Genomic DNA, 115,343 nt, shown 5'->3' with positions numbered 1-115,343 from the left:
TTTATAGGAATAAACTCATCACCGAATCAGGTCGCCATAAAAAGGAACGGTACTTTTTAATTAAAGATCGGAATATTTTAATTTGGTCCTGAACAGTAAAAAAATTGCGCACTGCGTCGCAATTATTGATTCTCACAGTTGTAAGGATAATGATAAACGCTGCGGCTAATATCCAGCAAGCGGCAGCTCCGGCGCGTGCCGATATCAAAAGTATCCTGAAGAAAATTAACCGCCTGACGCTTATCATTGGTAGTAAAGAAGTTTTTCAATACGCTCTGCAGCATTTCTTTATCTGAAGAGAGCATCTGGAGTTCGCGTTCCATACTGTGTACGCGCTCTTCTAACTCCTTGATTTTTCTTCCTTCTTCCGAGAATAGCCCGGCGTATTTCTTTTTCCAGCTGTAGAATGTGGCCTCAGAAATCCCCAGTTCTTCACAAATCTCCTTAACCTTTACGCCGCATTCAGATGCTTTAATGGCACTGGTGATTTGCTCTTCTGTATATCGTGACTTTCTCATGGATGCTATTACCTTTCTTAACTATAAAGTGATGAGAATGGCTGCACTAAAGAATGGATCTAATTTATCCATTAATCAGGACAGCGACGTTAAGTGCGCGATTTGAATTGCAGGCTTTAAGTTAAGGGATTATGAATAAATATCATCATGGGATTTCTCCTATTTTATTTGCAAAGCACCTGGTTAGCTTTCGATAAAGCGCTTTTTGTTATAAATTCGATTCATGCCAGCAGCAAGGCCAGTTAGTAATTCAGAATGATCCAGCAGGCGGAAGAAAAAAACTGTGCCATGATATTCTCCAGCGTTGTTCGTGCTGAGGTGGGTTGCTAACCAGTATCAAGTCCAGGAAGAATCAGACGGTTCGTTAAAAAAACGATCTGATAAAATAAAATCTTTTAAATAAGAGCGGTGCGCTATCGCCCGTAAAATAATATTCCGGACGCTTATTTTGCCAGGCCCAGGCCAGGTTTATTTTCTCTGTGATAGACAAGGATGTACTGACTTTCGTTATAAGTTATTAGTTCTACGAAGGAAGCTTCAATGAAACACAGTGTCGTTACGAACGCTGCCTGGATGATGTCAGAGAAGGTGGTTTCGGTTTTTGGTGTAATTTTTGTTACATCCTATGTTGCAAAATCTTTTGGGCCATCTGTTTTTGGGCAAATCGCATTTTCTGCATCCATTTTTTCCATTGTTCAAACCGTAGCGATTTTTGGTACGGAAACCATCCTGTTTAAAAGCATCAGCAAAAGCGCGGCGAAAGGCCTGCGGCTGATGGCCGTGGCAAAACAGCTGCGTATGGCATTGTTATTATTACTTTCTTTGCCGGTGCTGGCGTGGGTCTGGCTGGAGATGCGTGAAAATTTTTTGATTTTTGCCGTGGCGTCGTTTCTGTCGGCTATTTTCGTGACCCAGGATATTTTTAGCGTTTATAACAATGCGCGACTGGAATCGCGGATGAACACGGTTGCGAACGCAACGGGAATGATTATCAGTTTCGCCATTAGCTTTGCTATTGCGTGGTTCAAGCTTAATCCGCTACTGCTGTCCTTCTCGATTGTTGCGGTGACGCTGGTGCCGTACCTGATTAAGCGGACGATGTTTTATCAAAAAAACACCATCAGCCCGCCAACCAGGCGCAAGCACCGCAGCTATATGCGCTATCTGTTCCATGCGGGACTGCCGCTGGCGATCTCCAGCGTGTTTATTTCTGTTCAGGTGAAGCTGGCGCAGTTTTTCCTGGTCGGCGTGGGATCGGCACACGAGCTTGGGCTGTTTACCGCTGCGAATACGATTTCTGCCTCATGGATATTTATCCCGGTGGCGATTATCACCTCCAGCTTCTCGGAAATTTTCCGCGAGCGGGCGGATGTAGCTTTGAGACTGGCCGCCAGGCTTAACGGCTACGTTATGGCCGTTTCACTGTTTATGCTGCTGATTGTTGCGCTGTTCGGCGAAAAAATTGTCAGCCTGCTTTACGGTCATGACTATCAGCAATCAGGCGATCTGGTCACGTTGCTTTCTCTGGCGACCTGCTTTTCAGCAATGGGTACCGTAGCCTATCGCTACATGGTGAAAGAGGGCGGTTTTAATTATCTGCTGGTGAAAATTATTTTACTGGTGGCGGTCAGCGTAGTAACCAACTGGTTTTTCATTCGTTTTTGGGGCTTGACGGGTGCCGCGTGGAGCGTGCTGGTCACGGAACTGTTATCCCTGACGCTGATGAATTATTTCTTTAAGAATGGGGTCATTCTTAAGATGCAGCTTTCCTCACTCAACTACAAAACCTATAGGTGAGTAAGAAAATGGTAGACGCAAAAAAACAACTTAAAAAGGCCGCCCTGAATTGCATCCGAATTATGCCGTGGTCTTGCCAGGACAGATTATATTATTTTCATCGGTTTAAACGGATGCCGCATATTCGTCATCCTGATTCTTTTAATGAAAAGGTACTGTTTCGCAAGTTTATTAAAGGCGATTACGATTGTTACGCCGCGTTATCAGATAAGATCCTGGTGCGGGATTATATTTCCCACAAGATTGGTGAGGAATACCTGATCCCTTTGTTACACACCACGGATAATCCTGAGACGCTGTTTGAGCTGGAAACGCTAAAAGATACGGTCATTAAGCCAAATCACGGTTCAGGGATGGTTAAAGTCTTTGTAGAAGAACCTGATTTTGTCGAAAAACATCAGCTTATTGAACGCTGTGGTGAGTGGCTGACAAAAGATTATTCGCACGAAGCGCGTGAAATCCATTACCGCTATATCAAACCGCAGATCATGGTTGAGCAGCGGGTAGGAGACGATAAGTCTACGGCGATTGATTACAAGTTTCATATGTTTAACAAGCAGGACGGCCACTTTGAGTATGTGCTGCAGGTGGTGTTTAACCGTAGCGATAATCAACCGCTGTCGATGCTGTTCTATGTCAATAATCTTGATAGCTGCTTCTACCGCCGCTTTGATACTGCCGGACTGGATATCAGCCACAACCGGGCCGCGCTGGAGAAGGCGCTGGCGCTGAGCAAAAAGCTGGCCAGCGATTTCGATTACGTACGGGTTGACTGGTATATCAGCCAGGGCGACGTCTACTTTGGCGAGCTGACCTTTACGCCAGGCGCAGGCCTGATGCCGGTGCTGAAGCACGGGCTGGACGAAATGATGGGCAAGATGTGGCTGCAGGATGGTCAATCAGCCACCCAGGCGGAGCGGCAGGAAAGCGCGCCGTCGACGGCGCAGAAGAAACAGTAATAAAACCCAGGACGGCCGCAGGCCGCTCTGTTCGGTAAAAATGGAGTTGTCGTCCCGCGAAGGGCACTACCGCAAGCAGGAATCTGCTCAGCGCGTCCTTAACGGGCTTTTCGTCAGTCAGTTTTCTCTCTTCTGACGCCAGAGGCATGAATCTGGTGTTGCCTTGCAGGAAGCAGAGACCGTGCGCAGGAAAACTGCATAAACGGGTAAAGCAGCTGACGGATTTTTTATGTCTGCCGGGAAAAATGAGACGCGGGTGTCGCGATTTCGGATGGCGAGAAAACGCTATTTTGAAGAGATTTTTCCTCAAACAATTATAAAGCCTGCAAATGAGGTCGAAAATGCTAAAACTCAAAGCAGAAATAAGAAAAGGTTTCCTGTTCCTTTTCAAAAAAATGCCCTGGTCCTACCAGGACAGAATTTATTATCTGCATAAATTTAAAAAATTACCCAACATACACCAGCCGAAACTGTTTAATGAGAAAGTTCTGTACCGCAAATTCGTCACCGGCGACTACCTGCGTTATGGCATGCTGTCCGATAAGCTGTTGGTTCGTGACTATATTTCTCAGACTATTGGGGATGAATATTTAATCCCGTTGCTGCATGAAACAGCCGATCCTGTCACGCTGCTGGGGCTTAGCTCGCTGAAGAACACCGTGGTGAAGCCCAATCACGGGTCAGGCATGGTGGAGATTTTGCTGGAAGAGCCGGACTGTTTGCAGAAACAGCTGCTGATCAAGCGCTGCGAAGAGTGGCTGAGCCGGGATTTCTCGCACGAAGCGCGTGAGATCCACTATCGCTATATCAAGCCGCGCATTCTGGTTGAGCAGTACGTCGGCGACGGTAAATTTGCCGCCGTTGACTACAAGTTTCACATGTTTAACAAGAAAGACGGTACTTTCGAGTACGTTTTGCAGATTATCTATAATCGCTGCGGTAATGCGCCGCTGTCGATGAACTTCTACGTTAACACGTTGAAATCTTGCTTCTATAAGATCCGTGATACGGGGCTGGATATCAGCGGCGACCTGGAAACGCTGGAAAAAGCGCTGGCGCTGAGCAAAAAGCTGGCCAGCGACTTCGATTACGTGCGCGTTGACTGGTATATCAGCGAAGGGCAAATCTACTTCGGCGAGCTGACCTTCACGCCGGGCGCAGGCATGGTAACCGGTCTGGATCAGGGGCTGGATAAGATGATGGGCGACATGTGGCTACAGGAACGTAAGCCAAAAACGCTGAAGGCGATTGGCGGCGAAGCGGCGGCGATGGCCGGGACGCTGAAGAAAGTATAAAGACGAAAGCCGCATGATCTTCATGCGGCTTTACGCTTTTATGGCAGAGGATAATCGGCTGGCGTATGGCTCATGACATCGACAAACACGTCTTTGGTGATATGCCAGAAGTTAAGCAGGTTATCCATGCTCAGCGTGATACCTAACAGGCCGGTGACGAACCAACACGACATGCCTATGCCAACGCCGGTAAAAATGAAGGCCATGCCGTTGCGGCTGGACTGACGACATTTTACGTTAAAGGTGCTGGCGAGAAACATCATGACTGCACTAACCAGTTCCCATCTCATCAGCACCAGGCTAGCGGTTAAGGTACCCATATCTCTGAAACTCCGCGTCAATCAGGCCTGGCAATAGAAAAAGCGTCATCTGTCCGGACGAAAAGGCCAGGATTGCTTTTCATCGGGGCGGATACAGGGAGTAAGTGTGATGACGGTCACATTATAGCATTGCGTCAGGCGAGTTTTGAACACTTTTAAGACCGCTTATGGGCGTTTTTTGATCGCGCACAATAATCACATTTATTTCCCGTAAGTTAGCGGTGATATTGCGCGGCGGGCGTTAAATAGCGCCTGAAAAAGTTAATATCTTTTTAAATTACGTTCAAACTCAGGTTATTTTTGAGACAAGGAATGAGAGTAATTTACATCATTTCGCCCACCGTTCCGAAATTGCCTTAGCGCTTTTAACTTATTTCTCCGCGCCGTTATTTTTATCTATTCGCTGAATTATGCCAAATTATCTGGCAATAGTTGGCTCCTTTGGGATGAATCTGACCTGTTAAAAGTTGTATGGGATGAAGAGGAGTTGTAGGATTTTTGAAAACTAATTTTTGCCATTTTATTTCCTGCATAAGCTATCAGCGGTAAACGCGCACAGGATGGCAATAGCAGAAATTTTACGTCAGATAACCGGAGCCTGCCTGTTTGCCTGTGGCTGTTCAGGGTCGAAAAGCCATTTTTTGCCCGCAAACAACATTCCCCTCGCGTGCAGCTTGCTCTTTACCTCAGATCGGGGCAGCAGCCTGGTCCCGGCAGCGTTACTGCTACGGGCGGTCGCCAACGCAAGCCCCCAATGCAGAAGCGCTGCATGAGCGGAGATCCGTTCGGTTGGCGTGGGAGGAATCATGGATCATGACCGTCCCGCGGGAAACATTACCGCGCAACCGGCAGCTAAGCCGCTGCCTACGCTACGCAAGTCGCTACGGCGTATTCATTTAACTATTATTCTTGTCTCGCTAACGTTCAGCGGCATTTCGCTCTCGCTGCTTTCGGTGCTGGCTTTGCGTAACTACGCCGAAAACAATTCCGAGCTGCTGGCGACGACCATCAGCTACAGCGCCGGGCAGGCGGTAGCGACAGGTGACGGCGCAGCGGCGCGCGCTATCCTCCAGGCTATCGGCGCGAAAACACAGTTTGGTCAGGCTCGGATCCTCGATGCGGATCGCCGTTTGCTGGCAAGCTGGGCTGCAAACGATAATCGCGACAAGAGCGCCTTCAGCGAGCTGGTATCGCGCTGGTTATTTCCCAAACCGGTGCAGATCCCCGTCCTGCGCGGCGGTAAAGAAATTGGCACCATCTGGCTGACCGGCGATGGATGTCGGGTAATGCATTATCTTTATCAGGCGCTGACATGGTTGGGATGCAGCATGTTGCTCTCCGCGCTGCTGGCCTTTTATCTGTCGCGCCGAATGCATTCAGGCATCGTCAGCGCGCTGTCAAACATCGCCTGCGTGGCGCATGAAGTACGCAGGCGACGAGCCTTTTCATTGCGCGTGCCTTCTTCTTCTATTGCCGAATTAAACAAGCTGAGCGGCGACTTTAACAGCCTGCTGGACGAGCTGGCCGACTGGCAGCGCCATCTGCAAAGCGAGAATGCCACGCTGGCCCATCAGGTGCGGCACGATGCGTTAACCGGCCTGCCAAACCGCACGGCTTTTGAGCAGGAGCTGCACAAACAGCTGGACAATCCTTTGACCGCCGCGCGGGTGGCGGTGCTGTTTATCGACGGCGACCGTTTTAAAGAGGTAAACGATCGCTACGGCCATGCTGCTGGCGACAGGGTTCTGACCATTACCGCACAGCGCCTGCGCGCACGCTTGCGCAAAGGCGATTTGGTGGCGCGGCTAGGCGGGGATGAGTTTGCGGTACTGCTGTTAGCGATTGACAGCGGCGAGCAGGCAGGCTGCGTTGCGCAAAGCGTCATTGAGGCGATGCGTGAACCCATAAGGCTGGACGACGGCACGATCCTTACCCAGTCTCTGAGTATCGGCATCGCGCTGGCGAAAAATCATCATACCGGCGAGGCGACCATCGCCCAGGCCGATGCGGCGATGTACCACATCAAAGCGCTGGGCGGCGGCTGGTATTTTTCGCCCGCGCTCTGGAGCAGGCGACAGGCGTCGGCGGCGCTGGAGTGCGAAAGCGTTTAGCCGTTGGTGCTGACCGCTGACGGGAATTCAGAGCAGTCAAAATAGAGCGGACGCTTTTGCTGACGGCGCATGGTGTTGCGCCAGGCCGTCGGCGTCTGGGAAAACTGGCGGCGAAAAACGCGCGAGAAAGTCTGCTGCGAGTCATAGCCATACTGCATGGCGATATCAAACACCGGACGCTGCGTCTGGCGCAGCTCTTTCGCGGCCAGCGTCAGGCGACGCTCACGAATATAGTTGCCCAGCGTCTGTTTGGTCACGGCGCGGAACATGCGCTGCAGGTGCCATTTCGAATAGCCGGATCGCGCCGCAACGTCATCGATAGAAAGCGTTTTGTCCAGATTGCTGTCAATCCAGTCGGTAAGCGCGTGAATAATCTCATCATGCATACTGGTCTTCTCCCTGGGGCTGGCGGCCGATCGCTATGGCGAAAAAGAGGGGTTCGCCTTCTTAAGGGCTGGAGTATAATTCCTCAAGTTAACTTGAGGTAAAGCGCAAAGTGAAAAAAAATCTCGTATTAAACAAGCGCGAACTGACGCCCGGCGACGTGGCCGCACGCTGCGGCGTCGCCGTCTCGACGCTGCATTTTTATGAAAGCAAAGGCCTGATCGTCAGCTTTCGCAACGGCGGCAACCAGCGCCGCTATCATCGCGATGTCCTGCGCCGGGTGGCAGTCATTAAAATCGCCCAGCGGATCGGCATCCCGCTGGCGACCATCGGCGAGCACCTGGTGCAGTTTCCGCCGGGCAAGCGGCTGTCGCCTAAAGAGTGGGCGCTGCTGACCCGTAAATGGCGCGAGGAGCTGGACAGCCGCATTGATACGCTGACCCGACTGCGCGACGATCTGGATGGCTGTATCGGCTGCGGCTGTTTATCGATGGAGGACTGTCCGCTGCGCAACCCGGATGACCGCCTGAGCGAGCGCGGCACGGGCGCAATCCTGCTGGAGCCTGAACGTAAATAAGGCCGTCTATACTGATAGCACTTCGTTTACGCACAAGGAAAGGTCATGATCACCGTTCACCACCTGAACAACTCCCGTTCGCAGCGTATTCTCTGGCTGTTGGAAGAGCTGGAAACGCCTTATCAAATCAAACTGTACCAGCGCGAAAAAACGATGCTGGCGCCCGATTCGCTGAAAAAAGTGCATCCTCTCGGCAAATCGCCGGTGATCACCGATGGAAATCGGGTGATTGCAGAGTCCGGCGCGATCCTGGAATACCTGGCGGAGCACTATGACGCAGAAAATCGTCTGAAACTCACCACGGAAGATGAGCGTATCGAGTCTCGTTACTGGCTGCACTATGCGGAAGGTTCACTGATGCCGCTGTTGGTGATGAAGCTGATTTTCAGCCGAATGGGCGAGGCGCCGGTGCCGTGGCTGCTGCGGCCGGTGGGCCGCGCCTTTGGCAAGGGCGTGCAGAAGGCGTTCCTGGATAAGCAGCTCGCCACCCATCGCGAATTTATCGAGCAACACCTTGCGGGCAACGAATGGTTTGCGGGGTCGCGCTTCAGCATTGCCGACGTGCAGATGAGCTTTCCGCTTCAGGCGCTCAGCGCGCGCGGCGGCGCAGGCGATTCCCCTGCCATTCAGGGCTGGCTGAAGAAAGTCCAAAGCCGTGCGGCCTGGCAGCGGGCGCTGGAAAAAGGCGGTGCGCTCACTCTTGAATGAATCATCGCGCGGCGGCCCCTGACGTTTCATCGCGCCCGCGCCCATAAGAAAGTGCTATGACCGCGCTTGTCGGCGAGCCAGCTAAAGTCTGCTCAGGCAGGCGCGGACGTAAAAGAGACGAAAATCTGCCGCCTTCCCGGCATCAGCAGTTGAAAAGGCGGCCTTAAAGGCAGGATAATCGTTTGCCTTTATAAAAAGGGCATTATGCCTGTCGGGTTAAACGTTTGCTTTTTTCCGATCGCGGCTTCTTTACGAAGTTTTGGCGATCTGCAATAGCGCTATCAGGGATGTAAACGTGGTACCAACCCGCCATCAGGCATCGATAATTCATAAGAAAGTTCAGGGGATTTCCATTATGTCGACTCATCATCAGACCGGCGGAACGTTAGACGCCTGGTTTAAAATCTCTGCACGCGGCAGCACCGTCCGCCAGGAGATTTTAGCCGGACTTACCACCTTCCTCGCCATGGTCTATTCGGTGATTGTTGTGCCGTCCATGCTCGGCAAGGCGGGCTTTCCTCCCGCCGCCGTTTTTGTCTCTACCTGCCTGGTGGCGGGCTTCGGCTCTGTCATTATGGGGCTGTGGGCGAACCTGCCGATGGCGATCGGCTGCGCGATCTCACTGACCGCCTTTACGGCTTTCAGCCTGGTGCTGGGCCAGCATATCAGCGTGCCCGTAGCGCTGGGAGCCGTATTCCTGATGGGAGTGCTGTTTACGCTGATCTCTGCAACCGGCATCCGTGCCTGGATTTTACGCAACCTGCCAATGGGCGTGGCGCACGGCACCGGCGTCGGCATCGGCCTGTTTCTACTGCTGATCGCCGCTAACGGCGTGGGCCTGGTCGTAAAAAACCCTGTACCTGGCGCACTGCCGGTCGCGCTGGGCGATTTCGCTTCCTTCCCCGTGTTGATGACGCTGGCAGGCCTTGCGGCAATCTTCGGTCTGGAAAAGCTGCGCGTGCCGGGCGGGATCCTGCTGACTATTATCGCCATTTCCGTGCTCGGACTGATTTTCGATCCGGCCGTAAAATATCAGGGGCTGTTTGCCATGCCTTCACTGTCGGATGCGCAGGGCCACTCGCTGGTGTTCAGCCTGGATATTCTGGGCGCGCTGAAGCCTGCGGTATTGCCAAGCGTGCTGGCTCTGGTGATGACCGCCGTGTTTGACGCCACCGGCACCATCCGCGCGGTAGCAGGCCAGGCGAACCTGCTGGATAAAGATCATCAGATCCTGAACGGCGGCAAAGCGCTGACCACCGACTCGGTCAGCAGCATCTTTTCCGGCCTTATCGGCGCTTCGCCTGCGGCGGTGTATATCGAATCCGCAGCGGGCACGGCGGCGGGCGGTAAAACGGGCCTGACCGCTATCGTGGTAGGCGTGCTGTTTCTGCTGATCCTGTTCCTGTCGCCGCTGGCTTATTTAGTGCCGGGCTATGCTACCGCGCCCGCGCTGATGTATGTTGGCCTGCTGATGCTGAGCAACGTTTCTAAAATCGACTTCAGCGATTTTGTTGACGCCATGTCCGGTCTGCTGGCCGCCGTGTTCATCGTGCTGACCTGCAATATCGTTACCGGTATTATGCTGGGCTTCGGCTCGCTGGTCATTGGCCGCATCTTTGCGGGCGAGTGGCGCAAGCTCAACGTCGGCACCGTGGTTATCGCTATCGCGCTGGTCGCTTTTTACGCTGGCGGCTGGGCTATCTGATCCCCTTTTACGAGGCCGGTTTTTCCGGCCTCCGTTCCGAATTTTTGCTTTTTTCCACGCAATAGCACACATCAGCTTTTTCAAGCCATCCCATTTTTGCTTTACTATTACACAGGGCATTATTTGTTCCGAGCCTGATATTTTTGTCGCTATCTGGAAGCTATGAAAGGACAACATGGAAATCTTTTTTACTATTCTCATCCTCACGCTGGTGGTCTCGCTCTCTGGCGTAGCCGCACGCATTATTCCTTTTCAAATCCCCCTGCCGCTGGTGCAAATTGTGATGGGCGCGCTGCTGGCGTGGCCGACTTTCGGCCTGCACGTTGACTTCGATCCCGAGCTGTTCCTGGTCCTGTTTATTCCGCCGCTGCTGTTTGCTGACGGCTGGAAGACGCCAACCAGCGAGTTTTTGCATCACGGACGCGAGATTATCGGCCTGGCGCTGGTGCTGGTTTTGATCACCGTGGTCGGCATCGGCTATCTGATCTACTGGCTGGTGCCGGGTATTCCGCTGCTGCCCGCCTTCGCACTGGCGGCCGTGCTGTCGCCAACCGATGCCGTGGCGCTCTCCGGGATTGTCGGAGAAGGGCGCATCCCGAAAAAAATTATGTCGATACTGCAGGGCGAGGCGCTGATGAACGACGCTTCGGGCCTGGTGTCGCTGAAGTTTGCCGTTGCGGTCGCGATGGGCACCATGGTGTTCACGGTTTCCGGCGCGTCGCTGGAGTTCGTAAAGGTTGCCGTCGGCGGTCTGGTGGCCGGTATTGTTATCTGCTGGCTGTACGGCAAGTCGCTGCGTCTGTTCAGCCGCTGGAGCGGTGACGATCCGGCTACGCAGACGGTGCTGCTGCTGCTACTGCCTTTTGCTTCTTACCTGATTGCCGAACATATCGGCGTATCGGGGATCCTGGCCGCCGTCGCGGCGGGCATGACCATTACCCGTTCGGGCATTATCCGTCAGGCGCCGCTGGCGATGCGTCTGCGTGCCAACAGCGTCTGGCAGATGCTGGAGTTTGTCTTTAACGGCATGGTGTTCCTGATGCTGGGCTTACAGCTGCCGGACATTTTACAGCTGTCCGTGACTCAGGCAGAGGCCGATCCTAACGTCGATCTGTGGATGCTGGTGCTGTCGGTGGTGCTGATTTATGCCGCGCTGATGATCGTCCGCTTCGCCTGGCTATGGACGATGCGCCTGATTAGCCAGCGCCTGCTGAAAAAGCGTCCAATGGAGTTCAGCAGCTACAGCCTGCGTGAGCTGCTGATTGCCTCTTTTGCCGGCGTACGCGGGGCTATCACCCTGGCCGGCGTGCTGTCCATTCCGCTGTTTCTGACCAACGGTGACGCTTTCCCGGCGCGCTACGAGCTGGTTTTCCTGGCAATGGGCGTGATCCTGTTCTCGCTGCTGGTCGGCGTAGTGTTGCTGCCGCTGCTGCTGCGCGGCGTGGCAGGCAGGGATAAGACGGCGCACCGCCATGAGATCCAGATGGCGCGCGCGGCGATGGCGGAAACGGCTATCGACAGCCTGCACAAGATGGAAGAGCGGCTGGCGGCCGATACCGAAGAGAATATCGACGCTGACCTGGTCAAAGAAATCGCATCGCGAGTGATTGGCAATATGCGCCGTCGCGTGGACGGTAAGGACGATCTGGAGCGGGCGCTGTATGCGGAAAATCTGGAGCGCCGCTTCCGTCTGACCGCGCTGCGCGCCGAGCGCGGCGAGCTGTATCACCTGCGCGCCACGCAGAAAATCAGCAACGAAACCATGCAGAAGATGCTGCACGATCTCGACCTGCTGGAAACGCTGCTGATCGAGAAAGAAGAGTAGCGGGAAGACCGCGAGCCGCCCGGCTCGCGGTTTTTTTTACTGCTGTTAGCAGCAGTAGTATCAGCGTTCTTCCAGGATCAGCGGGCCGCCTGGCTTTTGGTAATAAGAGGCGTCTTCCATGGTGTAGCTCATGGTTCCCGTTGTCGCTCTGGTAACCTGCATCAACCAGTTTTCTTTTTTAATACATCTTTCCTCCGCTTTTATATTCTCAAAACAGAGCAGATGGTCGGTACTATGACTCGGGAAAAAAGTAGTGTCATCGGGTTTTTCTTGCTGATAACCGTCTTTAAAGTCCCAGATAGTTACCCAAAAAGTCTCGCCTTTTCTATTTAAAAGAAAAGGGTGTTGTTTATCCAGTTTCCGGGCGTTTTCTTTCCACCATTCAATCTTTCCTTTGTTGGTCAGAGGAAAGTTTTTCACCAAAATATCTGTGACGGAATGATTCTGGTGAACAGCTATAACCTCTACAGGCCGTAGCATCATAACGATGACGTACAGCCAGCTGACTACGACCAGAGCCGGGAAAAATCTATTCATCTTTTTCACTTTTTGCTTCCCGTCAGCGTGATGGTCGCTGCCATATTGGTAAAGAAGGGTTTGTACGCGTACCTTCTCCAGCGCTGTAGCACAAACCAGATTCGGAAAATATTCAAATGATGAAAACGAGGATCCATGATATCGCGGTCATCAAGGCCAAAGTGATCCTGGCCTTTGTAATGCAGGGTGGCTTTGTATTTATCTCCGTTAACTTCCAGAGACTTTAGCGTGATTTTTGTCGCGTATATACCGTGCACTGACATACCCAGACCATTCATCTTGTCTTGTAATCTATTAAATTTCGGAAGAAAACTCTCTCCGATAACTTTTCTTAAAGCCTGTTTTTTATTTTCGGCAAGAAAATAATTATCCCAGTCTATATTTTCCCGTATAAATTTATCGATAACCTTTGACGAGTTTGCGTTATCTGAATGCGCGCTTTCTATCAACCTCTTATAAGCCCCATTTAATTCACTGCTGGAAAAGGGTTTTCCATCGCCATATTGAAAATGGTCGATTAGTGCCATAAACAGCCCGCGATGGCCGAAAAAAGAGAAGGGCCGCGACTCGCGGCGGAATTCGTTGAATAGTTTGGCTGCCACTTCATGATGGCGCATCTTATGACGTATCACGGCGTAATTGCTGATGGGAAAATCCGTTCTCTCTGCCCGCCAGGGATCATACTGACCGGATACTTTCTCCAGCCGATAAAAGTTCTTCAGCTGCAGCTCGCTCAAATCGCCGCACTTCATATCGTCGGCACCGTAATCATCCATGCGTTTCTGCGTCTGAAAAACATCGAAGGGCAGGCGTAAAGCCTGTAGAGAAGGTGACATGCAATATTCCTTTTGCTGGTCAACGAGCGCTATTGCCCGGTTTTCTGTTAGTTTATCAGCTTAATTTATGTTCGTCATGCTGCGTTAAGAAAATCGCCTCTGTCATCTGATGTTATTCAACCGTACAGCGAAAGATAAATTCTTCATATAACGGTAATTATATTTTGGAGGAAAAGGAAATATTATGATAAGGGGGGTAACCGGTGGTTTATTCTGCTTGCTGCTGTTCTGATGAAATGAGAGGTTCCGCCAGGCTAATACTATTTTCTTTTGCTTTTGTTTTGTAAACGGCAGGAAAACGCGCTTTAAGGCTCAGGGTTGGGTCTGGTAAATATCAGGCCAGTCTCTGACGTAACAGTTCTGCTAATTATTGCTGATGAAGTCATACGCTTTCATCCGTGCCGATCTATATCTTCTTCGGCATTCTTTTCCAGAACGCAGAGGCAGCAGACAAGCTGAATAGCAATATCCGTAAGAGGCAGAACGAATAAGGTTAAAAGACAGGTAAAAATGCGCCTGTTTAGCGTCTCCGGGGCCGCTGCCAGCGCCCCCGTTTTTTATACCGACAGCGTTGGCGTCTGACCCGGCCAGAACTGGCGACAGCAGGCGATCCAGGCCTGCGCGCTCTTTGAGAGGTAGCTGCCTTCCCGCCAGATCAGGCCCAGCTGCCAGACCAGCTCCGACTCCAGCGGCAGCCACAGCAGATGGCTTTTATCCAGCCGCTGGCAGATCGGCTCCGGCAGGATTGCCACGCCCATACCGGCCTGTACCATCGCCGCGAGAAAATCCCACTGGCCGCTGCGTACCGCGATCTGCGGCGTAAAGCCGCTGGCCTGGAAGGCACGCATCAGCTGGCGGTTCAGCGAAAACTCTTCGTTATAAATCAGGATAGGATGCCCGGCCAGCTCGGCCAGCGGAATATGGGTACGGCGCAGCCATTCGCGGGTTTTCGGCACCAGCACGCAGAGCGGGTGGCTCATCAGCGGCAGCGCGTTCAGCGGCAGATCTTCCGCTACCGGCAGCGCGGTCATCGCAATATCCAGCGTGCCGGAAAGCACTGCCTGCTGCACGGTCAGGCCGCCGAATTCGGAAATTTTCAGCTCGACGCCGGGATAACGCTGGCGGAAAGTGGAGATCGAACCGGCAATCTGCATCCCCACCATTGGCGGAATGCCTAACCGCAGCTCGCCCGTTTTCAGGTCGTTGATATCGCTGATTTCCGCTTCCAGCTGCTTAAATTCCTGAAGGATAGTCAGCCCGCGCTGATAAACAGCCTGTCCGGTATCGGTCAGATGCAGCTTGCGTCCTTCACGGATCAGCAGCGTACAGCCCAGTTCATCCTCCAGCTGGCGCAGCATTTTACTGATGGTCGGCTGCGTGACGTACAGCTGCTCCGCCGCGCGAGTAAAGCTTTGCTGGCGCACCACTTCCACAAAATAACGCAGGGCTCTGACGTCCATAAACATTCCTGTAAGGCATAGTTCAGATAATATTAAGTCATTTTTTTCACCCTTTGGTACGGCTTTATACTCTCTTTACGCATTATTCAGAGAGAGACCCATCATGAAGCTGGCGATACGCCCGCAAAGCACGTGGCAGCAACGTATTCAGGTTCCGTTACAGGTGGTGCTGTATATCGCTTTTTTTCTGACCGCGCAGCGGCTGGTTGACTGGTTGCGGCTGCCGTTGCCCGCCAATATCGTGGGCATGTTGCTGCTGCTGGCGTTGATTATGCTGCGGGTGCTGCCGCTGAACTGGGTGAAAGCCGGATCGCGCTGGCTGCTGGCGGAAATGCTGCTGTTTTTTATTCCTGCCGTGGTGGCGGTGGTTAACTATTCGCAGCTGCTGCGCGTGGACGGCTGGCGGATTATGTTGGTGATTATGATCAGTACGCTGCTGGTGCTTTCCGCTACCGCGCTGGTGGTGGATCGCGTCTATCGTTTTGAAATGCGGCTGGCGGCACGAAAAAAGGAGCGTCAGGGTGAATAACTTTTTTATCAGCCTGCTCTGTCTGCTGGCGACGCTGCTGGTCTATTTTCTCAATAAACGTCTCTACCGCCGCTGGCACAGGCTGCTGCTGATGCCGCTGGTGATGACGCCAATGGTGCTGGTGGCGCTGCTGCTGCTGACCCATATCTCCTGGCAGAACTATATCGACGAAAACCGCTGGCTGCTGTGGCTGCTTGGCCCGGCTACGCTGGCCTTCGCCGTGCCCGTTTATGAAAATATGGCGATTATCCGCCGCCACTGGCTGTCGCTTAGCGCGGGCGTACTGACCGCCACGCTGGTCGCCGTTTGCAGCTCGGTATGGCTGGCAAGGCTGCTGACGCTGCCGGAGGCAATCCAGCGTAGTCTGGCGGTGCGCTCTGTCACTACGCCCTTTGCGCTGGCGGCGGCGAAGCAGCTGGGCGGGCAGCCCGATCTGGTGGCGCTGTTTGTGGTGATCACCGGCGTATTCGGTATGGCCGTCGGCGATCTGCTTTTTATTCGGCTTGCCGTCAAGCAGGGATTGGCGAAAGGCGCCGGGTTTGGCGCGGCCTCACACGGCGCAGGCACCGCTCGCGCCTATGAAATTGGTCAGGAGGAGGGCGTGGTCGCCAGCCTGGTGATGATGCTGTCAGGTGTGGTGACAGTGGTTATCGCGCCGCTGATTGGCCGCCTGATGTGGACGCTGGTTTGAAGCCTGCATGTTCGCCCCCTAACAGCAACATTTACTAAACAAGCCCTAAGATTCGTCGCATTCTCATTTTATTTCCTCTGTTGATGATCTATCCTCCGCTGCCGTCGGGAAACGGCGTAAGTAAATTCATCAGGAGAATAAAATGAAAGCAGTGGCAACTACCGCAGGCGCTCTGGCGCTGCTGGCGCTGGCCGGATCAGCGCAGGCGATTGAAGGCGGTGTCGACGTAGGTCGTGATTATACTAATGTACACGCGGGCATGGGCGCTGACTCGCCTGGTCTGGCGCTGACCGGTAACTGGTTGCGTAGCGATCACGACGGCAGCATGGGCAGCCTGGGTCTGGGTTACAATGTGGGTCTGGGCGATATCTTTATCACGCCTGGCGTGAAAGCGATTTCCACCAACCCAACCGATAGCAAAGACGGCTATGCCGTTGCGGTCGGCATTGGCGCAAGCGTTCCAGTCACCAATATGTTTAACGTATTTGGCCAGTATTACTACTCGCCGGATTCTTTCTCCAGCCACATTGATGACTACCAGGAAGCTTCCGCTGGCGTGAGCTTTAAGCCAATCTCCCTGGTTGACGTGCGCGTGGGCTATCAGTACCTGGCGATGAACGGCAAAGACGGTCGTAAAGACAACGTCATTGCTGACGGCGCATACGTAGGTGCATCCCTGCATTTCTGATGCCAAAGGCGGCAACCTGTAAAGGGTGGCCCGCCGCTGAATGTGTCCGGCTTCTGGCCGGACCTGCCTGCTCCCGGTACGGCTGATGCCCTGATACAGGCCGGGAACAGGCTTATTATGCTGAACTTTTAACAAGGTTTATAAAGTTGTTGCCGCTAATGTTCAAACAGGTGATATATATTAAAATATAGCAGCTTATATTAAGGAGCTTGCCTGATATTTTTAATACTCCGGCAAAGATAAATGCTATATATTTAAACCGCCCCATTTGTTTCTTCTTTTTTTACATTTGTCATTTATAGAGTGACGGCGTGCAAAATGGGATTTATTTGGTTTTTTATTCTGAAGAGCATCTCTGTTCGACGATTTTTTAGCATTTATCGCCAGTAACACCTTCCTGTCTAAACTTTCATTTTTTTTCTGTCATTTTTTAAGAAAAAAGACCTTTCATCTGGAAATGTCTTCTGTAAGAATAATCCTGCCGCCCTGAACAGGTATTTATTACGGATTGTATTTACCTGACAATGTAAATGGCCATTAATAAACTCAAGCGCCGTTAATGCATTATTAACTTATCTGTTTTTACAGGTTGGCTTTTTTTCAGCAAAGAAAATGATGTTATAAATAAACATTTATCATCCGATAAACGGAAAGGTTTATAATCAAAGGAATGTACTTTATGCAACTGAATAAAATCGTACTGTCAGCTATCGCCATTTTCGGCATGACTTCTGTAGCTTATGCCGACCAGGGACATGGTTCAGTGACTTTTTCGGGCTCCGTCATTGAGTCTCCTTGCTCAATTAATCCTGACTCTGTTTATCAGGACGTGCCTCTTGGGCAAATCTCGACTGTTACCCTGAAGGATGGTGGAACCTCCGATCCCCGTCCTTTCCAGATTAAACTGGAAAACTGTACGGTTGCGACCGCCGCAGCGGTAACGGCCACGTTTAGCGGACCGGAAAGCGCTACCGGTCTGTTGGGCATGACCGGGACAGTTAAGGGCGCGAGTATCGCCATCACTGATGGTACTGGCGCAGTGCTCAAGCTCGGCAGTCCGAGCGCTAAGCAGGTTTTGCAGACTGGCTATAATACGCTGAGTTTTTCTGCCTATGTGCAAGGTGATGGTAAAGACGTAACGCCTGGCGAATTCCAGAGTATTGCTGATTTCACACTTGCATATCAATAAGTCGATTTGACGGACCTTGTCCTCTCCCGGCGTTTCTGCCGGGAGTGTTTTCTGCCTGGGGAACAACGGCAAAACAGGTTCATGTTTGTCGGCAGAATGGCGGAATTATTTCCATGCTTAATTCCTCCGGCAAAAAATTATTAAATCGGTTATGAAAGGCTTACCCAGGGATTAACTTCTCGTAAGGATGCCGATGTCAGTGAATATTATATTAAAAAAAGATATTTTATGGCTGTGGCATGCCATCTTCCTGCTGATTCTTTGCTGTTTCGCGCGGTCTGTCGAGGCACGTGGAATAGAATTTAATACCGATCTTTTAGATGTGAAAGACAGAACGAACATCGATCTCAGCCGTTTTTCTCAGGCGGGATATATCATGCCCGGTAACTACACTCTGAAACTTCAGATTAATGATAATGAGCTCCCCGAGCAGTCAGTGGACTGGTTTACGACAGAAGATAATGAAAAAGAAAGTAAGCCCTGTCTGACTGCCGCTCTGGTCAATTTTATTGGCCTGAAGCCTGAGCTACGCCCGCAGTTAACGTGGTGGCATGAGGGCCAGTGTCTGAATACCGACAGTTTGCCGGGTATGAGCCAGCGCGCTGATTTAGGCACCAATACGCTCTATTTAACTATCCCACAAATTTATCTGGAATACCGCGCGCCCAACTGGGATCCGCCGGCGCAGTGGGATGAGGGGATACCCGGCTTGTTGTTCGATTATTACGCCAGTGCCCAGACCCGGCATGAGCACGAGAAGAAGACGGACAACACGTTTACGGGCAACGGGACGGCCGGGGCCAACGTTGGTCCCTGGCGCCTGCGTGCCGACTGGCAGGGGCGCTATGACAATCAGGCCAGTAACAACCTTAACTGGGACTGGACGCGTTTCTATGCCTGGCGCGCTTTACCGCACAGGCACGCCAGGCTGGGCGTGGGCGAACATGCGCTCTTTTCAGATATCTTCGACAGTTTTACCTATTCCGGGCTGAGCCTGCGGTCTGATGACAATATGCTGCCGCCTAATCTGCGTGGTTATTCCCCGGAAATCAGCGGGATAGCGAAAACCAGCGCCAGAGTGGTGATCAGCCAGAAAGGGCGGGTCATCAAGGAAACCCGGGTCGCCGCCGGGCCGTTTCGTATTCAGGATCTCAACGAAACGATCAGCGGCGAGCTGGATGTGCGGGTAGAAGAGCAGGATGGCTCAGTACAAACTTTCAGCATCAATACGGCCAGCGTGCCCTATCTGACGCGGCCGGGCATGGTGCGCTACAAGCTGGCGGCAGGCAGGCCTTCCAACACTCAGCACCATATGGAAGGCGAGGGGTTTGTAAACGGCGAGTTCTCATGGGGCGTCAGTAACGGCTGGTCCCTGTACGGCGGGACGATAGCCAGTGAGGAATACCAGGCGCTGGCGCTGGGCACAGGGCGCGATCTGATGGCTTTCGGCGCGCTCTCTCTGGATTTTACTCAGGCGTTTTCCCGGCGTTTGCCCGATCCGCTGCCGGATACGCAGAAAGGGGCCTCGTGGCGCGTCAGCTACTCAAAAAGGTTCGACGAAACCGACAGTGAAATGACCTTTGCAGGCTACCGCTATTCAGAGCAGGGCTATATGAGTATGCAGGATTACCTTAACGCGCATAAATACGGCAGGGCCTACGGCAACGGTAAAGAGATGTATACCGCCATCTTCAGCCAGCAGCTGCGCGACTGGCGGGCAAGCTTTTATCTGAATTACTCTCATCAGACCTGGTGGGATAAACCGGACAATGACCGTTTTACCCTGACGGCGACGAAATATTTTGACGCCGGGCGCTTGCGTAACGTCAGTCTGTCAGCCACCGCCTGGCGTAATAAATATGACGGCAGCAATGATGACGGTATTTACCTGTCGCTGTCTCTACCGTGGGGCAACAGCGGCACGCTGAATTACAACGGATCTTTTAATCAGGGTAATAACAGTCATCAGGCCAGCTACTTCAATACGATGGATGAGCGTAACAACTACCAAATCAGCGGCGGGGTTGCCGGTCAGGAGACGCTGGCAAGCGGCTATTACACCTATCAGGGAGACAGAGCGCGGATAAACGTTAATGCCAGCTATCAGGGCAACAGCTATTCAGCTTTAAGCCTTTCGGCGCAGGGCGGCGTAACGGCTACCGCACAGGGTGCGGCGCTGCATCGTACCAGCAGGCCGGGCGGCACCAGAATGCTGATCGACACCGCGGTAAAGGATATTCCGGTAAAAAGCTACGGCGCGGATACCTTGAGTAACCACTTTGGCAAAGCCGTTATCGCGGATATTAGCAGCTATTACCGTAACCGCATCAGTATCGATATCAATGCGTTGCCGGACAATGCTGAAGCGAGCGCTTCGGTTATCCAGCGCACCTTAACCGAAGGCGCGATTGGCTACGGTGGCTTTAAAGTGGTGACCGGGAGCAAAACCATGGCGGTACTGCGCCTGGAAAACGGCGAAGCCCCGCCGTTTGGCGCTACGGTAAAAAACAGCCAGCGTCAGGAAGTGGGCATTGTGAATGACGACGGCAGCATCTATCTGAGCGGTATCCAGCCAGGCATAACGATGCGGGTAAGCTGGAGCGGCAAAGAGCAGTGCGAATTTAAACTGCCGGAGAGCTTGTCCGGTGATATTTCTCAGCGTCTTTTATTGCCGTGCCGCCTGTTATAAACCGCGCAGGGCTGCCGCTGATAGTTGACATGGTGTAAGGGGAAAAAATGAGATCATCTAAAGCAGGTTTATCACGCATCGCCGTTTTACTCTCCGTCCTGGTGGCTGCACAAAGCTATGGCGCTGTTTCGCTCGATCGTACACGCGTGATTTTTGAGGGCGGCCAAAAGTCTGTCAGCCTGGTCGTCAGTAACGATAATAAACAATTACCCTATCTGGCGCAGGGCTGGATAGAAGATAGCCAGGGTAAAAAAATCCAGCAGCCGCTGACTGCTCTGCCGCCGGTACAGCGCATTGAGCCGGGCAGCAAAAGCCAGGTAAAAATAGAGACGTTGCCTTCCGTGGGCGCGCTGCCGCAGGATCGTGAAACCTTGTTCTACTTTAATCTGCGTGAGATCCCGCCGCGATCCGAACGCCCCAATACGCTCCAGCTTGCCTTGCAGACAAAGGTAAAATTATTTTATCGCCCGCAGGCGCTGGTGCCCAAAAGAAACGCGGTGCCCTTTCAGGAGCAGCTGACGCTGACTCGCGCCGGCGATCGCTATCAGGTAAACAATCCCACGCCCTATTTCGTGACGCTGATCGATGGCCGCAACGCCGCCAGGAATAGCGCCATCAATGATTTCAAGCCGCTGATGATCGCGCCGAAAAGTAAAGGCGTGCTTGAGGTCAGCGCTGAAGCGCTGGGGAGCCGCCCGCTGCTCACCTATATCAACGATTACGGCGCCCGTCCGCAGTTGCAGTTTACCTGTAGCGGGGATCATTGTAAGGCCACGGCGGTCAGGCCCGCTGGCTAAGCGCATAAAGTTTTGCCGCTTCGCCAGAGCAGCCGCGCAACGCTTCTTTGCTTAACCGCGTTTTGCTCGGGCTGCGGCAGGTTTATGTTGGATAAGTCGTGATAAACGGCGGCAGGAATAAACAGATGGACAGGACAACCACCTTTGCAAAAGCGGTGCTCTGCACGCTAACAGGATTAACGCTATTTTCAGGCCGGGTGACGGCAGCGCCGGAGGTATTTACCTTCACCATGACGGCCAACGTGGTGCAGTCCGCCTCCTGTCAGCTTAATGAAGGCAAAAACGTTGAGGTTTCCTTTAGCGATCAGGTAGATATTGCAAAAATCAACGGCACTAATTACCAGAGCGAGATTGCTTATAACTTTAGCTGCAAGCAGCAGGGTAAAAATGCGGTAACGCTGCAAATCGACGGCACGGGCGCAGATTTTGGCCAGGGGATGCTGTATGTCCAGCCCGGCCTGGCCATTAAAATAATGAACGACGGTAAACTCCAGCCGGTAAACACCTCGTTTGCTATTGATGGCACGGATCCCCCCGTTCTGATGGCCGTACTGGTGAAAAATGCGGCGGCCTCGTTAACGCCCGGATACTTTGAGGCGACGGCGACAATTAAGGCGGTCTACGAATGAAAAGGGGATTATTACGCTGCCTGTGGTCAGGCCTGGGGATGATGCTGTGCGTTGCGCTCGGCTATGCCGCGCCTGTAGAGGTAGCGGTGAAGGCCAAATTCAGCGGTACGCTGGTTGAAAATCTCAGCCCCTGTACGATACGGCCCGGCGATGAATACATTACGCTCCCGCTGGCGGCCGTCACGCTGAACATGTTGCAGAACTCGCAGGAAAGCCCGCGTTACCCGTTTGCCGTTCATCTGGAAAACTGCGAGTTTGATGCAACAACGCCAGGCCGAATTGAAGTTTTCCTGCGCGGGAATGGGGACAGTAACGGGATGCTGCAACCGGATGCAGGCAGTACCGCTACCGGCATCGTTATCGGCATCGAAAATGTGCGGGGCGCGCCGCTGGCGGTCAATGCCGCCTCGCCGGGCCTGACGCTGTCTTTGAATGCTGCTGATATCGTTATCCCGATGCAGGCCTATCTACGGGCGGACGGCGCGACGCCGCCGACGGCGGGAGAATTCACCGCCAGCCTGAATTACATCATCGAATACCCCTGAACCGACGCAGCCCGCCGCCGCCGTACGGGGTGCTGGCTGGCTCATAACAAGGAGATAAAATGAAAAGGATTATGTTCGCGCTGAGCCTGATCTGTTTTTCAACGTCGGCGCTGGCGTGGTACTACAATTCCGTGCCGGGCGTCACGACCGGCCTGACGGTCAGAAACAATATGATTACGGTGGAGGCCGGCACCGATGTCTGGCTCTGCTCCAGCAGAGGCAACGATCGTGACCTTGTGTTCCATATCTATGGCCTTACCGTCCGCGATCCTGAAGTGGCCGCCACGTTTATCGGAATGAGCGATGCGCCCGGCGGCGCGCCAACCGTACAACAATGCCAGAACGCCACCGACGAACCAGCAAGTCGGATAAAAGTCGCGCAATACCGCTTAACGCAAACGGTAAGCTTACCGGTACAGGAAGGCGATTACAGCGCCTGCTGGTCAGGATGGGATGGCCTGGGCAAAGACGCACGCTGCAGCGGCGGCATACCGATCACGCCGATCGATGACTGCCATGCAGAGCTGGTGAGTTACCCCAACGATCTGGGGACGGTTATCGTCGGCGAGCCCATTAACCGTAACCACAAGGTAGGGGACCTCACGTTAATATGCAAAACGGTGCCGTCGACTACAGTGGAGATTACGCAGCAGGCATCGGCGGGGAACGTGCTCGAGCAGCAGATCCTGGATGAAAGCGGTAAAAAACTTGAGGGACTAAAGGTTTTTACCAGCGGCGTAACCGAGGCGCTGTATATGCAAACAACCGGAACGCCGAAAGTGGCACAGCGTATAGAGGATAGCGTGGTGGTGGTGCTGAACTACTACTGAGGGCGCGCGTTGCTGCGCTGCAAGGCGGCCAGCCGCCTTGCAGATCGCTACTTAGTGACTTTTCCCGCTTTCAATGCCCACGCCGGTTTGCGAACGCACAAACTGCGCCTGGAAACGCTGCCGCTCCTGCTGGCCTTCCTGCGAGTGGTCGGTCACGGAAAACAGCCAGGTGCCGATAAAGGCGACCAGCATAGAAAACAGCGCCGGATACTCGTAGGGGAAGACCGGCTTCGCGTGGCCCAGCACCTGCACCCATACCGTTGGCCCCAGGATCATCAACACGACCGCCGTCAGTAGCCCCAGCCAGCCGCCTGCCATCGCACCTCTTGTGGTCAGTTTCGACCAGTACATCGACAGCAGAATAATCGGGAAGTTACAGCTTGCCGCAATCGAGAAGGCCAGCCCGACCATAAAGGCGATGTTCTGTTTCTCAAACAAAATACCCAGCGCGATAGCGACCACCCCCAGCACCAGCACGGTGATTTTCGAGACGCGCAGCTCCTGCTTCTCGGTGGCCTGGCCCTTTTTCACCACGCTGGCGTAAAGGTCGTGCGATACCGCCGACGCGCCCGCCAGCGTCAGCCCGGCGACCACCGCCAGAATCGTGGCGAAGGCCACTGCGGAAATAAAGCCCAGGAACAGGCTGCCGCCAACGGCATCGGCCAGATGCACCGCCGCCATATTGTTTCCGCCAATCAACAAGCCGGTGGCATCCTTAAATGCCGGATTAGCGCCGACCAGCAGAATAGCGCCGAAGCCGATAATAAAGGTCAGGAAGTAGAAGTAGCCCATAAAACCGGTGGCGTAAAACACGCTTTTACGCGCCTCGCGGGCGTCGCTGACGGTAAAGAAGCGCATCAGGATATGCGGCAGGCCGGCCGTACCAAACATCAGCCCCAGCCCGAGCGACAGCGCGGAAATCGGGTCGTGCACCAGCCCGCCGGGACGCATGATCGCCACGCCTTTTGGATGCACCGCCATCGCCTGGGTAAAGAGATTATTAAAGCTGAAGCCCACGGTTTTCATCACCATGATTGCCATAAAGCTGGCGCCGAACAGCAGCAGCACCGCCTTGATAATCTGCACCCAGGTGGTCGCCAGCATGCCGCCGAACAGGACGTACAGCACCATCAGGATCCCCACCAGCACCACGGCGACGTGATAGTCCAGGCCAAACAGCAGCTGGATAAGCTTACCCGCGCCGACCATCTGCGCAATCAGATAGAGCGCCACCACCACCAGTGAGCCGCAGGCGGAAAGCGTGCGAATAGGCAGCTGTTTCAGACGATAGGAGGCAACGTCGGCAAAGGTATAGCGTCCCAGGTTGCGCAGCCGTTCGGCGATCAGAAACAGGATAATCGGCCAGCCGACCAGAAAACCCAGCGAATAGATCAGGCCGTCGTAGCCGGAGGTATAAACCAGCGCGGAGATCCCCAGGAATGAGGCGGCGGACATAAAGTCGCCCGCCATCGCCAGGCCGTTCTGAAAACCGGTGATATTGCCGCCTGCGGTATAATAATCGCTGCGCGAACGGGTGCGTTTGGAGGCCCACCAGGTGATACCCAGCGTGGCGGCCACGAAGATCAGGAACATCACGATCGCTTCAACGTTGGTGGGCTGTTTTTCAACCGCGCCGCTAATCGCATCGGCGGCGCGGGAGGAAACAGGCAGCAGCAGGGCGAAATAAAGGAAAAGTTTCATCCTTTCACCTCATCCAGCAGCGCTTTGGTTAAGCGGTCGAATTCGCCATTGGCTCGCCAGACATAAATACCGGTTAAAAGAAAAGAAATAACGATCAGCCCAATGCCAATCGGAATACCACGGGTAACATTGGTATTAGCGTCAAGCGGCGTACCCAGCCAGCCTGGCGCAAAGGCGATTAATAAAATAAAGCCGACGTAGAGAATAAGCATTATTACCGAGAGCAGCGTGGCGAAGGCCTGGCGTTTTCTGACCAGCTCTTTAAAGCGCGCGCTTTTTTCAATCCGCTGATATCTATCGTTCATCACAGAGTCTCCAGAGATAATTGCAAGAGCTGTTATGAGATCCGGCTTGACTGAGCGACCGCGCCGGTAATGCCTCATCATCGGGAAGCTGATAAATAAAGGGCAGCGTGATAATCATTACGCTGCCCGATAAAGCTATACTGCCTTTTGCTTATTTTCAGGGCATGGCAATACCCTGTTTCTCCTCCAGCAGTTTTTCCACCACGCCCGGATCGGCCAGCGTCGAGGTATCGCCTAAATTGGTGGTATCGCCAGCGGCAATTTTGCGCAAAATACGGCGCATAATTTTCCCGGAGCGGGTTTTCGGCAGGGAGTCCGTCCAGTGCAGCACGTCCGGCGTGGCGATAGGGCCGATCTCTTTACGCACCCAGCTGCGCACCTCGCTGTAAAGCTCGGGCGTCGGCTCTTCGCCGCTGTTCAGCGTGATATAGGCGTAGATGGCCTGGCCTTTAATGGCGTGAGGAATGCCGACCACGGCCGCCTCGGCGATTTTAGGATGGGACACCAGCGCGGATTCTATCTCCGCCGTGCCCAGCCGATGGCCGGAAACGTTCAGGACGTCATCCACGCGGCCGGTGATCCAGTAATAGCCGTCCTCGTCGCGCCGCGCGCCGTCGCCGCTGAAGTACATGTTTTTAAAGGTAGAGAAGTAGGTCTGTTCAAAGCGCTCGTGATCGCCGAACAGCGTGCGTGCCAGGCCTGGCCAGGCGTCAACGATCACCAGGTTGCCCTCGCAGGCACCTTCCAGCGCGTTGCCTTCGTTATCGACCAGCGCGGGCTGCACGCCGAAAAAGGGTTTGGTGGCCGAACCGGCCTTCAGCTCCGTCGCGCCAGGCAGCGGCGCGATCATAAAGCCGCCCGTTTCCGTCTGCCACCAGGTATCGACAATCGGGCAGCGGCTATTGCCAATTTTCTGGTAATACCACTCCCAGGCTTCCGGGTTAATCGGTTCGCCGACGGAACCCAGAATACGCAGCGTGGAGCGATCGGTGCCGCTAATGGCCTTGTCGCCCTCCGCCATCAGCGCGCGAATTGCCGTAGGCGCGGTATACAGCAGCGTGACTTTATGTTTATCCACCACTTCCGCCATCCGGCTCGGCTTCGGCCAGTTAGGCACGCCTTCAAACATCAGCGTGGTCGCGCCCAGCGCCAGCGGGCCGTAAAGCAGATAGCTGTGGCCGGTGATCCAGCCGACGTCGGCGGTGCACCAGTAGATATCGTCGGCATGATAATCAAAAACGTATTTGAAGGTGGTCGCCGCGTAAACCAGATAGCCGCCGGTAGTATGCAGCACGCCCTTCGGCTTGCCGGTGGAGCCGGAGGTGTAAAGAATAAACAGCGGATCTTCCGCGCCCATCTCTTCCGGCTGGTGGTGCGCGCTGGCCTTGTTCACCAGCTCGTGCCACCACAGATCGCGGCTGTGCCAGTCGATATCCGCGCCGGTGCGGCGGAAAACCACCACGTTGCTTACCGTGGTGACGCTGGGATTAGCCAGCGCCTCGTCGACGTTTTTCTTCAGCGGGATAGCGCGCCCGGCGCGAATGCCCTCATCGGCGGTCACCACCAGCTTCGCGGCGGAGTCGACGATGCGTCCGGCAACGGCTTCCGGCGAGAAACCGCCAAAAATCACCGAGTGCACCGCGCCGATACGCGCGCAGGCCAGCATGGCGACGGCGGCTTCCGGCACCATTGGCATATAGATCGCCACCACGTCGCCTTTACCTATGCCCAGCTCTTTCAGCGAGTTGGCGAAGCGGCAGACTTCGCGATGCAGCTCGCGAAAGGTCAGCGTCTTGCTTTCGCTGGCGTCGTCGCCTTCCCAGATAATCGCCGGATGGTCGCCCCGGCTGTGCAGGTGGCGATCCAGACAGTTGGCCGCCAGATTGAGCGTGCCGTCTTCAAACCAGCGGATATTAATATTGCCCGGCGCAAATGAGGTGTTCTTCACGCGGGTGTACGGTTTTATCCAGTCGAGGATTTTACCCTGTTCGCCCCAGAACGCCTCGGGATCCTGTACGGACTGCTGGTACATCGACTGATACTGCTGGGCAGTGATCAGCGTATTTTCCGCGATATTCGCGGGAACGGGATGTCGGTGTTGTTGGCTCATGGCTACTCTCCTTGAAGATGTTAATAATATGTCAATCAAAGGTTGGATGGAGCGAGCCGCCGGGCTTTGTTTGCTTTTTGCGCCATGGATCACGCCATAACGTCAGGTGATGAAAATGGTCAAAAAGTTGCCGTAATACGGTGGAACTTTCTGCAACCGTCGCCCACTCATTCGCCGCATAACGCAAACGGGCTGTACAAAAGGCGCACAACTAAACCTGGCTGTTCGCCTGGCGTCTGGCGAGCAACTGCATAGCTATGCGCAAGTATGGAGATATATTGCTAATTATAACAAAGAGTTAGTCGTACACGTCGATTCCAGAGCTTTATCCTGTTCGGCGATGATAGTTTAGCCGTATATCACTTAGGGTTGCATTTATACCCGTGAAAATGGTACTGATTACGCGCCTGCAAATCAGGTATCAACCATCCATTATCCGCGCATTCGCCGACATCGGCCTGCTTCCCTTGAGAGTGATCGCTCCGCATTAAAGACGCGGAGAGCGGGTTTTGTTAAGGAAAAAACTATTATGAAAGCTGCAAAATTCAGCCTTGCCTGGCAAATATTGACGGCGTTGGTACTGGGGATCGTCGTTGGCGCGATACTGCATAATCAACCGGGGGATCGTGAATGGTTAATCGCTAACATTCTTAGTCCTGCCGGGGATATCTTTATCCATCTGATCAAGATGATTGTGGTTCCCATCGTGATTTCCACGCTGATCGTCGGTATCGCCGGCGTGGGCGATGCGAAAAAACTGGGGCGGATCGGCGTCAAAACCATCCTCTATTTTGAAGTGATAACCACCATTGCCATTGTGGTAGGGATTACCCTGGCGAATGTGTTTCAACCTGGCTACGGCATTGATATGTCGACGCTGGCAACGGTGGACATCTCTAAGTATGAAGCCACGACGGCGCAGGTTCAGGGCGGCCCGCACAGCCTGGTGACCACTATCCTGTCGCTGATCCCGCAGAATATTTTCGCGGCGATCGCGAAAGGCGAGATGCTGCCGATCATCTTCTTCTCGGTGCTGTTTGGTCTGGGGCTGTCATCGCTGCCTGCGGAACATCGCGAGCCGTTGGTGAAGGTGTTTCGTTCCACCTCGGAAACCATGTTTAAAGTCACCAATATGATTATGCGTTACGCGCCGATTGGCGTGTTTGCCCTGATCTCGGTGACTATCGCCAACTTTGGTTTCGCCTCGCTGTGGCCGCTGGCTAAGCTGGTGATCCTGGTGTACGTTGCCATTCTGTTCTTTGCCTTTGTGGTGCTGGGAACGGTCGCGCGCATCTGTAAGCTGCGCATTACCACGCTGATGCGCATCCTGAAGGATGAGCTGATCCTCTCTTACTCCACCTCCAGCTCCGAAACGGTGCTGCCGAAGATCATGGAGAAAATGGAGGCTTACGGCGCGCCCAAGTCCATCACCAGCTTTGTGGTGCCGACCGGCTATTCGTTTAACCTGGACGGCTCCACGCTCTATCAGAGCATCGCGGCGATCTTTATCGCGCAGCTGTACGGCATTGACCTCTCTATTGGTCAGGAGATCGTGCTGGTGCTGACGCTGATGGTGACCTCAAAGGGGATCGCGGGCGTGCCTGGCGTTTCCTTTGTGGTGCTGCTGGCTACGCTGGGCAGCGTAGGCATTCCGCTGGAAGGCCTGGCGTTTATCGCCGGCGTTGACCGTATCATGGACATGGCACGTACCGCGCTGAACGTGGTCGGCAACGCGCTGGCGGTGCTGGTGATCGCCAAGTGGGAAAACCAGTTCGATGCCGAACAGGCAGTGGCCTACGAGGCGCGTCTGGCATCCGCTTCCTGATCGCTCCGGCGCGGAAGAACAGCAAAAATGAAAATGGCCTTCGGGCCATTTTTTTTGTTTTTTGCAAGGCGCAAACGCAGCGGTTATGCGGTTGCGTAATCATAAATGAGATTATTTAAGTCGCCGCTGAATAACGTTTCATACTGATTTTTAATAGTAAATATTTATGGCGTTGACCGTTAAATTTTATCTTCTCATTTTTTCTCTTATCGCGAGCTGCATCTATTTGGCAAGACTATAATTATATTTTACGTTAAGCCTGAAAAGGCGGCGATTCCTTTTAGTAATCAGGCGTGTAGAGTTTAATAAAGGGCCGGTAATTAATATGATTATTTACGGCACTATTCTTATTTTTTTGGGGATGTCGTTTGCCGCCATAACTTTATATGGATCTTTCTTTTCAGTAGTGATGTGATTGTTATTAACAATTTTTAATTATTCGTCACGCCGCCTGCCGTCTGCAATCGCATTTTTACGGCGAGATGTTTTTTACTTTTTTCTTCAGCTCTGGAGGAAATATCCTTGTTTAAATTACATCCCCTTTTGTTAAGCCTTATTGCGGCACAGGGCGCGATAGCGCCTGCTTTTTACAGCCAGGCGGCGACGCTGAAACCCTTTTCACCCTATGTTAATGATAATAAAGTCGGCGCTTTTTGCGTCTGCAACGGCTCCACGCAAACGCTTAGCGGCAACCAGCAGTTTTCGCCGGGGCTGAGCGGCGAGCAAAGCTTTACGCTGAGAGAGCTACAGGGCCGTGTGAATAACCCTGACCTGTCGCTGGCAGAAAGGCCGGGCCTGGATCCCGGTACAGGCGGTTACACCATTTATGTCCCGGACTGGGAGAACGGCGGCTATCGTCCCTTTGACGTTTTTAATTCCGCCAGCATGGTCGAAATACCGCCGCTCGGGCTGGATACGCCGCTGCCAAACTATGTTGACGTCAAAGGCGGGCAATATATTAACGCCCGCGTGGCGCAGGTCAGTAAAGGCACCATTAACGTGGCAATCGGCCAGTCCGGTGCGGCAACGACGTCAGAAACCAACGGCTGGCGCATGGCGGCCAAACAGAGTCGGCTTTTTGCCGCCACCGGCAGCGGCAACATGAACTGGAATGGCGATAACCGTCTGACCTTTACCGCTGCGCTTCCACCTTCTGGCGGGCCTTACCTCACCCTTCCCGTAGACAGCGTGGCTGATTACAAAGGCGAGTTCAGCGTCGCCACCAGAAATAACGTCATCACGCGATTCAACGTGACCAACTTTGATGATTTTAAAAACTATAACAACTGGCTTATCGGGCAGCTGGAAACGGGCCAGCTCAATCCCGACAGCTACCGTGACGAGCTGGATAAAGCCGTAACTCTCACCAGCGGGCAAATCGTTTACGGCATAGTGGCGCAGGATGCGGATGACGAAGCGGCGCAGCCGATTGGCGAACTGGTGGTGCTCAGCGCAGACGGCGCGCAGGCCAGGGTTACGGTTAATAAAACGCTGGAGGTGGCGAACGCCAGCAGCGCGGTGCTGGCTGCAAACGGCGGCACGGCGATTATCAACGGTAAGGTCGCCAGTACCGGTAACGGCATCACCGATGGCAACGCGCTGGAGCTGCTTAGCGGCAGTACCGGCGTTAATAACGGCGTTATTAATGCCGGCTTCTTCAATAATGCCGATGGCAGCGGCGTGGACAGCAGCACGGTCGGCCAAAGCCGCAATGCGGTACGGCTACAGGACGGCAGCCGTTTCACCAATAACGGCGTCATCAACATCGCAGGCAGCGGCACTGGCCTGGGGATTTTTAGCGGCAGCGCGATCAATAACGGCAACATTAATACAGGCGCGGCGGACGGCGCCAGCGGCGTGTTCGTTAACGGCCCGCAGGCGAGCTTCACCAATGCTGTGGACGGCACGCTCTGGCTGGGGCGATCGCCGCAAAATGCTCTGACAGATGAAGCCTTCGATACCCGGCTGTCCGGCGCCGTCGGCATTAATATGATTGGTGATGGCAGCGCCGTAAATGACGGGCATATCGTACTGGGTGCACAAACTCAGAACAGCACCGCCATGAAGGTGGTGAATGGCCCGAACGCCCGCCTGCAAAATAACGGCGTGATTGACGTTAACGGTCAGGCGGATTTTCGCCCGGAGGAGAATATCGCGCTGCTGGCGATCGACTCCGGCAGCGGCGGGCTGGTCGGCAACGCCGGGACGATCAATCTGAATGGCGATAACGGCACCGGGATCAAAGCGATCGCCAGCAGCGGCAGCTTTGCCAGCGTTTACTCGGACGGGATCGTCAACGTTAACGGCAGCACCGGGCCGTCAGGCGACACCCACAATACGGCGGTGTGGTTAAGAAGCGAGGCGGGCGGCAACGCTTATGCCTACCTCACTGGCCCAATCACTCTGGGGGGAGAAGGCGCCGTCGGCATCCGCGCTGACGGCGCAGGTACATCGGTTTACGATAGCGGCAGCGTTTCTGGCGGTGGCGCTAACGCAACCGCTTTTCAGATAACCAACGGCGCGAGGATAACGCTGGGAGACGCTTCGTTGGTTAAACTAACCGGCGACAACAGCACCGGCGTACGGATACAAAACGGCGGCTCTTTTTTGATGCAGGGCGGTCTGGTCGCTGCTACCGGTATCGCGTTTGATGTGAGCGAAGGCACCGCGCAATTTTTTCCCGAAAGCGCCCAGCTGGAGTCAGGTGGTACGGCAGCGGTACGCGTGAGTCATAACGGTAATTTTGCGCTGTATGGCGACGGCATCTTCCGTAACAGCATTACGGGCAACGGCAGCGCCGACGCCGTTCTGCTGGAAGAAGGCGCCGCCGGGCTGTCGATTGACGGCGCTACGCTGACGGTAAACGGCAGCGGCAGCGCCATCAATAACCTGGCGGAAACCCCCAACATTTCCCTGGCCAACACCTATATCTATGCCAGGGGCAGCGGCAGCGGCATTCGTTCCGCCACCACTTTCGATTCACTGCTTTCCGTTGGTATCGAACCTTCCGACGGCGCAACGGGCTACACCTTTGCTAATGCCGATGGCTCGACCACGCAGGCCGACATGCTGGTGCCACGCGGCATGGTGATCCTTGTCGGCAGCGGCGGAACAGGGATCCGCGCCAATACCACGGGGAAAGTCATCTCAGAGGGAAACATCTATATCACCACTGAAAGCGGCGGTTCGGCAATTGTCAGCCAGACCGCCAGCGAAGTGGTAAACCGGGGCGACATCTTCTCGTGGGGTACGGTGGCGCCCGTTATCGATCTGCGCGGCGGCAGCACGGTATTTGTTAACGAAGGCACGATTGGCGCGCAATATGCCGATACGGTTATCGTGGCGGGCGGCGCGACGGACGATCGGATCGCCCTGATCGGTGGAGCGGTGCAGGGCGATGTGAACACGGGGAACGGCACCGATACGCTGACGCTGACCGGCGGCACCCTCAACGGCAGCCTGACGATGGGCAGCGGCATCGATAACCAGGCCTTTGTGCAGAACGTCAGCCTGGCTAACGTTAGTCATATCACCACGGCGGGCGGCGAAGGCAGCACGCTCAGCCTGAGCGAGATCGCGGCCCGTGGCGGCTCCTTCGCCAGCGACGACGCAGGCCGGGGCGTCAACCTGGGCGCGGGCTGGAGCACCATCAATTTCTACCATACCGACTGGACGTTGACCGACAATCTGCAGCTGGCGCACAGCACCCTGAATATCGATCGCGAGTCCACGCTCTATGCCGGAAACCTCGTGGATCCCGTGTTGAGAGGCGGCACCAGCGATTCGCTGGTGGTGAATAACGCCGGTACGCTGGATCTGACCAACGGCTCCGGATCGCCGGGCAACACGCTGACCATCAACGGCACGCTGAACTCGCTGAACGGCACGCTGAAGCTCGCCAGCGCGCTTAACGGCGGCGGCGCGCCCGCCAACCAGCGCAGCGACATCCTGCGCGTAAACGGCGATGTTAACGGCACCACGTTGATTAACGTCACGCCAGCGGCAGGCAGCACCGGCGCGCTGAACGATGCTAATCAAAATGGCGTTATTGAGGCGAACGAAGGCATCTCGCTGGCACAGGTGGCAGGCAGTGCCAGCGCCAACAGCTTTGCGCTCCAGGGCGGCTATCTGGCAGCCGGGCCGTGGCGCTACGATCTCTACAGCTTTGCGCCGGGCAGCAGCGATGCCGCCCAGCGGCAGGTCGACGGCAGCGGCAGCCAGTTTCGCGACTATCGTCTGGCTAACGGCCTCGTCAGGAATAACGGCGTTTCCCGTGCGGCGGTAGTGCCGCAGGTGCCTGCTTATCTCTCCGCTCCGACCGGGCTGGCGTACTATTCCGCAGCCACGCTTAACGATCTGCATAACCGGCTGGGCGAGCTGCGTCAGGGCCAGGGCGAGGCCGGCGGGGAAATGTTCCTGCGCTATACCGGCGCCAACATGCGCTACAGCACCAGCCAGAGCTTCCAGAATTTCGGCTACGACCTGGATATGGATTACAGCGCGCTGCAGGTAGGCGGCAACGTCGTGCAGCTGGATGGGGACAACGGCAGCCTGCGCGGCGGCGTCGCCTGGACACGCGGCAACAGCCGCATCCGTCCGGACGCGGCCGACGGCTACAGCAGCACCACGTTCGACAGCGATACGCTGGCGCTTTATGCCACCTGGCTACAGGAAAGCGGCTTCTACCTGGACGGCACGCTCTCCTACAGCTGGCATCGTGGCGAAACGGATATTGCACGCAGGCAGAACGTGGCAAAGATCAAAGGCAAAGGCTGGAGCGCCTCGCTGGAGAGCGGCTATCCGTTTGCGCTGGGCGGCGGGCTGCGGCTGGAGCCTTCAGCCCAGCTGACTTACCTGCATCTGGGGCTGGATAACTTCAGCGACAGGGATAACCTGACGGTCAGCTACGACGATTCGCACCAGACCATTGGGCGCGTCGGCGCGAAGCTGGATCGACGCTGGAGCGATAACAGCGGCCGCCAGTACACGCCTTATCTGCGCACCAACTATTACAAAGGCTGGGACAGTCAGGCTAAAACCACAATAGGCGCTAAAGGCGTGGACGGCCTTGAGCAGAGCTTCCGCAGCGGTAAGTTCGGTCAGATGTGGGAAGCCGGCGTCGGCGCCACCACCGTCTTTAAAAATAACGTGTCGCTCTATGCGGAAGCGGACTATCGGAAAGAAATCGACGGCAACGGCGGCAAAGGCTGGGGCTATAACGCGGGCGTAAGGTGGCGTTTTTGATCTTTCAGCGGGCGTGATCCGTTCACCATACTAAAACATCTCTGCATAATAATGACTTGTCGTCGACAGGGTTTTGCGGGCGTCTGGAACCGGTTCTTTTCTCGCCAGATGGCTGTCCGTAAGGCTTTGCGGTTTTTTAACCTTTGCATGGAATTTAGCTTTAGCAACTAAAGTTCAGGCGGAACGGGCCGAAAATATAACGAATGATAATTTATCCACTCAAAGCCCAATCCTGGTCACCGCTTCAAGGATTTACGCCATGCGCAGCAATCAACCCGTAACACAGCAGGAATTTGCGTTTGATGAGAACGCCACGCTGATGTCAACCACCGACGCCAGCAGCCATATCACCTACGCGAACGACGTATTCATCAAAGTCAGCGGCTTTACGCCGGAAGAGATCAACGGGCAGCCTCACAATATAGTGCGCCATCCTGATATGCCGCCGGAAGCGTTTGCCGATATGTGGGCGACGCTGCAACAGGGCGAACCCTGGTCCGCGCTGGTGAAAAACCGTCGTAAAAACGGCGATCACTACTGGGTACGCGCCAATGCCGTGCCGATCGTGCGCAACGGTCAGATACAGGGCCATATGTCCGTTCGCACCCGTCCCGCCGCGCAGGAGATCGCGCAGGCTGAAAAATTGTATAAAGAATTTCGCGAAGGCAAGCGTAAGGGCTGGCGCTTCCATAAAGGGCTGCTGATGCGTACCGGGGCGCTGCGCTGGGCCTCGCTGCTGAAAACCATGCCGCTGCGCTGGCGTATTCGCTCTGCGCTGCTGGCGCTGTGGCCGCTCTCCGTGGCGGGCGTTTGGGCGCTGGGGCTGCCGGGCCAGCCGCTGGCGATATTCAGCGCCATCATGGCCGTGCTGCTGCTGCTGGCCACGAGCTGGCTTGAGCAGCAGGTTTCCCGTCCCGTCGAGCGGCTGTGCAAACAGGCGCTGAGCGTGGCGACCGGCGCCTGCCAGCAGGTCGACCAGATGGATCGCGTGGATGAAATCGGCACCACGCTGCGGGCGGTCGGGCAGCTGGGGTTGATGTTCCGCTGGCTGTTGGAAGACGTCAGCGGCCAGGCGGTCAACGTGATGAGCGCCAGCGATGCTATCGCGCACGGCAACAACGAGCTGAGCCGTCGTACGGAGCAGGCGGCGGCCAACGTCCAGCAAACGGCTGCCACCATGAATGAACTGACCGCCACGGTAAAAAGCAATACCGACACGGCGCAGCAGGTCAATACGCTTTCCGCCAGCACTCGCGATGCCGCGACCAAAGGCGGCGTGGTGATGAAGGATATGGTCGGCATGATGGCGGAAATTGCCGACAGTTCGAAGAAGATAGCCAACATCACCAGCGTCATTGATGGGATCGCGTTCCAGACCAATATCCTGGCGCTAAACGCTGCGGTGGAAGCCGCACGCGCGGGCGAGCAGGGCAAAGGCTTTGCCGTGGTGGCCGGAGAAGTGCGCAGCCTGGCACAGCGCAGCGCCAAGGCCGCCAGCGAAATAAAAAGCCTGGTGGAGAACAGCGCGCTGAAGGTGGAGTCCGGCAGCGTCCACGTTAACGACGCGGGCAAAACGATGGAGGATATCGTTTCTCAGGTGCAGAACGTGACCTCGCTGATTGCGCAGATCAGTTCCGCCACCGCCGAGCAGGCTACGGCACTGAGCGAAGTCAGCCTGGCGGTAGAAGACCTGGACAATATCACCCATCAGAACGCCGAGCGGGTGGAAGAAGGCGCGCAGGCGGCTGGCCGAATGACGCATCAGGCCACCCGTCTGGTGGAAGCGATCAGCGTGTTCCGCTAACGGTGATGCAGGCTTCGGTCGCGCCGTGTTTTGGCGAGCAGCGGACGGAGCCTGCCTTTTGAGCGGTATACTTTTAAACGGTACAACACAATTCCCGCCCGCTTTCCTTATTCTCCTGCCCAGGTGCCTGGCCGAAAACGCGGTGGCAACGCCTGTTTTACGCTCTCTCCACGGATATAACGCTTTAAGGCGGGCTGCCCCTCCGGGCTTTTTACAGCCAAAACAGCGATAAAAAAGAGCAGGCCTTGCGACCTGCTCCGCATAACGCCCTGGTGGTGGCGTGGTGAAGCTTATCCTGCTACAGAGGGGGGATCGTCTGCGTTAAGGGGGGAAAGCGTTAGTCGGATAAAAGAAGCTTTCCCGAACGCCGCAGAACGATAACCAAAACTGTATAATAATTGACTGATATACTGCAATCTCAAAACCAGCGCAGAGAAACAATTAGGAATAATGCCGGGGTTTGCAATAATAAATTCTTTAGTAATCATGGTACTGTTTTCGGTTATTCGGAGTTTTCCTGTGGCGGGTACGCAGAGGCCCGACCAGAAGGGCAACGACTCTCCCACGGCAAAAAGTGATAAAAAATATAAAATATTCTGTTGTTTTTCCGTTAGCTTTTACCAACGTTTGTTGCTGAAAAAAGGGAAATCACGTCCATTTTAAGTTACTGCTTTTCTCCTTGCCCTGCCTGTTTCCTGCGCGGCCGCCGCAGGAATTCAACTACAGTTAGTGACTCAGTCCGCTCTTTTCAGCCAGGAGAAAACAGATTTATGAGTCAGTTTTTCATGCATCAAAAAAGCGATTTGGTCAGTGAAGCCATTGAAGGCGCGCTGATCGGCAACCCGTGGCACAGCCTTAGCCTGCTTGACGCCGGCCCCGATATTCGGGTGGTGGTGCGTAACGACTGGGATAAAAAGGACGTAGCGCTGATTTCCGGCGGCGGCTCCGGGCATGAACCGGCCCACGTGGGCTTTGTCGGAAAAGGAATGCTGACCGCGGCCGTCTGTGGCGATATCTTCGCCTCGCCGAGCGTGGAGGCGGTACTCAGCGCTATCATCAACGTCACGGGTGAAAAAGGCTGCCTGCTGATCGTTAAAAACTACACGGGCGATCGGCTGAACTTCGGCCTGGCGGCGGAAAAAGCCAAAAAGCTGGGCTTTAAGGTCGAGCTGGTGATGGTGACCGATGATATCGCGCTGCCGGATAATCCGCAGCCGCGCGGGATTGCCGGTACGGCGCTGATCCATAAAGTCGCCGGTTACGCCGCCGCCAGCGGAAAATCGCTGGAGGAGGTGATGGCAGCGGCCAACGAAGCCATTGCCGCCACCGCCAGCCTTGGTCTGGCCTTCAGCAGCTGCCATGTGCCCGGCGAAAAGCGGGACGAGCGGGTTAAAGAAGGCCAAAGCGAGTTAGGCATGGGCATTCATGGCGAACCGGGCGCCTCTACGCTGAAAACGCAGGACAGCCGCGAGATCGTTGCACTGATGGCGGCGAAGCTGGCGGAGCACAATCCGGACAATAAAAAAACGGCGCTGTTAATCAATAACCTGGGCGGATTCTCTTCGCTGGAAATGGCGGTGCTGACGCGTGAGGTGCTGCGTTCGCCGCTGGGAAAACAGGTCGATCTGCTGATTGGCCCGGCGACGCTGGTTAGCGCGCTGGATATGAAAGGCTTTTCGCTGTCGACGCTGCTGCTGACCGACGCGCTGGCGGAAGCGTTGCAGGCGCCGGTTGAGGCCAGCGGCTGGCAGCCCGCGAGCAAGCCTGCGCCGCTTAATACGCGCCAGGGCGAAAAAGTTGCGCGGCAGCAGCATTTTGCGCCTTCGGAAAATGCATCAACGGCCGCCATAGTTGCTACCGTTTGCCGCACGCTGGCAGAGCTGGAGACCGAGCTTAACCAGCTGGATGCCAAAGTGGGCGATGGCGACACCGGCTCGACCTTTGCCGCCGGGGCGAAAAAAATCCTCGCCGAGCTGGAAGCGAACAGGCTGCCGCTGAACGAGCCAGAAAACCTGCTAACGCTGATTGGCGAAGAGCTGGCGGTGGTGATGGGCGGATCCAGCGGCGTGCTGATGTCGATTATGTTTACCGCCGCCGGACAGAAGCTGGAAGAAGGCGAGGCGCTGCCGCAGGCGCTGAGCTACGGGCTGGAACGGATGCAGCACTACGGCGGCGCGCGGCCGGGCGATCGCACCATGATTGACGCGCTGGATCCGGCCTTTGCCGCGCTGACGGCGGGTAAAAGTAGAGAAGAGGCGGCGCAGGCGGCAAAAGCGGGCGCGGAAAAAACGGCGCAGATGAGCAAAGCGCAGGCGGGTCGCTCCTCTTACCTTAACCAGGAAAGCCTGCACGGCGTGAAGGATCCGGGCGCTTACGCGGTAGAGCAGGTCTTCGCCAGGCTGGCCGCGCAACAATAAGCGGCCCTTCCGGGGCGCGGTTCCTTCCGCGCCCTGTTAAAGCTCTCCCTCCGCTTCCCTGTCCAGTACCTGTTCAAACAGCCGCAGACGTTTATAAATAGACAACAGTTCAACCAGCGTGCTCCACGAATAAACCAGATACTGAAAGGCGCCGCGCACCTGTTCAAATACGTTATTGATCTGCTGGAGCAGCCCGAAGGTAATGGCGGCGGTGACAATAGAAGGAAACAGCACCACCAGGCCGAAAACGGCGTCCAGCTGCAAATAGAGCGAGCGGGCGATATTAAAATAGAGATAGTGAAAGTAGAGCCGGAAATAGTTTTTACGGATCAGCCCGAACAAATTTTGCACCGTGGGCGGACTGGCGCGTGCGGGATCGTCTTCGCCATAGACCAGTTCTTTACGGTAGCCCGCCTCCACCCGCTGATTACGAAACGACAGGCCCGGTAGCCTGATGCCGACGGCGGCCAGCAGCCCGGTGCCCAGCAGCGACCAGAGCACCACGGCAATCACCAGCGCGTAGGGCAGGTCACCCAGCAGCGGCACGTTTTTCACATGCACCGATAGCCCAATCAACACCGGCAAAAAAGCGATAAGCGTCATAACAGCGTTAATCAGGCTGACGCCCATATCCTCCAGCGTCGAGGCGAAGCGCATGGTGTCTTCCTGCACGCGCTGCGCCGCGCCTTCAATGCCGCGCAGCCGCGACCAGTGCGCCATATAATAGTTGTTCATCGCCGTGCGCCAGCGGAAAACATAGTGGCTGATAAAGAACATATTCAGCACATCCACCAGCACGGCGATCAGCGCAATGCTGAGAAAGCCGATCAGCTGCTGATAAAGCGTGGCGATCGGTACCGAATTGGGATGGGTCAGCGCGCGCTGGATCAGATCGTAAAACGGCTCATACCAGGCGTTGATAGCAACGTTCATCTGCACCGAAAACCAGGTCACAAAAATAATCAGCGCCGAACCGTTTACCGACCAATTTTGCCAGGGATGCGGACTGAACACGCGCCAGAACCCGGCGAACAGGGCGAAAGCCGCAAAATAATAAAGATAAAAAGCGAGGGCGGAAGGCGCGATAAAGCGCAAGGCGTTATTTGGCAGCGGGCCGGCATGGGCGAATGAGGTAAGAAACTGCCTGCCGCCGGCAAACCAGACGAGAATGGCGATCGCGCACCAGACGGCGGCGCTGCTGAAGAACAGCGCGGGGCGGGGGAAAAAGGATTTAAACATAGCGACTCCAGAACGGTAAGGCCACCATCTAACGCGATTACTCGTTAATGGTCTTAACGGTTTTGTATCCGCTGATGTCTGACCGCCACCTTTGCAACAGGCGGGTGTTTCCGTTACGCCAGTCATTAACGTGAATAGCGGTCGCGAAGCGTTAATAAATTACAGGCCATTATTTTAATATTCTGCAAACATCTTATCCCGGGATTGTAGCGATCGCGGGTTGCAGCCACGCGTTCAACCCTGCATAGTCCCCCCCGCCCTGGCCCGGCAAAATAAATGCTGAATGTTATTTAAACGAGGCCGATAACGATAAGGCACTTTCAGGCAGCGGAGCCTGATACAGCAAGGTTTTACAGGGAATAGCGGCGCGGGATTGCTTCAGAAAAGGCGGGCCTGCAGCGGAGGGCCGCTTATCTGCAGGCCAGGCCTTCTTCGGGGCAGCGTCCCTCAGGCGGAAAGAAAATGAACGAAAATAATGATGTGATGTACCGACTGCTGGTGCAAAGCGTGGTCGGCTACGCCATTTATATGCTGAAACCTGACGGCACCGTAGCCAACTGGAACGCGGGCGCGGAGCGGGCGAAAGGCTATCTGCCGGATGAAATTATCGGCAGAAATTTTGACTGTTTTTACAGTGCGGAAGACAGAGAAAAAGGTCTGCCGCAGCGCGGCCTGGCCATCGCCCGCGAAAAAGGACGTTTTGAAACCGAAGGCTGGCGCTACCGCAAAGACGGCAGCGCTTTCTGGGCGCATGTGGTGATTGACGCCGTGCACGACGACGACGGCGGGCTAATCGGCTTCGCCAAAATTACCCGCGACTGCACCGAACAGCAGGCTCAGCTTGCCGAACAGCGCGCCCAGGAGCAGAAATTCCGTCTGCTGGTCGAAGGCGTGGTCGATTACGCCATCTACATGCTCGATCCCGACGGCTATGTGGTGAACTGGAACGAAGGCGCAAGGCGTTCCAAAGGCTATACGGCGGAAGAAATCGTCGGCAAACACTTCTCCTGCTTTTACAGCACGCAAGACCGGCTGGCTAAGCTCCCGGAAACCAACCTGAAAACCGCCTACCGTACCGGCCGATTCGAAGAGCAGGGCTGGCGCTATCGTAAAGACGGCACCTCTTTCTGGGCGCACGTGGTCATTGACGCCGTGCACGACGACGACGGCAGGCTAATCGGCTACGCCAAAATCACCCGCGACTGCACTGAACAACAGCGCGTGCTGCAAGAACAGCGCGAAAGAGAACAAGTGTTCCGTCTGCTGGTGGAGGGCGTCACCGACTACGCCATCTATATGCTCGATCCCCAGGGCCATGTGGTGAACTGGAATGCCGGCGCGCATCGCGCCAAAGGCTATACGGCGGAGGAAATCGTCGGCGAACACTTCTCCTGCTTTTACAGCGCGCAGGATCGCTTTGCCTGCCTGCCCGACAAAAACCTGGCGATTGCGCAAAGCGTTGGGCGTTTTGAAGATCAGGGCTGGCGCTATCGCAAAGACGGCAGCGCCTTCTGGGCGCACGTGGTGATCGAAGCGATTCATACTAAAGAAGGCCGCCTGCTTGGCTTTGCCAAAATTACCCGCGACTGCACTGAACTGCGCGAGTACGAACAGCAGATCCTGCGGGCAAAAGATCTGGCAGAGCAGAACAGCAATAAGATGGCCGCGCTGTCGAAGTTTCTCGACACCATTATCGGCAATATTCCCTGCTGTGTGATAGTGGAAGACGTGGTATCGCGCGAGGTGCTGCTGCTGAACAGCAAAGCGGAGCAGCTGCTGGGTGTAAAAATGAAGGAGCTTGCCGGCAAAAGGCTGGACGATTACATGCCCTCAGAGCTGAGCGGCTATTTTTCCCAGCTGGCGACCGCCGCACAGCGCAATGAAGGCGTGCATAAAAACGAGCAGCTGTTACGTACCCGTGGCGGCGAACGGATCATCAACGCTTCGGCCTCGATTATTAACGGCAACGACGCCCATACTAACTACGTGCTGCTGATTGCTGACGACGTTACCGATCAGCGCGCGGCTGATGCGCGCATTCATCATATGGCGCATCACGATAACCTGACCAGCCTGCCGAACCGCGTGCTGTTCAGCCAGCGGCTGAACGAGGCGCTGCGCTGCGATTTCGATAATGGTAAACAGACGGCGGCGCTCTGTCTGGATCTGGATAACTTCAAGAACGTCAACGACGCGCTGGGCCATCAGGTCGGCGACGATCTGCTGCGCGCCGTCGCCAGCCGTTTGCGCGGCGTGCTGCGTGAACAGGATACGCTGGCGCGCAACGGCGGCGATGAATTCTCTATCGTACTGCCGGGCCTGACGCATTTACAGGAAGCCGAAGCGGTGGCGCAAAGACTGATTGAGGCCATCCGTCCGACCTTCAACGTCGACGGACATAGCCTGACGGTAGGGCTGAGCATCGGCATTTCTATTGTTGCAGGCGGTCTGACTACCCCCGCCGAGCTGCTGCGCTGTGCCGATATGGCGCTGTACGAAGCCAAACGCAACGGCCGCAACCGCTTTGAGCATTTCTCCAGCGAAATGGGCGAAGCCGCCAGCAAGCGCCGCATGATTGAAACCGATCTGCGCGAGGCAATGACCCATCGCCACCTCAAGCTGTATTACCAGCCGATTACCGATAGTCTGGGCCAGGAGATCATCAGCTACGAAGCGCTGATGCGCTGGCACCATCCGAAACAGGGGCTGATTATGCCGCTGGACTTTATTCCCGTGGCGGAAGAAACCGGGCTGATCCACTCGCTGGGCGCCTTCGCGCTGTACGAAGCCTGCCGCGAGGCAGCGAAGTGGCCGGCGCATCAGAGCGTGGCGGTCAACCTTTCGCCGCTCCAGTTTAAAAACAGTTCGCTGGTGTCGGTAGTGGAAGCGGCGCTGAAGGATTCCGGGCTGGCCCCGCACCGGCTGGAAGTGGAGATCACGGAGTCGGTGCTGCTGGACAACACCCTGGTCAATATCCGCATTCTGCAAAAGCTGAAAAAGCTGGGCGTGCGCATCGCGCTGGATGACTTCGGCACTGGCTACTCGTCGCTCAGCTATCTGCGTTCTTTCCCGTTCGATAAGATCAAAATCGACAAGTCGTTTATCAACGATATGAAAGAGAGCCGCGAGGCGCTGGCCATTATCCGGGCCATTACGGGCATGAGCCGCAGCCTGGATATTCAAATCACGGCGGAAGGGGTGGAGAGCAGCGAGCAGTTCGAGCAGCTGAAAATCGAAGGCTGTACGCTGTTCCAAGGGTATTATTTTGGCCGCCCGCAGCCGTCGGAGACGCGGCTGAAGCTGTTTGGCCTGGACGAAAAGCGCGACGGCCAGGTTCACCCTTAGCGGCCCGATCCTGAACAGCGTTATGGCTACGATCGCCGCGTAGCTTATCCACCAGGGCGTCGTGCTGCGCGCTGGCCTTGCGCGCGCCTTTGGCTAAATCATTCGCGCGCAATGTGACAAGCTGGCCTTCTGCGGCTCATCCATCATAAGGCGCTGGCCTTCTGCGGCCGCGCGTTCTTCAGTAGCTCATCCCTTACAACGTCAGGCTGCGTGCTGGTTCTGCTGCGGCGCGCTTTTCTGCGGCTTAACCACCACAACGCCAGGCTGCGTGCTGGTTCTGCTGCGGCCGCGCGTTCTTCAATAGCTCATCCCTTATAACGCTCTGCTGCGCGCTGGCCCTCTCTGGTGACGTGCCTCTCTCTTTCCGCCTGCCTGGTTGTTAATGAAATTGTGCCATTTTGTTTATTTACGCTAATTTTTTGCGCCGATTCCTGTTAAAATCCACAAATTGTTACCGGTAACATTGATTCAGATCACGCTAGCGCCCGATTTTTATAAAAAAACAGGCTAGCGGGTCTCCCATCACGAATGCTTACAGCCGAACAACCAGGCCATTTTAAAAGGCAATGTCATGTCAAAAGAAACGATCGGAAGCTCCCGCAGGGACTTTCTGCTGAGAACCATTACGCTTGCGCCCGCCGTGGCGATTGGCAGTACGGGCCTGGGCGCGTTAACCGCGCCAGCCGCAGCCGTAGCCGCGCCCGAGCCCGCAGGGCCGCAGCAGGCCCGCGATTACCAGCCCACCTGGTTTACCCCGGAAGAGTACGCTTTTATTAAGGCGGCCGTGGCGCGCCTGATCCCTGCCGACGAACGCGGCCCCGGCGCGCTGGAAGCGGGCGTGCCGGAATATATCGATCGTCAGATGAACACGCCTTACGCGACCGGTTCCAACTGGTATATGCAGGGGCCTTTCCATCCCGATGCCGACAAAGAGCTGGGCTATCAGTACCCGCTGATCCCGCGCGATATTTACCGCCTGGGCCTGGCGGACGCGGATGCTTTCGCCAAAGCGCAGCACGGCAAAGCGTTCGCCGACCTGACCCACGACCAGCAGGACGCATTGCTACAGGCCTTTGAAGCCGGCAAAGCCGAATTCAAACAGGTTCCGGCTAAGGTTTTCTTCTCTTTCCTGTTACAGAACACGCGCGAAGGCTTCTTCAGCGATCCTGTTCATGGCGGCAATCAGAATATGGTCGGCTGGAAGCTGATCGGCTTTCCGGGCGCGCGCGCTGATTTTATGGACTGGGTTGAACGGGGCGAGCGCTATCCGTTCCCGCCGGTGTCGATTCGTGGGGAAAGAGCATAAGCATGGCAAACGTAATGAAAAAAGTAGATGCGGTGATCGTAGGCTTCGGCTGGGCGGGATCGATCATGGCGAAAGAGCTGACCGAAGCGGGCCTGAACGTGGTTGCGCTGGAGCGTGGCCCGCATCGCGACACCTATCCTGACGGCGCGTATCCGCAGGTTATTGATGAGCTGACCTATAACATCCGTAAAAAGCTGTTCCAGGATCTCTCCAAAAGCACCGTGACCATCCGCCATAACTCGGCGCAGACCGCGCAGCCCTATCGCCAGCTTGCCGCGTTTTTACCCGGCACCGGCACCGGCGGCGCGGGCCTGCACTGGTCAGGCGTGCATTTCCGCGTCGATCCGATCGAGCTGCGGATGCGCAGCCACTATGAAGAGCGCTACGGCAAAAAGTTTATTCCTGAGGGCATGACCATTCAGGATTTCGGCGTCACCTATGACGAGCTGGAGCCGTTTTTTGATAAGGCCGAAAAAGTGTTTGGCACCTCCGGCTCGGAATGGCGCGTTAAGGGCAAAGTCGTCGGCCAGCAGGGACGCGGCAACCCGTTCGCGCCGGATCGCTCCGACAAGTTCCCGCTGCCCGCGCAGAAGCGAACCTTCTCCGCGCAGCTGTTCGCGCAGGCCGCTGAATCCGTTGGCTATCATCCTTACGATCTGCCTTCCGCCAATACTTCCGGCCCGTACACCAACACCTACGGCGCGCAGATGGGGCCGTGCAACTTCTGCGGCTATTGCAGCGGCTACGCCTGCTATATGTATTCCAAAGCGTCGCCGAACGTTAACGTGCTGCCTGCGCTACGTCAGGAAGCGAAGTTTGAGCTGCGCGAAAACGCCAACGTGCTGCGCGTCAACCTGACCGACGACAAAAAGCGCGCCACCGGCGTGACCTATGTCGATGCGCTTGGCCGCCAGATCGAGCAGCCCGCCGACCTGGTGATCCTGTCCGCCTTCCAGTTCCATAACGTGCACCTGATGCTGCTGTCCGGCATCGGCAAGCCTTACGATCCGGTCACTAACGAAGGCACCGTAGGCCGTAACTTTGCCTATCAGAATATTTCCACCATCAAGGCCTTCTTTGATAAAGACGTCTTTACCAACAACTTTATCGGCGCGGGCGGCGCGGGCGTGGGCGTGGACGACTTCAATGCGGATAACTTCGACCACGGCAAATATGGCTTTGTCGGCGGCTCGCCGTTCTGGGTTAACCAGGCGGGCGTGAAGCCGATCTCCGGCCTGCCGACGCCGCCGGGCACGCCAGGCTGGGGCAGCAAGTGGAAAGCGGCGGTCGCCGATCACTATACGCATCATGTCTCGATGGACGCGCACGGCGCGCACCAGTCCTATCGCAACAACTATCTGGATCTGGATCCGAACTACAAGGATGCTTTCGGCCAGCCGCTGCTGCGTATGACCTTCGACTGGCAGGAAAACGACATCAAAATGTCGCAGTTTATGCATGGCCGGATGCACAAAATCGCCGAAGCGATGAACCCGAAACTGATCAGCGGCGCGCCGAAAATGCCGGGCACGCATTTCGACACCACCGTGTATCAGACCACGCATATGAACGGCGGCGCGATCATGGGCGAAGATCCGAAAACCAGCGCGGTTAACCGCTATCTGCAAAGCTGGGATGTGCCGAACGTGTTTGTTCCGGGCGCGTCCGCCTTCCCGCAGGGGCTGGGCTACAACCCGACCGGCATGGTGGCGGCGTTGACCTACTGGTCAGCGAAAGCGATTCGTGAACAGTACCTTCCAAGTCCAGGTCCGTTGGTGCAGGCGTAAGGATGACCATGATGAAAATGCTGATCCCGGCTCTGATGCTGGGTATGACCACCTTTGTTGCGGCGGCTGAGGATAACGGCGCCGATCTGATCAAGCGCGGCGAGTATCTGGCGCGCGCGGGCGACTGCGTGGCCTGCCATACCAAAATGGGTGGCGAATCTTTTGCTGGCGGGCTGGCGATGGCGACGCCCATCGGCAAGATTTACTCCACCAACATCACGCCCGATAAGAAAACCGGCATTGGCGATTACAGCTATGACGACTTTCAGAAAGCGGTACGCCACGGCGTAGCGAAGAACGGCGACACGCTCTACCCGGCGATGCCTTATCCTTCCTATGCCGTGGTTAACGATGAGGATATGCACGCGCTTTACGCCTACTTTATGCATGGCGTGAAGCCGGTTGAGGCCGAAAACAGGAAAAGCGACATTCCTTGGCCGCTGTCGATGCGCTGGCCGCTGTCGATCTGGCGCGGGCTGTTTGCACCGGACGTAAAAGCTTTCCAGGCGATTAAAGGGCAGGATGCGGTGCTGGCTCGCGGTCAGTATCTGGTGGAAGGCCTGGGCCACTGCGGCGCCTGTCATACCCCGCGTAGCCTGACCATGCAGGAAAAAGCGTTGAACGACGGCGAAGGCAGCGACTACCTTTCCGGCAGCAGCTCGCCGATTGACGGCTTTACCGCCAACAACCTGCGCGGCGACAGCCGTGACGGACTGGGCCGCTGGAGTGAAGACGATCTGACGCAGTTCCTGCGCTATGGCCGCAACGATCGTACCGCGGCCTTTGGCGGCATGACCGAAGTGGTGCAGCACAGTTTGCAGCATTTAAGCGACGAAGATATCACCGCCATTGCGCGCTATCTGAAATCCCTGGGCGCGAAAGACTTAAATCAGGTCGGCTTTACGCCGGATGACAAGGTAGCGAAGGCGCTGTGGAAGGGCGACGACAGCAAACCGGGCGCGTCGGTGTACGTCGACAGCTGCGCGGCCTGCCATAAAACGGACGGCAGCGGCTATAAGCGCTTCTTCCCGCAGCTGAGCGGCAATCCTGTGGTGCTGGCGGAAGATCCAACCTCGCTTATCCATATCGTTATCAGCGGCGCGACGCTGCCAGGCGTGAAGGGTGCCCCTTCCGCCATCACCATGCCGGCTTTCGGCTGGCGGCTGAATGACCAGCAGGTCGCCGACGTGGTGAACTTTATCCGCACCAGCTGGGGCAATACGGCCAAAGAGCAGGTTAGCGCCAGCGACGTGGCGAAAGTGCGTAAAAACGACGCTGAACAGCAGGGCAGCGTGGATATTGAGAAGCTGACTGAAGTGAAATAAGCGACTTTGACCGGTAAAAAAGCGGCCAGTAAATGGCCGCTTCAGATTGTAGACGGCGTGCCCGATCCGGGGACAGATTGCTTCCACAAAGATGCAGAAAACGGCATTGATGTCCGCTCATTACCAAGAGTTACGCCGGAACCGCCAAAATTTTGTTACCCGGCACCCTTTTCCAGCCCGGTCAGATTGCGCTGTAAAAGTTGAAACACCCAGTAAATAAGGTACGCCAGTCAGGCGTGTACCTTAATGGTTGGGAGCAGATTTTGATTGTTAATCAAGCTCGTCATCAGACGTGTATGTTCCTTCGAAAGGATCTGTCCATTTATAATCATTATAAAATAAAGTTACTACATCACCAGTGTCCCATCGTAGTGTTCCTCCTCCACTGGAGAATATTTTCCATTTACCACGGGTGTTGTTGCTAAATTCAATAGTCCCTTTAGCATAACAGGGTGAATAACGATCATGTACATTAAAACTTAAAGGCACCGGATACGCCTCAGAAAAAAAATCCGTCACGTCTCGCTCTGTTATTTTAAATGCCAGGCAGCCATTTTTGACATTTCCTGATTCATCTTCGGTTTTTCCCGTTTCATCAATTTTAATGCCTGTGATTTTTCGGGTCGCCATATGTCCTGCAAAAGCTATATTTATAGTAAAAAACACACACAGCATGACGAAAAATTTTTTTACCATTGTGCTGTACCCGCTTCTGTCTTAACTTTATATGATACTTCAGGATGTCTGAAAATTTCAGTCATCGATACTTTTAATGTGTCAGAAAGTTCAGCTACAAGCCATTTCAATGAACTGTTTTGGGCATCATTGATCTTTTCATAAATAGCATCCTGGTCTTCACCTGAAAAAGGTTTTCCAACTATTTCTATGCCCAGAGAATCAAAGTTAGCAGGGTATCTTTCTGGATATGGCTTTTTCTGTTCTAAACGAGAGAGCTGTTTATATTTATTCAGTAATGGCTTTATTGTGGAAATTTCCGAAGGTTTGCATTTCTTTTTCATGTAGCATCTGGATCTTATATTGCCGACATGATAAGTAATTTTAAAAACTAAAGCTGTCTGGTAAATAGTACCGTCTTTATCTATCAGAAAATGTGCACCATTTGCACCTGTGTTTTTATAACTGTTAAAAGAGCTTTCTGCTGTCGATCCTCCGGTCTGATGTACGATAATTCCATTTACTTTGTCCAGTTTGCCACGCTCTATCGTGCTGAAACGTCTGACGATAATACGTTCCGCATCCACTAACCCATTTTTATTGACGAATAGCATAGTTATATTCCCTTATATTACTTATAGTTAAATATCCGTATTAGCTTTAATATCATATCCCATAGAAACCGTACCCGCTATATTTCTCCCCGCATTTCGCAAAACGTAATCCATCTTTATCCTGGAGAACGCGAGGCTGACCGCTTCACGCGGGACGCGCATGGTATTGAGATACACAGGATTTACGCCGGTGATGATAATATCCTGAAGCGTAATGTGCATATACTCCAGCGGAGAGCCGCCAGCTTTTCTGACAGTCAAAACGGCTTCAGGTATACGTTTTCCAGTAAGACAATAATGAAGTAAGTTGGTGCTGGTCTTATCGATATAATGTTCAAAATACAAGTCGTCAACGGTACACTTCCCGGCACCGCCACCCCATCCCAGGTGCATATTTGATGCCTGTCTGACAGACCATTCCCAACTCAGGATTTCTGTTTCACCTTTATGTGTAGAATCCTGAGACTCGCCTTCAATTCCATTAAATTTTATGAAAATATCCTGAATCATAATCCTTCCTTGTATAAATAAAATGATTACTGCTTTTCTTTGCCTCGTATAAACTTCCAATAAAGGTTGACCACGTAACTGAAAACATCTCTGTCAGACCGCTGGTTGGATATTTCACGCCATCGTGCCTGAAGAACATCTGCAATCGCTCTGGCTTCCGGGACTCAACTTGCCAGCTGGTTCAACTTTGGAACGCTCGGCTTGTCTCCCTGGCGCACTGCTGCCGGGGCATGGTCAAATCCGGGCCACTGGCGGTTTACACAAGGCCGGTTCCCCGTTATAAAACCGCTGCAACTAAACTAAATCAACACTTATTTTATTACCCCTGCAAAGGTCAATCTTGCTCGCAACGTCACTACACCAGGGTCAAAAAAATGACGCTGATAATGCCGCTCCGCAAGCTGAATACGTATATAACAACCAATACGACAACACAGGCGTTATTTTGATATACCGGTTGGGCCGCACATTTACACACAGAAGTTTCTGCGAGACCCGCAATTGAAACGCAATATCCGTCGCTTTTGAGACCAGATGGAATCTTATCGTCAGCTACATGCCATAGTCGCCAGGAAGAGGTTACCAGAAAAATGATGTTGAAACGGACGCAGATAATTAGCGCGGGCGAGCGCTTGTTTATTACCGCTCCTGTCGCAACTACTGGAACGACCTGAGGCAAAGAGTAACGGCAAAGGCATGAAAGCGTTGGCCCGGATAGCGTCGGTAGCAGGGCAACATATTTTTATACCTTTCAGATGAAGCGGCCAGCAAACTGGCCGTTTTTTTGCCGTGTCGAAAGCGTCTGGTTTAAACCGACGAGCCTTCCTGCCAGAGCCGGACAGAAGAACGTTCTGCTTTTCCTGGCATGCGTTTTTATTCAGTAACATGTAATTAAGCGCCAGATCTCAGTCGCCTGCTACACTTTCTTCGAGCTTGTTCTTCAGCACATACCTCAAACGAAGGAGATGTTATGCAACTTTCGCCTTATTTATACTTTTCGGGAAACTGTGAAGAGGCTATCGCTTTTTATCAGCAGGCCACGGGAGCCGAACTGACGGTTAAAATGACCTGGGGTGACGTGCCTGCGGAGAAAAAACAGCAGCCGCAGAAACAGAACAGCCCAAGCGCGGAACAGCCAGCGGATGATAAAATCATGCACGCGCTGCTGCATATCGGCGACGGCGAGCTGCAAATGAGCGACAGCGCGGAAGCGGTAAGCTATAACGGTTTTGCCGTCAGCCTGTCGAGCAACGATCCTGCCGAAGGCAAACGCTGGTTCGATAATCTTTCCGCTGGCGGTAAGGTCACGCTGGAATGGGAAGAAACCTTCTGGGCGGCCGGTTTCGGTACGCTGATCGATAAGTTCGGCGTGCCGTGGCGCATCAACGTAAATAAACCCGCTACTGACTGATTTTCAGCCGATCCAGCGTGGCAAGCAGCGCGTCGACCTTCGGCAGCAGCTGCTTTCTGCGCGGCCAGACGATAAACAGCGGCAGACCTTCTACCGCCAGCTCTGGCAGGATCGGTACCAGCGCGCCGCTGGCCAACTCTTTTTCCAGCAGCCAGGTCGCCATTTGCGCCACGCCGAGTCCGGCTACTACGGCGGCGACCTGGGCTTCGCCATCCCCTAACGCCATCCGATAAGGCAGGGTTCGGGTTATCGTTCGTCCATCCGGCGAACGGATATGCCACGGACTGGTGCTGCCATCTACCCGATCGTAAACAATGGCTCGCCTTTCGGTCAGCGCCTGCAAAGAGTCGGGCACGCCGTGCTGCGCCAGATAGTCCGGCGAAGCGCAGAAGATCAGCCTTTCATTACCCAAAAAGCGGCAGCCCAGCGAGGGCGGAAAATCTGTCGAGCCGCCAATACGTATCGCGATATCCACGCCTTCCTCAAACAGATCGACAAAGCGATCGGAGAAAGAGAGGGCAATCTGCATCTCCGGGTTCTGCTGGCAAAATTCGTTGATAAGCGGCATCACCCGCATCCGGCCAAAGGTGTTGGGCACGGCAATCCGCAGCCGTCCGACCGGAATGGCGCGCTGGGCGGCCAGTACGGATTCCGCTTCCGCCAGCTCGCTCAGCACACGCGTACAGGTTTCATAAAAGGCCTGACCGGCATCCGTCAGCGCCAGTCGTCGCGTGGTGCGTTCAAACAGCCGCGAGCCGAGCCGGGCTTCCAGCCTTGCCACGCTTTTGCTGATGGCTGAACTGGTCAGATGCAACGAATCGGCGGCGGCGGTAAAACTGCCGTGCTCCACGCTGGCGACAAAGGGGGTGATATCTTTAAGGCGATCCCGACCGATCATTATTCATGACTCATATTCTCAAATAATATGAATTTATACCTCTAATAGGATTTTAATTCTCTATTAAGCTTAATGAATTAGCAATCAGGAGGAAAATTTATGCAACAACGCGCACTTATTGTCGGCGTCAGCGGCGTTATCGGTACCGCACTGGCAGAGCAGCTGACCGGCGACGGTTGGGAAGTTTATGGCCTTTCACGCGGCCGCACGGCGGTGCCGGCGGGCTGCACGGCATTGACCGCCGACCTTACCGATGCTGAATCCGTTAAGAAAGCGCTGGCTGACCTGAAGGTTGATAAGGTCTTCTTCAGCGTCTGGTCGCGTCAGGCCAATGAAAAAGAGAATATCCGCGTAAACGGCGCGATGGTGCGTAACGTGATCGACGCGCTGGGCGACGGCCTGAAAGGCGGCCACGTGGCGCTGGTCACCGGCCTTAAACACTATCTGGGGCCGTTTGACGCCTATGGCAAAGGCGCGGTCCCAATGACGCCGTTTCGCGAAGAGCAGGGCCGCCAGCCGGTCGATAACTTCTATTACGCGCAGGAAGATGAAGTCTTTGCGGGCGCGAAGAAGTATGGCTTCACCTGGAGCGTGCACCGTCCGCATACCATTATCGGCTTTGCGCTGGGCAACGCGATGAACATGGGCCAGACGCTGGCCGTTTATGCCAGCCTCTGCAAGCAGACCGGCCAGCCGTTTATCTTCCCCGGCTCGAAAGCGCAGTGGGAAGGCGTGACCGATATGACCAGCGCAAACGTGCTGGCGCAGCAGCTGGAATGGGCCGCGACCACGCCGTCGGCGCAGAATGAAGATTACAACGTGGTCAACGGCGACGTGTTCCGCTGGAAATGGATGTGGGGCCAGATCGCCGACTATTTTGGCGTGGAAGCCGCGCCTTACCCGGACGAGATGCAGCCGCTGGAAGGGCGGATGGATGCGGCGGCAGAGCAGTGGAAAGCCATCGCGCAGCAGTTCGACCTCAAGGAAGCGGATATCAACCGGCTGGTTTCCTGGTGGCATACCGACGCCGATCTGGGCCGCCCGATGGAGGTCTTTACCGACGTCAGCAAAAGCCGCAAGGCGGGCTTTACCGGTTATCAGCCCACGCGCGATGCGTTTTTCGCGCTGTTTGACAGGCTGAAGGCGGAAAAACTTATCCCGGCCTGATGCTACAGGCGCCGCGCGTGACGGCCATTACGCGCGGCGCGCTGCTTCAGGCTGCACATATTCCTGACGCAGCATGCCATAGAGCGCGCAGTCCCAGCGCGCTTCTCCTACCGCCACGCCCTGCCGCTGTACGCCTTCCCGCACAAAACCCAGCTTCTCATAGGTACGTATCGCCGCCTGATTAAAGGTGTAGACGCGCAGCTCAATACGCTCGATGCCTTCCTGCTGAAAAGCCGTCGCAATCAGTTGGCGCAGCATGTGCTCCGCCAGATTTTGTCCCCGCATCGCTGGATTGACCACCACGCGACAGAGGCAGGCCAGATGGTTGTTCCAGTCAAAGCCTGTCTGCGCCACGGCAGCCAGTTCGCCCGCCTGTTTTCCGGCAAAAGTAAGCAGGCTGGCAGGCTGCTGGCTGGCGGAATCCAGCAGCGTGGCGAGAAACGACTCTTCCAGCGGCCAGGCGACGCCCGGCCCGGCCCACTGCGTAACGTCGGCCTGCGACGTAAACCAACTGCTTAAGGCAAGCCGATCTTGCTCGGCGAAAAAGGCAATCTGCATAGGGTGCTCGCTCAGGCTAAAAAAGGTGAGTGGCGAAAATCCGCGAAGGGTTCAACTTTCTTTGTTCCGCAGGTCTGGCGGCGCTATCCGGCCTCATTCTGCAACAATTGTTTCCTGGTGGAAACAATAGCCGAAAGAGGCGCCTGACTGTTGCGAAAAAAGCCGCCTGCGTTAGGATGAAGTTATCCGGGCAGGCCAAAAAGGCGCTGACCCCCACATGACTCTTATACTGGCAGGGGCAATCATGAGCAATAAAACCATTCACTGGAACGGCGGCTTGCAGCCGGAAGCGGTAAATATCCTGTCTGCCGACGGCGGCATGATCGTCTGCCCGACCAAAGTGGGCTACATCATCATGACTTCCGATGCGAAAGGCCTGGAGCGCAAGTTCGACGCCAAGCAGCGCAACCGCAACAAGCCGGGCGTGGTGCTGTGTGGCTCGCTGGAGCAGCTGAAAGAGCTGGCGCAGCTGAACCCGGAAATTGAATCGCTGTATCAGCAGCACTGGGACAAAGACGTGCTGCTGGGCTGCATCCTGCCGTGGAAAGAAGAGGCGGTGGCGCGTATCCCGGAAGACGGTTCAAAAGATCTGATGATGGATCGCCGTCAGACCAGCTGCTTCGTGATTAAATTCGGCGTGCCCGGCGAGAAACTGGCGAAAGAGCTGTGGGAAAACCACGGTAAATTCTCCTTCGCCAGCTCGGCTAACCCATCAGGCAAAGGCAACCGTGGCCTGGTCGAAGGCATCGGCGAGCGTATCGAATCCCAGGCGGATCTGATTATCGAAGCCAACGACTATGTGAAGTCTATCCAGCCTAACGAATCGGAGAAAACCCGCTACGAGCAGGGCGTGATGGTGGCGATGGTGGATGAAAACGGCAAGCTGGTGCCGGAGCAGAAGGGTGAGCGCAACATTACGCCTTGTCCGGTGCTGATCCGTAAAGGGCTGGACGTGGATAAAATCATGTCGATGCTGTCAGACACCTTTACCACCTGGGATTACCGCCACGGCAACTACTACTGATTATGCAGGGCGGAGCTTCGGTTCCGCTTTACCTCAGTGCTTTCTGCAGCGCGGCGATAAACAGCCTGACGCGCGGCGAGATCAGGCCGTTCTCTTTGGTCAGGATCCAGGATTTATAAAGATCCATTTCCCATTCCGGCAGTACCCGACAGAGTTTTCCTTCCTCCACTGCCTGTAGGGCGACGTAATCCGGCAGATAGGCTATCCCCGTTTGCGCCACCGCTGAATTAACCAGCGCGGTACTGTTATTGGCGCGAAACCGGCTGCGCACCTCGATATCCCGCTTCTGCTTCTCTTTGCGAAAGGGCAGCGAGATAGTATGGGCCGGGCCACGAAACAGGATAAAGTCGTGGCGCGTCAGATCTTCCGGCCGTTGGATAGCGCTAAAACGCTCAAGGTAGGCTGGCGCGGCGTAAAGCCCCCAGCTGATATCCATCAGCGGCAGGCAGTGCGGATGTTCCGGCCTGTCGCGGCGGATGACGATAGCCAGATCGAGATTATCGTCCACCAGATTCACCGGCCTGTCGGTAAGGTCGAGATCTACGCTGACGTGCAAATTGCCCGCCACGAACTGGTTCAGCACCGGCACGATGCACTGGCAGCCGAAGGTAACCGGCGCGACGACGCGCAGGCTGCCGGTCGGCTCCTCGTGGAAGCGGCGAATAAAAAGCTCGGCGCTTTTTACCTCGCTGAGAATGCGCGCGCAGTAGTGATACCAGGTCATACCGACCTCGGTCACGGCGATCTTGCGCGTGGTGCGCAGCAGCAGCTTTGCGCCCAGGCGTATTTCCAGCGCGGCGATCTCTTTGCTGACCGCCGACTTGGATATCCCCAGCTGTTTTGCCGCTTCGGTATAGCTCAGCGTTTCTGCCACGCGGGCAAAAATCACCATCGCGTGCAGGTTTTCGACGTCGCTCATTAGCGGGCGGAGATTGCCAGCGCGCTGCCCGCAAAGACAAACAGGCTGCCGACGGCACGATTAAGCAGGCGCAGGCGCGACGGGTTGGCAAATACGCCAGAAAGGCGGCGACCGGCGCAGGCGTAAGCGAACATCAGGCCGCAGTCCGTGACGGCCCAGGTGACGGCCAGCGTGGCGAACTGGACAGCGTGCGGCTGGCTGGCTTCCACAAAGTTAGGAAACAGCGCGGCGAAAAACAGCAGGTCTTTGGGATTGCTGATGCCGACCATATAGCCTTTACGAAACAGTTTAAGCAGGCCAGGCATCGCCTGCGGCTGGCCGCTGATAACGATGCTTTCTGCCGGCGCGCTGTTGCGCCAGGCGCTGATGCCCAGCCAGATCAGATAGGCGGCGCCGACCACTTTCAGCACGGTAAAGGCGGTAGTGGAGGCCGCCAGGATCGCGCCCAGCCCCAGCGCCGATGCGGTCATCAGCGTCATGGCCGCCATCACGCCGCCGATCACCGTCGCCAGCGCGCGGCGTCGGCCGTAGCGCAGCCCGTGCGTCATGCTGACCAACGCAGAAGGGCCGGGAACGGCGATAAGAACGGCAATAATACCGGCATAGGCAAGCCAGAGGTGGAGCGACATAACACTATTCCTTGAACAATGAGCGACAGGAACCTTTCGGGTGGCCGTAGCTTAATGGCTGCGCAGGGGGAAGTAAATTAAGCAGAAGCGGTTCGGGGCGGAGAATGCGAGCCGCCCCGTAAAACTAACGGACTTTTTTCACCAGCACGGGAATTTGGCGCAGTTTGTTAGCCAGCCATAGCCCGCCCAGCAGCATCACGGCGATAAATGCGGAGACGCCAGCCCAGCCGTAGCCGTGCCAGAACACGCCGCCCAGCGTCCCCGCCACGCTCGATCCCAGGTAATAAAAGAAAAGGTAGAGCGAAGAAGCCTGGCCTCTGGCGCGACGGGCGCGGTGACCGACCCAGCTGCTGGCGACCGAATGCGCGGCGAAAAAACCGGCGGCGAACAGCATCAGGCCTGGCAGCACCAGCAACAGCGTGGTGAACTGGGTAGCGATCAGGCCGGCCAGCATCAACAGCAGCGAAGCCATCAGCACCACGCCGCGCCCGTAGCGAGCGGTCATCACGCCCGCCTTCGGCGAGCTGTAAGTGCCGGTCAGATAGACGACGGAGAGCAGACCGACCACCGTCTGGCTGAGGGAAAAAGGCGCGGCCAGAAAGCGAAAGCTGACATAGTTAAACAGCGTCACGAAGCTGCCCATCAGAATAAAGCCGACCAGGAACAGCATCGGTAATCCCATATCCCGCCACTGGAACATAAAGTTGACCAGCAGCTGGTGCGGCCGCAGCGAGGTGGCGCGGAAGTGCTGTGAAGGGGGCAACAGGCGGAAAAACAGCCCGGCGGCCGTCAGCGCGAACAGGCCGACCACGAACAGCGAAACGTTCCAGGAAAAGTGATCGGCCAGCATGCCGGTAGAGAGCCGCCCAACCAGGCCGCCAATCGAATTACCGCTGATATAAAGGCCCATAGAGAAAGAGAGGAAAACCGGGTGCAGCTCCTCACTCAGCCAGGTCATTGCCACCGCCGCGACGCCGCTTAGCGCCAGCCCGGTCAACGCGCGCATCGCCAGCACGCCTTCCCAGCTGCTCATGGTGGCGCAGATCAGCGTAAAGCAGGCGGCCAGCAGCAGCGAAACGGACATCACTGATTTACGGCCGATGGCGTCCGACAGCGGCCCGGTCACCAGCAGCCCCAGCGCCATCATGATGGTGGTGACCGACAGCGACAGGCTGCTTTGCGCAGGCGTCAGATGAAAGCTTTGCGAAAAAACAGGTAGCACAGGCTGCACGCAGTACAGTACGGCGAAGGTGGACAGGCCGGCGCAGAACAGCGCCAGCGTGGCGTGCATAAATCTGCGCGTGCCGCGAATAATATAGGTTTTATTTATATCAGGAGAATTAACGGGAGAAACTAAACTGTCGTCTTCATCTGTAAGACTTTCCGAGTGCAACGCTGCGGATTTATTTACTACCGGTGCCACGAGATTTCCTTAATCGTATTTGAAAGGGCTGGTTTGCTATCAGATAAACTTATCGCTGCCATCGCCATAACAGCATTTGACCCGCATTAGTATTCGGCCGTTTAAATTTAATGTAAATGAGAAATTTAAATAATTTTTCAAAGAATGAAAAAGCATCGCTTTAATTTTCGATTGAAGCTGCTTTGTACCGACTGCGGGCAAGCAGAAAGAAGCAACAGGCGGAAGCCCGAAAGATGGGGCAAGGTGGGCCTGAACCTGCTAAAGAGAGGGCGGCTGCTTTATTTCATTTTTTTCAGAAAATGTAAGAGGGGTTTCACCTCTTGCTATTCCTTTAATCAAGGAGGGAAATAGCGATTATTCTTTGTTTGTTTATTTTTTGAAATATTATCTTAACTTCTGTCATATTCGCGCTTATTTGCACTATGAGACACGAGTACTATACTTAACCTTATACATAATTAACCGTACACCACATTGTCAATCATCGACATCAGGAGGTTTTTATCGCTTTTAATCATAACGACCTGACCATTGACAATAACCTGGCAGATTACGAAGCTTATTATCACGATTATGAAGCGCTGGATATGCTGGCCGAACCGCAGCCTGAACCTATTCAGGGACTGCCTGCGCCGGATATTCTGACGCCTTCCGATCGCTACCAGGAACTCTTTGAAGCCGTGCAGAGCGCAAGGATCTTTGCCGACAGCAAAACCTTTGCAGACTGCGCGCCGAAAATCGAACCGGAGATGATCCTCTACCGCTACTTTATTCAGCGCGAGCGAGAGGATTTTAACCTGCTGGCCTTTGTGCTGGAGAATTTCGACCTGCCGAAAATTAACGACAGCCGCTACGTGGCCGATCCGGCAAAAAGCATGGGCGAGCATATTGACTCGTTGTGGCCGGTACTGACGCGCAAGCCGGAAAAGCATTCTGAATTTTCTTCGCTGCTGCCGTTGCCGGAACCTTATGTCGTGCCGGGCGGCCGCTTTGGCGAAACCTACTATTGGGATTCGTACTTCAGCATGCTGGGCTTCGCGGCTGGCGGACAGACCGATCTGCTGCGCCAGATGGCGGATAACTTTGCGTGGATGATCGACACATATGGCCATATTCCAAACGGCAACCGCACCTATTATTTGAGCCGCTCGCAGCCGCCAGTGTTTGCGCTGATGGTCGAACTGTTTGAAAAAGATGGCGTTAGCCAGGCGCAGCGTTATCTTCGTCAGCTGAAGCGTGAATATGACTTCTGGATGGACGGCACGGAGTCGCTGACGCCCGGCGAAGCATGGCGTCATGTGGTGATGATGCCGGACGGATCGGTACTGAATCGCTACTGGGACGATCGCGATACGCCGCGCGACGAATCCTGGATTGAAGACGTGGAAACCGCCAGAAACTCGGCGCGTCCTTCCAGCGAGGTTTATCGCGATCTGCGAGCGGGCGCGGCTTCCGGCTGGGACTTTTCCTCCCGCTGGCTGAGCGAAGCAGGACGGCTGGAAAGCATCCAGACCACCAGCATTGTGCCGATCGATTTAAACGCGTTTCTCTACAAGCTGGAAACCACGATCGCTCGCCTGTCTGCCCGTAAAAACGATCGTGCGACCGCAGAACTGTTTCAGCAAAAAGCGGTGCGCCGCCGTGAAGCGGTCGATGCCTGGTTATGGGACGCACAGGCCGAGCTGTACCGCGACTACAACTGGCGGGAGCGCGAAAAAGGCGTTTTCTCGGCGGCTGGCGTGACGCCGCTTTACGTAGGAATGGCCAGCCTGGAGCAGGCGGCTGCCACCGCTGCGGCGGTACGCTCGCATCTGCTGGCGCCGGGTGGCGTGCTGACTACGGTAGAAGAAACCGGCGAGCAGTGGGACAAACCCAACGGCTGGGCGCCGATGCAGTGGATGGCGATCAAGGGTTTTAATAACTACGGTGAAGAGCTGTTGGCGAAAGAAATAGCCGCACGCTGGCTTCAGGTAACGGGCGCTACCTATCATCGTCACCATAAGATGGTGGAGAAATATAACGTTGCCGGCCGCGCGCCGGTATTAGCGGGCGGCGGCGAATATCCGTTGCAGGATGGATTCGGCTGGACAAACGGCGTTACGCGTCGCCTGCTGGCGATGTATCCGGATGCGGCGCCGAAGCGATAAATGGCGCGCTTAATTATTAAAGGCCTTCATTATGAAAGCCTTTTTTATTTATGGTCGGCGAAAATAATATGCCATCACTGGGTAAGGTGAACTTTATCAACCGTTTTGCCGGGAAGGCAAAAGGAACAAACCAGCGGCATGGCGTTGGCCGCCGCCGAATACAGATTTATTCCTCTGCTGAAAACTGGCGGCGGTTATCAATAATCTGATGCAGATTAACCTCGATCCAGTCGGCCAGGCCCGTAATGCGGTCGCGCGCTTCATGACCCAACACGGTAAGTTTGTATTCAACGTGCGGCGGGATCACTTCATAAGCGATACGCTCCACAAAGCCGTCTTCCTCCATAAAACGCAGCGTTTGCGCCAGCATTCTTTCACTGACGCCGCCTATTTTGCGCCGCAGTTCGCCAAAGCGCAGCGTGTCGTTCTCCAGCGCAATCAGCACCAGCAAACTCCAGCGGCCGGTCAGGCGTTTTAATACTTCGCGCGACGGACAGTCGCGGTTCAATAATTCGCCGCGTTGCAGCCTGTCGCGAAGCGAAACGATTGAGGAACTATTTTTTTCCATACTAACAAACCTGTAAGTACTTACTTTTGGTTAGTGTATGACATAGGCTGATTGAACACAACGCTTCCGGGGCTAAGCCGGATGCGCTTTTATCACCGCTAAGGAGAACATTATGATTGCAGTAACCGGAGCAACCGGCCAGCTTGGCCGCCTGGTGATTGATGCTTTACTGAAAAGAACGTCTGCCGAAGAGCTGGTCGCCGTGGTGCGTTCGCCGGCGAAAGCGGCCGACCTCGCCGCGCTGGGCGTTCAGGTACGCCAGGGCGATTATAACCAACCGCAGACGCTGGCCGACGCTTTTCGCGGCGTGGATAAAGTGCTGCTAATTTCCTCCAGCGAGGTCGGCCAGCGTGAGGCGCAGCATAAAGCGGCCATCGAGGCGGCCAAAGCGGCAGGCGTTAAGCTGCTGGCCTATACCAGCCTGCTTCATGCCGACAGCTCGCCGATGGGGCTGGCCGATGAACACCGGGCAACCGAGCAGGCGCTGATTGCATCCGGCGTGCCTTACGTTATTCTTCGCAACGGCTGGTACAGCGAAAACTATGCCGCCAGCATTGCGCCAGCGCTAACGCACGGCGTGTTTATTGGTGCGGCCGACGAGGGTAAAATCGCTTCTGCTACCCGTCAGGATTATGCTGAAGCGGCGGCTGCTGTACTGACCAGCGACGTGCCTGTTGATAAAGTTTACGAGCTGGCGGGCGACGAGGCCTATACGCTGACGCAGTTCGCAGCGGAAATCGCCCAGGCCAGCGGTAAAGCCGTACGTTATCAAAATTTGCCTCAGGACGACTTTGCCGCCGCGTTAAAAGCGGCCGGTTTGCCTGACGGGCTGGCAGAGATGCTGGCGGATTCGGATGCCAATGCGGCCAAAGGCGCGCTGTATGATGACAGCCATACTTTAAGCCGCCTGATCGGCCGGGCGACCACGCCGTGGCAGGATGTGGTAAAAGCGTTTGTGGCCAAAGCTTAAAGCCGCGCTTTTCGCACGGGACGCGGTGATAGCTGTTAAAGCATTGCTGCGTCCGGCTAATCTTGCAAAAGGGATCCCCGGTCGTCCCGCTCGATCGCCAGGATCCTTTGCTGTTGGCTAATCTTTTTGACAAAGCCAGTCAAATATCTTCACTATCGGGCAAACCGTTAATGCTGCACTATCCTTAAACATTCCTGGTGAAAATAAGGACAACCGGCATGACGTTAATCAAGAAAGTCGCTTTACCGTTATTAATCAGCTCCGCGCTCTGGTCACAATTTTCTGCCGCCGCGCCCGTTAATTACGCAATGGACAGCGGGCATACCTCCGTTGTTGTTTCGTGGACTCACTTCGGTTTTTCCCATCCAACGGCCGATTTGTCTGATGTTACCGGCAATATTGATTTTGATGCCGCTAAAGTCAGCGATTCTAAAGTGGACGTGACTATTCCGGTCAACAGCATTGATACGCACGTAGACAAGCTGACCGAAGAGTTTAAAGGCCCGGAATATTTCGACGTGACCAAATACCCGAATGCGACCTTTAAAAGCACAAAAGTGGTCAGCACAGGTAAAAATACCCTGGATGTACACGGCGACCTGACCATCAAGGGCATCACCAAACCTGTCGTGCTGCATGCGGTGCTGAACAAGCAGGGCATGCACCCGATGGTGAAGAAGGAAGCGGTTGGCTTTGATGCCACCACCACTTTTAAACGCTCCGACTTTAAGCTGGATAAATATGTGCCGGCCGTCAGCGACGACGTGAAGCTGACCATCACCACCGAAGCCTACGCGAAGTAATTCCGTATCGGCTGCTCTGAAGCCCGCTTTTCAGCGGGCTTTAAATCGGGCCGCTATAGCTCAATCACGCGATCGGCAGAGGCGATGGTGGAAGGGCGGTGGGCCACGATAATGCGGGTGATTTTAAGCGAGGAGATGGCGTTGTTAATGGCCTTTTCATTCTCGATATCAAGATGGCTGGTTGCTTCATCCATAAACAGGATGCTGGGACGCCGGTAAAGTGCCCGGGCAATAAACAGCCGCTGTTTTTGACCGCCGGAAATGCCTGCGCCTAACTCGCCAATCAGGGTTTCATAGCCCATCGGCATACTCATTATTTCGTGGTGAATATTGCTGTAAACCGCACACGCCATAATCAGCTCCCGGTTAGCATCCGGGGAAAAACCGCAGATATTGTCCGCGATAGATCCTGAAAAAAGCCGGTCATCCTGCAGCACGCAGGCAATGCTTTGCCGGAAATTATTCAACCCGATTTTATGAATATCCAGGCCTCCGGCCAGAATTTCGCCGCTGGTGGGCATAAGGAGGCCGCTCATGACTTTAAGCAAGGTCGTTTTCCCGACGCCGGAAGGGCCGACGATAGCAACGCTTTCCCCGGGCTGAACAGCAATATTCAGATCGGTAAAAATCGGTTTTGATAACGCATCATATTGATAGCTGACTTGTTTGACGTTAAGCGCAATACCTTCTCCGGGCCTGAAAATAGCCCGTGGCGCGACGGTTTCTTCTGCCTCGGTGAAAATAAGGTCGGAAATCCTTTCATTATGAAGCGAGAGCATTCGCAGACTCAGCGCCAGATCGATCAGGCTGCCAGCGCGCTGGGAAAATTGTCCCCGGTAGGAGTTAAAAGCCATAAACATCCCCAGGGTCATATTATTATCAATCACCATGGAAGCCCCCAGCCAGAGTATGGCCACCTGATCCAGCGTGCTGACCAGGGTATTGATGCCGCCAAACATCATATTAAACCGGGTAATTTTAATGCCGGTATTGGTGGCGTCGATATTCAGATTAAGCCAGTGGCTGGAGCGAATATTATCGATACCAAGGGATTTTACGGTGGAAATACCGTAAAGCGTTTCCATAAAGTGGGAGCTGGATTTGGCGCCTTTGACAATCTGTTCTTCTGACAGCTGGCGATACAGGCGATAGGTAACCAGACGCATCAGTGCATAACAAAGGGTAAAGCCCATCACGACCCAGACCAGCCAGCCGCCGTAAACCATCATCATCGCAAAAAGCCCGATAGTCATAATGGTATCGATAATCCCGGTAACGATGCTGTTGGTAAATGTTGTTCTGATGGCGTCCAGCGAGGAGAAACGGGACTGAATATCGCCAAGATGTCTCTTTTCGAAAAAGGATAAAGGCAGCTTCATCAGATGATCGAACAGCGTGGTCTTCCACTGCACATCCGTCAACGTGCCCAGCGCGATCGAGGTCCATGCCCGTATTACGCTGACAAAGGCTTTAAACAGGGTAAAGATAATCAGGCCGAGACAGATCACGGTTAGCAGATCGTAATCATGCGCCTGGATAACATGGTCAGTCACCAGCTGAGTTCCTACCGGCAGGAGCAGATTAATCGACTCAATGACGACTGACAGCGCGAATATTTTTAACAGCGCGCCGGGCAGACCATTGATGTTTTTCATCAGATCCAGCAGGCGCAGCCGGGTTTTTACCGTCTCTTTGTGGAATTCCTTATCCGGCCACAGCTCCAGCGCCACGCCGGTAAAGTGGTTGGACATATCCTTCATACCCACCACCCGCCGCCCGAAGGCCGGATCGTGGATCACAAATGAGTTGTGGCGCACTTTTACCAGGACAACAAAATGGTTCATATCCCAGTGCAAAATGCAGGGCGTTCTCAGCTTACCGACCTCATTGATATCCAGCGAAAGCGCGCGGGTTTTCAGCTGAAGCTGCGAGGCTATGCCGGCCACAAGATTTAAGGTCGCGCCTTTGGTTGATACGCCGAACTTCTGACGAAGGTTAAATAAATCGACGTTCAGACCGTAGTAAGAAGAGACCATCGCCAGGCAAGCCAGCCCGCACTCTGAGGACTCCGACTGCAAAATTTTCGGAACTTTACGGCGCAGTGAAAAATTTATTTTGCTGTTAATTTTTTCAAAAAGCGACTTACCTGTCATTGACAACTCCACTCACGCTATTTTTTATTTTATTTATAGGCGCAATCGCCCACTGATATAACGGCTTTTTCTCAAGGAAGACGATGACCCTGGCCTGAAGGCCGCCAGATATTTGCAGTTTTTTTCCCTTATCACTGAATTCTGTATCGTTAATGGCAACCAGAACTTTGTAATAAGAGCCTTTCTCCTGGCGGGCACCGCTGCTATAGGTGCTCATCTCCTGCGGCGAGGCAGGGACAGAGGAAATCGAGATGATTTTTCCTGGGAATTGCCCAAACTTATCAGCAGGGAAAGCGTTGTAGCGGATATTAATGCCGTCCTGCACTTTGACATAGGGCAGGCTGTTATCCGGAAGCCAGAGCAATAAAAAATAGTGCACGTTATCCACCGGCTTAATCTGCGCCAGGCTGGCGCCGGTTTCTACCATTTGGCCCGGCGTTACGCTAAGCGATTCGATAATACCGTCCAGTTTTGCACTGATAATGATACTGTTATTTGCTTTATATTCGGCCAGCTGTCGCTCCAGATCGCTCAGCTGTGATTTATTTTGAATAATCTGGTTATCAAAATCTGCGGCACGCGTAAATTTATCGCTGCGTAATTGCGAAAGCTGTATTTTTTCCTGAATACTCTGACTGTTCAGCGCCTGATAAGCGCTCTGCTGGGAAAGCGACTGCGCGCGCTGATAATTAAGCTGGTCCTGGGTAATTAACCCTTTTTTTAAATATTTTTCATAATTATTCAGGCTTTCGTTCATTTTCTTTACGCCTTCGCGGGCGCTGTTAACCATCTTCTCGGTTTCTTTATGGGCCTTTGCATAGCTGTCTATCTGCGACTGCAGGTTTTCCAGCGTAGACGCTTTATTACTTTCTAATTTAGCAATCATTGCGTGAAGATTAGCGGTCTGAATTTTAATGGATTCGACGGCGGCGCTGCTGACGTTTCCTGAAGAGGTAATACGGGCAACGTCCAGTTCATACAGCGGATCGCCTTTTTTAACACGATCGCCAACCTTAACAAAGGTGGTGGTAATATAACCCTGCTGTGGTGAATTAATATTGATAGCATGAGGAAGGGTAATCACTTCACCATCAACATCAATACGTCTGCTGTAATCAAAGAAGACCATAGCCAGTATAACTACGATAAGAAAAAGCAGGCAAAACCCTGTAATAACAGATGCTGGTATCTTAGAAATAAGCAGCGCCTTTCCTGTCCACTTCTGGCGCTGATAATCCAACGCGTCGCTGCGGAACAGGCTTTTCTTTTTATTGTTATCCATAAGAATTTCCAGAGAGAAAAAAAGAGCCACCGGAGTGGCTCTTGATAACCATGCGGATTTAGTAAATCGTTCCGTTTATCAGGCCATTGATTGCGTTTTCTGCATATTTAGTGGTGTTATCCCAACCAAATAATGCGCCCGTGATACCGAAGCAAATTGAACCAATAATGCCAGCACCAATCATACCAACTCCCTGGCCGATGATACCCACACCCAGGATACCACCGCCATCTCCGCCGTGCTTACCACCAATTACTGCGCCAGCTGCGCCACCAACGGCAGCGCCAAGTGCTGCAGAACCAACCAGTTCGGCAGCATTACCGATAAGGCTTGCGCCAGCAGTCCAGAAGTTAGTGAAGTCCCAGCTATAGGCGCCAGAAACATCGTTCATTTCCATTACTGAAAGTTCTTTCATTTTACTACTCCTTTTTTATTTTATGGACTTATATAAATAAGCCCTTCCTGTTTTTACTTCTCGTGTAAAACCGAGGCGTAAATATTAATGCGTTTTTCCTTCGTCATTCAAGTGGCTTTAATACCGTTTTATGTGAATTTTTCCTGAAAAGTTCTATGGTCATTGTTCAGAATGCAGGTTAAACGCACTCTTGAGGAATTAATTTGTTAGTTTTGACTGCATGTATATCTTATGAATTCTGAATTGAATATAAATTTTTTAACTTCAAATGTCAGCCAGCATCAATTTTGAGTAATAGTAAAAGTCATGGCGGCATTGGCTTTCCCTGGTGAAATCTCTCCGGTTTGTTTGTAGCGGGCAATCAATGGGATTTCGATGCTTTTTTCCGCTGCGGCGTGGTAAGTCTTTGCCGCAGCAAAAGTAAGCGGGGTTCTGCTACTATCCAGAACCTCAATGCCGACGCCCGCCGCTGCTTCCGCATCCGCATCAATTTCCAGCAGGCCGTCAGCGGATGAATTTCCTACCGGATTGAACGTTACCTGAACCGGAATATTATCTGCTTCACACTGTAGTATTACGCTAAAGTTGCGTTCTGAAGAGGCAGCCGTGCTGCCCACGCCGCTGAACTCACTGCGGTTTGGGCTGCCGAGGTTCACAGTTTGATTTTGTGAATTCACATCCGCCAGACAGCTTTTTTGAATAATGGCCAGGCTGTTTACCGTCAGCGTTGCAAAGGCTCCGCCGTTCAGATAGAAATTGGCATAAACCTTACTACCGATTGCTGAAGGCGTTATTGGGCCAGTTTTTACAAAGGTCAGTTTGACTTCATTCTGGTTTACCCAGGGCGTCAGCGAATTGGGTGAAACGGATGTATTAAGAGGAACGTTTACGCCTGCCTTGTAAAGATCGCTAATGATGACGCCCACACCTGCAATTCCTGTTTCATAGGCACCTGCTACAGTTGTACTGGCCGTTAACAGAGAGGCGGAGCGATAAGGCGTGCTTCCTGTGCAGATAACGGTAAATGTCTGACCGGCAAATCCCTTACCGTAGCGGATACCTATTTGTTCCCCTATATTCACTCTTGGATCCACCGCTAATGTTAATGCGCCGGTCGAGGCTTTAACTGTCGAACCCATTACGCAGCTTCCAACGCAAGAAAACGAGGGCAGGGATAATAATAAAAAAATTATTCTTACTTTCAGGCTAAATTTAAAAACTCTCATTGCTGCAATACTCCTTCTGCCCAGCAGAATGAATCCTTTCCGATTACCGACAGACGCCAGTCAAAGATTGAACACCGTTCCCGGTTTTCTTTTCAGATAGCTTATAGTTCACGCGACACTGCTGTTCTTTGGCTTTACCCCATTGCACCAGCAAAGTCCCTGAAGGTTTAAGCCCATTGAGATAAACCTGACCGGCTTCTCCGACAATATATCCTTGCTTATCCTGTTCATTAGCCTCCACCACCATTGCGCCAAAAGGAACCGGCTGGCCGTTATGCGTCAGCGTCATGATCCCTCTGCCGCCTACCCGGGCGGAAAAACGGGCATGAACAATCGCACCTCGTGTGGGCACTACACTTTGAGTGCTTAACGCCAGATCGACATCTTCAGACAGCGTGGTGGTATCAAGCGCAATATCTGAGCGACGATAAGGAGCAACGTTCGGTACAACGGTATAACCACGGAAATCCGTTTTAACGCCGGTCTGGTTAATTAACTGTACGCCGCTGGCGCCTTCCGCCTCCACTAACGCTGCCGTATTGCCAAAGGGCTGGCTCAAAGTGACGCCTTTACTATGGATAATCACGCCGCCCTCGGCACCATAGCTCACTCTTTTCATCGTCTGATCATAGCCATAACCGGCGGTGACCTCACCGTAAGTACCGCGATAATCGGCGTCAAGATTGCCACTGTTGCCCGTCCCCTGGCTGGCATACCCCTGGCGCAGGTTCCAGGCAAGGTTGTTGTTTTCCAGCGCCGTACCGCTCAGGCCAGCGCTGTGGCTGACGCTTCCCGGTTTGCTGCTGGTCACCGTATAGTTCGCCCAGCTGTTGGGCAGCCAGCGACTCAGCGGCATAGAAACGTTGAAGGAAAAGATCCGATCTTTGGCGTCAGTGCGATTGCCGGAGAAGTCAGACGAATTACGGTTAAAGCTGTAGCTTACGCCGTAGCTGATGCCGTTATAACTGTTGTTGTAGCTGGTAGAAACCGACTCCATCCGGCGGTTGGTACGCCAGTAGTCTTCCCGTAACAGGCTGAGGCTCAGGGCGCCTGCGGACTGGCCCAGATGCTGGTTCAGCGTCAGCTCCGTGCGGTTACGCGCCTGTTCCCGGTACAATGAGCTGTAGCCTGAACGCCAGGTATCCATCAGCTCGGGCAGAGAATAGTAATCACGGGTCGAATAGCGGTAACCGGCAATGGCAAAGTTAGTCCCCGTTTCATAAAAGTTTTTACTGTAGCGGAGTCGTACGGACTGGCCGTCGGTTTTGCCCTGGTCTTTTACCGTTGACCAGGCATTAATCACGTCGGCAGAGAACGCGCCCAGGCCGCCAAAATTTTTACCGATGCCGAAGGCGAGCGACTGGTAGTTTGCGGCAGCCTGTAAGCCGCCAAACAGCGTAATATTCCAGGGCAGGCCGTAGATAACCGTCGCCTGGCTGAAATATCTTTCATCAACGGCGCTGTCGTAAGGACGATAGTTACCCGTGGTGAAGCTGTATTTAAGATAGCCTTCACGCGCCAGTACCGGCAGGGAAGCATAAGGCACAACCAGATTCTGCTCACTGCCATCGGCTTCTTTGATGGTGACGTATAAATCACCGCTGCCGCCGGTAGCGTACAGGTCGGCGATCTCAAAAGCGCCCGGCGCAACATAGCTTTGATAAATGATATAGCCGTTCTGGCGAATAATAACCTGAGCATTTGTCCGGGCCGTTCCTCGTACTACCGGAGCGTAACCGCGCAGGCTCTCCGGTAGCATTTCATCATCTGTAACCAGCTGCGCGCCAAGAAAAGGCACGCTTTCGAAGATGTCGGCAGGCGAGGTGCTTTCGCCTACGGTAAGCTGCGCTTTCAGCGGAATAATATTACGTTGCAGATAGGTATAGACGGCATCCCATTTGCCTTTATCTTTTGAGGTGCTGCTGCGGTTCCAGGCGGTGTAATTGCGTAGCCGCCATGCTCCCATGTTCAATCCGGGGCGCAGATTAAGGTACTGGCTGTCGCTGTCGTGAGCATGAATGTCACGGGCATAATTATTAGCCGCAGAAAATCGGTAGTTCAGGAAAAGCGCCGTCAGCCCTTCATCATACTGCTCTGGCGAAATAAATCCCCTGACGCTGGTGCGCAGTGCTGCTTGCGGAATACTTAACATCAGTCGCTGAGTATTAAAATTGAAGGTGACAGAGGCCTGCGGTATCGCGGTAACCGCAACGCATCCCGCCGCGTTCTCTTTTAAATCCGGAAAGGCCGTGGTGCGCACGCCGTAGGAAGCCAGCAGTTGCAGGCTTAAACAGGGCTGTAGAACCTTCTCGCTTGCTGACCGCTCGTGGCTAAAAAAGGTGATTTTTTTAGTTTCGACAAAGCTATCGTTAATAAAAATATCGACTACATAATCGCCCGGCGCCTGAGACTGCGGATTCTCGAATACCGACAGATCGGTTATCTCCGTACTTCCGCTGTTGGTTTGGAGAAAATTGGGGTTGAACATCTCCCTCGCATTAGCCTGCTTTTCAATCAGACCAGCCAGCAGGGCTGGCAGCATCAGTGGCCAAAGGCAACGGCTAATTTTTTTCTTACATCTGGCAGATGAGGTTCCATACATAATCACATTCCATTGCGTAAGTACAGGTGGGTCGAAAGTTGCAAAAGTTAAAAAAACTTTCGTGATTCATCCTTTAAAATTAAAGTGAAGCATGGTGTAGCTCGCCGATACCGCCATAATCATTTATTAACTTCCAGCTGATGCTGCCAGCAACATTGCTGGCCGGAAGTTTAAAGGTTGCGGATGAGCGTGGCGCGACCAGTCCACCTTCGGTAATACTGTTATTATTAATTTTTATAAACATAAAATTCATATAGTAATCAGAAGGGTTAGTAACGGTTAACGTTGTTCCTTCTGTTTTCCAGACCAGCTCATCAGTATGCTTTTCCGCTGTTTCTCCCGCCAGGGCATCTGGCCTGTAAATCAGTTTGAGTCGGGAGCGCACGGCTATTTGCAGCGTGTTTCTGTTCTCTTCTGATGATGAGGGAATAGACTTGATATTGAGCCAATAGAGAGACTCTTTATCCTGAGGCAATGCACGTGCTCCCCGAATAATGCGCAGCAGGTTCTTTTGACCGCCATCCATTCTGAATAAAGGCGGCGTGACAATAAAAGGGGGCGTATCTTTAATGGTATTCCCCTGTTCATCTTCGACCCATGACTGGATTAAATAAGGAGAGGTATCCGGATTTTCTATACCGATCGCTTTTTCTTTTTTGTTTCCTTCGTAAATCAGCCGGCTACCCCCAATAATGACGCCAGCGTTGGCGCCTGAGATACTTAACATCCCAATAAAAAACAGGAAAATATGGAAATGTCGCATGTTTTATCCTCCTGGGAGCGATGGAAAACACCATCCGTAACGGATGGTGTTAATGTTCAGCAAATTAATAATTAACGGTAAAAGTTGCTACGGAGTTAGCCGGACCAGCAGTGACGGTAGCCGCTTTCTGGATATAGCGAGCATAGAAGTCCAGAGTATTGGACGTTGTACCAGAAGTCAGCGCATAGGAAGCTGACTCGGTATATAAAGGCAGAACGCCATTGCTGTCGGAGAGCTGAATACCTACGCCTGTTGCAACACCTGCTTCATCAGTCAAAGCCAGTACAGTGTTATCACCAGCATAGGCGATACCATCAAACTTTATTTTTGCGGTTGCTGCGGTTGCCGGACAGTCCTTCAGGGTAAGACTAAATTTAGTGGTGCTGGCACTGCCGCCCGCCGTTGATCCTACGCCGCTAAACGCGGTTTTATGAACATTTCCCATGATAACATCCATGGTTGTCGCGCCAGCACCGTCGAGGTCAACAGTACAGGCAGTATCGATAATGCTGCCTTTAAAGTTAATTGTCCCGTCTGCGGCAGCTGCGGAAGTGGTAGAGAAAATGGTTAATAGAGCCAGCGCTGACAGCGCGTTATACATTTTCATAGTGCTATTCCTTGTTAATAATAATCCTGATAATGCAATTTAAATAAGCCATTCCCGGTAATCTATAGCCGATATGCTAAAAGCAACGGGAATTATCTGTTGCCTGCAAGCTGATGCAGCGCCGATAATATAATCGTAAGATTTGGAAGTAGTCTATATGAAGCATTGTGAATTTATGTTGTTGATGAGATTCATCTGAACAGACTAAGCTTGGGGGACTTGTGAATCACAGCGTGATTTTGTGAAAGAGAGAACCTTCTGTTCATTAAAACAATTTCAGAACAGTCGGTGTTTTGTTTTGCAAAACAAAAAGGTAATTCGCTTTTTTGCTCTTTCGTGGTGGGGGTGATCCCTTTGGCATTTACAGCATAACTGTTAATCAATGTTATGATGACAGAGATTATCAAAGCGATAAGGATCATCGAGAAGATGTGCCTGCATTCATCTCCGTCCGTGAAAAAAAATCGGATTTCCCCTCGATTAAAAAAAGGAAGGGCCTTCCGGGAGCTCTCCTTTTTCTCCGCTTGTGGTGCTATTTTCATATTATGGATTTTATTGTATGACATTTTAATAACATCATTCTCCAGATCCGTTTCTCTGATTTTTTGGTGTGTTATCGTAATGTTCTGGCATAAGGTTAGCCCCTTATGAGGAACGGTAACAATAAATTCACCACTTAATCCGGCCTGCTTTAAAGTTTTGCGCAATATTGATATGTTCTGGTAATAAGTGTTTTGTGAGACGACAACGCCGTTTTTTTGCCAAACCTCTTCAAGGAAATGCTCCCTGGATATCACGGAATTCGGATTCATTAACAGCAGAGTAAGACAACGGCTGGCAGGCATATTCAGCCTGATTTCCTGGTTATGCATGATATTCCTTATAATGCATTTATCAGGATCAAACGTGATCTCTTCATTGATAATGAAGATCACGCCATTTTTTTTACCGATAAGATTTTTTCCCATAGTTATCACTGATGCCTCCTGCATCTGTCAAAGTCATTGCTGCTCAGTCCACTGTTTAAGATCCATCGCGCCATTTAATGATAAAAATAAGTGAAGCAGGCGCCTGAAGTGGTCTGGCCTATCGCTATTCTTATAGTAACAAGATAGTGAAGTCTACAGCAGGGCTGTTGAATTATATCTTATTCACAGGAGATTTTTTTCAGAACGGCGTTCGCCGATCTTCCTTCTTATCTGCTATATGCAACAGCAGAAAAGATGGCCGCCCATCCACGCATTAAAGAGTGTGAAGCTTTCCTTCTTCTTATGGTTTTTTGTCCTTTTTGATCCGAATGGATAAAATCCATCCGGAACTGTTAATTAATATTTATGGTAGGTGTTTAAGGGAAAACTTTGATGGTTATAATAAAATCAAAAAAGAATAAAAGCGTGAATAAGAAAGATGTTTTATATCGTTTCCAGCCTGCATGGGGGAACTTCAGCATTGCTTTTTTTCTCTGCGTTCCTTGTATCAATGCACATGGCTTAACTCCTGGCGAATCGGAGAAAGCTTGTTCTGCCGCGGGCTTAATGCCCGGCGAAGCGACTTCAGTCGGGGCGTTTCCGACGGTAGGTTCAGGCTGGCTGCAGGCCGCCAGCCTGCCTTCCATATGATTAAGCGGGTCTGCTGAAGCTACGGGCAGGATTTTGATTTCAACGGATCGTGGTAGCATCAGTCCTTTACGGGGCACCGTGACAATAGTGTTCTCGTCCAGCCCGGTTTTTTTTAAACATTTACGCAGCAGGCAAATATTTTGATAGTAAGTATTGGCTGTTACATATTTTCCATTTTTATGCCATATCTCATTCATAAAATCCTGCTGAGTGATTATCTCACCCTGTTTTCTTATTAATTCAAGAAAACACAGGCTGGCCGGGTGGTTAAGAGTAATGGCATCAGCTGTACCGTTTAAAAAAAATAGCTTATTATCAGCCGGGCTAAACTTTATAGTATTATTGATAACATAAGAATTTTTCATGTTCCCTCTGAATATCCTCTTCATATCCCTTTGTATGAATAAAAATACCACATTTCTTTTATTCAGCAACAGAGATTTACGAATTTTCCTAATCGTTGCCAATTAAGCTTATGTCAGAGCGATTAAATGGGTAGGTGGGCACCACCTCGCGGATTACTACCCCCAGTATGATCGCTTCCTGTAGCTGATTACCCTCAATCGTTTGCCCGCAATCGGTGACGATTCGTTGTGGATTATTTCCGATACGCGCCCATTCGCAGCGGCCTGCCACATCAATCAGCACGCGGCTGCCCGCTACGGCAGGCCGGTAACGATCGATAATGCAAAAGCTGCCGTTGCAGGCGCAGAGATAGCAATCATTGTATCTGAATGAAACTAACAATTAGTTATTAATAAGCCAATGATTTTAAGAAGTATTTACCTACTAACTTTTATTATGTGTTTTGTATCGGTTGCTTACTTAAGTTAGCGGCTAACGTGTTAAGTGCTATGGCTGTCGCTGGGAGATATATTTCCCCTGGCGTTAGCAGTAAGCTGCAGACGCCAGGACTTAACGTCGCAAGCGCCGTAAAGCCCGTTCACCGTAGTTAAAAGGGTTTACCGTAGCTCATTTTTTGCTGGGAGTTAGTTTAAGCCGTTCAGAGGAAGGTATAGTTCGGCAGCGCTGTATATGCCTGTAACCGGCTACGCCGGGCGCGCTGAGATGTTTGACATCAGTGTCACTCTCAGCGGCATTCAGGCCTGGCTGCGCACTGCTCGCCAGACTCAATCGCCTCAGGTAGGGAGGCTCAACCGGACTGAATGTCCGCTTTTGCCGAAGCGGACATTCCGACCAGATGCAGCTCCGCTGTTTTGAACTGGATACTCACTTAACACTATCTTGGTTATAATCAGAGCAAAGAATGACAGCCATCAGATTATGGCTTCGTTTATATTATGTACCTTAATGGCACCAATAACCTCTCAGGTATTAGACGTTAGAGGAGTCGATGATATTCTGCCTTCCTTTAATAGCGCCTGCGCTTCAGCGATAAGCTGTCTAAAAGACGGAGAACGGGAGATACCATTGCATCCCCGAATGGCGAGCTAATAATGCCTTTACTGAACAGCCAGCAGCGTCAATCACCGCCTGTAAACACCGGCCAGCCTGCTATCGCCGAGCGGCATGGCTACCCCCTGAAGTCCTGTGTGTATCAGCTCAAGTAGTTCATCATTAATACTTATCCTCAAGCATGAGGTTTATCTTAAAAAGAGAAGTCGCCTATTACAGGGAAGTGTGTTTTTTAATCAACTCCGTGAGTTTTCTAATAAAATTGTTCACAAAACAGCCTTTTTAAATAAGCTTTAGTTATATATAAGTCCTGCCAAGCCTAACACATCGTCTTATAACAAAAACGCAACATTAAGTTACAAACAAGCAATGAATCATTAGATTAACTTAGTTATCATTGTCGACCTCTTAAACATAACTTTACATTTAGCGTTAAAGTAGGCCGCAAGAAAAAGAATAACTCATTGAAATACAGTAAATTTATTGAATCAAGGATTTCTGATCTTAAGGCTAGCGGACAGTATCGCACGTTTCAAACCATCAACCGGATTAAGGGTTCGTATCCGGAAGCCTATACCGGCGATGATGACCAGAAAAAAGTGGTAGTCTGGTGCAGTAATGACTATTTAAATATGTCACAAAATCCCCAAGTTATTGAGTCCATGCATCAAGCAATTGAACAGTATGGCGCGGGATCGGGTGGTTCCAGAAACATTGGCGGTACGCACTCCTATTTTGAAAAACTAGAAAACGCTATTGCTGACTGGCATGGTAAAGAAGCGGCCCTGGTATTTCCTACTGGCTACAGCTCAAATGATGCCACCATTCAGTGCTTGCTCAGACTCTTCGATGACTGCGTTGTCTTTTCCGATGCTTCGAATCATGCATCAATAATCAATGGTATCCGCAGTACTGTTATTGAGCGAAAAATATTCCGTCACAATGATGTTAAAGATCTGGAAAGACTACTTTCAGAGCAGCCTGTTGACCGTCCTAAAATCGTTATATTCGAATCCGTTTACTCAATGGACGGTGACATCGCGCCAGTTAAAGAAATTGTCGCGCTTTCAAAAAAATATAACGCGCTGACCTATATTGATGAAGTTCATGCCATAGGCATGTATGGCCCCAACGGGGCGGGTATTGCTGCCGGTCTTGGTATAGCCGACCAGATAGATATTATCCAGGGAACAATGGCGAAAGCTATCGGCGTTATCGGTGGTTATATTACTGCAAGCGCGCTGATTATCGACGCTATCCGCTCTTTTGCCTCTGGGTTTATATTTACAACTTCATTACCGCCGGCAATCACTGCCGCCTGCTATACGAGCATTCAGCACCTGAAGAGCTCGAACGCAGAGCGAGATGAGCTGCATAAGAAAACAGCGCTGCTCAGGAAACTCCTTCTGAAAAAAAACATCCCGGTAATGCCGATCAGTACCACTCACATCCTGCCAGTACTAATAGGAAGTGCGGATAAATGTAAAAAATCGGCACGTTACCTTCTTGAGAAAAAAGGCATTTATCTTCAGCCTATCAACTTTCCTAGCGTACCGGTTGGCACAGAAAGATTTCGAGTAAACGTGACGCCAGGCCATTCTGAAGCACAAATCTACGCTCTGGCAGATGCTCTGGAAGAAGTGTTCCGCATAATGGACGTGCCTTTTATTCAAAAATCACCTCAGGAGTTAAATACTGTCGCATGAAAGTTTTGGAAACCAGCCCCCCCCTCAGCGCGAAATGCGTGACAGCCGGAACAGCGGATATTGAAGGGTTAATTCGTCTTCGGAAGCTGCTCCTCAGCGACGGCGACGCCCACTATTCTGCGACCTCATCCGAGGAAGACTTAGCGTGGCAGCTGCACTACCAAAAGTGGCTTCTTCAGAAGCTTAATGAACCCACAGGTAATGTGAGGGTTGTGGTTATACATGACGAAGCGGACAACATAATTGCCTGCGCAACGGGCATTCTGGATGAACGAGCGCCCATGCCTGGCATTTTGAACGGCGTGCAGGGATGGATTCAGTCTGTGGTAGTGGCGCCAGAATGGCGAGGTAATGGCCTCGCCAGCCTTCTTCTTTCTGCTTTATTTTCATGGTTTAGCGCCAGGGATGCAGGAAAGGTAGTGCTGCAAACAACGCCAGCAGGTGATGCGCTGTACAGAAAACTTGGATTCAAAAATTCAGGTGAAGATCTTCTGATCAAAATACTGTGAGGAAAAATGGCCGCGTTAAATGTTCTTATTATTGGTCCCGGCTATGCCGGGAAAAGGTATATCAACGCTTTTCAGTCCTTAGAAGGGGAATTCAGGGCGACTGAATTTAACTATGCTTATGTCGCAGTAAGTAAGAAAGATCTGCCGTTCACTTACTATTCTAATATTGAACAAGCGCTTAAGCAGCACCTCCCGGATGTTATTGTTGTGGCGGTCTCAGATGGAAATCATGCTGAAGTCCTTTTCCAGCTGGAGGGCTATAGCGGTTTTATTATCTGTGAGAAACCGCTGGTTAATTCGGCAGACGATCTTCATCGCATCCGGCAGGCGCTCGTCAATACGCTTGGATTCTGTATGGATATGGTTGAAAGGTATTCTGAAGCCACCGACTATTTAAAAAATTATATTCGCGATAACAGCCTCACTCTGCTACGGGCAAACTTCATTTGGGGAAAAGACAGGATACACGACCACAGAACTACCTGTGGCGTACCCAGTGAAATTATTCACTCTCTTGATCTGGTGGAATGGGTGGCGGGCATAAATGAGCATCTGGAGCTTGATGCCGCTATTGGGACAGAATCTAACTTTTCCATATCTGGCGATAACATCCTTGATAGCGTGTCAGTTACTGCCCGGCTTGGAGAAGCCCTTATCACCGGCTATAGCAGCTTTACCAATATAATTCGTCAGCGTACGCTCGATTTTATCTTTTCATCGCCAGAAAAAGAGCTGGTGTATGCCCGGCTGACGTTTGATACGCCTGAGTGGGACAATGACCATCTCAGGCTATGGAAGCACACAAAGCAGGGTGACGAATTGATTCAGGCATTTACCACCTCTTTCGATGAGTCTGAACAGGCGTTAAAAACAATTCAGAAGCTCAGGAAGCAGGTGCGGGAAGTCATTCATTATCTTCTGAATAACTTACCGCCTGAACACGCTTTTGCCGATCTCGATACTTCGCTCAGATTACAGAGGCTGCTTAACACGATTGAGCATAAAGTGCGCCGAATTGGCCCGGCAAACTATGTCCTTAAAGATGAAAGGGAATTGTTCACTGAAGATGGCAGCCTTGAGCAATTAGGCTAGGCGGTTTCACCATTGTTTGAAGGTTATATGAAAAAGATTATTTTCTTATCCATAGGAATGTTCGCTTTAGGTCTGGATGCGTATGTCATCGCCGGTATACTGCCGGCAATCGGACTCACCTATGGCACTAGTGAAGCTCAAAATGCCCAGACCGTCACTGCGTTTACGCTTTGTTATGCTGTTGCCGCCCCTCTGTTTTCCGCCCTTCTGGCCGGAAAATCTGTTCGTAAAATTCTTAGTGTCGCGTTAGTGATTTTTTCCGTTGCGAATATCGGCAGCGCATTAAGTCCCGACCTGCATACTTTATTATTCTTTCGGGCGATTGCAGGAACAGGGGCGGGGCTTTTCTCACCGGTTGCAGCGGCGGCGGCGGCGGCCCTGGTTAGTCCGGAACGTAAGGGCCGCGCGCTGAGCATGATCCTGGGCGGCATGAGCACCGGAACGGTAATTGGCGTGCCTTTGGGGCTAATCCTCTCGTCCCACTTTGGATGGCAAAGCACCTTGTGGCTGGTAACCGTTATTGGTGTCGTTGGGCTGATTGGCGTGGTAGCGGGCTTTCCTGATATCACCGTTTCAACACCGCCTTCGTTATCGGCTCGCTTTAAGATGTTAGGCAATCGTCAGGTAGCTGCAACCGTTGGTGTCACCTTTCTGACGGCACTCGCCAGTCTTGGCCTTTATACTTTCATTGCGCCCGTGCTTAAGAAAGTCTCTGATGTGAATGCTATTACGCCTTACTTATGGGCGTGGGGCATTGGCGGGATGATAGCAAGCTTCAGTGTGGGCCATGTGATCGACTGGTGTAAAAAACCCGCCATTTTACTGGTCTTCATTTTGCTGATTATGGCCCTGTCGCTGTTGAGCATACCGATTACTTCTCAGTATGGGCCGGCGTTCGCCTTTCTCTCTTTCATCCTCTGGGGAGCTACAGGTTGGTCATCGCTTGCTCCTCAACAGCACAGTTTGCTCAGAATGCAGCCGGAGCACGGCGCAGCTGTGGTAGCGCTGAACAGTTCCAGCAATTATTTAGGCGGTGCGGTAGGGACTATCTGCGGTGGGTTACTGATTTCTTACGGCATCCACGCCAGCAACCTGCCTTATTTCGCTGGCACAGTAGCAGCACTGGCCCTGGTGAGCCATCTGGGGATCCTGGCATCACGACGGACTGCGGCTCGCGAAAACTCTTTCAATAATTAAAACAGTTTAACAGGGGCCAACTCAGGCCCCTTTATTTTACAGCGTTTACGGCCATAGTGACTGATCTGTTCAAACCATACCGGCTCTGAATCATCTACACAGCACGCTTAAATCCTGCCGCTATTTTAATCTATTGAAGAGTAATAACAATTTTGCCCGTGTGTTTTTTCCCCTGCATAAAGCGCCAGGCTTCTACCGCATCGTCAAACGTAAAAGTCCTACTAATTAAAGGATGAAGTTGTGCCTGAGAGATAGCTCTGTTCATGTCTTCAAAGTCTTCACGCGAGCCCACACTCATTGGCATAAGCACTGCACCACTTGCATAGATATCCATAAAGTTCAGCATGCTGTTACCCCCGGAAGCAAAGCCAAGCAGAATAATTTCGCCACCCTTCGTACAGGATTTTATGGAGTGAGCTATGGTTCCTGGCCCCCCAACTTCTACAATACGATCCACACCTCTGCCTTCCGTCAATTCTCTGACCTGCTGATACCAGTCGCAATGCTGTGTGTAATTAATTATATGGTCAGCGCCCTGCTCACGGAGTAGCTGCTCTTTCTCCTGAGTTGAGGTCAGGGCAATCACTTTTACGCCCAGTAGCTTTGCAAATTGCACTGCGAACAACGATACTCCGCCGGTGCCCTGTATAAGAACCGTCTGGCCTGCTTTAAGCTGGCGCGGTTTCATCAGGCTGTTCCACGCAGTCACTGCCGCACAAGGCAAGGTGGAAGCCTCTTCAAAAGAGAGATGCTGCGGAATGGAGACCAGCGCCTCCTCACTGATAACTTTATACTGAGTCAGCCATCCATCCTCTTCCAGTCCCCATGCCCCTCTTCCAGTATCCTGAGTTAAGGCGCCAGCCTGCCAGTTAGGGAAAAATATGCCTGCGACTCTGTCTCCTTTACGGAATCGGCTCACATCATCACCTGTCTCGACGATTTCACCGGCCCCGTCAGATAGCGGAATGAGGCCTTTGCGTGGAGAAAGCGTTCCTTTGCCAAAGAGCATTGAGAGATCGCGGTAGTTAAGGCTACAGGCTCTGACTTTGACCAGCACTTCTCTTCGGGATGGTTTCGGCTCGTCTTCAATACGCATATTAAGGGCGTCCAGACTACCAAAGCTGTTGATGCGAAAACATTTCATAATAAAATCCTGTTCTTAATATTTGCAGCATTAACTTTAGACGATTCAGTAAAGAAGATGATATGTAATGTATATGCTGAAAATATAATCAGCTCAGATAGAGCTATTACTCTGTCAGAAGAAATTTGGAATCAACGCACTGAGCATTTATCGATCATACGAAACGCGAAGCTCAATATTCGTAACCAGCAAGCGTATACCCTGAATCACCTAATAGCGTAAGTTCCAGGGTATGAAAGTCTATATTTCGCTCATAGCAGACCAAACAACACTCCAGAGCTGCTGACCTGAAAAGCATCAAATTAACTAACGTTTCTCACCACTCAGATCATTATTAGTCGGCACCAGCTCGTGCAGCCGACTGAACAAAAACTTAACCTGATGCGGCGGCGAAGTCTGAACGTCAGAGGCGCAGGCGCGGTAAACCCGATTTTTCAACATGGCTTACTCCATCGCCTTAATGGTGAAGGTCACCACGCCAAAAATATCCAGCTGCTCTTCTTCCGCCAGCACTATCGGCGGCCAGGCCTTGTTCATCGCCAGTAGCCGCACGTCCGGGCGCAGCTGCAGCTTTTTTACCGTGAACTCGCCGTTTACCGCCGCGACCACGATATCGCCGTGATCGGCGGCAATACCGTTATCGACCACCAGCAGGTCACCGTCATCGATCCCGGCATCCTTCATTGAGTCGCCGCTGACGCGAATGTAATAGGTGCTCTCCGGCCGCTGCACCAGCAGATCGTTTAAGTCCAGACGTTGTTCAACATGGTCGTGCGCGCTGGCAGGTGAGCCGCAGGGCACGCGGCTCATAAAGAGCGGCAGCCGCAGAAGCGCGCGGACTTCGACCGGACGAAGTAAATTCATGGGGTTATCCCGAAATAAGCTGTATATAAACACAGTATTATCATTTACGGGAAACGATCAAGCCTGACGATGGTTTTTTTGCTTCTGGCGACAGAGGAAAAGACATCGGAACAGGCGTACAGCTTGTGAAATAAGGGGAGCGACCGCAGGGCTGGCGATTGTCTGAAAAGCGACAGGGCCACTGTTAAAGCGGCGTCAGGCGGGACGTTGTCTCTGGTGCCAGAGCGCTAAAATCGTCTCGGCGAAGGCGTCATCAATCGTATAAAAATAGCATTCCGGCACGTTGAGCACTTTTGCAAAGGCGCACATCGTTTCAAACGTTGGACGATGGATCCCGCCTTCGTATTGCGAAACGCGCGAGCGCGCCGTTTCCTCTTCAATGCCTGCCAGAACGCCCAGCTTTTCCTGAGTCAGACGAGCATGGAGACGGGCGGCTTTCAAACGAGCTGGGATCATCAGTAACACCATCAACAATCATACATTGACTTACTGTTTAGCATTACTTAACATCGTAGTTGTTTAGTGATACTCAACAAGCAACGTCTGATGGAAGCTGACAAGGATGACAGAGATAACCGATAAGGACTGGCACCCGGCAGATATCATTGCCGAGCTGAAGAAGAGAGGCACGACGCTGTCTGCCGTTTCCCGCGAGGCTGGGCTGGCCTCGTCCACGCTGGCCAATGCGCTGAACCGCCACTGGCCAAGAGGGGAAAGGCTGATTGCCATAGCCCTGGATACCGAGCCGGAGCGCATCTGGCCTTCGCGATATAATAAATTCAGGTAAGAATGGCGGCGTTAAAATGATTATCCGAATGTGTAACCTGGCCATGTGATTATGCTTCACATAGCTTATTTTTTATTTTTTTCCAAAACTGGCCAGTTACTTACATGCTAAATATCACCTGTCCTAAAAGCAGCGCGTTTATTTTCGTAACCCCCTCTACTTACCAGCTCATGCGTCGAAGTAATGGCTTACCCTTTAGCTGATGCTTAACTACTGCTAAAATATGCCCAATAATAAGCAGTCCTAAGCTAATGCAGGAAATAATATGTACTGTATGGAAAATACTGGTAATTCTGTTGTCATTAACGGGATGAGGTAACTCAAAAAAACCAAAAACGTTAATAGGTTTTTCCATCATCATTACGCCAGTAATTAATACTAAAGCAATATTACTGTAAAGCAGCATATGCCCTACTGCCGCAAGCTTATCTTCTTTATGACTCAGTAAACTATCGGCAGGTTTACCGTGGCGCCACGCAAACCAGATCCTTAGCATAAAGAGAGGAATATAAATTGTTGTAAGGGATACATTAAGGAAACCAATCCAGATTTCACACTGTAGATCGTGATTAAATAATGCTACATAGAATCCACTGAGAGTGGACCAGATGATAATAGCTGCGGAAATCCAGTGCAACCAAATTTGCGGCCGTGAATAACGTGATGACATAAAGCTAATCCCTATAACTACATTAAAAGACGTCACTGTATTTTTAATTAATGCTACCACAAGGCTATTATTGTGCATCGCAAAAAATTCTGAGGTAAGGTAAAATGGGATGATTCTTGCAAGTATGATTAAATATAATCTTAGCAAGTACACACACACTTAAGAAGTCGGTTTTAGTACCACCATATATTGCAGATTGACGTTACTTAGGAGATATAAAAGTATTGCGGTAATCTTTATTCGAGGTTTTTTCTGGCCCATAATTTATTCTCTAATAAACCTGAAATGTGTATTTTTTATTTTTCATTACTGCCTGACTAAATGAATTTCATATTCTTTATATATATTGTTTTCTTACTTGTCGCCAGCGGATATTATCGGCTGCTTGTTGGTGGCGCAATTTAGTAAGTGAAAAAGTAATATGCGAGCCTCTGGTAAACGGCGAGGTTTTTTCCGTCTCAACTCACATCCTGGTAGGAGCTTATGCCAGCGGCAGTAAACCCTTCCTCTCTATTCACACACAAAATACAGGGTTGTATGTTGATGTGGGTTTATATATGCTATGTAAAAATCTAATGACTCTTTATTTATGAAACACAGATTACTTTTGCAGAATTTTATAATATTCCAGCTGAGTGGCTGTTCGGCGCATTCTCCTTCAGTCAATATCCTCGGTGCCTACTTTCCGGACTGGCTTTTTTGCATTTCCGGCGGCTGTCTGACCTCTGCTGTAATAAACATATCACTGAAGAATTTCAGGCGTAGCAGGTGGCTATCCCCTTATATTTTAACTTACCCGTTGTTGATAGCGTTTTTATCAATGGGGTTCTGGATCCTGTTTTTTTATTAATCTTTATTTGTTAATCATGGAACGCAGATGCCAATTAAGGTAAAAACTTGTATGAATAAGCGGCTGTTTATTCTGGTGCTGTCAGTGTCTACGCTGGCCATATTAATTTGGTTAATCAGACTGTTTGATGAGACACCGGGGACAGATGATGCCTATGTTTATGCTGATACCATAAATATTGCCCCTCAGGTTAACGGAGTTATCATAAAAATACCGGTGAAAGAGAACGAACTTGTCCATAAGGGTGATGTTTTATTCGAAATAGACCCTCGTCCGTATCATGATGCCTTAATTCGCGAAAAGGCAAACCTGGCCCAGCTTGAGCAGCAAGTTATTCTTACCCGACGTGATATCAGTGCTCAGGAGTTTAATGCACAGGCTACGGAGAAACATATTGATGCGGCCCGTGCTACGGCTGAACAGGATGCTGCTACCCTGCGACGGCTGCAAGCCTTACGCGCACGAAACTATGTTTCCGATGAATCCCTGGATCAGGCTCAAGCCCGGCAGCGTGCCTCGGCGGCGCAATTACAGTCAGCCAGACTGCAGGCTGAACAGGCAAATGCTGCGGTCAGCAGTGTGTCAGCTCTCATTGCGAAACGCGAAGTGATTAAAGCAGATATTTCCATCGCCGAATTTAATCTGGAACACACCGTTGTAAGGGCGCCGTTTGATGGCCGTATCACATCATTAAAAACCACCGGCGGCCAGTACGTCAGCACAGGACAGGCTGTTTTTACGCTGGTTGACAGTAGAAACTGGTATGTGGTGGCAAATTACCGTGAATCGGAACTTAAGAATATTCACGACGGTGACAGCGCCGATGTTTACCTGATGAGTGACACCGGAAAGCATTTTACCGGGTCCGTAGAGTCCACAGGATATGGGGTTTATCCGGATGATGGCGGAGCCATACAGAGTGGTTTGCCGAGCATTGCCCGTAATATTAACTGGGTACGTGTTGCCCAGCGCTTTCCGGTACGAATTCGCATTACTACTCCTGACTCTCGTCTCTTCAGGATGGGCACATCTGCGGTAGTAAAGGTTCATTCTGGTAGTCAGAGCGATGAAAAGAATGGTCATGCAGTATGATGATGCCAGATATGATTGGCGGAAAAACCGGTAACCTGCTTCGTTTTCTGCACCAGGAATCAAGGGGGTTCCCCGGACGCTATAATGCCATGCTGAGGTATCTGCTTTCTTCAGTGATTGTCATAGTCATTTCACTGACGTTGGGTGTCCCGCAACTCGCTTATTCTCTGCTGGTGGTTTTTTTTGCCACCCAGAAAAATATTGTATTGACTCGGATGATATTTCCGTTATTCCTGCTTGTGAATACAGCGGCAGTTGGGGCTGCGATCCTCACCCTGAAACTCACTATTGATGCCCCGATGTTCCGTCTGCTCAGCGTCTCTGTTGCGTTGCTCATTCTGCTGTATCTGATGCGTTCATCCAGAAAATGGAGCTTTCTGTATTTTGCCGTTGCTATCACCATAACCTACGTACAAAGCTTTGTGGACCTGAGTTCAGATGGCGAAATGTTGTTGCGTAACTGTCTGTGGTCTTGGGTGGCCGGCTGCTATGCCACCGTTGTGGCACATGTCGTAAATACGCTGCTCCTGCCGGTTGAGCCGGTCAGACAGTTACAAGAGGAAATAGAAAGGATTGTTACGGTGACCAGCCGGGCGCTGGAGTCAGCAGCTGCCGGAAAGCCTGCTGCTGCAATCACGCTGGAAGAAATTCAGACCAGTGTGCTGACGTTACACAGCTGTCTCAAGTTCTCCATTATGCGTTCGGAGCAGTTTTGTGCCGATAAAGAAAAGCATCTCGCAGAAATCGCCACCGCTGAACGCTTGTATTCCGCCTCACGGCAGCTAACCAGCCTGAACGGCGAGCTGACAGACATGGCAGCCAGTTATTGCCATAAACTGGCTGCCGAATGCCGTTCCTTTCTACAGTGCCTGCGGGACAACCGAAGCTATGCCCCTGAACAACAGGATCATGCTCAAATTGAGATGCTGCCAGCTTGTCTTCAGGAAATGTACAGTGCTCTGTACGGCGTTTCCCTGCTGGAGGCGCGAAATAGCGAACCTTATGCGTCAGATAAAGCGCACTCTGGCGTTTCCCGGCCGCAAGAACAACTTTCATATGACTATATTAAATACGGCATCAAAACATTATTGGCTGTTGCCCTCTGTTATATATTTTATACCAGCGTTCAGTGGCCAGGCATTCATACGTCCATGCTCACCTGTATCATTGTCGCAGTCCCGGGACTGGGCGCCTCGGTACAGAAAAGCCTGCTGCGTATTGGTGGCTGCGTAGTCGGCACTTTACTGGCCTTGTTCTGCACGATATTTATCCTTCCTCATATCGACTCTGTGACCGGACTGTTGCTGATGGTGATACCCGTTATCGCACTCAGCGGCTGGGTGGCCGCAGGCTCAGAGCGAAGCAGCTATGCCGGGATCCAAATTTTGTTCGCATTTTCGCTGGCTATGTTTGCGACGTTTTCTCCCCATCCGAACCTGACAGAGATCCGGGACAGACTCACAGGTATCCTGCTGGGCATTACGTTTTCTACCCTGATACACAGTCTGATCTGGCCGGAAACTGAAGGAAAGACATTGCGTCATTCGCTGGCTGGCTTGTTTGAGTATATGGCTGAAAGAATGAGTCCCATGGTAGGGAAAAAAAACGTACAGGCGGAAGGCTGGTTGAAACTGGATGCCACACAGAAACTCCTGGCCCAAGTGGCGCTCGAACCAAACTGGCGCAGCAACGATAATGAAGAGTTAACGCTGGCCTGTCAGCTATTGCTGGGTAAACTACGTGAAATACACGTTGCGCTTTATAGGCTGGAAACAGAGTATGTACGGTCTGCCGGAGATCATAGACAGCGTGACGCTGTTATATTTGCCAACCGTGTCCTACATACCCTTTCGGTTGCAGTACAGCGCTATGCAAAGGGGCTGCAAAGTGAGTCGGGCCATACACCGGCTATCGACAATCAGTTAAATCAGTTGATGATTCATATACAGGAGGAGAGCATGAACACTGAAGTATTCAGGAACAGCCTCCTTTTGCTCAGGATCCGAGAGCTGGTAGCGTGTTTCCGCTCTGTTCCTGCCTGGCCAGATGACAACAAAAGAAATGTATCCGGAGTGTGATGCTAATGAAGATGGACATGATCCGATGTAATGCGGATGACACCAAAAAGAAATTGATAGGCGCGGCAAGAGATATCCTTGCAAAGGAAGGTTATATTGCCATCAGCGAGAATAAAATTTGCGAACAGGCCGGCGTTACGCGGGGTGCCCTCCGGTATCATTTTCCTGCGGGCCGATATGATTTATTAAATGAACTAATACCACAACTTTTTCAGCAGATACCTGCCAGTAATACTCAAGACTGCAAGTCTCGTATTCTGGAGTTAATCCTGTTTATGCAGCAACAGCCTCTGGAAAATCCGCTGGTTCTGATCATGGAAATATGGCAAGCCACGTTTGCGGATAAAGATCTAAGGGAGTCAGTAGAAAAGGTTTTTGAGCAGCGGTTCCAGGTTTTCTTCAATGTAAATTCCCTTGAGGAACTTCCTGAAGAAATTATGCCGTACCGGTTTATGTTTTGGGGGGCGATTCTGTCACTACAATATCATAAAAACAACGGTGATAATTTACAGACCATCATAGATTTCATGAGAACGCATTAGTATTTTAGTATAAATCATATTGATGAGTGAATTTAGCATATCATATTAACGCACAATACCGGAGGTTGCTTTCGCTTCCGGTTTTTCCGTGAGCTGATTTATATAAAAATAGTATATATATTAAGTTATCATATGCATTGATATTTATAATTTAAACGTACCTGCATGGTCCCATTGATTCAGCCGATTAGTCTGTCAATTTAATATTGACGGTCATGATACTGCTGCGTGTGTATTTATTTAACAGAAATAATTTGCCTTGTTGTAAAAATAGAGAACAGGAGATTTACTTTAATGGATAACAAACTTCTTGTCGTGCTGACGGAGAATAGCTGGTTGTTCACGGGGCTGGCCACCCTGCTGCCGGAGATGGCCTGCCTGAGAATGAATTATAATACCAAAATTATGCCACGGGAGGTGAAAAATGCCTGTAGTATCACCGTTGTCGTAGACAGTCTGATATTTTTCCGGGGCGAATGGCTTGCATTCAATACCCTCCGTAGCTGTCGGGAGGATATAACCGTGGTCTGGCTTACTCGGGAGCATACGGGGCGGGTTTTCCCGGCAACAAGCCAGGGCGACAGGATCCTTACGCAGAAGCAGGATATTTCGTTGCTTGAACTCATCATAAGTGGGAAAACACAACGACCGGTGACACGTAAAAAAGCAGAATGCGTTAGGCCGGTCAGACTGACCCTAACGGAGCGTCGTCTGCTCCCTTTTTTTACGGCCGGAATGGATCTGACAGAACTTTCCGAACGGTTGGGGTGTGCGCTCAAGACGCTGTACCACCACCGTCTGAGTATTGTGGCTAAAGCGGGTTTCAGGCATCCGGTATTTATGGAGTATGTCTATAAATGTAATCCGGGATTATCAGGCGTATTCAGCCCTGAATCAAAATCATGGAAAGAACAATGGAAAGAACAATTGCATGAGGAGTAGAAACACCATTTTTTACCTCAAGTTATAAAATAGGGCGTCCCTGGCCCGAATACCCCAAGGAAGTTCTTTTCTGCCTGCAAAGGGTCGGGCTATTACTTTAATCATGCCGCCTTTTTATACTTGATATTTTTATTCACTGTTTTAGTGCGTTTTTTTTCAGGGCGGCATGGAAAGTAATAATTGTAAACGGTTGCGAGGTTATAATCGCTATGAGACCTTTATTCACTGATTGCCGATACTTCTCATAGTCTGGGGTTTTATCTTTCTAACGTTGTCTGAAAATCGATGTTTATGAAACTTGCCCCTGTCACGGATTGAGTGTTATTGCTGCAGTACTGGCTTTCTTAAGTTGCCTTTTACTATTAAGCAATGGGCTCACGCGTTCCGCAGCACTCGAAGTCGCAGCTAAAGGCGTCAGGGTTAATGCAATTGCACCTGGTCCCGCAGAGACGGATATGTTTGACCGCTTTGTTGGTCGGAATGAGGAAGCGAAAACAGAATTTCTCAGCAGGATGCCTACCGGGCGTATAGCCGCTACGGGAGAGATCGCCGCCACGGCTTTTTTCCTCGCTTCTGATGCAGCTCGCTCCATCACAGGACAAATTATTACCGTTGATGGCGGATACTCGGTTGGTTAGAACGATGTTTGATACCGCAAGCGCGCTGTAGGCAGCTGGCTTCACAGCAACAAGTGCTATGGAATCTGCGTTTACTTATTGTTGATATCTCCCATAGTCTGGACTGAGGCAGGGTAAACTGATGTTGGGTTGATCTGCCTTTCAGTTGACTGCAAGGTTTTCCACAGAAGCGGTAGAGCAGGAGGCTGATATCCACCCAGGTGGGGGCAACAAATCCCATTGGAGGGGCTTTTTATGGAAAAAAGGAAACGTTCTTTCACACGAAAGGAGCAAGTTCCTGCGCCAACGATTGAATCCTGTCTGGATAACCCATTAATTAATGCTGGTGGCGGGATTATCCTTGTGAAGGATGCGAACCACCGCTTTGTGGCATCTAATACCGTTTTTAGTCGCTTCTCAGGAGTTGACCCACATAAGCTAACGACATGCTCAGATTCATCAAAAGCTCCGGTCGTTCTTCCTGCGTCTTTCGAAAGAATGTGGTTTTGCCGTCTCGCCATATTATTTTCACCATAACCTCACGACGGAGCTGATAACGTCGCCGGAACGGAATTTTACGCTGGTGAAAGATTTACGTGCGCAGCAAGGCGTCAGTACAACAATGGAATACGTGAAGCAGAATGCCCATTTGATGCAACCGGGAAGCGGGGGGAGAGGAGAGCAAAGGATAATATCTACTGGTAAACCAGTGATTTTTTGACGCATAAAGCAAAAACCCCCGCATAAGCGAGGGTTTGGAATAGTGGTGCCCGGACTCGGAATCGAACCAAGGACACGGGGATTTTCAATCCCCTGCTCTACCGACTGAGCTATCCGGGCAACGGGGCGCATTAAACCGTAAAGGCTGCCCGCCGTCAACGGCTTTGTCATAAAAAAGCGTTAAAGCGTGATTGACTGCCTGCTTTTCAGACAGTCAGCCTGAAAGTTATGCAAATCCATTCGGGACAGCCTGTCTTTCAGGCTTCCGTCGTGTGCGCTTTCTTTGCTAAAGAGCACGTGAGCCTGTGCGGTACGGGAGCGGCGCACTTACAGTACAGGACGCTGATTAAACGCACCACCGCGCTTACGGCTCAGCGCGCCGCTCTGATGGCGCAGGTTACGGCTCAGCGCACTAGCTCAGTGCGCCATTCTTACGGCATAGCGCGATACTCAGCACGTCTTCCGCCAGCGAACGGGCCGTCACCACTTCCTGCACGTTGCGTTTCACCAGCAGCCGGCTCAGGCAGCCCTCCAGAATCAGCTCCATCTGATGAGCGAGCAGTTCCGGGTTATCGGTTTCCAGCTGGGTCAACAGCTCGTGGGTATATTGCCAGGAAGCGCGCTTCTGCTGTTCGGCAACCTGATGGATAGGGTGGTCCGGCTGCGGATAAAAGCTGCACGCGGCCACAAACAGGCAGCCGGGATAGCGGTTATTGTTAACGGCCTCCTCCAGCACCTGATAACGCGCCAGCAGCTTGCGTGCTGGCCCCATAGTGTCATCCAGCAGCAGCTTGCGCCGCCAGATATCAACCTGCTGGCTGTGATAGCGCAGGGCGTCATAGAGCAACGCCTCGCGGTCGGGCCAGTAGCGTTGCAAATCTTCCTGTTGGCAGGCTGCCGCCTCCGCCATCATGGCGAAAGAGGTGGAGGGGGCCAGCCCGTTCTGCTCGAGTACGTTCAGTGCATGCTCGAGTACCTGTTCACGTTGCAAGCGACTCTCCTCTTGAATGCATTACTTTACGGTCGCGACCGTAAAATTCTTCTCTAGTGTCGTTTACTGCGACAATTTCTGCAAATGCTCCCGGAAGGCTGCGGCATCCATAAAACCGGTCACGCGCGAGCCGGGGATCTCTTTGCCGCTGGCGTCAAAAAACAGGATGGTAGGCAGCCCCAGCACGTTCAGCCGTGCCAGCAGCGCTTTGTCTTCTGCATTATTAGCCGTGACGTTCGCCTGTAACCGCTGCGTTTTATTCAGCGCATTCTGTACCTGCGGCTCGCTGAACGTATATTTTTCAAACTCCTTACAGGCTACGCACCAGTCGGCATAGAGATCCAGCATGGTGATGCCGTTATGCTGCTGCAACGCCCGATCGAGCTGGCTGACGGTGGCGATGCGCGTAAAGCTTAACGTCGTGTGGCTTGCCGTTGCAGGCGCGCCGAACGCCCAATCCTGCAAAGGACGGGCCGCGACCAGCGCCGCCGCCAGCATCAGGATCTGCCCCAGGCGCAGCCAGCCGTTAGCGGATTTCAGGCTGATAAAGGCCCAGCCGAAAAAGGCGACGGCCAGCAGGCTCCACAGACGCAGTCCCCAGGCGTCGCCCACCACGCGCTCAAGCAGGAAGACCGGCAGCGCCAAAATCACGAAGCCAAAGCCTTCTTTTACCGTTTGCATCCACGCGCCGCTTTTCGGCAGCAGGCGGTTGCCGAACAGCGTCACCAGGATCAGCGGCAGCCCCATGCCCACGGCGTAGAGCCAGAGCGTGCCCGCCCCGGCCAGCATGTTGCCGCTTTGCGCGATATAAAGCAGGATGGCGCTGAGCGGCGCGGTAGTACAGGGCGAGCAGATCAGACCGGCCAGCGCGCCCATCAAAAAGACGCCCGGCAGCGAGCCGCCCTGCTGACGATTGCTTAACAGCGTTAGCCGGGTTTGCAGCGCAGAGGGGAGCTGGAGCGTAAACAGCCCGAACATTGACAGCGCCAGCAGAATAAACAGCACGGAGAGGCCAATCAGCACCGCTGGCGACTGCAACGCGGCCTGAAAACGCAGCCCGGCAGCGGCGACGATCACGCCCAACGCGGTATAGGTCAGCGCCATACCTTGTACATAGACCATAGCCAGCGCAAACAGGCGCTTCAGCGAATAGCGACGGTTGCCACCAAGGATAATCCCGGAGATCAGCGGATACATCGGCAGCACGCACGGCGTAAAGGCAACGCCGATGCCGATCAGCAGCGCCCACAGCGGCGAGAAGGGCAGTTTATGATCCGGTTGCGCGGGTTGCCCGACGAGGGCGTCGGTCTGCGTGCCGGAGGCCGCATTGCCTGCATCGGTCTGCATAGCGGAGGCAACATTGCCTGCATTAGTTTGCGCATCCGAGGCCGCATTGCCTGCATCGGTCTGCATAGCGGAGGCCGCATTGTCTGCATTAGTTTGTGCATCCGAGGCCACCTTGCCCGCATCGGCTTGCGTACCGGAAGCAGCATTTTCTGCATTAGTTTGCGTATTGGAAATCGCGTTACCTGCCTCAGTTTGCGTGCCGGAGGCCGCGCTTTCCGCATCCGCTGGCGGCTGGCTGGCGGCCGTCACTTCGTTCAGCGGCACGCTGCGGGTTTCCGGCGGATAGCAAAAACCGGCGGCGGCGCAGCCTTGCCAGGTTACGCTGAGCGTCGCGCCCTTTTTCGCTTCCAGCAGCGTTAAAGGCACCGTCAGGCTGTCGGGATAGATTTCCGTTTTGCCGTAAAACTCGTCTTCATGCGGTTTGCCCGCGGGCAGCGCCCAGTCGGCCAGCTTCGCGCCCTGTGTGGTCAGGGAGATTTGCTGGCGATAAAGGTAGTAACCGGGCTTCACCGTCCAGCTGAGCGTCAGCCGATCGGCCCGCTGGCTGAAATCAAAGCTGAAGGCCTGGTCGACGGTGCCGAAGTGGCTGTTGGCGTTGTTACCAAACAGCGAGGCGCTGGCACCCGTACTAAAGAAGGCGATCAGCGCCAGCAGCAGGCAGGTTGTGATGCGTTTCATCATGACAGGGATCATTTTTCCACTACCGATATAAACCAGAAAACAGGCAGACTCCGACGCGGCGGAGATCTTATGCAAGGCGCAGACTATATCACGGCCTGGCGGCTGCGGCTGTTGCAGGATGTCGCACTGGAAGAAACGGAAAGGGTGTGGTTAAGGCGGGGTTTAACCAGGCGGGCCGTCAGCGCAGCCCGCCCTTATCGCTACAGGAACAGATTGGCGAAGAGAAAGCCAAAGGCGACCGACAGCGCAATCGCCAGCGTGCCGGGCACGATAAAAGAATGATTAAAAACGAATTTTCCGATGCGTGTCGAGCCAGTATCGTCCATTTCCACGGCGGCCAGCAGCGTAGGATAGGTCGGCAGCACGAACAGCGCCGAGACGGCGGCGAAAGAGGCTATCGCGGTATGCGGCGACACGCCCAGCAGCAGCGCCGCAGGCATCAATGCTTTGGTGGTGGCGGCCTGCGAATAAAGCAGGGTGGAGGCAAAAAAGAGGATCACCGCCAGCATCCATGGATAGTCGCGCAGCAGGCTGCCGGCAAAATCCTGAATTTCGTTGATATGCGCTTTAACAAAGGTATCGCCCAGCCAGGCGACGCCCATCACGCAGATGCAGGCGCTCATGCCGGAACGGAACGTGCTGGCGGAGAGGATCTTTGCGGTATCTACTTTACAGCTCAGGCAGATCAGCGCCGCAATGGTCAGCATAAAAATCACAATAGCTTCGTTGCGCGGCAGCACGGGGTTCTGGATCAGCCCAACGGTTTCGCTAATCGCGGTGGCGTAAAGCACGACGGCTATAATGCCGATCAAAAACAGCAGTACGGATAGTTTCGCGCCCGGTTTCTCTTTAAATACCGTTTCGCCGCGCAGCGTGACTTCGCCCTTTGCCAGACGCTGCTGATAAATCTGATCCTCATGCAGCTCTTTGCCCAGAAAATTGGTGATCATCGCGGCGATGAAGATCGCGACCATCGTGGAAGGGATCGCCACGGCCAGCAGGCCCAGATAGCTGACGCCCTTCGGCTCCAGAATGCCGGAAAGGAACACCACGGCGGCGGAAATAGGCGAGGCGGTAATGGCGATTTGCGAGGCGACTACCGCAATAGAAAGCGGGCGGGAAGGGCGAACGCCCTGTTCCTTCGCCACCTCGGCAATCACCGGCAGCGTGGAGAATGCCGTATGGCCGGTGCCGGCCAGCAGCGTCATTGCGTAGGTCACCAGCGGCGCCAGAAAAGTGATATAGCGCGGATGCTTGCGCAGCAGGCTTTCGGCCAGGCTGACCAGATAATCCATTCCGCCCGCGACCTGCATTGCCGCAATAGCCGCGATCACGCCCATGATGATTTCAATCACATCGAACGGGATTGCACCTGGCTTAATCTGAAACCCCAGCGTCAGGATCAGCATGCCCACGCCGCCAGCGAAGCCGATGCCGATGCCGCCCAGTCGCGCGCCCAGATAGATCGCCGCCAGCACGACAATAAGCTCAGGTAAAATCATAGTTTGCTCCCCTGGTCTGTTTGGTTATGAATTGGTTGATAGCATGTAACTTGCGGCATAAAAAAAGGCACGTCGTTCTGTGAACCAACGTGCCTTTTTTCGCTTACCGCGGCGGATTACTCTTCATCGGTGTAGCGTTTCGCTTTATAAACCGGATACATCAGGTTCTGGGTCGAGAAAATGTCGTCCAGCTCCGTTTCGGTCAGCAGGCCGCGCTCCAGCACCACTTCGCGCACGCTTTTACCCGTTTCGGCGCAAATCTTGCCGACGATATCGCCGTTATGGTGGCCGATATAAGGATTCAGATAGGTCACGATGCCGATTGAGTTAAAGACGTAGGCTTCGCAAACCGCTTTATTGGCGGTAATGCCGTCCACGCATTTCTCCAGCAGGTTGGCGCAGGCGTTGGTCAGGATAGACACCGACTCAAACAGCGCCTGGCCGATGACCGGCTCCATTACGTTCAGCTGGAGCTGGCCCGCTTCTGACGCCATCGTCACCGTCACGTCATTGCCGATAACCTTAAAGCAGACCTGATTAACCACTTCCGGCACGACCGGGTTGACCTTGGCAGGCATAATAGAAGAGCCGGCCTGCAGTTCCGGCAGGTTGATTTCGTTCAGGCCGGCGCGCGGGCCGGAAGAGAGCAGGCGCAAATCATTACAGATTTTCGACAGCTTCACCGCCAGGCGCTTCAGCGAGCTATGCACCATGACGTAAGCGCCGCAGTCCGAGGTCGCCTCGATCAAATCTTCCGCCGGTACGCACGGCAGATTGCTGACTTCCGCCAGCTTCTGTACGGCCAGCTGCTGATAACCATCCGGCGTGTTAAGGCGGGTGCCGATAGCCGTTGCGCCCAGGTTAACTTCCAGCAGCAGCTCGGCGGTGCGCAGGATGTTTTTGATCTCTTCCTTCAGCAGCACGTTAAACGCGTGGAATTCCTGGCCCAGCGTCATCGGCACGGCATCCTGTAGCTGGGTACGGCCCATTTTCAGGATGGTGTTGAACTCAATGGCTTTACGCTCGAAGCCTTCGCTAAGGTTGCCGATAGCGTCCAGCAGTTGCAGGATCGAGCTGTAAACCGCGATGCGGAAACCGGTAGGGTAGGCGTCGTTGGTGGACTGGCATTTATTGACGTGATCGTTGGGGTTCAGAAACTGATATTCCCCTTTCTGATGGCCCATCAGCTCCAGGCCGATATTGGCCAGCACCTCGTTGGTGTTCATATTGACCGAGGTCCCGGCGCCGCCCTGATAGACATCAACCGGAAACTGATCCATACATTTGCCGTTAATCAGCACTTCATCGCAGGCTTTGATAATGGCGTTGGCAACATTACGGGGAATGGTTTGCAGCTCTTTATTGGCCATCGCGGCCGCTTTTTTTACCATCACCATGCCGCGAACAAAGGCCGGAATATCGCTGATCTTACTGTTACTGATATAGAAATTTTCGATCGCACGCAGCGTATGAACACCGTAGTAAGCATCCGCCGGAACTTCTCGCATACCTAACAGGTCTTCTTCGATACGAATGTCGTTAGCCATGAGCACCTTCTTGTGATTGCTGCCGGTTATACTAGCCAGAGTCAGAATGATCCATGAGTCGCCATCAGTCCGGGACCGATATGTTAACGTTTTGCGTCATCAGGAGCATCACTATATTCGTTAAAATATTGACGCTTTTCACTTTATCGCGAGGTTTTTTTGGCCGTCGTGTTGCCGTTGTTTATCTGACGAGGCGGCAGGGAATTTTCCGCTGACGGTTGAAAAGACGGGGCGACGTGCCCATCTTTAATCGATACGATCCTTTTTTCGCCGCTATGCCTGGCGCATGGCGGCTCTAACCGACAGGAGACTGCGGTGCGCTGGTTACCGTTTTTAGTACTTTTTGTTCTCGCCTGGATTGAGATCACTATTTTTATCCAGGTTGCCCATGTGATGGGCGTGCTGCTGACGCTGCTGCTGGTGGTGTTCAGCTCGTGCATCGGTATTTCGCTGGTGAAAAACGAAGGCATGAAGAACTTTATGCTGATGCAGCAAAAGCTGGCGGCGGGGGAAAGCCCGGCGGCAGAGATGCTAAAAAGCGTCTCGCTGATCCTGGCCGGTTTTCTGCTGCTGCTGCCCGGCTTTTTTACCGACTTCCTGGGCCTGCTGCTGCTGCTGCCGCCGGTGCAAAAACACCTGACGCTGAAGCTGATGCCGCACCTGCGTAGCTGGCGCGGGCCTGGCGCGGGGCCGGACAGCGGCTATACCGTGGACGGCGAGTATGAGCGTAAAGACACCACGCTTATCGAACACGACGACAAGCACGACAGGCAGTAATCTTCAGAAAGGCGGGCAACCCGCCTTTTCTTTTATCCGCCGTTTCGCTGACTGTTATTTGTGCAGTTGTGACGCAGAAGCAAAATTTTTATTTTTTACCCCTTGAAAGGGCCGGGCGCTGTCCCTATCTCTTGCGTCACGAGGCCGGTGCCAGTGAAGCCCGGCATTCATCCCAAAATGACTGATTGGACTTCTCAAAGGAGAGCTATCAATGAAAATTCGTCCATTGCACGACCGTGTTATCGTCAAGCGTAAAGAAGTGGAATCTAAATCGGCTGGTGGCATCGTTCTGACCGGCTCAGCAGCAGGGAAATCTACCCGCGGCGAAGTGCTGGCTGTTGGCAATGGCCGTATCCTGGAAAATGGCGAAGTGAAGCCACTGGACGTAAAAGTCGGTGACGTCGTGATTTTCAGCGAAGGCTACGGTGCGAAAACTGAGAAAATCGACAACCAGGAAGTGCTGATCATTTCTGAAAGCGACATTCTGGCAATTGTTGAAGCGTAATTTACGTAACTCATTGAACGAAACGAATTTAAGGGATATTGATAATGGCAGCTAAAGACGTAAAATTTGGCAACGACGCTCGTGTTAAAATGCTCCGCGGCGTTAACGTACTGGCAGACGCAGTAAAAGTAACCCTGGGCCCGAAAGGCCGTAACGTAGTGCTGGATAAATCCTTCGGCGCACCAACCATCACCAAAGACGGCGTTTCCGTTGCACGTGAAATCGAGCTGGACGACAAGTTCGAAAACATGGGCGCGCAGATGGTGAAAGAAGTTGCCTCTAAAGCGAACGACGCAGCGGGCGACGGCACCACCACCGCCACCGTGCTGGCACAGTCTATCATCACCGAAGGTCTGAAAGCCGTAGCCGCGGGCATGAACCCGATGGATCTGAAGCGCGGTATCGATCAGGCCGTTATCGCTGCGGTTGATGAGCTGAAAAAACTTTCCGTTCCTTGCTCCGATTCCAAAGCCATTGCTCAGGTTGGTACTATCTCCGCTAACTCCGATGAGAGCGTGGGTACCCTGATTGCTCAGGCGATGGAAAAAGTGGGCAAAGAAGGCGTGATCACCGTTGAAGAAGGCACCGGCCTGCAGGACGAGCTGGACGTGGTTGAAGGTATGCAGTTCGATCGCGGCTACCTGTCTCCTTACTTCATCAACAAGCCGGAAACCGGTGCGGTTGAGCTGGAATCACCGTTCATCCTGCTGGCTGACAAAAAAATCTCCAACATCCGCGAAATGCTGCCGGTGCTGGAAGCTGTGGCAAAAGCAAGCAAGCCGCTGCTGATCATCGCTGAAGACGTTGAAGGCGAAGCGCTGGCGACTCTGGTGGTTAACACCATGCGCGGCATCGTGAAAGTGGCTGCGGTTAAAGCACCTGGCTTCGGCGACCGTCGTAAAGCTATGCTGCAGGATATCGCTGTGCTGACCGGTGGTACCGTTATCTCTGAAGAGATCGGTATGGAGCTGGAAAAAGCGACGCTGGAAGACCTGGGTCAGGCAAAACGCGTTGTGATCAACAAAGACACCACTACCATCATCGATGGCGTGGGCGAAGAGTCTGTGATCTCTGGCCGCGTAACGCAGATCCGTCAGCAGATCGAAGAAGCGACCTCTGACTACGATCGTGAAAAACTGCAGGAGCGCGTAGCGAAACTGGCAGGCGGCGTGGCCGTGCTGAAAGTGGGCGCAGCAACTGAAGTTGAAATGAAAGAGAAGAAAGCTCGCGTTGAAGATGCTCTGCACGCTACCCGTGCGGCAGTAGAAGAAGGCGTGGTTGCCGGTGGCGGCGTGGCGCTGGTGCGCGTGGCGGCTTTGCTGTCCGAGCTGAGAGGCCAGAACGAAGACCAGAACGTGGGTATCAAAGTTGCGCTGCGCGCAATGGAATCCCCACTGCGTCAGATCGTTTCTAACGCAGGCGAAGAGCCATCTGTGGTCGCTAACAACGTGAAAGCGGGCGACGGTAACTACGGTTACAACGCGCAGACCGAAGAATACGGCAACATGATCGACTTCGGTATCCTGGACCCAACCAAAGTGACCCGTTCTGCGCTGCAGTACGCGGCTTCCGTTGCGGGCCTGATGATCACCACCGAGTGCATGGTCACTGACCTGCCAAAAGCTGATGCGCCAGACTTAGGTGCAGGCGGCGGCATGGGTGGTATGGGCGGCATGGGCGGCATGATGTAAGTCGGCACCCAGCCCCTGTAAGAAAAAAAACCTGCCAGCGATGGCAGGTTTTTTTTATGCCTAAAATCCGATGCGAAAGCCCAGATTGGCGGTCAGAGGGGATTCAACAGCACGCCCTTTTTGATAGGTGAGTTCGCTATACAGTGAAGCATCCCTGGCAAGGCTGATATCGATCCCCGCGCCGTAGCTTCCTGCGCTGGCGTTAGCGGCATCGTTAAAATCCCAGCGATCGTTCAGCCGGACTTTAGCGGATTTGGCGAGTCCGTGCGTTACGCTGGCCTTCAGGTAAGGATCAAGCACGGCTTTACCGAGCCGGACGCGTTTACCCATCTGCAATCCTGTTTCGGCCTGCACCAGTGATGGCTGATAAATTTGCGCTCTCATGCCGTTGCTCAGCGTCATTTGGCTTCCGTCAGCCCGAAAAACCATCATTCTGGCAAAAGGCTCCACCCAATAGTCATCCGCCAGTACGATATGCCAGCCGCCCTCCAGTGCGCCGCCCAGGCCGTACTGATTGTAGCCGCCGCTGACCGCCACGCCGTCGCTCATGCGCGTGTGCAGCCGGCTATTAAAGCGGTTCATTTTGATTGTCGTATCCAGATACAGACCGCTATCGGCAAACCAGCTGGCGTACGTCCCGATACCGTAGCTGTCAATCTGGCTGTTGCCGCCACGAACATCCCTGACGGAATTATTGGTGATGGAGGCCATTACGCCGACAAGCAAGTTGCCTTGACCTGCCGCAACGGCTTTATCACCGCCCAGTTCAAAGCCGTTCTGGCCCAGCTTCCAGCGGCTCGTCGCGCTGTTTATCCGGGTGTTTTGGTGAAGATAACGGCCCCAGAGCCCGCCATCGCGGGCTTCCCGACCACGAAGATCGCCCCGACGCTGACGCAAGTTTTGCAGTTCGTTAGTAAAAATAAGCCCTGGCGCCGCAGCCATGTTCAATACGGCATCTGCCGAAGGCGTAAGCGAAGGCTGCGGAGGGTTATCAGGCGCATCGGGCGTATCGGGCACGTCAGGCGTATCGGGTGCATCAGGCCGGGCGCTGTTAGCCAGATACCATGCATTATCTTTCTGGATCAGATCGTACTGCCAGACGCCCGCATCCACTTTCCCGCCATACAGCGCAAACAGCGCCGTATTGGTCGGTCCCTGCACTACCTTGAGCATGGCGTCTGGATCGTCAGGCTCCGCACCGCTGTTCGCCACGCGCAGTAAAAACGTGCCATAGAGGTCGCGGGTAATATTGAGCATATCGCCCTGCATCTTCTGCAAACTGGTATTCAGCGCAAACAGGCCGGCGCCGGTGAGGCTGTCGATCGTTAAGGTATGATATTTATCATTCGGGTCAACATCCGGCATCAGAATCGAGCCGCCGATAAATAACAATTGTTTAATGTGGTTATCCGCCGTCATTTTCCACTGCGCGCTTCGGCCGATCTCCAGCGTACCCACACCGGTTATATTGCCTTCCAGCTGGCTGGCGCCGCTTAAAAGAACGTTCACCCGGCTGCTGTCATCCGCAAAAATATCACCCCTGGCATAAATGTTATAGAGTGAGAAATCCACCTGGCTATTATTAAGCGCTTCCAGCAGCTTACCTTCTTTACTGGTGACAGAAGGGGAGCCTGACGAATAATTGTTGCGGAGGGCGATGGCGGCATTACCCTGGTTAACGCTGAAAACGGCTTTCTGTGCGTTGATGGAAGAGTCGCTGACGTCAAACTGGGTTTTATTTTCTCCCGTTATAAATACGCCAACGTTGTTGCTGTTGATAACGGAGTGTTGACTGACGAAAACATTAGCGCCTTCCACATGCAACGCCCCGCAGCCGTTGATGGCGGCGCTCCCCGCATAACAGGCTATTTCATCGCCGTTGCTGGCGGTATTTAACGTTGAGTTATAAATGATCATATCGCTGTTAGCGGCTTCGAGCGCCGAGGCTGCCTTAGCCGACAGTGTGGAGTTGCTGATAAACAAATTGTCCAGCACGCCGTCGTCAGCGCTGTTACGCATTCTGATCGCCGTTCCGTCGCTGGTAATAACAGAATTCATAATATCAACGTTATCGACATCCTGAAGCAGGATGCCGGTGACGCCTATCGCCATTGCGCCCGTATAATCACTGGTGCTGTTGATATCAATCTTTTGCAAAATGGCGGAATCAGTATTTCTGATATCCATCACCGCAAAGTTATGGTTATTAAGTTTACTGTTTTCAACAATCAGGCTGCCGCTATAGACAGATAAAGGGGAAACTCGTCCCTGTCCATTAAAAACGTCGTCCTTAATGGTTACCGTTTTATTATGGTTATTTTGTCCGGTCCTGATACTGCCGTTTACGACAGAGGCATTAATATAAATGTCACCCAGACTGGCTGAGGAGAGCGGCCTGATATTTCCGGTATAGGTACTGTCAGAAAAAATAATATGGCTGTTATTGCTGTCTATATCGCCTGAAAAGATCGCATTGCTGTTCAACGACAGCGTTGAATCGCTAAACAGATGCGATTGCGGCGAGGGGGTAAACCCCGCTTCCGCGTTGCTGATGGTTAAGCTGCCGCCATTGGTAACGTTAAAAAGGGTTTCTTCGCTTTGCGGCGTATAAATATAAACATGCTCGTTATTAATGTTGACTATATTAGGGGCGCTAAAGGCGAGAGGTAAGTAATTTGTTAAAATTAATAAGCTGCACCCTGTGCCAACGAGTTTCAGTTTTTTTATTACCGGTGTTGAAAACATTGTGATGCCTTAAGAAATAAAGGAGAAAGCGTGGTGGGTAGGATTTATTTTATTTATAATAACATCCCTTTTCTTATTAAATTAAACCGGCATTCAACGCTATAAAGAATAATCCTAAACATCATCGGGTTGCGACGGCATCTTGCAATGGGTATGTATATAAAATGCGATAGTTATGAAAACTAATATTGGAATTTTATGATCAAGCAGGCGCTTTCCCCTTTCTTTTGCCATGCCCGTCGACTCTTTTTTTCATCGGCGCAGCAGAAGTTCAGGCGTATCGCCGATTTTATGTTAATCTGCGGATGAGTCTGTTAATAATAATGGAGATTAAAATGCGGATTAACGTCTTGCTGGGGCTCTCTGTCGCGGCGGTGCTGCTGGCGGGCTGTAGCAGCTCTACCAAACTGAGTTCAGCAGGTGAACGCGTCACCTTCACCGACCAACAACCGGCAAGCAGCTGTCAGCTGCTGGGCAACCTGACCGGCTCACAAAGCAACTGGCTGAGCGGTGCGGGCGGCGGTGAAAGCAGCTCTCTGCGCGGCGCGGCTAACGATCTACGCAATCGCGCGGCGGAAATGGGCGGCAACGTGATTTACGGCGCAACCAGCCCAACGCAGAACATTTGGTCAAGCTTCGCGCCGCTGGACAGCAAAATGAGCGGTCAGGTTTATAAGTGTCCCTGAGGCGTTAGCAGCACGGATTACCCGGACAGGAGAAGACTGCCGCTTCTCCTGTTTTTTTATTGCTGACGCAGCTGCAAATCAAGCGGCGTTTTGCTTGGCTCACCGCCAATCTCCCTTGCCAGCTTCGGCACCATATAGCCGGAAACCTGGCTCAGCAGTTCCCGCATAATATTCCTCGCCTGCTCGTCGGAAACGTAGAAGTGCGCCGCGCCCTGGACTTTATCCAGCACGTGCAGATAGTAGGGCAGGATCCCGGCGTCGAATAGCGCGTTACTGAGCTCCGCCAGCGTGGCGGCGCTGTCGTTGATGCCGCGCAGCAGCACGCTCTGGTTCAGCAACGTGACGCCCGCTCGCTTCAGCTGCCGCATGGCTTCCCGCAGCTCGTCGTCAATCTCGCGCGCGTGATTGATATGGGTGACCAGCAGCGTTTGCAGCCGTGTCTCTGCCAGCCGCTGGCAAAGCGCAGCCGTGATGCGCGCAGGGATAACCACCGGCAAACGAGTGTGGATACGCAGCCTTTTCACGTGCGGGATCTGCTCCAGCTCGGTTATCAGCCACGCCAGCTCGCTGTCTTTCGCCATCAGCGGATCGCCGCCGGAGAAAATTATTTCATCCAGTTGCGGCTGCTGTCGGATATACTCCAGCGCCTGCTGCCAGTTGCGCTTGTTGCCCTGGTTATCCGAATAGGGAAAATGACGGCGGAAGCAGTAACGGCAGTTGACGGCGCAGCCGCCTTTCACCAACAGCAGCGCGCGATTATGATATTTATGTAACAGACCCGGCACTACGCTGCTTTGCTCGTCGAGCGGATCGGTACTGTAACCTGGCGCATCGATAAACTCCTGGCTTTGGGTGATCACCTGGAGCAGCAGCGGATCCTGCGGATCGCCCTTTTGCATTCTTGCCGCAAAAGCGCGCGGCACGCGCAGAGCAAAAAGACGGCGCGCGTTGGCGCCGCCCCGAAGCTCAGGATGTGAATCAAGGCCTAAAAGCTGTAATAATTCATCAGGGTCGGTGATTACATCTGCAAGTTGATGCAACCATTCTTCTCGCGAAGGGGTATTTAGGGTTACAATGTGTGCCATTTTTTTGGCTAAGTACCAGTATTAAATTGTAGAGGGCCTTTATGGCGACTTATTCTAGCAACGATTTCCGTCCCGGTCTTAAAATCATGTTCGAAGGCGAGCCTTATGCCGTCGAATCCAGCGAGTTTGTTAAGCCAGGTAAAGGCCAGGCGTTCGCACGTGTGAAAATGCGTCGTCTGCTGACCGGCACTCGCGTTGAGAAGACCTTTAAGTCTACCGACTCCGCCGAAGGCGCAGACGTAGTAGATACCAACCTGAACTACCTGTACAACGACGGCGAGTTCTACCACTTTATGCACCCGGAAACCTTCGAACAGCACCCTGTCGAAGAGAAGACTGTTGGCGACGCGGCAAAATGGCTGCTGGACAACGCAGAGTGTATCGTGACGCTGTGGAACGGCAAGCCGATTCAGGTTCTGCCGCCAAACTTCGTTGAGCTGGAGATCGTGGATACCGATCCAGGCCTGAAAGGCGATACTGCCGGTACCGGCGGCAAGCCAGCCAAACTTTCTACCGGCGCGGTAGTGAAAGTGCCTCTGTTCGTACAGATTGGCGAAGTGATTAAAGTAGACACCCGTTCGGGCGAATACGTTTCTCGCGTAAAATAAGTGGTATGGGCCTGCCTGCGCGGGCCCTTATTTTTTCCCGCCCCATAAACCGCCTCTTTTATTGCTGTCACTCTAACGGCCTGCGCGCTGAGCGCAATATTTTCCACGGCTTCGGCAAAGACGCCCGGCACCCGGGCGGCGTCATCTCACACACTGTCAGCTGAGTTCCCGTCTTCCTTTCCGCCTCGCCAGACGCATTCGCGAAATTACGACTATGCTTAACACGCTGTACTTTACTTCTAATTAAAAGGAACTGGTTATGTTAAAGAAAAGTATTGTCGCGATCTTTTCCGTTCTGGTGCTCTCTTCTGCGCTTACCGCCTGTAATACCACCCGTGGGGTAGGCGAAGACGTGTCCGCAGGCGGACGAGCGATCCAGCGAAGCGCTCAGTAAAAGAGAGGCCGGTGTTTGCACACCGGCCTTCTTGTTTTCAGCCTTCACAGGGTATTAATCCTGCTTCACCCAAATCAGCTTGTTCACGTCAAAACCGGCCTGACGCGCCTTCGCCGTCAGCTCTTCTTTTACCTTGCCGTCGAGCTGCGGCGTGCGCGATAAAATCCACAGATAGTTTCTGTTTGGCCCGCAGACCAGCGCGTGCTGATAGTCTTTATCCAGCGCGATCACGTTGTAGCCGCCATAAAAAGGCCCGAAGAAGGAGACTTTCAGCGCCGCCTGGCTTGGCGAACCGGTAAAGTAGGCTTTGCCGATGCTTTCCTGCCAGCGCTGTTTTTTGACGTTAAAGCCGCGGTTAATTACCTTCAGCCCGCCGTCGTCGCGCTTGCTGTAGGTGGCGGTCACGTGATCCAGACCGCGCTCGAAGCGGTGATCCAGACGGGCGATTTCATACCAGCTGCCCAGATAAAGGTCGGCGTTGAAGCCTTCGATGGGCGTGACGCCTTTCGGCGGCGTGGTGGTACAGGCGACAGAGAGAAGGGCGCCGGCGCCTGCGGCCAGCATTTTCCAGAGAGACATAAGCGATTCCTTTGCGTTTGAACTGCTTAAGTATAGGCCATTTTGCGCAGGCGGCCCGAAGCCGCCCGGTTATCAAAGCGTCAGTACGCCAATCGCGGTGACGATGCTCAAAATGGCGGCCAGGCCATAGAAAATCCATTTGCTGGCGGGAAGATGAATTTTCAGGTCGTGCGTCATGTGGTGCAGCCGATGCACCGCGCACCAGAGCGGCAGCACGATAGCCAGAAAAAGAAAGAGGCGGCCCGGCCAGCTTTGCGCAAAGCCAAGTATGCGCTCAAAGCTGAAGGCCGACGGCGCGCCCAGTCCCAGCGGCATCATGATACCCGCCAGCAGCACCACAACGGGCGACACCAGCGCGGCCCACATGCCGCCCGCACCAAACATGCCCCAGAACAACGGCTCGTCAGAACGGTTTTTATTTTTCATTATCCCTCCCTTACCAGCAGAACAGCGGCCAGCATGGCAAGGCTAATCAGCGCCATCGCCAGCCACAGGCTTTTAACAATCGGCCCGGACGACAGCTTCTTGTCGCCAATAACGATAATCGACGCCTTAGGCGCCAGCTCAAACCAGGTTTTGCTGTGCAGCAGCGCCGCGGCCAGCGCAATCAGGTTCAACAGCAGCAGCACGGGATGCTGTAGAAAATTCACGAAGGCTGCCCAGCTTTCCGCTCCGTGCTTTAGCGCGTACAGCCCGAAAATCAGCTCTACGCTAAACAAGAGCGCCGGAAGCGCCGTGCCTTCGCGCAGCATATAGAAGCGATAGAAACCCGTTTTTCGCCACCAGTCGGCCGTAACCGGGCGGTGATAAGCATTGCGTTTAGAACTCATCTGGCAACTCCTTATTGTGGCCTGAGGCTGGCGATCAGATAGTCTTTGGCGCTTTCCACTTTGCTCTGCTGGATAGCGGCGGCCGGATCGACATGTTTCGGGCAGACCTCCGAGCAGAAGCCAACAAAAGTGCAGGGCCAGACGCCGTTATCGCCGTTCAGCTGCGGCATTCGCGCGCGTTTGCCTTTGTCGCGGCTATCGAGGTTGTAGCGGTGGGCCAGCGTAATAGCGGCCGGGCCGATAAATTCCGGGTTAAGCCCGAACTGCGGACAGGCGGCGTAGCACAGGCCGCAGTTGATGCAGCCGGCAAACTGGTGGTAGCGCGCCATTTGCGCCGGCGTCTGCCGGTTGGGGCCGTTCTGCGCCTGCGACGAATCGCCGATAATCCAGGGCTTGATTGCCGCCAGGCTCTCGATAAAGCGGCTCATATCCACCACCAGATCGCGCTCGATGGGGAAGTTAGCCAGCGGCTCTACGCGGATCCCCTGCGGATAGTGGCGCAGGAAGGTTTTACAGGCGAGCTTTGGCACGCCGTCCACCATCATGCCGCAGGAGCCGCAGATAGCCATGCGACATGACCAGCGAAAGGACAGATCGCCGGCCAGGTTGTCTTTGATATATCCCAACGCGTCCAGCAGCGAGGTTTGCTCGTCCCAGGGAACCGGGTAGGTGACAAAGTGAGGTGCCTTATCCGTTTCCGGGTTATAGCGTTGGATGGCAATGTTGCAATGCGCCAGGTCAGCCATTTTGCGCCTCCTTATGTTCTGATTCCGCGCCGTAAACGCGTTTCGCCGGCGGCAGCCGGGTAATCACGACGTCGCCCCAGGCGATGGTCGGCGCGCCCTGCGCGTTGAAAAAGCTCAGCGAGTGCTGCAAAAAACGCTCGTCGTCGCGCTCGCGGCAGCCCTCATCCAGACGCTGGTGTGCGCCGCGCGACTCTTTACGCGCGAAAGCCGCGTGCGCCATACATTCCGCCACGTTCAGCCCGTGCTCCAGCTCAATGGCATAGAGCAGTTCGGTGTTGAAGACGCTGGAGCTGTCGCGGATGCGCACGCGGCCGAAGCGCGCTTTCAGCTCCGCCAGCTTGTCGATAGTCTGCTGCATCAGTTCCGGCGTGCGGTAGATACCGCAGCCTTCCTCCATCGTCATGCCCATTTCATCGCGCAGCGTCGACCAGCGCTCGTCGCCGGGCTGATTAACCAGCGCCTTCAGCCGCTGCTCGCAGTCGCGGGCCTGGGCGTCCAGCGCGGCGGTGGCGAAGTTACGATTTTCCAGCGCCCTGACGGCGGCGTTTTCACCGGCCAGACGGCCAAACACTACCAGTTCCGCCAGCGAATTCGATCCCAGCCGGTTAGCGCCGTGCAGGCCCACCGACGAGCATTCGCCCACGGCAAACAGCCCACGAATAGTGGTTTCACAGCTGGCGTCCGTAGCGATACCGCCCATGGTGTAGTGCGCCGTCGGACGGATAGGGATAGGGCTGGTAACGGGATCGACGCCGACGTAGGCTTTGCTCAGCTCGCAGATAAACGGCAGCCGCTCCAGCAGTTTTTTCTCGCCCAGATGGCGCAAATCGAGATGGACGACCTCGCCGCGCGGCGTATGAATGGTGCGGCCTTTCTGCGACTCATGCCAGAAAGCCTGCGACACCTTGTCGCGCGGCCCCAGCTCCATATATTTGTTTTTGGGCTGGCCGAGCGGCGTTTCCGGCCCCATACCGTAATCCTGCAGATAGCGATAGCCGTCTTTATTAACCAGGATGCCGCCCTCGCCGCGACAGCCTTCGGTCATCAGGATACCGGAGCCGGGCAGTCCGGTCGGGTGATACTGCACAAACTCCATGTCCCGCAGCGCCACGCCGTGACGCAGCGCCATTCCCATGCCGTCGCCCGTAACGATGCCGCCGTTGGTGTTATAGCGATAGACGCGCCCCGCGCCGCCGGTTGCCAGCACCACCGATTTCGCCAGAATTTTTATCAGCGCGCCTTCCATCATGTTCATGGCAACCAGCCCGCGCGCCTCGCCGTTATCCACCAGCAGATCGAGAACGAAATGCTCATCGAAGCGAGTAATCTGCGGATATTTCAGCGAGGTCTGAAACAGCGTATGCAGCATATGGAAGCCGGTCTTGTCGGCGGCGAACCAGGTGCGCTCGATTTTCATGCCGCCGAAGCGGCGCACGTTGACCGAGCCATCTTCACGACGGCTCCAGGGGCAGCCCCAGATCTCCAGCTGGGCCATCTCCTGCGGGCAGTGCTGCACGAAGTAGTCCACCACATCCTGTTCGCACAGCCAGTCGCCGCCGGAAACGGTATCCTGAAAATGCAGATCGAAGCTGTCATGCGCCTGCGTGACGGCGGCGGAACCGCCTTCAGCGGCGACGGTATGGCTGCGCATGGGATAGACTTTTGAAACCAGCGCAATGGAAAGCGTGGGGTGGGCCTCCGCAGCGGCGATGGCCGCCCGCAGCCCGGCACCGCCCGCGCCGACAATCACCAGATCGGCAGTAAAAGTTTGCACGATATTCTCCCTGTCAGGCCGTTATAGAAAGGATGAGGGGATACCCTCGGTTAACGGAGACAGCAGTATAAAACCGGCGGTAGCGGGTAAAATTGATATGCTCAGGCAAACAGGTGAAAAAATGACGTCAATAATGTTAAGGGGTTAACGTTTTCCGCAGTGGACGCTGTATCGGGCGCGCGTTTTTTTTACCGGCGCAGGTTTGTTTGTACGAAGCGCCTCGGGTAGACTGCTTCACCCTGATCCCTGAGGAGTACAAACTATGAGCGATACGGCCAGCTGGCAGCCGAGCGCGCCCGTCACCAACTTGTTAAAACGGGCAGCGATAATGGCTGAAATCCGGCGTTTCTTTGCCGATCGTGGGGTGCTGGAAGTGGAAACCCCGGCGATGAGCCAGGCAACCGTAACCGACATCCACCTGTTTCCTTTTCAGACGCGTTTTGTCGGGCCGGGTGCGGCGCAGGGGCTGGATCTCTACCTGATGACCAGCCCGGAATACCATATGAAGCGGCTGCTGGCAGCGGGCAGCGGGCCGATTTTCCAGCTTTGCCGCTGCTTCCGTAATGAGGAAGCGGGACGCCATCACAACCCTGAGTTCACCATGCTGGAGTGGTATCGGCCGCATTACGATATGTACCGGCTGATGAACGAGGTGGACGATCTGCTACAGCAGGTGCTGGAGTGCGCGCCTGCGGAAACGCTCTCCTATCAGCAGGCTTTTCTGCGTCATCTGGAGATGGATCCGCTGTCGGCAGATAAAGCGCAAATGCGTGAAGTGGCGGAAAAGCTGGGCGTGGGCGATTTGGCTAACCGCGAGGAAGACCGCGACACGCTGCTTCAGCTGCTGTTTGTCACGGGCGTGGAGCCGCAAATCGGCAAAGAGAAACCGGCGTTTGTGTACCATTTCCCGGCCAGCCAGGCGGCGCTGGCGGAGATCAGCACTGAAGATCACCGCGTGGCGGAACGCTTCGAGGTCTATTTCAAAGGCATTGAGCTGGCCAACGGCTTCCGTGAGCTGACCGACAGCCGCGAGCAGCGCCAGCGTTTTGAGCAGGATAACCGCAAGCGGGCCGCGCTTGGCCTGCCGCAGCAGCCGATTGACACTAATCTGCTGGACGCGCTGGCGCACGGCATGCCGGAATGCTCCGGCGTGGCGCTGGGCGTGGATCGCATTGTGATGCTGGCGCTTAAGGCGTCGCAGCTGAGCGAAGTGATCGCGTTCTCCGTCGACCGCTGTTAAGTCGCCAGAAAAAAGGCCAGGGATTGCGCCCTGGCCTGCGTCTACAGCCCGCCTGATTTATACGTTCTGGCCGCCGGCACGCCGTTGTTGACCGGCGTTTTGCGCCCGATGGTTTCCATACGCACCTGGAACGGTGGGAAAGGCATCTCCAGCCCGTGCTCGTGATAGCCCTGCAAAATAAGCTGATGCAGCTCGTGGCGCAGCGGCATCCTGTGGCCCATCTCCGCCGCGTGAATGCGCAGCTCAAACAGCTGAATGCCCTGCTGCAAATCCACCAGGAACGCTTCCGGCGGCGGCGTGTCGAGCACGTACTGACAGCGCTGCGCGGCGGTCAGCAGCACGTTGGTTACCTCTTCGCTGTTGGCTTCCGCCGCCGCAGGAATAGTCAGCACCACGCGCGTAACCGAATCGGAGAGCGACCAGTTAATAAACTGCTCGGTAATAAAGGCCTTATTCGGCACGATAATCTCTTTGCGATCCCAGTCGGTGATTGTCGTCGCGCGCGTGTTAATCCGCGTAATGCTGCCGGTCAGATCGCGAATGGTAACGGTATCGCCGATGCGGATCGGCTTTTCAAACAGGATAATCAGGCCGGAAATAAAGTTGGCGAAAATTTCCTGTAATCCAAAGCCCAGCCCCACGCCCAGCGCCGCCACCAGCCATTGCAGCTTCGACCAGTCGATGCCGATCATTGAGAACCCGGCCAGGCCGCCAACCAGAATCAGCGTGTACTTGGTCAGCGTGGTGATGGCATAACCGGTACCGGGCGTCAGATTAAGGTGCTGGAGCAGCGCCAGCTCAAGCAGCGCCGGCATATTACGCACCAGCTGCGTGGTAATAATCAGCACCAGGATCGCAATCAGCACCGAGCCGAGCGTGATCGGCTCCAGGCTTTCCACGCCCTGCACCGTGGTGCTGGCATCCCACAGCCTGATGTTCTCCAGAAAGCCGAACGCCGAATGGATCTCTGACCAAAGCACAATAACCGACACCAGCGCAATCAGCGTCAGGATGGAGCGTACCAGCCGCAGCGACTGGGCGCTGATGGCGTCCAGATCGATAACCGGCTCGTCGACTTCCGTTTCCGTGCTTTGCGTAGCCGTGGTTTCCTCTTCACCTTTGGCGCGCTGGGCCAGTATTTCCGCCCGTCGGTTGCGCGCGCGATCGAAAGCGATGCGGCGACGCTGAATAAGCATCCAGCGGCGAATAATGTGATAGATAATCAGCAGCAGGAACCAGATAGCCAGCGAGGTTTCCACCCTGGCCAGCAGCGCCTGCGCGGTGGCCAGATAGCCGATGCAGGAAGCCAGCGCGGCGATCAGCGGAATGCAGATCATCATGTTCCACAAGATATTGCTGATAAAGTTTTCGCCGTTGCCCTCTTTATCCAGGTAAAGAGGAATGCCCGCGCGTTTCAGGCTGATGGTCACCAGGCTCAACGCGCCGCAGATCAGGATAAAGCAGAGGCGGCCCAGCGTGGCGGAGAAATGGCGCTCGTCCAGGTTATCAAAGCCTATCAGCAGCATAATCAGCGGCACCACAAAGCCGATGCAGAGCGTATAGAAGCGCATCGCGCGCGCCACCCGATTCTGCTGCCAGCGGAAGTGGACGATAAACAATCCTTTAGAGCGGGCAAAGCCCGCGCTGATCATAAAGGCCCACAGCAGCGGCACGGTGGCGGTGATGCCGTCGCCAATCGCCACGGCGACGGGGTAGGGCCAGGCGTGCTGCAAACCGTAGCCCAGCGCCATCCACAGCACCGGCAGCGGCAGCGCCACCAGAATCGACCAGAACACGGTGCGCATGGTCAGCCCAAAGCGATCCTGAGTGACTTTGCCCACCTTACTGGCGGAACGGTCCAGGAAATCACGATAGTGTCGGCGCGAACTCAGGCTGAAGCCTACCAGCAAAACCGCACCGATAATGGGCAGCACGGTTTCCCGGTTGGTAAACATCATCACCAGCGCGCCGCCCAGCTGGCCCAGCGTATTCAGCGACAGCAGATTGCGTAGATCGCGCATCAGCAGCAGCGGGAAGTCGAGATGCAGCGCGCCGACATCCGCCGTCCAGAACAGATAGCGATGCGTCGCCTCTTTGATTTCCCGCAGCGCGTCCTCAAGCTGACCGTTGGCGACTTTAAGCTTGGTCACTTCCAGGATCAGGTTGTCGCTGCCGGAAAGCAGCGAGCCAATCAGCTCGCGCTGGGTTTTCAGCTGGGCGTCGAGGATGCGGCGCTGCTCGCTGGTTAGCGGCGTGCCGTCATCCTGGCGGAGCTGACGCAGCTGCTGCTGGCGCTCCAGCAGATCTTCATAGCGCAGCCGCTGGACGCGCAGCTGGGCCATATCGTTATCCAGCTGCTGCGGTTTGGGCATTTCCGGCAGGCGAGCCACCTGCGCGCGCAGGGCTTCACCCAGCACCGTGGAGACGCCGAGCCACTGCGACTGCTCGCGGATAGTGCTCAGCGCCTGGCGAACCTGAATAGTTTGATTAACGGCGGTACGCTGCTGCGAGGCGACCAGATCCATGCGCTGCGCCTGTTCATTCAGCGCGGCGGACAGCTCCCGGTTAATACGGAACTGTTCGCTGAGTCTTTGCGGCAGCTCGCCGCTGTTTTCCGCCAGCTGTTCCGTTTTTTCCAGCGCGATTTCGGCTTCGCGCTGACGGCGGCTGTTCAGCTGATTGCGCAGCGCCTGCAGATACGCATCCAGCTGGGTGGCTTTACGCTGGTGAAGCTCGCCGCGCATCCGCGCCAGCTCCTGACGGTTGTTGGCCGACAGCTGCGCCAGCTCCAGCTCATCGACGCGGGCTTTACGCGCTGCCGACTCTGCCTGGCGAGCGGAGAGCTGTGCCTGAGCGAGCGGCGTGGTGGGGGTGGGCTGAGCCTGAAGGCGCCGTTCAATCTCATTCAGCGCGCGTCGGGCGTCGGTTTGCTGCTGCGGCAGCTGGGCCAGAGAGTCGCTGATTTCCCTGGCGCGATCCTGCTCCTGCTGCGCCTGGCGGCCTTCTTCCAGCAGCTGGCTGCTGATCTGCAGGATCTCCTGATCCAGCTCCGCCGCCGTCATGGTAGCGCTCACCGTTTTGCTGCTGTCGCCCAGCACGACCAGCTGCTGGCGTAATTCGCGAGAAAGGCGGGGAAAATCGTCAATAACCTGCTGATAGTCGCTGGCGTTGGCCTGCGACTTTTGTTGGTCATCGATCCAGTTTAGCGCTGACTGAAGCGCATCCACGATTTCCGCCTGATTGGGCGTGTCCTGACTGGACTTCGCCTCTTCCAGGGCCTGTTTAATCTGCGCAGCGTCGGGGGCGCTGGCGGCCCAGGCGGGCTGGAGCAGCGTCCAGCCCACGAAAAGAATAACTATCAGGCGTAACATACGTCTCTGCTATGGGTGATGTAAGACTTCTTCAGCACTGGTTTTTTGCAGCGCGATAGCCAGCGGCTGGCCCAGACGCGTGGTGGTTTCCGGCGTCAGGCTTTCCGCCAGTTTCACTTTACCTTCGGCGAACAGGTTGATAACGGTCGATCCCAGCTTAAAGCGGCCCATTTCCTGGCCTTTCAGCAGCACTACCGATCCCTCTTCCTCCGCGCCCGGCCAGCGCCAGCGCTTGATCACGCCTTCGCGCGGCGGCGTTACCGTGCCCGCCCAGACGGTTTCGATGCTGCCGACGATAGTGGCACCGACCAGAATCTGCGCCATCGGGCCGAACTCGGTATCAAAGAGGCAGATAACGCGTTCGTTACGGGCAAACAGGTTAGGGATGTTTTGCGCCGTCAAAGGGTTCACGGAGTAAAGATCGCCCGGCACGTAGATCATCTCACGCAGGATGCCGTTGCACGGCATATGCACGCGATGATAGTCGCGCGGCGCCAGGTAAGTGGTGACAAACTCGCCGTTGCGGAACATATCGGTCATCGCGACATCGCCCGCCAGCAGCGCTTCCAGGGTATAGGTATGGCCCTTCGCCTGGAAGATGCGATCCTCGTCGATATGGCCCAGCTGGCTGATTGCGCCATCGCATGGCAGCACCAGTAGATTAGGATCGGTTTCAATCGGGCGAGCCTCGTCACGCAGCGGACGCACGAAGAAATCGTTAAAGGTCCGGTAGCTGGCGGTATCGGGCTTCTGCGCCTCTTTCATATCAACTTTGTAGAACCAGACAAAAATATCGATAACGGCTTTAGTCAGCCAGCCGGCGCGCTTGCCTGCGCCCCAACCGGCCAGTTCAGTAAGGCCTTTTTTCGGCAAAACAGCATTCAGGCCGAGCTTCAGACGATCCAACACAATAGCCTCCTGGCTTTCTGAAATAATTAAGGGTGCGGATTGTAACAGCGTCCGTGCATTCAGGCTACGACGCCCGCCGCGCGGATCTCAGTCGCTGTTTTCAGAAAAACTGCGTCGCGTTTTTAGCTGCATATCCGACATGCTGTCCAGAATTCGGTGGTAGTTGGCAAAACGCGACTCGTCGATATCGCCGCGTTCTACCGCTTCGCGGATAGCGCAGCCCGGATCGGTGTCATGCTTGCAATCACGGAATTTGCAGTGACCTAAAAACTCACGGAATTCGACAAATCCGCGGGTGATTTGTTCCGGCTCCAGATGCCATAAACCGAATTCGCGCACGCCCGGCGAGTCGATAACGTCACCGCCGTTAGGGAAGTGGTAAAGACGGGCTGCGGTAGTGGTGTGCTGACCAAGACCGGAGACGTCGGAAACGTCGTTGGTGAGGATCTCTGCCGCAGAGTCCAGCCCCAGCAGCGCATTAAGCAGGCTGGATTTCCCTACGCCCGACTGGCCGGCGAAAATGCTGACGCGATCAACCAGCGCGGCTTCCAGTTCGCTCAGGCCCTGCTTGCGATGGCTGGAGACCATCACGACGCGATAGCCGATGTTGCGGTAAATAGTCATCTGCTCCTGCACAAAGGCCATGCCTTCGTCATCCAGCAGATCCGTTTTATTCAGCACCAGCAGCGGCTCGATATCCAGCGTTTCGCTGGCCACCAGATAGCGGTCGATAATATTCAGCGACAGCTCCGGCAGAATAGCCGAGACGATAACGATCTGATTGATATTGGCGGCAATCGGCTTTACGCCGTCGTAGAAGTCAGGACGGGTCAGTACCGAGGTGCGCTCGTGCACCGCTTCCACAATGCCTTTGGCGCTCTGCACGCCGGGCCGCCAGAGTACGCGGTCGCCGGTCACCAGCGAACGAAGGGTGCGGCGAATATTACAGCGGTGGACGCTGCCGTCCGCATCTTCCACGTCGGCGTGCATCCCGAAACGACTGATCACCACGCCGTCGCGCGCTTCACCAAACAGGCTATCATCCGGCTCCGGCTTGTCGGCGCGCTGCTTCAGACGGCGCTCATGGTTGGCACTGACGCGACGTTGCTGACCTTTAGACAGTTTGTTCTTGCTCACGCTTCCTCACAGGCTTAGCTTCGCCCTGACAGGGCAAAACGTTTATGATACACCCTAACGTTTGATGATATAAGCCACGGCGAGAAACCCTATGACAGTAAATGCCAGTAATCTGATCTGGATTGACCTTGAAATGACCGGCCTGGACCCGGAACAGGATCGTATTATCGAAATCGCCACGCTGGTGACCGATTCCGATCTGAATATCCTTGCGGAAGGACCGGTGTTCGCCGTCCATCAGTCCGATGCGCAGCTGGCGCTGATGGATGAGTGGAACGTGAACACCCATACCAACAGCGGGCTGGTGGAGCGAGTGAAAGCGAGTCAGTACGACGATCGCGCCGCCGAGCAGGCGACGCTGGCGTTCCTGAAAAAGTGGGTGCCGGAGAACAGTTCCCCAATCTGCGGCAACAGCATCGCTCAGGATCGTCGCTTCCTGTTTAAATATATGCCGGAGCTGGAGGCCTACTTCCACTATCGCTATCTGGACGTCAGCACGCTGAAAGAGCTGGCGCGCCGTTGGAAGCCGGAAATCCTTGCCGGTTTTAAAAAGCAGGGCACGCACCAGGCGATGGATGATATTCGGGAGTCGGTTGCCGAGCTGGCCTGGTACCGCGAGCATTTTATCCAACTCTAGGAGCGAAGCGCTGACAAAATTAGCGTTATGCTGGTTTTGTCAGCAATCAGGCGGCAAAGCGAAAAAAAGTGGCGTTGCAGGCTTGCGGCGATTCTCATTTCTCGTATAATGCGCTCCCCGTACAGGAAGAGTTTTTACCTGATACGCAGAGCGGGAATAGCTCAGTTGGTAGAGCACGACCTTGCCAAGGTCGGGGTCGCGAGTTCGAGTCTCGTTTCCCGCTCCAAACGTTTTACTGCACCACCCCAAGCGGGAATAGCTCAGTTGGTAGAGCACGACCTTGCCAAGGTCGGGGTCGCGAGTTCGAGTCTCGTTTCCCGCTCCA

97 protein-coding genes and 3 tRNA genes are annotated in these 115,343 nt (G+C 53.6%); 52 read left to right on the top strand and 48 right to left on the bottom strand.

Annotated elements, in window-relative coordinates; all coding sequences use genetic code 11:
* Nucleotides 1–122 precede the first annotated feature (122 nt).
* Complete coding sequence (locus ACMGEE_RS17930; protein WP_125290204.1) at nucleotides 123–518, bottom strand: transposase; 396 nt, start codon at nucleotides 516–518, stop codon at nucleotides 123–125.
* Nucleotides 519–1,058: 540 nt separating this feature from the next.
* Here ACMGEE_RS17930 and ACMGEE_RS17925 point away from each other — a divergent pair.
* The 3 genes from ACMGEE_RS17925 (at nucleotide 1,059) to ACMGEE_RS17915 (ending at nucleotide 4,569) form a co-directional block, all read left to right on the top strand.
* Complete coding sequence (locus ACMGEE_RS17925) at nucleotides 1,059–2,315, top strand: MATE family efflux transporter (RefSeq protein WP_436830424.1); 1,257 nt, start codon at nucleotides 1,059–1,061, stop codon at nucleotides 2,313–2,315.
* A 113-nt stretch (nucleotides 2,316–2,428) separates the two neighbouring features.
* A complete protein-coding gene (locus ACMGEE_RS17920; RefSeq protein ID WP_436830423.1) occupies nucleotides 2,429–3,274 on the top strand; it encodes an ATP-grasp fold amidoligase family protein in 846 nt (281 codons plus the stop codon).
* A 341-nt stretch (nucleotides 3,275–3,615) separates the two neighbouring features.
* Nucleotides 3,616–4,569: an ATP-grasp fold amidoligase family protein gene (locus tag ACMGEE_RS17915; RefSeq protein WP_253456112.1), complete on the top strand. Its 954-nt coding sequence runs from the start codon at nucleotides 3,616–3,618 to the stop codon at nucleotides 4,567–4,569.
* A 38-nt stretch (nucleotides 4,570–4,607) separates the two neighbouring features.
* On the opposite strand, the gene ACMGEE_RS17910 is transcribed toward ACMGEE_RS17915, so the two are convergent.
* Nucleotides 4,608–4,889: a YjcB family protein gene (locus ACMGEE_RS17910; RefSeq protein ID WP_125290208.1), complete on the bottom strand. Its 282-nt coding sequence runs from the start codon at nucleotides 4,887–4,889 to the stop codon at nucleotides 4,608–4,610.
* A gap of 806 nt (nucleotides 4,890–5,695) precedes the next feature.
* On the opposite strand from ACMGEE_RS17910, the gene dgcN reads away from it, so the two are divergent.
* Nucleotides 5,696–7,000 (top strand): diguanylate cyclase DgcN/YfiN, encoded by a 1,305-nt coding sequence (dgcN, locus tag ACMGEE_RS17905; RefSeq protein WP_253456109.1) that lies wholly within the window; start codon nucleotides 5,696–5,698, stop codon nucleotides 6,998–7,000.
* Here the strand turns inward: dgcN and soxS are convergent.
* Nucleotides 6,997–7,386 (bottom strand): superoxide response transcriptional regulator SoxS, encoded by a 390-nt coding sequence (gene soxS / locus ACMGEE_RS17900; RefSeq protein ID WP_125290210.1) that lies wholly within the window; start codon nucleotides 7,384–7,386, stop codon nucleotides 6,997–6,999. The two genes, dgcN and soxS, sit on opposite strands and share 4 nt — an antisense overlap.
* A 110-nt stretch (nucleotides 7,387–7,496) precedes the next feature.
* Here soxS and soxR point away from each other — a divergent pair, with 110 nt between their 5' ends.
* The 4 genes from soxR to ACMGEE_RS17880 all read left to right on the top strand — a co-directional run bounded on the left by soxR (nucleotide 7,497) and on the right by ACMGEE_RS17880 (nucleotide 12,199).
* Nucleotides 7,497–7,961: a redox-sensitive transcriptional activator SoxR gene (soxR, locus tag ACMGEE_RS17895; protein ID WP_253456106.1), complete on the top strand. Its 465-nt coding sequence runs from the start codon at nucleotides 7,497–7,499 to the stop codon at nucleotides 7,959–7,961.
* A gap of 45 nt (nucleotides 7,962–8,006) precedes the next feature.
* Complete coding sequence (locus ACMGEE_RS17890; RefSeq protein WP_253456104.1) at nucleotides 8,007–8,669, top strand: glutathione S-transferase family protein; 663 nt, start codon at nucleotides 8,007–8,009, stop codon at nucleotides 8,667–8,669.
* 355 nt (nucleotides 8,670–9,024) lie between these two features.
* Complete coding sequence (locus ACMGEE_RS17885) at nucleotides 9,025–10,374, top strand: NCS2 family permease (protein ID WP_253456102.1); 1,350 nt, start codon at nucleotides 9,025–9,027, stop codon at nucleotides 10,372–10,374.
* 175 nt (nucleotides 10,375–10,549) lie between these two features.
* On the top strand, nucleotides 10,550–12,199 hold the full coding sequence (locus ACMGEE_RS17880; RefSeq protein WP_253456099.1) for a Na+/H+ antiporter: 1,650 nt from the start codon (nucleotides 10,550–10,552) through the stop codon (nucleotides 12,197–12,199).
* A 60-nt stretch (nucleotides 12,200–12,259) separates the two neighbouring features.
* Here the strand turns inward: ACMGEE_RS17880 and ACMGEE_RS17875 are convergent, their stop codons facing one another.
* The 3 genes from ACMGEE_RS17875 to ACMGEE_RS17865 form a co-directional block, all read right to left on the bottom strand.
* Nucleotides 12,260–12,736, bottom strand: a complete 477-nt coding sequence (locus ACMGEE_RS17875; protein WP_253461152.1) for a DUF943 family protein — start codon at nucleotides 12,734–12,736, stop codon at nucleotides 12,260–12,262.
* 5 nt (nucleotides 12,737–12,741) lie between these two features.
* Nucleotides 12,742–13,572, bottom strand: a complete 831-nt coding sequence (locus tag ACMGEE_RS17870; protein ID WP_436830422.1) for a DUF3289 family protein — start codon at nucleotides 13,570–13,572, stop codon at nucleotides 12,742–12,744.
* Nucleotides 13,573–14,129: 557 nt separating this feature from the next.
* Nucleotides 14,130–15,032, bottom strand: a complete 903-nt coding sequence (locus tag ACMGEE_RS17865) for a LysR family transcriptional regulator (protein WP_436830421.1) — start codon at nucleotides 15,030–15,032, stop codon at nucleotides 14,130–14,132.
* Nucleotides 15,033–15,135: 103 nt separating this feature from the next.
* Here ACMGEE_RS17865 and ACMGEE_RS17860 point away from each other — a divergent pair, with 103 nt between their 5' ends.
* From ACMGEE_RS17860 to ACMGEE_RS17820, 9 genes are all read left to right on the top strand, one after another.
* Complete coding sequence (locus ACMGEE_RS17860) at nucleotides 15,136–15,561, top strand: CidA/LrgA family protein (RefSeq protein WP_369895081.1); 426 nt, start codon at nucleotides 15,136–15,138, stop codon at nucleotides 15,559–15,561.
* A complete protein-coding gene (locus ACMGEE_RS17855; RefSeq protein ID WP_253456088.1) occupies nucleotides 15,554–16,252 on the top strand; it encodes an LrgB family protein in 699 nt (232 codons plus the stop codon). Before ACMGEE_RS17860 ends, ACMGEE_RS17855 begins: the two co-directional genes overlap by 8 nt.
* A gap of 142 nt (nucleotides 16,253–16,394) precedes the next feature.
* The gene (locus ACMGEE_RS17850) at nucleotides 16,395–16,940 is read left to right on the top strand and encodes a YfaZ family outer membrane protein (RefSeq protein ID WP_253456085.1); all 546 of its coding nucleotides are present in this window, start codon (nucleotides 16,395–16,397) and stop codon (nucleotides 16,938–16,940) included.
* Between the two features lie 679 nt (nucleotides 16,941–17,619).
* Complete coding sequence (locus ACMGEE_RS17845; RefSeq protein WP_436830420.1) at nucleotides 17,620–18,129, top strand: fimbrial protein; 510 nt, start codon at nucleotides 17,620–17,622, stop codon at nucleotides 18,127–18,129.
* Between the two features lie 187 nt (nucleotides 18,130–18,316).
* Nucleotides 18,317–20,818: an outer membrane usher protein gene (locus ACMGEE_RS17840; protein WP_436830419.1), complete on the top strand. Its 2,502-nt coding sequence runs from the start codon at nucleotides 18,317–18,319 to the stop codon at nucleotides 20,816–20,818.
* A gap of 47 nt (nucleotides 20,819–20,865) precedes the next feature.
* The gene (locus ACMGEE_RS17835; protein ID WP_369895083.1) at nucleotides 20,866–21,615 is read left to right on the top strand and encodes a fimbria/pilus periplasmic chaperone; all 750 of its coding nucleotides are present in this window, start codon (nucleotides 20,866–20,868) and stop codon (nucleotides 21,613–21,615) included.
* 125 nt (nucleotides 21,616–21,740) lie between these two features.
* On the top strand, nucleotides 21,741–22,244 hold the full coding sequence (locus ACMGEE_RS17830) for a fimbrial protein (RefSeq protein ID WP_436830418.1): 504 nt from the start codon (nucleotides 21,741–21,743) through the stop codon (nucleotides 22,242–22,244).
* Nucleotides 22,241–22,789 (top strand): fimbrial protein, encoded by a 549-nt coding sequence (locus ACMGEE_RS17825; protein WP_301252126.1) that lies wholly within the window; start codon nucleotides 22,241–22,243, stop codon nucleotides 22,787–22,789. Before ACMGEE_RS17830 ends, ACMGEE_RS17825 begins: the two co-directional genes overlap by 4 nt.
* A 59-nt stretch (nucleotides 22,790–22,848) precedes the next feature.
* Nucleotides 22,849–23,619, top strand: coding sequence for a hypothetical protein (locus ACMGEE_RS17820; RefSeq protein WP_436830441.1), 771 nt, complete (start codon nucleotides 22,849–22,851; stop codon nucleotides 23,617–23,619).
* A 51-nt stretch (nucleotides 23,620–23,670) separates the two neighbouring features.
* Here the strand turns inward: ACMGEE_RS17820 and actP are convergent, their stop codons facing one another.
* From actP to acs, 3 genes are all read right to left on the bottom strand, one after another.
* A complete protein-coding gene (gene actP / locus ACMGEE_RS17815) occupies nucleotides 23,671–25,320 on the bottom strand; it encodes a cation/acetate symporter ActP (RefSeq protein WP_125290227.1) in 1,650 nt (549 codons plus the stop codon).
* A complete protein-coding gene (locus ACMGEE_RS17810; RefSeq protein WP_125290228.1) occupies nucleotides 25,317–25,625 on the bottom strand; it encodes a DUF485 domain-containing protein in 309 nt (102 codons plus the stop codon). Before ACMGEE_RS17810 ends, actP begins: the two co-directional genes overlap by 4 nt.
* Before the next feature lie 157 nt (nucleotides 25,626–25,782).
* Nucleotides 25,783–27,735: an acetate--CoA ligase gene (gene acs, locus ACMGEE_RS17805; protein WP_301730338.1), complete on the bottom strand. Its 1,953-nt coding sequence runs from the start codon at nucleotides 27,733–27,735 to the stop codon at nucleotides 25,783–25,785.
* 529 nt (nucleotides 27,736–28,264) lie between these two features.
* Between acs and gltP the strand changes: the two genes are divergently transcribed.
* The 4 genes from gltP (at nucleotide 28,265) to ACMGEE_RS17785 (ending at nucleotide 39,025) form a co-directional block, all read left to right on the top strand.
* Nucleotides 28,265–29,560 (top strand): glutamate/aspartate:proton symporter GltP, encoded by a 1,296-nt coding sequence (gltP, locus tag ACMGEE_RS17800; protein ID WP_436830417.1) that lies wholly within the window; start codon nucleotides 28,265–28,267, stop codon nucleotides 29,558–29,560.
* A gap of 522 nt (nucleotides 29,561–30,082) precedes the next feature.
* A complete protein-coding gene (locus ACMGEE_RS17795) occupies nucleotides 30,083–34,804 on the top strand; it encodes an autotransporter outer membrane beta-barrel domain-containing protein (RefSeq protein WP_436830416.1) in 4,722 nt (1,573 codons plus the stop codon).
* 259 nt (nucleotides 34,805–35,063) lie between these two features.
* Nucleotides 35,064–36,608, top strand: coding sequence for a methyl-accepting chemotaxis protein (locus tag ACMGEE_RS17790; protein ID WP_436830415.1), 1,545 nt, complete (start codon nucleotides 35,064–35,066; stop codon nucleotides 36,606–36,608).
* A gap of 770 nt (nucleotides 36,609–37,378) precedes the next feature.
* On the top strand, nucleotides 37,379–39,025 hold the full coding sequence (locus tag ACMGEE_RS17785; RefSeq protein ID WP_253456050.1) for a dihydroxyacetone kinase subunit DhaK: 1,647 nt from the start codon (nucleotides 37,379–37,381) through the stop codon (nucleotides 39,023–39,025).
* A gap of 36 nt (nucleotides 39,026–39,061) precedes the next feature.
* Here ACMGEE_RS17785 and sbmA read toward each other — a convergent pair whose 3' ends face one another.
* On the bottom strand, nucleotides 39,062–40,264 hold the full coding sequence (gene sbmA / locus ACMGEE_RS17780) for a peptide antibiotic transporter SbmA (RefSeq protein ID WP_253456047.1): 1,203 nt from the start codon (nucleotides 40,262–40,264) through the stop codon (nucleotides 39,062–39,064).
* A gap of 462 nt (nucleotides 40,265–40,726) precedes the next feature.
* Here sbmA and ACMGEE_RS17775 point away from each other — a divergent pair, with 462 nt between their 5' ends.
* The 4 genes from ACMGEE_RS17775 to ACMGEE_RS17760 all read left to right on the top strand — a co-directional run bounded on the left by ACMGEE_RS17775 (nucleotide 40,727) and on the right by ACMGEE_RS17760 (nucleotide 48,027).
* Complete coding sequence (locus ACMGEE_RS17775; protein ID WP_301252137.1) at nucleotides 40,727–43,609, top strand: EAL domain-containing protein; 2,883 nt, start codon at nucleotides 40,727–40,729, stop codon at nucleotides 43,607–43,609.
* Between the two features lie 571 nt (nucleotides 43,610–44,180).
* On the top strand, nucleotides 44,181–44,915 hold the full coding sequence (locus ACMGEE_RS17770) for a gluconate 2-dehydrogenase subunit 3 family protein (RefSeq protein ID WP_436830414.1): 735 nt from the start codon (nucleotides 44,181–44,183) through the stop codon (nucleotides 44,913–44,915).
* A 2-nt stretch (nucleotides 44,916–44,917) separates the two neighbouring features.
* On the top strand, nucleotides 44,918–46,702 hold the full coding sequence (locus ACMGEE_RS17765; RefSeq protein WP_253456038.1) for a GMC family oxidoreductase: 1,785 nt from the start codon (nucleotides 44,918–44,920) through the stop codon (nucleotides 46,700–46,702).
* 11 nt (nucleotides 46,703–46,713) lie between these two features.
* The gene (locus ACMGEE_RS17760) at nucleotides 46,714–48,027 is read left to right on the top strand and encodes a c-type cytochrome (protein WP_370734837.1); all 1,314 of its coding nucleotides are present in this window, start codon (nucleotides 46,714–46,716) and stop codon (nucleotides 48,025–48,027) included.
* A 270-nt stretch (nucleotides 48,028–48,297) separates the two neighbouring features.
* On the opposite strand, the gene ACMGEE_RS17755 is transcribed toward ACMGEE_RS17760, so the two are convergent.
* The 3 genes from ACMGEE_RS17755 to ACMGEE_RS17745 are packed head-to-tail and all read right to left on the bottom strand — an operon-like array spanning nucleotide 48,298 to nucleotide 49,826.
* Nucleotides 48,298–48,723, bottom strand: a complete 426-nt coding sequence (locus ACMGEE_RS17755) for a hypothetical protein (RefSeq protein WP_436830413.1) — start codon at nucleotides 48,721–48,723, stop codon at nucleotides 48,298–48,300.
* A complete protein-coding gene (locus ACMGEE_RS17750; protein WP_436830412.1) occupies nucleotides 48,717–49,316 on the bottom strand; it encodes a peptidoglycan recognition protein family protein in 600 nt (199 codons plus the stop codon). Before ACMGEE_RS17750 ends, ACMGEE_RS17755 begins: the two co-directional genes overlap by 7 nt.
* Before the next feature lie 27 nt (nucleotides 49,317–49,343).
* Nucleotides 49,344–49,826: an Hcp family type VI secretion system effector gene (locus ACMGEE_RS17745; protein ID WP_436830411.1), complete on the bottom strand. Its 483-nt coding sequence runs from the start codon at nucleotides 49,824–49,826 to the stop codon at nucleotides 49,344–49,346.
* A gap of 970 nt (nucleotides 49,827–50,796) precedes the next feature.
* Between ACMGEE_RS17745 and yjdN the strand changes: the two genes are divergently transcribed.
* A complete protein-coding gene (yjdN, locus tag ACMGEE_RS17740) occupies nucleotides 50,797–51,237 on the top strand; it encodes a VOC family metalloprotein YjdN (protein WP_125290238.1) in 441 nt (146 codons plus the stop codon).
* Here the strand turns inward: yjdN and ACMGEE_RS17735 are convergent.
* Nucleotides 51,227–52,135, bottom strand: a complete 909-nt coding sequence (locus ACMGEE_RS17735) for a LysR family transcriptional regulator (protein ID WP_301289639.1) — start codon at nucleotides 52,133–52,135, stop codon at nucleotides 51,227–51,229. The genes yjdN and ACMGEE_RS17735 overlap by 11 nt on opposite strands.
* Nucleotides 52,136–52,234: 99 nt before the next feature.
* Between ACMGEE_RS17735 and ACMGEE_RS17730 the strand changes: the two genes are divergently transcribed.
* On the top strand, nucleotides 52,235–53,302 hold the full coding sequence (locus ACMGEE_RS17730) for an SDR family oxidoreductase (protein ID WP_436830410.1): 1,068 nt from the start codon (nucleotides 52,235–52,237) through the stop codon (nucleotides 53,300–53,302).
* Between the two features lie 27 nt (nucleotides 53,303–53,329).
* Here the strand turns inward: ACMGEE_RS17730 and ACMGEE_RS17725 are convergent, their stop codons facing one another.
* Nucleotides 53,330–53,860 carry a GNAT family N-acetyltransferase gene (locus ACMGEE_RS17725; RefSeq protein ID WP_253456023.1) on the bottom strand — a complete coding sequence of 177 codons (531 nt, stop codon included), beginning with the start codon at nucleotides 53,858–53,860 and terminating at the stop codon, nucleotides 53,330–53,332.
* Nucleotides 53,861–54,104: 244 nt separating this feature from the next.
* Here ACMGEE_RS17725 and ACMGEE_RS17720 point away from each other — a divergent pair, with 244 nt between their 5' ends.
* The gene (locus ACMGEE_RS17720) at nucleotides 54,105–54,884 is read left to right on the top strand and encodes an L-threonylcarbamoyladenylate synthase (protein ID WP_125290242.1); all 780 of its coding nucleotides are present in this window, start codon (nucleotides 54,105–54,107) and stop codon (nucleotides 54,882–54,884) included.
* 28 nt (nucleotides 54,885–54,912) lie between these two features.
* Here ACMGEE_RS17720 and ACMGEE_RS17715 read toward each other — a convergent pair whose 3' ends face one another.
* From ACMGEE_RS17715 to ACMGEE_RS17705, 3 genes are all read right to left on the bottom strand, one after another.
* Nucleotides 54,913–55,803: a LysR family transcriptional regulator gene (locus ACMGEE_RS17715; RefSeq protein WP_436830409.1), complete on the bottom strand. Its 891-nt coding sequence runs from the start codon at nucleotides 55,801–55,803 to the stop codon at nucleotides 54,913–54,915.
* Nucleotides 55,803–56,432, bottom strand: coding sequence for a LysE family transporter (locus tag ACMGEE_RS17710; protein ID WP_301252144.1), 630 nt, complete (start codon nucleotides 56,430–56,432; stop codon nucleotides 55,803–55,805). The genes ACMGEE_RS17715 and ACMGEE_RS17710 overlap by 1 nt, the downstream gene beginning before the upstream one ends.
* Before the next feature lie 124 nt (nucleotides 56,433–56,556).
* Nucleotides 56,557–57,855: an MFS transporter gene (locus ACMGEE_RS17705; RefSeq protein ID WP_253456016.1), complete on the bottom strand. Its 1,299-nt coding sequence runs from the start codon at nucleotides 57,853–57,855 to the stop codon at nucleotides 56,557–56,559.
* 503 nt (nucleotides 57,856–58,358) lie between these two features.
* Between ACMGEE_RS17705 and treF the strand changes: the two genes are divergently transcribed.
* Entirely contained in the window at nucleotides 58,359–60,002 is a 1,644-nt protein-coding gene (gene treF, locus ACMGEE_RS17700; protein WP_436830439.1) for an alpha,alpha-trehalase TreF, read from the top strand.
* A gap of 166 nt (nucleotides 60,003–60,168) precedes the next feature.
* On the opposite strand, the gene ACMGEE_RS17695 is transcribed toward treF, so the two are convergent.
* Nucleotides 60,169–60,570, bottom strand: a complete 402-nt coding sequence (locus ACMGEE_RS17695; protein WP_253456013.1) for a winged helix-turn-helix transcriptional regulator — start codon at nucleotides 60,568–60,570, stop codon at nucleotides 60,169–60,171.
* A gap of 112 nt (nucleotides 60,571–60,682) precedes the next feature.
* Between ACMGEE_RS17695 and ACMGEE_RS17690 the strand changes: the two genes are divergently transcribed.
* Entirely contained in the window at nucleotides 60,683–61,540 is an 858-nt protein-coding gene (locus ACMGEE_RS17690; protein ID WP_301252148.1) for an SDR family oxidoreductase, read from the top strand.
* A 218-nt stretch (nucleotides 61,541–61,758) separates the two neighbouring features.
* Entirely contained in the window at nucleotides 61,759–62,343 is a 585-nt protein-coding gene (locus ACMGEE_RS17685; protein WP_253456007.1) for a YceI family protein, read from the top strand.
* 53 nt (nucleotides 62,344–62,396) lie between these two features.
* Here the strand turns inward: ACMGEE_RS17685 and ACMGEE_RS17680 are convergent, their stop codons facing one another.
* From ACMGEE_RS17680 to ACMGEE_RS17640, 9 genes are all read right to left on the bottom strand, one after another.
* Entirely contained in the window at nucleotides 62,397–64,496 is a 2,100-nt protein-coding gene (locus ACMGEE_RS17680) for a peptidase domain-containing ABC transporter (protein WP_253456004.1), read from the bottom strand.
* On the bottom strand, nucleotides 64,486–65,778 hold the full coding sequence (locus tag ACMGEE_RS17675) for an HlyD family secretion protein (protein WP_394148937.1): 1,293 nt from the start codon (nucleotides 65,776–65,778) through the stop codon (nucleotides 64,486–64,488). The genes ACMGEE_RS17680 and ACMGEE_RS17675 overlap by 11 nt, the downstream gene beginning before the upstream one ends.
* A gap of 58 nt (nucleotides 65,779–65,836) precedes the next feature.
* Nucleotides 65,837–66,193 (bottom strand): hypothetical protein, encoded by a 357-nt coding sequence (locus ACMGEE_RS17670; RefSeq protein ID WP_301730326.1) that lies wholly within the window; start codon nucleotides 66,191–66,193, stop codon nucleotides 65,837–65,839.
* Between the two features lie 281 nt (nucleotides 66,194–66,474).
* On the bottom strand, nucleotides 66,475–67,419 hold the full coding sequence (locus tag ACMGEE_RS17665; RefSeq protein WP_301730325.1) for a fimbrial protein: 945 nt from the start codon (nucleotides 67,417–67,419) through the stop codon (nucleotides 66,475–66,477).
* A 43-nt stretch (nucleotides 67,420–67,462) separates the two neighbouring features.
* Entirely contained in the window at nucleotides 67,463–69,907 is a 2,445-nt protein-coding gene (locus ACMGEE_RS17660; RefSeq protein ID WP_436830408.1) for a fimbria/pilus outer membrane usher protein, read from the bottom strand.
* A gap of 193 nt (nucleotides 69,908–70,100) precedes the next feature.
* Nucleotides 70,101–70,784, bottom strand: a complete 684-nt coding sequence (locus ACMGEE_RS17655) for a fimbrial biogenesis chaperone (RefSeq protein WP_436830407.1) — start codon at nucleotides 70,782–70,784, stop codon at nucleotides 70,101–70,103.
* Between the two features lie 64 nt (nucleotides 70,785–70,848).
* Nucleotides 70,849–71,391, bottom strand: coding sequence for a fimbrial protein (locus ACMGEE_RS17650; protein ID WP_436830406.1), 543 nt, complete (start codon nucleotides 71,389–71,391; stop codon nucleotides 70,849–70,851).
* A gap of 191 nt (nucleotides 71,392–71,582) precedes the next feature.
* Nucleotides 71,583–72,359, bottom strand: a complete 777-nt coding sequence (locus ACMGEE_RS17645) for a winged helix-turn-helix domain-containing protein (RefSeq protein ID WP_436830438.1) — start codon at nucleotides 72,357–72,359, stop codon at nucleotides 71,583–71,585.
* A gap of 377 nt (nucleotides 72,360–72,736) precedes the next feature.
* A complete protein-coding gene (locus tag ACMGEE_RS17640) occupies nucleotides 72,737–73,375 on the bottom strand; it encodes a winged helix-turn-helix domain-containing protein (protein ID WP_436830405.1) in 639 nt (212 codons plus the stop codon).
* 1,515 nt (nucleotides 73,376–74,890) lie between these two features.
* On the opposite strand from ACMGEE_RS17640, the gene hemA reads away from it, so the two are divergent.
* The 4 genes from hemA to ACMGEE_RS17620 are packed head-to-tail and all read left to right on the top strand — an operon-like array spanning nucleotide 74,891 to nucleotide 78,930.
* Nucleotides 74,891–76,132 carry a 5-aminolevulinate synthase gene (gene hemA / locus ACMGEE_RS17635; protein ID WP_436830404.1) on the top strand — a complete coding sequence of 414 codons (1,242 nt, stop codon included), beginning with the start codon at nucleotides 74,891–74,893 and terminating at the stop codon, nucleotides 76,130–76,132.
* On the top strand, nucleotides 76,129–76,641 hold the full coding sequence (locus tag ACMGEE_RS17630; RefSeq protein WP_301253268.1) for a GNAT family N-acetyltransferase: 513 nt from the start codon (nucleotides 76,129–76,131) through the stop codon (nucleotides 76,639–76,641). Before hemA ends, ACMGEE_RS17630 begins: the two co-directional genes overlap by 4 nt.
* A gap of 6 nt (nucleotides 76,642–76,647) precedes the next feature.
* Entirely contained in the window at nucleotides 76,648–77,733 is a 1,086-nt protein-coding gene (locus tag ACMGEE_RS17625; protein WP_436830403.1) for a Gfo/Idh/MocA family protein, read from the top strand.
* 12 nt (nucleotides 77,734–77,745) lie between these two features.
* The gene (locus tag ACMGEE_RS17620; protein ID WP_436830402.1) at nucleotides 77,746–78,930 is read left to right on the top strand and encodes an MFS transporter; all 1,185 of its coding nucleotides are present in this window, start codon (nucleotides 77,746–77,748) and stop codon (nucleotides 78,928–78,930) included.
* Nucleotides 78,931–79,060: 130 nt separating this feature from the next.
* Here ACMGEE_RS17620 and ACMGEE_RS17615 read toward each other — a convergent pair whose 3' ends face one another.
* From ACMGEE_RS17615 to ACMGEE_RS17600, 4 genes are all read right to left on the bottom strand, one after another.
* On the bottom strand, nucleotides 79,061–80,074 hold the full coding sequence (locus ACMGEE_RS17615; protein WP_301253272.1) for a zinc-dependent alcohol dehydrogenase family protein: 1,014 nt from the start codon (nucleotides 80,072–80,074) through the stop codon (nucleotides 79,061–79,063).
* Between the two features lie 306 nt (nucleotides 80,075–80,380).
* The gene (locus ACMGEE_RS17610) at nucleotides 80,381–80,515 is read right to left on the bottom strand and encodes a hypothetical protein (protein ID WP_301253274.1); all 135 of its coding nucleotides are present in this window, start codon (nucleotides 80,513–80,515) and stop codon (nucleotides 80,381–80,383) included.
* A 3-nt stretch (nucleotides 80,516–80,518) separates the two neighbouring features.
* Nucleotides 80,519–80,938 carry a translesion error-prone DNA polymerase V autoproteolytic subunit gene (gene umuD / locus ACMGEE_RS17605; RefSeq protein ID WP_253455981.1) on the bottom strand — a complete coding sequence of 140 codons (420 nt, stop codon included), beginning with the start codon at nucleotides 80,936–80,938 and terminating at the stop codon, nucleotides 80,519–80,521.
* Nucleotides 80,939–81,133: 195 nt separating this feature from the next.
* Nucleotides 81,134–81,394, bottom strand: coding sequence for a helix-turn-helix domain-containing protein (locus tag ACMGEE_RS17600; protein ID WP_253455977.1), 261 nt, complete (start codon nucleotides 81,392–81,394; stop codon nucleotides 81,134–81,136).
* A 115-nt stretch (nucleotides 81,395–81,509) separates the two neighbouring features.
* Here ACMGEE_RS17600 and ACMGEE_RS17595 point away from each other — a divergent pair, with 115 nt between their 5' ends.
* Entirely contained in the window at nucleotides 81,510–81,725 is a 216-nt protein-coding gene (locus ACMGEE_RS17595; RefSeq protein ID WP_253461142.1) for a helix-turn-helix domain-containing protein, read from the top strand.
* A gap of 160 nt (nucleotides 81,726–81,885) precedes the next feature.
* Here the strand turns inward: ACMGEE_RS17595 and ACMGEE_RS17590 are convergent, their stop codons facing one another.
* Entirely contained in the window at nucleotides 81,886–82,395 is a 510-nt protein-coding gene (locus ACMGEE_RS17590) for a cytochrome b (protein ID WP_436830401.1), read from the bottom strand.
* Between the two features lie 589 nt (nucleotides 82,396–82,984).
* Between ACMGEE_RS17590 and ACMGEE_RS17585 the strand changes: the two genes are divergently transcribed.
* The 6 genes from ACMGEE_RS17585 to ACMGEE_RS17560 all read left to right on the top strand — a co-directional run bounded on the left by ACMGEE_RS17585 (nucleotide 82,985) and on the right by ACMGEE_RS17560 (nucleotide 88,537).
* A complete protein-coding gene (locus ACMGEE_RS17585) occupies nucleotides 82,985–83,245 on the top strand; it encodes a YtcA family lipoprotein (protein ID WP_436830400.1) in 261 nt (86 codons plus the stop codon).
* A gap of 27 nt (nucleotides 83,246–83,272) precedes the next feature.
* Complete coding sequence (gene mdtN, locus ACMGEE_RS17580) at nucleotides 83,273–84,337, top strand: multidrug transporter subunit MdtN (protein WP_436830399.1); 1,065 nt, start codon at nucleotides 83,273–83,275, stop codon at nucleotides 84,335–84,337.
* Nucleotides 84,334–86,415 (top strand): FUSC family protein, encoded by a 2,082-nt coding sequence (locus ACMGEE_RS17575; RefSeq protein ID WP_436830398.1) that lies wholly within the window; start codon nucleotides 84,334–84,336, stop codon nucleotides 86,413–86,415. Before mdtN ends, ACMGEE_RS17575 begins: the two co-directional genes overlap by 4 nt.
* Nucleotides 86,416–86,420: 5 nt before the next feature.
* Nucleotides 86,421–86,957 carry a TetR/AcrR family transcriptional regulator gene (locus tag ACMGEE_RS17570; RefSeq protein ID WP_436830397.1) on the top strand — a complete coding sequence of 179 codons (537 nt, stop codon included), beginning with the start codon at nucleotides 86,421–86,423 and terminating at the stop codon, nucleotides 86,955–86,957.
* A 294-nt stretch (nucleotides 86,958–87,251) separates the two neighbouring features.
* Entirely contained in the window at nucleotides 87,252–87,899 is a 648-nt protein-coding gene (locus ACMGEE_RS17565; protein WP_436830396.1) for a transcriptional regulator, read from the top strand.
* A gap of 314 nt (nucleotides 87,900–88,213) precedes the next feature.
* Nucleotides 88,214–88,537 carry an SDR family NAD(P)-dependent oxidoreductase gene (locus ACMGEE_RS17560; protein ID WP_436830395.1) on the top strand — a complete coding sequence of 108 codons (324 nt, stop codon included), beginning with the start codon at nucleotides 88,214–88,216 and terminating at the stop codon, nucleotides 88,535–88,537.
* Between the two features lie 743 nt (nucleotides 88,538–89,280).
* Here the strand turns inward: ACMGEE_RS17560 and ACMGEE_RS17555 are convergent.
* The 5 genes from ACMGEE_RS17555 to aspA form a co-directional block, all read right to left on the bottom strand.
* A tRNA-Phe gene (locus ACMGEE_RS17555) sits at nucleotides 89,281–89,356 on the bottom strand.
* Between the two features lie 292 nt (nucleotides 89,357–89,648).
* Entirely contained in the window at nucleotides 89,649–90,227 is a 579-nt protein-coding gene (gene dicD / locus ACMGEE_RS17550) for a division control transcriptional repressor DicD (protein ID WP_253455949.1), read from the bottom strand.
* Nucleotides 90,228–90,290: 63 nt separating this feature from the next.
* Entirely contained in the window at nucleotides 90,291–92,252 is a 1,962-nt protein-coding gene (locus ACMGEE_RS17545) for a protein-disulfide reductase DsbD (protein ID WP_436830437.1), read from the bottom strand.
* A gap of 203 nt (nucleotides 92,253–92,455) precedes the next feature.
* Nucleotides 92,456–93,757, bottom strand: a complete 1,302-nt coding sequence (locus ACMGEE_RS17540; RefSeq protein WP_436830394.1) for an anaerobic C4-dicarboxylate transporter — start codon at nucleotides 93,755–93,757, stop codon at nucleotides 92,456–92,458.
* Nucleotides 93,758–93,873: 116 nt separating this feature from the next.
* Nucleotides 93,874–95,304 carry an aspartate ammonia-lyase gene (gene aspA, locus ACMGEE_RS17535; protein ID WP_253455939.1) on the bottom strand — a complete coding sequence of 477 codons (1,431 nt, stop codon included), beginning with the start codon at nucleotides 95,302–95,304 and terminating at the stop codon, nucleotides 93,874–93,876.
* A 315-nt stretch (nucleotides 95,305–95,619) separates the two neighbouring features.
* On the opposite strand from aspA, the gene ACMGEE_RS17530 reads away from it, so the two are divergent.
* The 3 genes from ACMGEE_RS17530 to groL all read left to right on the top strand — a co-directional run bounded on the left by ACMGEE_RS17530 (nucleotide 95,620) and on the right by groL (nucleotide 98,277).
* Nucleotides 95,620–96,081 (top strand): FxsA family protein, encoded by a 462-nt coding sequence (locus ACMGEE_RS17530; protein WP_253455937.1) that lies wholly within the window; start codon nucleotides 95,620–95,622, stop codon nucleotides 96,079–96,081.
* 211 nt (nucleotides 96,082–96,292) lie between these two features.
* Nucleotides 96,293–96,586 carry a co-chaperone GroES gene (locus ACMGEE_RS17525; protein WP_125290273.1) on the top strand — a complete coding sequence of 98 codons (294 nt, stop codon included), beginning with the start codon at nucleotides 96,293–96,295 and terminating at the stop codon, nucleotides 96,584–96,586.
* Between the two features lie 44 nt (nucleotides 96,587–96,630).
* Nucleotides 96,631–98,277, top strand: a complete 1,647-nt coding sequence (gene groL / locus ACMGEE_RS17520) for a chaperonin GroEL (RefSeq protein ID WP_125290274.1) — start codon at nucleotides 96,631–96,633, stop codon at nucleotides 98,275–98,277.
* Between the two features lie 60 nt (nucleotides 98,278–98,337).
* Here groL and ACMGEE_RS17515 read toward each other — a convergent pair whose 3' ends face one another.
* A complete protein-coding gene (locus tag ACMGEE_RS17515) occupies nucleotides 98,338–100,464 on the bottom strand; it encodes an autotransporter outer membrane beta-barrel domain-containing protein (protein ID WP_436830436.1) in 2,127 nt (708 codons plus the stop codon).
* An 893-nt stretch (nucleotides 100,465–101,357) separates the two neighbouring features.
* On the opposite strand from ACMGEE_RS17515, the gene ACMGEE_RS17510 reads away from it, so the two are divergent.
* A complete protein-coding gene (locus ACMGEE_RS17510) occupies nucleotides 101,358–101,708 on the top strand; it encodes a DUF4156 domain-containing protein (protein ID WP_253455934.1) in 351 nt (116 codons plus the stop codon).
* Between the two features lie 56 nt (nucleotides 101,709–101,764).
* On the opposite strand, the gene epmB is transcribed toward ACMGEE_RS17510, so the two are convergent.
* Nucleotides 101,765–102,793, bottom strand: a complete 1,029-nt coding sequence (gene epmB / locus ACMGEE_RS17505; protein ID WP_253455932.1) for an EF-P beta-lysylation protein EpmB — start codon at nucleotides 102,791–102,793, stop codon at nucleotides 101,765–101,767.
* 41 nt (nucleotides 102,794–102,834) lie between these two features.
* Between epmB and efp the strand changes: the two genes are divergently transcribed.
* Together efp and ACMGEE_RS17495 are read left to right on the top strand one after the other, a co-directional pair.
* Nucleotides 102,835–103,401, top strand: coding sequence for an elongation factor P (gene efp, locus ACMGEE_RS17500; protein ID WP_125290277.1), 567 nt, complete (start codon nucleotides 102,835–102,837; stop codon nucleotides 103,399–103,401).
* 259 nt (nucleotides 103,402–103,660) lie between these two features.
* Entirely contained in the window at nucleotides 103,661–103,795 is a 135-nt protein-coding gene (locus ACMGEE_RS17495) for an entericidin A/B family lipoprotein (protein WP_034939964.1), read from the top strand.
* A gap of 54 nt (nucleotides 103,796–103,849) precedes the next feature.
* Here the strand turns inward: ACMGEE_RS17495 and ACMGEE_RS17490 are convergent, their stop codons facing one another.
* The 5 genes from ACMGEE_RS17490 to frdA form a co-directional block, all read right to left on the bottom strand.
* Nucleotides 103,850–104,374 (bottom strand): lipocalin family protein, encoded by a 525-nt coding sequence (locus ACMGEE_RS17490; protein ID WP_253455930.1) that lies wholly within the window; start codon nucleotides 104,372–104,374, stop codon nucleotides 103,850–103,852.
* A 72-nt stretch (nucleotides 104,375–104,446) separates the two neighbouring features.
* A complete protein-coding gene (gene frdD / locus ACMGEE_RS17485; RefSeq protein WP_253455928.1) occupies nucleotides 104,447–104,800 on the bottom strand; it encodes a fumarate reductase subunit FrdD in 354 nt (117 codons plus the stop codon).
* Entirely contained in the window at nucleotides 104,800–105,204 is a 405-nt protein-coding gene (frdC, locus tag ACMGEE_RS17480; protein WP_253455926.1) for a fumarate reductase subunit FrdC, read from the bottom strand. The genes frdD and frdC overlap by 1 nt, the downstream gene beginning before the upstream one ends.
* Before the next feature lie 11 nt (nucleotides 105,205–105,215).
* Complete coding sequence (locus tag ACMGEE_RS17475; protein ID WP_436830393.1) at nucleotides 105,216–105,950, bottom strand: succinate dehydrogenase/fumarate reductase iron-sulfur subunit; 735 nt, start codon at nucleotides 105,948–105,950, stop codon at nucleotides 105,216–105,218.
* Nucleotides 105,943–107,724, bottom strand: a complete 1,782-nt coding sequence (frdA, locus tag ACMGEE_RS17470) for a fumarate reductase (quinol) flavoprotein subunit (protein ID WP_253455921.1) — start codon at nucleotides 107,722–107,724, stop codon at nucleotides 105,943–105,945. Before frdA ends, ACMGEE_RS17475 begins: the two co-directional genes overlap by 8 nt.
* Nucleotides 107,725–107,986: 262 nt before the next feature.
* Here frdA and epmA point away from each other — a divergent pair, with 262 nt between their 5' ends.
* A complete protein-coding gene (gene epmA, locus ACMGEE_RS17465; protein WP_253455919.1) occupies nucleotides 107,987–108,964 on the top strand; it encodes an elongation factor P--(R)-beta-lysine ligase in 978 nt (325 codons plus the stop codon).
* Between the two features lie 41 nt (nucleotides 108,965–109,005).
* Here epmA and mscM read toward each other — a convergent pair whose 3' ends face one another.
* From mscM to rsgA, 3 genes are all read right to left on the bottom strand, one after another.
* A complete protein-coding gene (gene mscM, locus ACMGEE_RS17460; RefSeq protein WP_253455916.1) occupies nucleotides 109,006–112,335 on the bottom strand; it encodes a miniconductance mechanosensitive channel MscM in 3,330 nt (1,109 codons plus the stop codon).
* Nucleotides 112,336–112,344: 9 nt separating this feature from the next.
* A complete protein-coding gene (gene asd, locus ACMGEE_RS17455) occupies nucleotides 112,345–113,244 on the bottom strand; it encodes an archaetidylserine decarboxylase (protein WP_253455913.1) in 900 nt (299 codons plus the stop codon).
* Between the two features lie 87 nt (nucleotides 113,245–113,331).
* Nucleotides 113,332–114,381, bottom strand: a complete 1,050-nt coding sequence (gene rsgA, locus ACMGEE_RS17450) for a small ribosomal subunit biogenesis GTPase RsgA (RefSeq protein WP_253455910.1) — start codon at nucleotides 114,379–114,381, stop codon at nucleotides 113,332–113,334.
* Between the two features lie 91 nt (nucleotides 114,382–114,472).
* Here rsgA and orn point away from each other — a divergent pair, with 91 nt between their 5' ends.
* The 3 genes from orn to ACMGEE_RS17435 all read left to right on the top strand — a co-directional run bounded on the left by orn (nucleotide 114,473) and on the right by ACMGEE_RS17435 (nucleotide 115,343).
* A complete protein-coding gene (orn, locus tag ACMGEE_RS17445; protein WP_253455908.1) occupies nucleotides 114,473–115,018 on the top strand; it encodes an oligoribonuclease in 546 nt (181 codons plus the stop codon).
* Nucleotides 115,019–115,168: 150 nt separating this feature from the next.
* Nucleotides 115,169–115,244, top strand: a tRNA-Gly gene (locus tag ACMGEE_RS17440).
* Between the two features lie 23 nt (nucleotides 115,245–115,267).
* Nucleotides 115,268–115,343 (top strand) — tRNA-Gly (locus ACMGEE_RS17435).

The sequence above is a fragment of the Erwinia artemisiae genome, assembly GCF_051400835.1.
GTDB classification, from domain to species: Bacteria; Pseudomonadota; Gammaproteobacteria; order Enterobacterales; family Enterobacteriaceae; genus Erwinia; species Erwinia aeris.
Note: the sequence above shows the minus strand (reverse complement) of the source record. Positions and strands in the feature narration are given on the sequence as shown.

What these genes read in the sequence shown, in the direction of transcription:
- ACMGEE_RS17720 (WP_125290242.1), top strand. Translation starts at nt 54,105, where the DNA reads ATGAGCAATAAAACCATTCACTGGAACGGCGGCTTGCAGCCGGAAGCG.
- mscM (WP_253455916.1), bottom strand. Translation starts at nt 112,335, where the DNA reads ATGTTACGCCTGATAGTTATTCTTTTCGTGGGCTGGACGCTGCTCCAG.
- ACMGEE_RS17750 (WP_436830412.1), bottom strand. Translation starts at nt 49,316, where the DNA reads ATGCTATTCGTCAATAAAAATGGGTTAGTGGATGCGGAACGTATTATC.
- ACMGEE_RS17775 (WP_301252137.1), top strand. Translation starts at nt 40,727, where the DNA reads ATGAACGAAAATAATGATGTGATGTACCGACTGCTGGTGCAAAGCGTG.
- ACMGEE_RS17630 (WP_301253268.1), top strand. Translation starts at nt 76,129, where the DNA reads ATGAAAGTTTTGGAAACCAGCCCCCCCCTCAGCGCGAAATGCGTGACA.
- ACMGEE_RS17810 (WP_125290228.1), bottom strand. Translation starts at nt 25,625, where the DNA reads ATGAACGATAGATATCAGCGGATTGAAAAAAGCGCGCGCTTTAAAGAG.
- ACMGEE_RS17725 (WP_253456023.1), bottom strand. Translation starts at nt 53,860, where the DNA reads ATGCAGATTGCCTTTTTCGCCGAGCAAGATCGGCTTGCCTTAAGCAGT.
- ACMGEE_RS17640 (WP_436830405.1), bottom strand. Translation starts at nt 73,375, where the DNA reads ATGAAAAATTCTTATGTTATCAATAATACTATAAAGTTTAGCCCGGCT.
- ACMGEE_RS17680 (WP_253456004.1), bottom strand. Translation starts at nt 64,496, where the DNA reads ATGACAGGTAAGTCGCTTTTTGAAAAAATTAACAGCAAAATAAATTTT.
- ACMGEE_RS17490 (WP_253455930.1), bottom strand. Translation starts at nt 104,374, where the DNA reads ATGTCTCTCTGGAAAATGCTGGCCGCAGGCGCCGGCGCCCTTCTCTCT.
- ACMGEE_RS17585 (WP_436830400.1), top strand. Translation starts at nt 82,985, where the DNA reads ATGAAACACAGATTACTTTTGCAGAATTTTATAATATTCCAGCTGAGT.
- yjdN (WP_125290238.1), top strand. Translation starts at nt 50,797, where the DNA reads ATGCAACTTTCGCCTTATTTATACTTTTCGGGAAACTGTGAAGAGGCT.
- ACMGEE_RS17610 (WP_301253274.1), bottom strand. Translation starts at nt 80,515, where the DNA reads ATGTTGAAAAATCGGGTTTACCGCGCCTGCGCCTCTGACGTTCAGACT.
- ACMGEE_RS17715 (WP_436830409.1), bottom strand. Translation starts at nt 55,803, where the DNA reads ATGAGCGACGTCGAAAACCTGCACGCGATGGTGATTTTTGCCCGCGTG.
- ACMGEE_RS17690 (WP_301252148.1), top strand. Translation starts at nt 60,683, where the DNA reads ATGATTGCAGTAACCGGAGCAACCGGCCAGCTTGGCCGCCTGGTGATT.
- ACMGEE_RS17735 (WP_301289639.1), bottom strand. Translation starts at nt 52,135, where the DNA reads ATGATCGGTCGGGATCGCCTTAAAGATATCACCCCCTTTGTCGCCAGC.
- frdC (WP_253455926.1), bottom strand. Translation starts at nt 105,204, where the DNA reads ATGAGTTCTAAACGCAATGCTTATCACCGCCCGGTTACGGCCGACTGG.
- ACMGEE_RS17910 (WP_125290208.1), bottom strand. Translation starts at nt 4,889, where the DNA reads ATGGGTACCTTAACCGCTAGCCTGGTGCTGATGAGATGGGAACTGGTT.
- ACMGEE_RS17525 (WP_125290273.1), top strand. Translation starts at nt 96,293, where the DNA reads ATGAAAATTCGTCCATTGCACGACCGTGTTATCGTCAAGCGTAAAGAA.
- ACMGEE_RS17850 (WP_253456085.1), top strand. Translation starts at nt 16,395, where the DNA reads ATGAAAGCAGTGGCAACTACCGCAGGCGCTCTGGCGCTGCTGGCGCTG.
- ACMGEE_RS17570 (WP_436830397.1), top strand. Translation starts at nt 86,421, where the DNA reads ATGAAGATGGACATGATCCGATGTAATGCGGATGACACCAAAAAGAAA.
- ACMGEE_RS17765 (WP_253456038.1), top strand. Translation starts at nt 44,918, where the DNA reads ATGGCAAACGTAATGAAAAAAGTAGATGCGGTGATCGTAGGCTTCGGC.
- ACMGEE_RS17510 (WP_253455934.1), top strand. Translation starts at nt 101,358, where the DNA reads ATGCGGATTAACGTCTTGCTGGGGCTCTCTGTCGCGGCGGTGCTGCTG.
- actP (WP_125290227.1), bottom strand. Translation starts at nt 25,320, where the DNA reads ATGAAACTTTTCCTTTATTTCGCCCTGCTGCTGCCTGTTTCCTCCCGC.
- ACMGEE_RS17870 (WP_436830422.1), bottom strand. Translation starts at nt 13,572, where the DNA reads ATGTCACCTTCTCTACAGGCTTTACGCCTGCCCTTCGATGTTTTTCAG.
- gltP (WP_436830417.1), top strand. Translation starts at nt 28,265, where the DNA reads ATGAAAGCTGCAAAATTCAGCCTTGCCTGGCAAATATTGACGGCGTTG.
- ACMGEE_RS17590 (WP_436830401.1), bottom strand. Translation starts at nt 82,395, where the DNA reads ATGTCATCACGTTATTCACGGCCGCAAATTTGGTTGCACTGGATTTCC.
- soxS (WP_125290210.1), bottom strand. Translation starts at nt 7,386, where the DNA reads ATGCATGATGAGATTATTCACGCGCTTACCGACTGGATTGACAGCAAT.
- ACMGEE_RS17930 (WP_125290204.1), bottom strand. Translation starts at nt 518, where the DNA reads ATGAGAAAGTCACGATATACAGAAGAGCAAATCACCAGTGCCATTAAA.
- frdD (WP_253455928.1), bottom strand. Translation starts at nt 104,800, where the DNA reads ATGAAAAATAAAAACCGTTCTGACGAGCCGTTGTTCTGGGGCATGTTT.
- mdtN (WP_436830399.1), top strand. Translation starts at nt 83,273, where the DNA reads ATGCCAATTAAGGTAAAAACTTGTATGAATAAGCGGCTGTTTATTCTG.
- ACMGEE_RS17660 (WP_436830408.1), bottom strand. Translation starts at nt 69,907, where the DNA reads ATGTTCAACCCCAATTTTCTCCAAACCAACAGCGGAAGTACGGAGATA.
- ACMGEE_RS17495 (WP_034939964.1), top strand. Translation starts at nt 103,661, where the DNA reads ATGTTAAAGAAAAGTATTGTCGCGATCTTTTCCGTTCTGGTGCTCTCT.
- ACMGEE_RS17565 (WP_436830396.1), top strand. Translation starts at nt 87,252, where the DNA reads ATGGATAACAAACTTCTTGTCGTGCTGACGGAGAATAGCTGGTTGTTC.
- ACMGEE_RS17820 (WP_436830441.1), top strand. Translation starts at nt 22,849, where the DNA reads ATGAAAAGGATTATGTTCGCGCTGAGCCTGATCTGTTTTTCAACGTCG.
- ACMGEE_RS17615 (WP_301253272.1), bottom strand. Translation starts at nt 80,074, where the DNA reads ATGAAATGTTTTCGCATCAACAGCTTTGGTAGTCTGGACGCCCTTAAT.
- orn (WP_253455908.1), top strand. Translation starts at nt 114,473, where the DNA reads ATGACAGTAAATGCCAGTAATCTGATCTGGATTGACCTTGAAATGACC.
- ACMGEE_RS17840 (WP_436830419.1), top strand. Translation starts at nt 18,317, where the DNA reads ATGCCGATGTCAGTGAATATTATATTAAAAAAAGATATTTTATGGCTG.
- ACMGEE_RS17475 (WP_436830393.1), bottom strand. Translation starts at nt 105,950, where the DNA reads ATGGCTGACCTGGCGCATTGCAACATTGCCATCCAACGCTATAACCCG.
- ACMGEE_RS17575 (WP_436830398.1), top strand. Translation starts at nt 84,334, where the DNA reads ATGATGATGCCAGATATGATTGGCGGAAAAACCGGTAACCTGCTTCGT.
- ACMGEE_RS17755 (WP_436830413.1), bottom strand. Translation starts at nt 48,723, where the DNA reads ATGGTAAAAAAATTTTTCGTCATGCTGTGTGTGTTTTTTACTATAAAT.
- umuD (WP_253455981.1), bottom strand. Translation starts at nt 80,938, where the DNA reads ATGAATTTACTTCGTCCGGTCGAAGTCCGCGCGCTTCTGCGGCTGCCG.
- ACMGEE_RS17545 (WP_436830437.1), bottom strand. Translation starts at nt 92,252, where the DNA reads ATGAAACGCATCACAACCTGCCTGCTGCTGGCGCTGATCGCCTTCTTT.
- ACMGEE_RS17675 (WP_394148937.1), bottom strand. Translation starts at nt 65,778, where the DNA reads ATGGATAACAATAAAAAGAAAAGCCTGTTCCGCAGCGACGCGTTGGAT.
- ACMGEE_RS17860 (WP_369895081.1), top strand. Translation starts at nt 15,136, where the DNA reads ATGAAGCTGGCGATACGCCCGCAAAGCACGTGGCAGCAACGTATTCAG.
- ACMGEE_RS17730 (WP_436830410.1), top strand. Translation starts at nt 52,235, where the DNA reads ATGCAACAACGCGCACTTATTGTCGGCGTCAGCGGCGTTATCGGTACC.
- ACMGEE_RS17875 (WP_253461152.1), bottom strand. Translation starts at nt 12,736, where the DNA reads ATGAATAGATTTTTCCCGGCTCTGGTCGTAGTCAGCTGGCTGTACGTC.
- groL (WP_125290274.1), top strand. Translation starts at nt 96,631, where the DNA reads ATGGCAGCTAAAGACGTAAAATTTGGCAACGACGCTCGTGTTAAAATG.
- ACMGEE_RS17655 (WP_436830407.1), bottom strand. Translation starts at nt 70,784, where the DNA reads ATGCGACATTTCCATATTTTCCTGTTTTTTATTGGGATGTTAAGTATC.
- ACMGEE_RS17625 (WP_436830403.1), top strand. Translation starts at nt 76,648, where the DNA reads ATGGCCGCGTTAAATGTTCTTATTATTGGTCCCGGCTATGCCGGGAAA.
- sbmA (WP_253456047.1), bottom strand. Translation starts at nt 40,264, where the DNA reads ATGTTTAAATCCTTTTTCCCCCGCCCCGCGCTGTTCTTCAGCAGCGCC.
- aspA (WP_253455939.1), bottom strand. Translation starts at nt 95,304, where the DNA reads ATGGCTAACGACATTCGTATCGAAGAAGACCTGTTAGGTATGCGAGAA.
- ACMGEE_RS17790 (WP_436830415.1), top strand. Translation starts at nt 35,064, where the DNA reads ATGCGCAGCAATCAACCCGTAACACAGCAGGAATTTGCGTTTGATGAG.
- ACMGEE_RS17760 (WP_370734837.1), top strand. Translation starts at nt 46,714, where the DNA reads ATGAAAATGCTGATCCCGGCTCTGATGCTGGGTATGACCACCTTTGTT.
- ACMGEE_RS17685 (WP_253456007.1), top strand. Translation starts at nt 61,759, where the DNA reads ATGACGTTAATCAAGAAAGTCGCTTTACCGTTATTAATCAGCTCCGCG.
- ACMGEE_RS17830 (WP_436830418.1), top strand. Translation starts at nt 21,741, where the DNA reads ATGGACAGGACAACCACCTTTGCAAAAGCGGTGCTCTGCACGCTAACA.
- ACMGEE_RS17710 (WP_301252144.1), bottom strand. Translation starts at nt 56,432, where the DNA reads ATGTCGCTCCACCTCTGGCTTGCCTATGCCGGTATTATTGCCGTTCTT.
- ACMGEE_RS17825 (WP_301252126.1), top strand. Translation starts at nt 22,241, where the DNA reads ATGAAAAGGGGATTATTACGCTGCCTGTGGTCAGGCCTGGGGATGATG.
- dgcN (WP_253456109.1), top strand. Translation starts at nt 5,696, where the DNA reads ATGGATCATGACCGTCCCGCGGGAAACATTACCGCGCAACCGGCAGCT.
- epmA (WP_253455919.1), top strand. Translation starts at nt 107,987, where the DNA reads ATGAGCGATACGGCCAGCTGGCAGCCGAGCGCGCCCGTCACCAACTTG.
- ACMGEE_RS17925 (WP_436830424.1), top strand. Translation starts at nt 1,059, where the DNA reads ATGAAACACAGTGTCGTTACGAACGCTGCCTGGATGATGTCAGAGAAG.
- ACMGEE_RS17695 (WP_253456013.1), bottom strand. Translation starts at nt 60,570, where the DNA reads ATGGAAAAAAATAGTTCCTCAATCGTTTCGCTTCGCGACAGGCTGCAA.
- ACMGEE_RS17540 (WP_436830394.1), bottom strand. Translation starts at nt 93,757, where the DNA reads ATGATTTTACCTGAGCTTATTGTCGTGCTGGCGGCGATCTATCTGGGC.
- ACMGEE_RS17650 (WP_436830406.1), bottom strand. Translation starts at nt 71,391, where the DNA reads ATGAAAATGTATAACGCGCTGTCAGCGCTGGCTCTATTAACCATTTTC.
- ACMGEE_RS17515 (WP_436830436.1), bottom strand. Translation starts at nt 100,464, where the DNA reads ATGGATATCAGAAATACTGATTCCGCCATTTTGCAAAAGATTGATATC.
- efp (WP_125290277.1), top strand. Translation starts at nt 102,835, where the DNA reads ATGGCGACTTATTCTAGCAACGATTTCCGTCCCGGTCTTAAAATCATG.
- acs (WP_301730338.1), bottom strand. Translation starts at nt 27,735, where the DNA reads ATGAGCCAACAACACCGACATCCCGTTCCCGCGAATATCGCGGAAAAT.
- ACMGEE_RS17865 (WP_436830421.1), bottom strand. Translation starts at nt 15,032, where the DNA reads ATGGACGTCAGAGCCCTGCGTTATTTTGTGGAAGTGGTGCGCCAGCAA.
- ACMGEE_RS17600 (WP_253455977.1), bottom strand. Translation starts at nt 81,394, where the DNA reads ATGATCCCAGCTCGTTTGAAAGCCGCCCGTCTCCATGCTCGTCTGACT.
- ACMGEE_RS17845 (WP_436830420.1), top strand. Translation starts at nt 17,620, where the DNA reads ATGCAACTGAATAAAATCGTACTGTCAGCTATCGCCATTTTCGGCATG.
- ACMGEE_RS17890 (WP_253456104.1), top strand. Translation starts at nt 8,007, where the DNA reads ATGATCACCGTTCACCACCTGAACAACTCCCGTTCGCAGCGTATTCTC.
- ACMGEE_RS17665 (WP_301730325.1), bottom strand. Translation starts at nt 67,419, where the DNA reads ATGAGAGTTTTTAAATTTAGCCTGAAAGTAAGAATAATTTTTTTATTA.
- ACMGEE_RS17785 (WP_253456050.1), top strand. Translation starts at nt 37,379, where the DNA reads ATGAGTCAGTTTTTCATGCATCAAAAAAGCGATTTGGTCAGTGAAGCC.
- ACMGEE_RS17920 (WP_436830423.1), top strand. Translation starts at nt 2,429, where the DNA reads ATGCCGCATATTCGTCATCCTGATTCTTTTAATGAAAAGGTACTGTTT.
- ACMGEE_RS17670 (WP_301730326.1), bottom strand. Translation starts at nt 66,193, where the DNA reads ATGAAAGAACTTTCAGTAATGGAAATGAACGATGTTTCTGGCGCCTAT.
- ACMGEE_RS17915 (WP_253456112.1), top strand. Translation starts at nt 3,616, where the DNA reads ATGCTAAAACTCAAAGCAGAAATAAGAAAAGGTTTCCTGTTCCTTTTC.
- ACMGEE_RS17880 (WP_253456099.1), top strand. Translation starts at nt 10,550, where the DNA reads ATGGAAATCTTTTTTACTATTCTCATCCTCACGCTGGTGGTCTCGCTC.
- ACMGEE_RS17770 (WP_436830414.1), top strand. Translation starts at nt 44,181, where the DNA reads ATGTCAAAAGAAACGATCGGAAGCTCCCGCAGGGACTTTCTGCTGAGA.
- ACMGEE_RS17885 (WP_253456102.1), top strand. Translation starts at nt 9,025, where the DNA reads ATGTCGACTCATCATCAGACCGGCGGAACGTTAGACGCCTGGTTTAAA.
- ACMGEE_RS17645 (WP_436830438.1), bottom strand. Translation starts at nt 72,359, where the DNA reads ATGGGAAAAAATCTTATCGGTAAAAAAAATGGCGTGATCTTCATTATC.
- ACMGEE_RS17745 (WP_436830411.1), bottom strand. Translation starts at nt 49,826, where the DNA reads ATGATTCAGGATATTTTCATAAAATTTAATGGAATTGAAGGCGAGTCT.
- ACMGEE_RS17835 (WP_369895083.1), top strand. Translation starts at nt 20,866, where the DNA reads ATGAGATCATCTAAAGCAGGTTTATCACGCATCGCCGTTTTACTCTCC.
- epmB (WP_253455932.1), bottom strand. Translation starts at nt 102,793, where the DNA reads ATGGCACACATTGTAACCCTAAATACCCCTTCGCGAGAAGAATGGTTG.